This is a genomic window from Methylophaga sp. UBA3192 (genome assembly GCA_002363955.1).
Classification (GTDB): Bacteria; Pseudomonadota; Gammaproteobacteria; order Nitrosococcales; family Methylophagaceae; genus Methylophaga.
Genome location: DEXE01000008.1, coordinates 56,500 through 171,842, shown reverse-complemented (window position 1 = coordinate 171,842; position 115,343 = coordinate 56,500). Strand labels below are relative to the sequence as shown.

The 115,343-nt window shown below is 46.1% G+C and carries 110 protein-coding genes (2 of these 110 only partly in view); 28 read left to right on the top strand and 82 right to left on the bottom strand.

Translation table 11 applies throughout. The features are described from left to right. Together B2337_RS14045 and amt are read left to right on the top strand one after the other, a co-directional pair. Nucleotides 1-38, top strand: the final stretch of a protein-coding gene (locus tag B2337_RS14045; RefSeq protein WP_292360760.1) for a type II toxin-antitoxin system RelE/ParE family toxin. The gene continues 259 nt to the left of window position 1, outside the view; the window shows 38 of its 297 coding nt (coding positions 260-297); the start codon falls outside the window, past its left edge; it ends in the stop codon at nt 36-38. A gap of 247 nt (nt 39-285) precedes the next feature. Beyond that, nucleotides 286-3,711, top strand: a complete 3,426-nt coding sequence (amt, locus tag B2337_RS14040; protein WP_292413903.1) for an ammonium transporter — start codon at nt 286-288, stop codon at nt 3,709-3,711. A gap of 123 nt (nt 3,712-3,834) precedes the next feature. Here the strand turns inward: amt and B2337_RS14035 are convergent, their stop codons facing one another. From B2337_RS14035 to B2337_RS13995, 9 genes are all read right to left on the bottom strand, one after another. Further along, complete coding sequence (locus tag B2337_RS14035) at nt 3,835-4,185, bottom strand: hypothetical protein (RefSeq protein ID WP_292413902.1); 351 nt, start codon at nt 4,183-4,185, stop codon at nt 3,835-3,837. Between the two features lie 66 nt (nt 4,186-4,251). Further along, a complete protein-coding gene (locus B2337_RS14030; protein ID WP_292413901.1) occupies nt 4,252-4,851 on the bottom strand; it encodes a hypothetical protein in 600 nt (199 codons plus the stop codon). Nucleotides 4,852-4,913: 62 nt separating this feature from the next. Further along, nucleotides 4,914-5,552: a hypothetical protein gene (locus B2337_RS14025; RefSeq protein ID WP_292413900.1), complete on the bottom strand. Its 639-nt coding sequence runs from the start codon at nt 5,550-5,552 to the stop codon at nt 4,914-4,916. A 44-nt stretch (nt 5,553-5,596) separates the two neighbouring features. Further along, nucleotides 5,597-6,433, bottom strand: coding sequence for a hypothetical protein (locus tag B2337_RS14020; protein ID WP_292413899.1), 837 nt, complete (start codon nt 6,431-6,433; stop codon nt 5,597-5,599). 234 nt (nt 6,434-6,667) lie between these two features. After that, a complete protein-coding gene (locus B2337_RS14015) occupies nt 6,668-7,351 on the bottom strand; it encodes a hypothetical protein (RefSeq protein ID WP_292413898.1) in 684 nt (227 codons plus the stop codon). 44 nt (nt 7,352-7,395) lie between these two features. Next, nucleotides 7,396-8,028 carry a cold shock and DUF1294 domain-containing protein gene (locus B2337_RS14010; RefSeq protein ID WP_292413897.1) on the bottom strand — a complete coding sequence of 211 codons (633 nt, stop codon included), beginning with the start codon at nt 8,026-8,028 and terminating at the stop codon, nt 7,396-7,398. Between the two features lie 196 nt (nt 8,029-8,224). Next, entirely contained in the window at nt 8,225-8,572 is a 348-nt protein-coding gene (locus B2337_RS14005) for an ATPase (protein ID WP_292742764.1), read from the bottom strand. A 187-nt stretch (nt 8,573-8,759) separates the two neighbouring features. After that, nucleotides 8,760-9,212 carry a nucleoside deaminase gene (locus B2337_RS14000; RefSeq protein WP_292413895.1) on the bottom strand — a complete coding sequence of 151 codons (453 nt, stop codon included), beginning with the start codon at nt 9,210-9,212 and terminating at the stop codon, nt 8,760-8,762. Between the two features lie 92 nt (nt 9,213-9,304). Beyond that, on the bottom strand, nt 9,305-12,901 hold the full coding sequence (locus tag B2337_RS13995; RefSeq protein ID WP_292413894.1) for a DUF748 domain-containing protein: 3,597 nt from the start codon (nt 12,899-12,901) through the stop codon (nt 9,305-9,307). A 275-nt stretch (nt 12,902-13,176) separates the two neighbouring features. Between B2337_RS13995 and B2337_RS13990 the strand changes: the two genes are divergently transcribed. Then, nucleotides 13,177-13,632 (top strand): Sbal_3080 family lipoprotein, encoded by a 456-nt coding sequence (locus B2337_RS13990; RefSeq protein WP_292413893.1) that lies wholly within the window; start codon nt 13,177-13,179, stop codon nt 13,630-13,632. A 48-nt stretch (nt 13,633-13,680) separates the two neighbouring features. Then, a complete protein-coding gene (gene galE / locus B2337_RS13985) occupies nt 13,681-14,712 on the top strand; it encodes a UDP-glucose 4-epimerase GalE (RefSeq protein ID WP_292360779.1) in 1,032 nt (343 codons plus the stop codon). Nucleotides 14,713-14,724: 12 nt separating this feature from the next. Here the strand turns inward: galE and B2337_RS13980 are convergent, their stop codons facing one another. From B2337_RS13980 to B2337_RS13895, 18 genes are read right to left on the bottom strand one after another with little or no spacing between them, the layout of a single operon-like run. After that, the gene (locus B2337_RS13980; protein ID WP_292413892.1) at nt 14,725-15,456 is read right to left on the bottom strand and encodes a hypothetical protein; all 732 of its coding nucleotides are present in this window, start codon (nt 15,454-15,456) and stop codon (nt 14,725-14,727) included. Nucleotides 15,457-15,482: 26 nt separating this feature from the next. Next, the gene (locus B2337_RS13975; RefSeq protein ID WP_292360782.1) at nt 15,483-16,709 is read right to left on the bottom strand and encodes a beta-ketoacyl-ACP synthase; all 1,227 of its coding nucleotides are present in this window, start codon (nt 16,707-16,709) and stop codon (nt 15,483-15,485) included. Then, on the bottom strand, nt 16,709-17,434 hold the full coding sequence (locus B2337_RS13970) for a 3-ketoacyl-ACP reductase FabG2 (RefSeq protein WP_292360783.1): 726 nt from the start codon (nt 17,432-17,434) through the stop codon (nt 16,709-16,711). Before B2337_RS13970 ends, B2337_RS13975 begins: the two co-directional genes overlap by 1 nt. Then, nucleotides 17,431-17,883 (bottom strand): hypothetical protein, encoded by a 453-nt coding sequence (locus tag B2337_RS13965; RefSeq protein WP_292413891.1) that lies wholly within the window; start codon nt 17,881-17,883, stop codon nt 17,431-17,433. The genes B2337_RS13970 and B2337_RS13965 overlap by 4 nt, the downstream gene beginning before the upstream one ends. After that, entirely contained in the window at nt 17,880-19,058 is a 1,179-nt protein-coding gene (locus tag B2337_RS13960; protein WP_292360785.1) for a beta-ketoacyl-ACP synthase, read from the bottom strand. The genes B2337_RS13965 and B2337_RS13960 overlap by 4 nt, the downstream gene beginning before the upstream one ends. Next, on the bottom strand, nt 19,055-19,603 hold the full coding sequence (locus B2337_RS13955) for a DUF3261 domain-containing protein (protein WP_292413889.1): 549 nt from the start codon (nt 19,601-19,603) through the stop codon (nt 19,055-19,057). The genes B2337_RS13960 and B2337_RS13955 overlap by 4 nt, the downstream gene beginning before the upstream one ends. After that, a complete protein-coding gene (locus B2337_RS13950) occupies nt 19,588-20,829 on the bottom strand; it encodes an NAD(P)/FAD-dependent oxidoreductase (RefSeq protein WP_292413888.1) in 1,242 nt (413 codons plus the stop codon). The genes B2337_RS13955 and B2337_RS13950 overlap by 16 nt, the downstream gene beginning before the upstream one ends. Next, a complete protein-coding gene (locus B2337_RS13945; RefSeq protein ID WP_292413887.1) occupies nt 20,830-23,142 on the bottom strand; it encodes an MMPL family transporter in 2,313 nt (770 codons plus the stop codon). It abuts the gene before it with no gap. After that, nucleotides 23,139-23,699, bottom strand: a complete 561-nt coding sequence (locus tag B2337_RS13940; RefSeq protein ID WP_292413886.1) for an outer membrane lipoprotein carrier protein LolA — start codon at nt 23,697-23,699, stop codon at nt 23,139-23,141. The genes B2337_RS13945 and B2337_RS13940 overlap by 4 nt, the downstream gene beginning before the upstream one ends. Then, nucleotides 23,696-24,103 carry an acyl-CoA thioesterase gene (locus B2337_RS13935; RefSeq protein WP_292413885.1) on the bottom strand — a complete coding sequence of 136 codons (408 nt, stop codon included), beginning with the start codon at nt 24,101-24,103 and terminating at the stop codon, nt 23,696-23,698. Before B2337_RS13935 ends, B2337_RS13940 begins: the two co-directional genes overlap by 4 nt. Further along, nucleotides 24,100-25,038 (bottom strand): hypothetical protein, encoded by a 939-nt coding sequence (locus tag B2337_RS13930; RefSeq protein WP_292413884.1) that lies wholly within the window; start codon nt 25,036-25,038, stop codon nt 24,100-24,102. Before B2337_RS13930 ends, B2337_RS13935 begins: the two co-directional genes overlap by 4 nt. Next, nucleotides 25,031-25,795 (bottom strand): glycosyltransferase family 2 protein, encoded by a 765-nt coding sequence (locus B2337_RS13925; protein WP_292413883.1) that lies wholly within the window; start codon nt 25,793-25,795, stop codon nt 25,031-25,033. Before B2337_RS13925 ends, B2337_RS13930 begins: the two co-directional genes overlap by 8 nt. Next, a complete protein-coding gene (locus B2337_RS13920; protein WP_292413882.1) occupies nt 25,788-27,482 on the bottom strand; it encodes an AMP-binding protein in 1,695 nt (564 codons plus the stop codon). Before B2337_RS13920 ends, B2337_RS13925 begins: the two co-directional genes overlap by 8 nt. A gap of 1 nt (nt 27,483) precedes the next feature. Further along, nucleotides 27,484-28,017 carry a hypothetical protein gene (locus B2337_RS13915; protein ID WP_292413881.1) on the bottom strand — a complete coding sequence of 178 codons (534 nt, stop codon included), beginning with the start codon at nt 28,015-28,017 and terminating at the stop codon, nt 27,484-27,486. Between the two features lie 8 nt (nt 28,018-28,025). Then, complete coding sequence (locus B2337_RS13910) at nt 28,026-28,277, bottom strand: acyl carrier protein (RefSeq protein WP_292360805.1); 252 nt, start codon at nt 28,275-28,277, stop codon at nt 28,026-28,028. 9 nt (nt 28,278-28,286) lie between these two features. Further along, a complete protein-coding gene (locus B2337_RS13905; RefSeq protein ID WP_292360807.1) occupies nt 28,287-28,547 on the bottom strand; it encodes a phosphopantetheine-binding protein in 261 nt (86 codons plus the stop codon). Next, nucleotides 28,540-29,310 carry a lysophospholipid acyltransferase family protein gene (locus B2337_RS13900; RefSeq protein WP_292413880.1) on the bottom strand — a complete coding sequence of 257 codons (771 nt, stop codon included), beginning with the start codon at nt 29,308-29,310 and terminating at the stop codon, nt 28,540-28,542. The genes B2337_RS13905 and B2337_RS13900 overlap by 8 nt, the downstream gene beginning before the upstream one ends. Beyond that, nucleotides 29,307-30,038 carry a beta-ketoacyl synthase chain length factor gene (locus B2337_RS13895; RefSeq protein ID WP_292360811.1) on the bottom strand — a complete coding sequence of 244 codons (732 nt, stop codon included), beginning with the start codon at nt 30,036-30,038 and terminating at the stop codon, nt 29,307-29,309. The genes B2337_RS13900 and B2337_RS13895 overlap by 4 nt, the downstream gene beginning before the upstream one ends. Before the next feature lie 183 nt (nt 30,039-30,221). Between B2337_RS13895 and B2337_RS13890 the strand changes: the two genes are divergently transcribed. Together B2337_RS13890 and B2337_RS13885 are read left to right on the top strand one after the other, a co-directional pair. Then, nucleotides 30,222-30,662, top strand: a complete 441-nt coding sequence (locus B2337_RS13890; protein ID WP_292360813.1) for a hypothetical protein — start codon at nt 30,222-30,224, stop codon at nt 30,660-30,662. Next, on the top strand, nt 30,592-31,383 hold the full coding sequence (locus B2337_RS13885) for a 4'-phosphopantetheinyl transferase superfamily protein (protein ID WP_292360815.1): 792 nt from the start codon (nt 30,592-30,594) through the stop codon (nt 31,381-31,383). The genes B2337_RS13890 and B2337_RS13885 overlap by 71 nt, the downstream gene beginning before the upstream one ends. Here B2337_RS13885 and B2337_RS13880 read toward each other — a convergent pair. The 21 genes from B2337_RS13880 to B2337_RS13780 form a co-directional block, all read right to left on the bottom strand. Continuing rightward, complete coding sequence (locus tag B2337_RS13880; protein WP_292413879.1) at nt 31,380-33,749, bottom strand: EAL domain-containing protein; 2,370 nt, start codon at nt 33,747-33,749, stop codon at nt 31,380-31,382. The genes B2337_RS13885 and B2337_RS13880 overlap by 4 nt on opposite strands. A gap of 31 nt (nt 33,750-33,780) precedes the next feature. Further along, on the bottom strand, nt 33,781-34,986 hold the full coding sequence (locus B2337_RS13875; protein WP_292360819.1) for a tetratricopeptide repeat protein: 1,206 nt from the start codon (nt 34,984-34,986) through the stop codon (nt 33,781-33,783). 140 nt (nt 34,987-35,126) lie between these two features. Then, nucleotides 35,127-35,996: an MOSC domain-containing protein gene (locus B2337_RS13870; RefSeq protein ID WP_292413878.1), complete on the bottom strand. Its 870-nt coding sequence runs from the start codon at nt 35,994-35,996 to the stop codon at nt 35,127-35,129. 120 nt (nt 35,997-36,116) lie between these two features. Then, complete coding sequence (locus tag B2337_RS13865) at nt 36,117-37,073, bottom strand: response regulator transcription factor (RefSeq protein WP_292360822.1); 957 nt, start codon at nt 37,071-37,073, stop codon at nt 36,117-36,119. After that, nucleotides 37,066-40,452 (bottom strand): hybrid sensor histidine kinase/response regulator, encoded by a 3,387-nt coding sequence (locus B2337_RS13860; RefSeq protein ID WP_292360824.1) that lies wholly within the window; start codon nt 40,450-40,452, stop codon nt 37,066-37,068. The genes B2337_RS13865 and B2337_RS13860 overlap by 8 nt, the downstream gene beginning before the upstream one ends. 194 nt (nt 40,453-40,646) lie before the next feature. Further along, nucleotides 40,647-41,216: a HupE/UreJ family protein gene (locus B2337_RS13855; RefSeq protein WP_292413877.1), complete on the bottom strand. Its 570-nt coding sequence runs from the start codon at nt 41,214-41,216 to the stop codon at nt 40,647-40,649. Nucleotides 41,217-41,240: 24 nt separating this feature from the next. Further along, nucleotides 41,241-41,849: an urease accessory protein UreG gene (gene ureG / locus B2337_RS13850; RefSeq protein ID WP_292360827.1), complete on the bottom strand. Its 609-nt coding sequence runs from the start codon at nt 41,847-41,849 to the stop codon at nt 41,241-41,243. 16 nt (nt 41,850-41,865) lie between these two features. Continuing rightward, nucleotides 41,866-42,546, bottom strand: coding sequence for an urease accessory protein UreF (locus tag B2337_RS13845; RefSeq protein ID WP_292360829.1), 681 nt, complete (start codon nt 42,544-42,546; stop codon nt 41,866-41,868). A 1-nt stretch (nt 42,547) separates the two neighbouring features. Beyond that, on the bottom strand, nt 42,548-43,051 hold the full coding sequence (gene ureE / locus B2337_RS13840) for an urease accessory protein UreE (protein ID WP_292360831.1): 504 nt from the start codon (nt 43,049-43,051) through the stop codon (nt 42,548-42,550). Between the two features lie 22 nt (nt 43,052-43,073). Continuing rightward, the gene (gene ureC / locus B2337_RS13835; protein WP_292360832.1) at nt 43,074-44,792 is read right to left on the bottom strand and encodes an urease subunit alpha; all 1,719 of its coding nucleotides are present in this window, start codon (nt 44,790-44,792) and stop codon (nt 43,074-43,076) included. After that, on the bottom strand, nt 44,792-45,097 hold the full coding sequence (locus B2337_RS13830) for an urease subunit beta (protein ID WP_292360834.1): 306 nt from the start codon (nt 45,095-45,097) through the stop codon (nt 44,792-44,794). Before B2337_RS13830 ends, ureC begins: the two co-directional genes overlap by 1 nt. Before the next feature lie 11 nt (nt 45,098-45,108). Further along, entirely contained in the window at nt 45,109-45,411 is a 303-nt protein-coding gene (gene ureA / locus B2337_RS13825) for an urease subunit gamma (RefSeq protein ID WP_292360835.1), read from the bottom strand. Nucleotides 45,412-45,435: 24 nt separating this feature from the next. Beyond that, complete coding sequence (locus B2337_RS13820) at nt 45,436-46,326, bottom strand: urease accessory protein UreD (protein ID WP_292413875.1); 891 nt, start codon at nt 46,324-46,326, stop codon at nt 45,436-45,438. A gap of 121 nt (nt 46,327-46,447) precedes the next feature. Then, the gene (gene urtE, locus B2337_RS13815) at nt 46,448-47,137 is read right to left on the bottom strand and encodes an urea ABC transporter ATP-binding subunit UrtE (protein ID WP_292413874.1); all 690 of its coding nucleotides are present in this window, start codon (nt 47,135-47,137) and stop codon (nt 46,448-46,450) included. Nucleotides 47,138-47,158: 21 nt separating this feature from the next. Then, nucleotides 47,159-47,905 (bottom strand): urea ABC transporter ATP-binding protein UrtD, encoded by a 747-nt coding sequence (urtD, locus tag B2337_RS13810; RefSeq protein ID WP_292360842.1) that lies wholly within the window; start codon nt 47,903-47,905, stop codon nt 47,159-47,161. Further along, complete coding sequence (gene urtC, locus B2337_RS13805; RefSeq protein WP_292360843.1) at nt 47,905-49,071, bottom strand: urea ABC transporter permease subunit UrtC; 1,167 nt, start codon at nt 49,069-49,071, stop codon at nt 47,905-47,907. Before urtC ends, urtD begins: the two co-directional genes overlap by 1 nt. A gap of 16 nt (nt 49,072-49,087) precedes the next feature. Next, nucleotides 49,088-50,011, bottom strand: a complete 924-nt coding sequence (gene urtB, locus B2337_RS13800) for an urea ABC transporter permease subunit UrtB (protein ID WP_292413873.1) — start codon at nt 50,009-50,011, stop codon at nt 49,088-49,090. Between the two features lie 114 nt (nt 50,012-50,125). After that, entirely contained in the window at nt 50,126-51,376 is a 1,251-nt protein-coding gene (gene urtA / locus B2337_RS13795; RefSeq protein ID WP_292360846.1) for an urea ABC transporter substrate-binding protein, read from the bottom strand. A 64-nt stretch (nt 51,377-51,440) separates the two neighbouring features. Then, entirely contained in the window at nt 51,441-51,797 is a 357-nt protein-coding gene (locus tag B2337_RS13790) for an FmdB family zinc ribbon protein (RefSeq protein ID WP_292413872.1), read from the bottom strand. A 16-nt stretch (nt 51,798-51,813) separates the two neighbouring features. After that, on the bottom strand, nt 51,814-53,037 hold the full coding sequence (gene fmdA / locus B2337_RS13785; RefSeq protein WP_292413871.1) for a formamidase: 1,224 nt from the start codon (nt 53,035-53,037) through the stop codon (nt 51,814-51,816). Nucleotides 53,038-53,083: 46 nt separating this feature from the next. Continuing rightward, nucleotides 53,084-54,202, bottom strand: a complete 1,119-nt coding sequence (locus B2337_RS13780) for a porin (protein ID WP_292360851.1) — start codon at nt 54,200-54,202, stop codon at nt 53,084-53,086. Nucleotides 54,203-54,398: 196 nt separating this feature from the next. On the opposite strand from B2337_RS13780, the gene B2337_RS13775 reads away from it, so the two are divergent. From B2337_RS13775 to B2337_RS13760, 4 genes are all read left to right on the top strand, one after another. Next, nucleotides 54,399-54,896: a hypothetical protein gene (locus B2337_RS13775; protein WP_292413870.1), complete on the top strand. Its 498-nt coding sequence runs from the start codon at nt 54,399-54,401 to the stop codon at nt 54,894-54,896. Between the two features lie 115 nt (nt 54,897-55,011). Beyond that, the gene (locus B2337_RS13770) at nt 55,012-56,472 is read left to right on the top strand and encodes a circularly permuted type 2 ATP-grasp protein (protein ID WP_292413869.1); all 1,461 of its coding nucleotides are present in this window, start codon (nt 55,012-55,014) and stop codon (nt 56,470-56,472) included. Further along, entirely contained in the window at nt 56,472-57,413 is a 942-nt protein-coding gene (locus B2337_RS13765) for an alpha-E domain-containing protein (RefSeq protein ID WP_292413868.1), read from the top strand. Before B2337_RS13770 ends, B2337_RS13765 begins: the two co-directional genes overlap by 1 nt. After that, nucleotides 57,410-58,423, top strand: coding sequence for a zinc-binding metallopeptidase family protein (locus tag B2337_RS13760; protein WP_292413867.1), 1,014 nt, complete (start codon nt 57,410-57,412; stop codon nt 58,421-58,423). Before B2337_RS13765 ends, B2337_RS13760 begins: the two co-directional genes overlap by 4 nt. Before the next feature lie 62 nt (nt 58,424-58,485). On the opposite strand, the gene B2337_RS13755 is transcribed toward B2337_RS13760, so the two are convergent. Beyond that, nucleotides 58,486-59,211, bottom strand: a complete 726-nt coding sequence (locus tag B2337_RS13755; RefSeq protein ID WP_292360860.1) for a proteasome-type protease — start codon at nt 59,209-59,211, stop codon at nt 58,486-58,488. Nucleotides 59,212-59,542: 331 nt separating this feature from the next. Here B2337_RS13755 and B2337_RS13750 point away from each other — a divergent pair, with 331 nt between their 5' ends. Then, nucleotides 59,543-60,610, top strand: a complete 1,068-nt coding sequence (locus B2337_RS13750; protein ID WP_292413865.1) for a GGDEF domain-containing protein — start codon at nt 59,543-59,545, stop codon at nt 60,608-60,610. An 11-nt stretch (nt 60,611-60,621) separates the two neighbouring features. Here B2337_RS13750 and B2337_RS13745 read toward each other — a convergent pair whose 3' ends face one another. The 16 genes from B2337_RS13745 to B2337_RS13670 all read right to left on the bottom strand — a co-directional run bounded on the left by B2337_RS13745 (nt 60,622) and on the right by B2337_RS13670 (nt 78,221). Continuing rightward, nucleotides 60,622-62,319: a TadG family pilus assembly protein gene (locus B2337_RS13745; protein WP_292413864.1), complete on the bottom strand. Its 1,698-nt coding sequence runs from the start codon at nt 62,317-62,319 to the stop codon at nt 60,622-60,624. A 34-nt stretch (nt 62,320-62,353) separates the two neighbouring features. Continuing rightward, nucleotides 62,354-62,632 (bottom strand): DUF3613 domain-containing protein, encoded by a 279-nt coding sequence (locus tag B2337_RS13740; protein ID WP_292413863.1) that lies wholly within the window; start codon nt 62,630-62,632, stop codon nt 62,354-62,356. A 23-nt stretch (nt 62,633-62,655) separates the two neighbouring features. Beyond that, nucleotides 62,656-63,345: a tetratricopeptide repeat protein gene (locus B2337_RS13735; RefSeq protein ID WP_292413862.1), complete on the bottom strand. Its 690-nt coding sequence runs from the start codon at nt 63,343-63,345 to the stop codon at nt 62,656-62,658. Next, a complete protein-coding gene (locus tag B2337_RS13730; RefSeq protein WP_292413861.1) occupies nt 63,342-64,253 on the bottom strand; it encodes a type II secretion system F family protein in 912 nt (303 codons plus the stop codon). The genes B2337_RS13735 and B2337_RS13730 overlap by 4 nt, the downstream gene beginning before the upstream one ends. A 26-nt stretch (nt 64,254-64,279) precedes the next feature. Then, nucleotides 64,280-65,182, bottom strand: a complete 903-nt coding sequence (locus B2337_RS13725) for a type II secretion system F family protein (protein ID WP_292360870.1) — start codon at nt 65,180-65,182, stop codon at nt 64,280-64,282. Next, the gene (locus B2337_RS13720; RefSeq protein WP_292360872.1) at nt 65,182-66,477 is read right to left on the bottom strand and encodes a CpaF family protein; all 1,296 of its coding nucleotides are present in this window, start codon (nt 66,475-66,477) and stop codon (nt 65,182-65,184) included. Before B2337_RS13720 ends, B2337_RS13725 begins: the two co-directional genes overlap by 1 nt. Nucleotides 66,478-66,481: 4 nt before the next feature. Next, complete coding sequence (locus B2337_RS13715; protein WP_292413860.1) at nt 66,482-67,699, bottom strand: hypothetical protein; 1,218 nt, start codon at nt 67,697-67,699, stop codon at nt 66,482-66,484. A 1-nt stretch (nt 67,700) separates the two neighbouring features. Next, a complete protein-coding gene (locus B2337_RS13710; RefSeq protein ID WP_292360876.1) occupies nt 67,701-69,083 on the bottom strand; it encodes a type II and III secretion system protein family protein in 1,383 nt (460 codons plus the stop codon). Nucleotide 69,084: 1 nt separating this feature from the next. Then, nucleotides 69,085-70,065 (bottom strand): Flp pilus assembly protein CpaB, encoded by a 981-nt coding sequence (gene cpaB / locus B2337_RS13705; RefSeq protein WP_292360878.1) that lies wholly within the window; start codon nt 70,063-70,065, stop codon nt 69,085-69,087. Nucleotides 70,066-70,142: 77 nt separating this feature from the next. After that, nucleotides 70,143-70,676 (bottom strand): TadE/TadG family type IV pilus assembly protein, encoded by a 534-nt coding sequence (locus tag B2337_RS13700; RefSeq protein ID WP_292360880.1) that lies wholly within the window; start codon nt 70,674-70,676, stop codon nt 70,143-70,145. Continuing rightward, nucleotides 70,673-71,224 carry an A24 family peptidase gene (locus tag B2337_RS13695; protein WP_292413859.1) on the bottom strand — a complete coding sequence of 184 codons (552 nt, stop codon included), beginning with the start codon at nt 71,222-71,224 and terminating at the stop codon, nt 70,673-70,675. Before B2337_RS13695 ends, B2337_RS13700 begins: the two co-directional genes overlap by 4 nt. A gap of 27 nt (nt 71,225-71,251) precedes the next feature. Continuing rightward, on the bottom strand, nt 71,252-71,446 hold the full coding sequence (locus tag B2337_RS13690) for a Flp family type IVb pilin (protein WP_292413858.1): 195 nt from the start codon (nt 71,444-71,446) through the stop codon (nt 71,252-71,254). A gap of 261 nt (nt 71,447-71,707) precedes the next feature. Further along, on the bottom strand, nt 71,708-72,442 hold the full coding sequence (locus B2337_RS13685) for an endonuclease/exonuclease/phosphatase family protein (protein WP_292360886.1): 735 nt from the start codon (nt 72,440-72,442) through the stop codon (nt 71,708-71,710). Next, nucleotides 72,412-74,529, bottom strand: a complete 2,118-nt coding sequence (locus tag B2337_RS13680; RefSeq protein ID WP_292360887.1) for a VTT domain-containing protein — start codon at nt 74,527-74,529, stop codon at nt 72,412-72,414. The genes B2337_RS13685 and B2337_RS13680 overlap by 31 nt, the downstream gene beginning before the upstream one ends. Before the next feature lie 177 nt (nt 74,530-74,706). Further along, entirely contained in the window at nt 74,707-75,195 is a 489-nt protein-coding gene (locus B2337_RS13675; RefSeq protein ID WP_292413857.1) for a hypothetical protein, read from the bottom strand. A gap of 62 nt (nt 75,196-75,257) precedes the next feature. Then, the gene (locus tag B2337_RS13670) at nt 75,258-78,221 is read right to left on the bottom strand and encodes a bifunctional diguanylate cyclase/phosphodiesterase (protein WP_292413856.1); all 2,964 of its coding nucleotides are present in this window, start codon (nt 78,219-78,221) and stop codon (nt 75,258-75,260) included. Between the two features lie 312 nt (nt 78,222-78,533). Between B2337_RS13670 and B2337_RS13665 the strand changes: the two genes are divergently transcribed. From B2337_RS13665 to B2337_RS13655, 3 genes are all read left to right on the top strand, one after another. Next, nucleotides 78,534-79,301 carry an OmpA family protein gene (locus B2337_RS13665; RefSeq protein WP_292413855.1) on the top strand — a complete coding sequence of 256 codons (768 nt, stop codon included), beginning with the start codon at nt 78,534-78,536 and terminating at the stop codon, nt 79,299-79,301. A gap of 133 nt (nt 79,302-79,434) precedes the next feature. Continuing rightward, a complete protein-coding gene (locus B2337_RS13660; RefSeq protein ID WP_292360895.1) occupies nt 79,435-81,075 on the top strand; it encodes an acetolactate synthase large subunit in 1,641 nt (546 codons plus the stop codon). Between the two features lie 9 nt (nt 81,076-81,084). Beyond that, nucleotides 81,085-82,536 (top strand): aldehyde dehydrogenase family protein, encoded by a 1,452-nt coding sequence (locus B2337_RS13655; protein WP_292413854.1) that lies wholly within the window; start codon nt 81,085-81,087, stop codon nt 82,534-82,536. 74 nt (nt 82,537-82,610) lie between these two features. On the opposite strand, the gene B2337_RS13650 is transcribed toward B2337_RS13655, so the two are convergent. The 3 genes from B2337_RS13650 to cfa form a co-directional block, all read right to left on the bottom strand. After that, nucleotides 82,611-83,081, bottom strand: coding sequence for a Dps family protein (locus B2337_RS13650; RefSeq protein WP_292360899.1), 471 nt, complete (start codon nt 83,079-83,081; stop codon nt 82,611-82,613). 64 nt (nt 83,082-83,145) lie between these two features. Next, the gene (locus tag B2337_RS13645; protein WP_292360901.1) at nt 83,146-84,603 is read right to left on the bottom strand and encodes a catalase; all 1,458 of its coding nucleotides are present in this window, start codon (nt 84,601-84,603) and stop codon (nt 83,146-83,148) included. A gap of 137 nt (nt 84,604-84,740) precedes the next feature. Beyond that, nucleotides 84,741-85,928, bottom strand: coding sequence for a cyclopropane fatty acyl phospholipid synthase (gene cfa / locus B2337_RS13640; protein WP_292413853.1), 1,188 nt, complete (start codon nt 85,926-85,928; stop codon nt 84,741-84,743). A 274-nt stretch (nt 85,929-86,202) separates the two neighbouring features. On the opposite strand from cfa, the gene B2337_RS13635 reads away from it, so the two are divergent. From B2337_RS13635 to B2337_RS13620, 4 genes are all read left to right on the top strand, one after another. After that, nucleotides 86,203-87,783: a methyl-accepting chemotaxis protein gene (locus B2337_RS13635; protein ID WP_292360905.1), complete on the top strand. Its 1,581-nt coding sequence runs from the start codon at nt 86,203-86,205 to the stop codon at nt 87,781-87,783. Nucleotides 87,784-87,881: 98 nt separating this feature from the next. After that, nucleotides 87,882-88,202 (top strand): PepSY domain-containing protein, encoded by a 321-nt coding sequence (locus B2337_RS13630; protein WP_292360907.1) that lies wholly within the window; start codon nt 87,882-87,884, stop codon nt 88,200-88,202. A 2-nt stretch (nt 88,203-88,204) separates the two neighbouring features. Further along, complete coding sequence (locus B2337_RS13625; RefSeq protein ID WP_292360909.1) at nt 88,205-88,867, top strand: response regulator transcription factor; 663 nt, start codon at nt 88,205-88,207, stop codon at nt 88,865-88,867. After that, the gene (locus tag B2337_RS13620; protein WP_292360911.1) at nt 88,864-90,189 is read left to right on the top strand and encodes a sensor histidine kinase; all 1,326 of its coding nucleotides are present in this window, start codon (nt 88,864-88,866) and stop codon (nt 90,187-90,189) included. Before B2337_RS13625 ends, B2337_RS13620 begins: the two co-directional genes overlap by 4 nt. Before the next feature lie 35 nt (nt 90,190-90,224). On the opposite strand, the gene B2337_RS13615 is transcribed toward B2337_RS13620, so the two are convergent. From B2337_RS13615 to B2337_RS13600, 4 genes are all read right to left on the bottom strand, one after another. Then, nucleotides 90,225-90,533, bottom strand: a complete 309-nt coding sequence (locus tag B2337_RS13615) for a PepSY domain-containing protein (RefSeq protein ID WP_292360913.1) — start codon at nt 90,531-90,533, stop codon at nt 90,225-90,227. Nucleotides 90,534-90,682: 149 nt separating this feature from the next. Then, a complete protein-coding gene (locus tag B2337_RS13610) occupies nt 90,683-91,000 on the bottom strand; it encodes a PepSY domain-containing protein (protein ID WP_292360915.1) in 318 nt (105 codons plus the stop codon). Nucleotides 91,001-91,075: 75 nt separating this feature from the next. After that, nucleotides 91,076-91,801 carry an HPP family protein gene (locus tag B2337_RS13605; RefSeq protein WP_292360917.1) on the bottom strand — a complete coding sequence of 242 codons (726 nt, stop codon included), beginning with the start codon at nt 91,799-91,801 and terminating at the stop codon, nt 91,076-91,078. 285 nt (nt 91,802-92,086) lie between these two features. Next, entirely contained in the window at nt 92,087-92,323 is a 237-nt protein-coding gene (locus B2337_RS13600; protein WP_292360919.1) for a hypothetical protein, read from the bottom strand. A gap of 89 nt (nt 92,324-92,412) precedes the next feature. Between B2337_RS13600 and B2337_RS13595 the strand changes: the two genes are divergently transcribed. The 8 genes from B2337_RS13595 (at nt 92,413) to B2337_RS13560 (ending at nt 102,029) form a co-directional block, all read left to right on the top strand. Continuing rightward, nucleotides 92,413-92,853 carry an RrF2 family transcriptional regulator gene (locus B2337_RS13595; RefSeq protein ID WP_292413852.1) on the top strand — a complete coding sequence of 147 codons (441 nt, stop codon included), beginning with the start codon at nt 92,413-92,415 and terminating at the stop codon, nt 92,851-92,853. After that, nucleotides 92,850-93,410, top strand: coding sequence for a 5-formyltetrahydrofolate cyclo-ligase (locus B2337_RS13590; protein ID WP_292360923.1), 561 nt, complete (start codon nt 92,850-92,852; stop codon nt 93,408-93,410). The genes B2337_RS13595 and B2337_RS13590 overlap by 4 nt, the downstream gene beginning before the upstream one ends. A gap of 58 nt (nt 93,411-93,468) precedes the next feature. Further along, on the top strand, nt 93,469-96,432 hold the full coding sequence (locus tag B2337_RS13585; RefSeq protein WP_292413851.1) for a hybrid sensor histidine kinase/response regulator: 2,964 nt from the start codon (nt 93,469-93,471) through the stop codon (nt 96,430-96,432). Between the two features lie 18 nt (nt 96,433-96,450). Further along, the gene (locus B2337_RS13580; protein WP_292360927.1) at nt 96,451-98,646 is read left to right on the top strand and encodes an EAL domain-containing protein; all 2,196 of its coding nucleotides are present in this window, start codon (nt 96,451-96,453) and stop codon (nt 98,644-98,646) included. A gap of 124 nt (nt 98,647-98,770) precedes the next feature. Continuing rightward, complete coding sequence (locus B2337_RS13575; RefSeq protein ID WP_292360928.1) at nt 98,771-99,295, top strand: peroxiredoxin; 525 nt, start codon at nt 98,771-98,773, stop codon at nt 99,293-99,295. Nucleotides 99,296-99,386: 91 nt separating this feature from the next. After that, complete coding sequence (gene gorA, locus B2337_RS13570) at nt 99,387-100,742, top strand: glutathione-disulfide reductase (protein ID WP_292413850.1); 1,356 nt, start codon at nt 99,387-99,389, stop codon at nt 100,740-100,742. A 111-nt stretch (nt 100,743-100,853) separates the two neighbouring features. Further along, nucleotides 100,854-100,925 carry a pyrroloquinoline quinone precursor peptide PqqA gene (gene pqqA, locus B2337_RS13565; protein WP_081443609.1) on the top strand — a complete coding sequence of 24 codons (72 nt, stop codon included), beginning with the start codon at nt 100,854-100,856 and terminating at the stop codon, nt 100,923-100,925. Nucleotides 100,926-101,042: 117 nt separating this feature from the next. Next, nucleotides 101,043-102,029, top strand: coding sequence for an NAD(P)/FAD-dependent oxidoreductase (locus tag B2337_RS13560; RefSeq protein WP_292360932.1), 987 nt, complete (start codon nt 101,043-101,045; stop codon nt 102,027-102,029). Nucleotides 102,030-102,087: 58 nt separating this feature from the next. On the opposite strand, the gene B2337_RS13555 is transcribed toward B2337_RS13560, so the two are convergent. Then, nucleotides 102,088-102,951: an alpha/beta hydrolase gene (locus B2337_RS13555; protein WP_292360934.1), complete on the bottom strand. Its 864-nt coding sequence runs from the start codon at nt 102,949-102,951 to the stop codon at nt 102,088-102,090. A 69-nt stretch (nt 102,952-103,020) separates the two neighbouring features. After that, nucleotides 103,021-103,425: a hypothetical protein gene (locus B2337_RS13550; RefSeq protein WP_292360936.1), complete on the bottom strand. Its 405-nt coding sequence runs from the start codon at nt 103,423-103,425 to the stop codon at nt 103,021-103,023. 149 nt (nt 103,426-103,574) lie between these two features. On the opposite strand from B2337_RS13550, the gene B2337_RS13545 reads away from it, so the two are divergent. Continuing rightward, complete coding sequence (locus B2337_RS13545) at nt 103,575-104,714, top strand: WG repeat-containing protein (RefSeq protein ID WP_292413849.1); 1,140 nt, start codon at nt 103,575-103,577, stop codon at nt 104,712-104,714. Here B2337_RS13545 and B2337_RS13540 read toward each other — a convergent pair. After that, a complete protein-coding gene (locus B2337_RS13540; RefSeq protein ID WP_292360940.1) occupies nt 104,711-106,141 on the bottom strand; it encodes a sigma-54-dependent transcriptional regulator in 1,431 nt (476 codons plus the stop codon). The two genes, B2337_RS13545 and B2337_RS13540, sit on opposite strands and share 4 nt — an antisense overlap. Next, the gene (locus B2337_RS13535; RefSeq protein ID WP_292360942.1) at nt 106,138-107,595 is read right to left on the bottom strand and encodes a sensor histidine kinase; all 1,458 of its coding nucleotides are present in this window, start codon (nt 107,593-107,595) and stop codon (nt 106,138-106,140) included. Before B2337_RS13535 ends, B2337_RS13540 begins: the two co-directional genes overlap by 4 nt. A 204-nt stretch (nt 107,596-107,799) precedes the next feature. Between B2337_RS13535 and B2337_RS13530 the strand changes: the two genes are divergently transcribed. Further along, nucleotides 107,800-108,189 carry a DUF4168 domain-containing protein gene (locus B2337_RS13530; protein ID WP_292360944.1) on the top strand — a complete coding sequence of 130 codons (390 nt, stop codon included), beginning with the start codon at nt 107,800-107,802 and terminating at the stop codon, nt 108,187-108,189. 61 nt (nt 108,190-108,250) lie between these two features. Here B2337_RS13530 and B2337_RS13525 read toward each other — a convergent pair whose 3' ends face one another. The 6 genes from B2337_RS13525 to B2337_RS13500 form a co-directional block, all read right to left on the bottom strand. Then, on the bottom strand, nt 108,251-111,373 hold the full coding sequence (locus B2337_RS13525; protein ID WP_292413848.1) for an efflux RND transporter permease subunit: 3,123 nt from the start codon (nt 111,371-111,373) through the stop codon (nt 108,251-108,253). 17 nt (nt 111,374-111,390) lie between these two features. Further along, the gene (locus tag B2337_RS13520; protein ID WP_292360948.1) at nt 111,391-112,617 is read right to left on the bottom strand and encodes an efflux RND transporter periplasmic adaptor subunit; all 1,227 of its coding nucleotides are present in this window, start codon (nt 112,615-112,617) and stop codon (nt 111,391-111,393) included. A 4-nt stretch (nt 112,618-112,621) separates the two neighbouring features. After that, the gene (locus B2337_RS13515; RefSeq protein ID WP_292360950.1) at nt 112,622-113,917 is read right to left on the bottom strand and encodes a TolC family protein; all 1,296 of its coding nucleotides are present in this window, start codon (nt 113,915-113,917) and stop codon (nt 112,622-112,624) included. Between the two features lie 70 nt (nt 113,918-113,987). Further along, nucleotides 113,988-114,242, bottom strand: coding sequence for a hypothetical protein (locus B2337_RS13510; protein WP_292413847.1), 255 nt, complete (start codon nt 114,240-114,242; stop codon nt 113,988-113,990). A gap of 85 nt (nt 114,243-114,327) precedes the next feature. Then, a complete protein-coding gene (locus tag B2337_RS13505; RefSeq protein ID WP_292413846.1) occupies nt 114,328-114,588 on the bottom strand; it encodes a hypothetical protein in 261 nt (86 codons plus the stop codon). Nucleotides 114,589-114,634: 46 nt separating this feature from the next. Continuing rightward, on the bottom strand, nt 114,635-115,343 hold the 3' portion of the coding sequence (locus B2337_RS13500; protein ID WP_292413845.1) for a sodium:solute symporter family protein. It continues 677 nt past the right edge of the window; only the last 709 of its 1,386 coding nucleotides appear in the window; its start codon lies beyond the right edge, outside the window — the gene reads right to left on this strand; it ends in the stop codon at nt 114,635-114,637.

Below are 115,343 nucleotides of genomic sequence, written 5' to 3'. Positions count from 1 at the left end.
ACGAAAATTTCTATCGTGATATCAAGCGCCTCAAATGAAGTTTTGGCATAGAAATCAATCCGAAAACTAGAAACCGTATCAAGCTGATTAATCCATCCTACTTGGTAAAAATCAATCTTCTAAATCTCTCCTTTTTTCAAGGTAATTATCCCTAGCTGAACTGGCATAAATACTGCTCATTGAAAACCTAACGACACTCTACACGACGCAGGATGGCGCTTTATCAACAGCGAAAGCAAAGCGCTCGCACCGATAGAGTGCTGACTTCATTTTCGGAGACTGCCAATGTCAGATATGAGTGCACTAGATACACTATGGTTGTTAATTGCAGCGATGCTGGTGCTAATCATGCAGGGTGGCTTCCTGTGTCTGGAGTCGGGGCTTACCCGCAGTAAAAATGCGATTAACGTGGCACTTAAAAATGCGTTTGATTTGATCGTTGCTGCCATGCTCTTCTGGTTGTTTGGTTTTGGCATTATGTTTGGCGCCCATGAAGGCCTGACACTTGATACTCATTGGTTTCTTGCCGATTTTTCCAGAGATGAATTCTGGCACGCCAGTTTTTTCTTTTTCCAGTTAACCTTTTGTGCCACAGCAGCAACGATTGTCTCCGGTGCCATCGCTGAACGCAGTCGCTTTGTGGTTTACATCATCATCACGGCCTTGATCAGTTTGCTGCTCTATCCGGTATTCGGTCACTGGGTCTGGAGTAGCGCCGTCAATGAATCTCCTGGCTGGTTGGAAGCCATGGGGTTCACTGATTTTGCGGGTAGCACCGTGGTACATAGTGTCGGTGGCTGGGTAGCACTGGCAGCCGTGATTGTTATCGGCCCACGGACCGGGCGTTTCATTCGAGGCAAAGTCCAAAATATCCCGGGCAGCAACCTGCCGCTGGCGATACTTGGCATGCTGTTCTTTATGATCGGTTGGATAGGCTTTAACGGTGGCAGCACATTGGCTTTTACCACTGCCATTGCCGGCATTATCGTCAACACCATCATCGCAGCAGCTGCCGGGGGGATCACCGCCATCCTGCTATCAAAAACCCAACCGGATAATAGTCAAACCACCGCGCTCACCATTAATGGCACCCTGGCCGGATTAGTTGCCATTACCGCAGGCTGTCATGTGGTTTCAACACCGCAAGCGGCGCTGATTGGTGGCCTTGGCGCGCTGGTGATGTTTCTGGCAGAAAAACAGATGCACCGTATGCAGCTGGATGATGCCATTTCGGCAGTGCCAGTACACTTGGTCGCCGGTATCTGGGGTACTTTGGCCGTTGCTATTTTTGGTGATTTGCAACTGCTGGATACCGGTTTAAGCCGCTTTGACCAACTGCAAGTGCAATTGCTTGGCATAGTCGCCTGTGCCCTGTTTATTTTTCCACTGACAATCACCTTCCTCTTTCTGCTGAACCGTTACATACCTTTGCGCGTCAGTATCGAAGCCGAGCAGCAGGGACTGAATGTGTCAGAACATGGCGCGAAAACCGAACTCACTGATCTGCTTTCAGCCATGCAAACGCAAGAGCGTAGTGGTGATTTGAAGCAACGCGTACCAGTTGAACCATTTACCGAAGTCGGCCAGATTGCCTCTCAATACAACCGGGTTATCGCTAACCTGAACCGTATGGTGACACGCACCCGATTGATTGTGCGTGATATGCGTGACGGGGTGATTACCTTCTCCAGCCAGGGGATTGTGACCAGCGCCAATCCAGGCGTGGAAATCATGTTCGGCCTTCCTGCTCACCAGTTGGTGGGGCAGCCAACTGATGTTTTACTCCATGAACAAAACCAACAAACGTTTTCGGGCACAACCCCGGAACGTTTATTTGTTACCCTGGCCAGCAGCCAACAGTCGGGCCCTTATGAAATCATCGCCAGAAACAGTAAAAGCGAGCCTTTCACACTGGAGGTCACCACCACGGCCAGCCCAACCGAAGAAGGCGTGCAATATAGCGCCATGCTGAGGGATATCAGTGAAAGAAAAAAGATGGAAGATCGTCTGCATCGACATTCTGAACTGGCACAAGTGACGCTGGAAGCCATCACTGAAGCGGTTGTCACCTGTGATGCAGCTTATAAGATCGTCTACCTAAACCCAATGGCCAGTGAACTGCTGGGGCAGACATCCGAGCAAGCTTTCGGTAAACCGATTGATGAGATTATTCTGATTGAGGACAGCGAAGCGGATCCAATTAACATCACAACATTGTGTAAGCAGTATTCAGATAAATTATCTAACACCAGCCAAAAGCGTCTTTTTGCCCTGAAAAACAAAAAAGGTGAAGAATTTGAAGTCCAACTCAACTGTGCCCCCTTGTTGGATACCAATCGGCAAAACATAGGTTGGGTGGTGGCGTTACAAGACATTACTCAAAACAGCCGTTTAGAGAAGATGCTCACCTTCCAAGCGGTGCATGACACCCTAACTGGCCTAATCAATCGACGTGAGTTTGAAAAGCGTTTGGAATCGCTGATCTATGAAGCCCATCATGATAAAGCCGAACATCTGCTCTGCTATCTGGATTTAGACCAGTTCAAATTAGTGAATGATACTTGTGGACATAGAGCCGGAGATGTTCTGTTAAAGCAGCTCTCAAATCTATTAAAACCCGTACTTCGTCAGAGCGATACCTTGGCGCGGCTGGGTGGTGATGAATTCGGGGTATTACTCACTCATTGTCCAATTGAAAAAGGGCAGGACATTGCCGAAGCATTGCGAAAAACTGTTACCGCTTTTCGTTTTTCCTGGGAAGGTCAGGTGTTTTCAGTGGGCGTTAGTATCGGTTTGGTCAGTATTACCGAGGCTAGTGGCAGTCTGGATGAAGTATTAAGCCATGCTGATGCCGCATGCTACGCGGCTAAGGACCGCGGTCGTAACCGGGTGCATCTGTTCCAACCGGATGACATTGAGGCCCAGGAGCGCCAGGGTCAAATTCAATGGGCCAGTCGATTACAAGAAGCGCTGGATAAAGATCTTTTCCGGCTTTATTTTCAGACGATTGTTCCGCTGGAAAACAGCGATAACACCATGCCGCATTATGAGATTCTGGCTCGCATGATCGGTCCACAAGGTGAAATCATTCCGCCAGGAGCGTTTATTCCAGCGGCCGAACGTTTTGGGTTAATGCCCAAGATCGACCAATGGGTGATTCGCAATACGCTGGCTTGGATGGGTGATCAACTTCGCCAAAACCAGCAGCCCGTATTTTGCTCAATTAATCTATCTGGTGCCTCCATCGGTCGCGAAGACATCCTGCAATTAATTCAGGAACAACTGACGAAGCGCAAAGTACCGGCAAATAATATTTGCTTTGAAATCACCGAAACCGCTGCCATCGCTGATCCAGCTAATGCTGCTCGCTTCATAACTGAATTGAAAAGCTTAGGCTGCCAGTTCGCTCTGGATGACTTTGGTAGTGGTCTATCTTCATTCGGCTATCTCAAACAATTACCAGTTGATTACTTAAAAATTGACGGTATTTTCATTCAAGAGCTAGCCAATAACCGGATTGACCAAGCCATGGTGGCTTCGATTAACAACATTGGCCACATTATGGGTTTAAAGACCATTGCCGAGTTTGTTGAAGACGCTGCAACACTGAATATTCTGCGTCAGATTGGGGTGGATTATGTTCAGGGCTTTTATCTATCACGGCCAGAGCCTCTGGAATCACTCATGAGTGTTCGGGTGATGCCGCGTTGAAATAAGGCGATTTAAAATCCGCATCTTTCTGGTTCCCACGGTCATCCGTGGGAATTACGTGATCCATTCCCACGCAGAGCATGGGAACGAGAAATTGAGCCTAAATATAACAAGCTAACCGCTCTAATCATTTGTGATTTTCGAAAAGTACTCATCAAAAGACTGCTTTAAAAAATCATCAAAATCATTTTGATTGCCCAAGAATTTGGCAAATAGAATTTTGCTGCCCATGAGGTTAGACAACGCCGTTTTAGTAGCCAACTTATCCCCTGGAAGAGAAACATTCACGTAATTGGGATTAGTCTTTGAGTGAATATGAAAGTGATAAATATTCTTGGGGTGAGATTTACTGCCTTCATCAATAATATTTACGAGCTCTGGATAAGCTATACACATCAGCTTTTCTTTACCCTTTCTAATTCGAAATAGCTGTTGGTCACGAACTATGAATATGACTTCATGTGATGCGTTCATGTTTCTACAAAGTAAAGGTGTAACATAGCTGCGTCCTGCAACGCAGGCGCGAAGTTGGTTGAATTGTTATGTGTTTGGTGAATTGTGGAACCTTTCGTATAAATAACAGACTTCATCTACGATTGGCTGGATTTCATGACGGACACCTAAAGTTTCGAAAACACCAACATCAATGTAGAAAGCCCTAAATAAATGAGCAGGAACACCTCCACTCTCTATTTGGCCACCAACATACGCTGGTAATACATACCCGACAATTGGCTTACTCCAAAGATATTTATCTAAGTTTTCGTCAAAGTGTTCAAGTAGGTTTCTGAGCGTACGGCTCTTTAGAGCGCTATCTTCGCTAAGGCCATAATGTTTCTTCAATGTTTCCGCTCGGTATTCATGTAAACGATGCTTTCCCGGTTTAGAAGGCCAAAAATACCGAGATAAAGCGCCAGCATGAATGAGTAGATTCTGGATGTGGTCGAGAATTTCATCTTGCAGCTCCTCAGTCTTCTCGTAGTTTCCTTTATTTTCATTCGTCATTTCAATAAAGCTTGCCAAAAAATCAATTGAAACCATTGCTGCTTCAACGTTAAATCGAATGGCCTGCGAATAAAATGCAAGATGAGGAGGCTGAATGCCTCCATATTCTTTGATGTAACTTTCCAAATCATCCATTGTAATTAGACTTAACTTGGAGCAATGCCGCGCGCTGTAGGCGCGTTCCTTTTGAACCAGAGTTAAATAGCTGAGTCGGATAGTAGAAATGGATACTCATGCTCACATAACAACTTGAGAAAGTCATAAATCTCCTGATCTGCTCGATTCGATTTTGAATGCCTAGAAATGCAAAGGTAATAGTTTAAATTTTTGTGCTTTGCAAAAATAATCCATTCTCCGGTAAGTTTATTCTGCCTTGCTCTTTCCTTGTATCCGCTTACTACCATTTCGTGGGCAAGCCGGCCTTGCCAGCCAAATTTTGATGGATTTTTTTGTTCTTCCTCTGTCACGTAAGAGCAAAGAGAATTAAATTTGGGGCTATTTTCAAATTCTAACCCCCAGTGATTTACCAGATTTCTAACCAAGAATTGTGCATCAGAAAAATGTGCTTTGAACAATCCTTTAAGCGGCAAATGTTTGAATTGGTCAACTCGCTGTTTGTAACCACGACCGACACCTTCCAACTCTTGTATAACATCCGTAATTACAAAAGAGTTGTAAGTTCTATGTTTACTCATTGAGGTGAGTTGAATCAATAAGAATTGACTTAGCCGATTCATATCAACACCACAGAACCCTGCATGATTATTTCTAAAGTGAGTCACCTCATCTTCAGTTACATCAAATCCTTCAAACACATCAGAGGAAAAGTTATTCATACTATCTAACACGCATTCAACGGCTTGGACGCTACAATGCTTCGTTAGTCACTTTGAACTAAGCTACATGTGAGACAACAGTTACTGGTGTGCTCATAATGTGAATCCTTAGGAAAAATGACGTTGCCAAGACACCCCGCCGAGATACAATCACGCCTCTCAATTTCAGCAAAAGATTCGCAGAGCCAGCATTCAAGTTCTTCTGAATCTGGTTGATTAGGTTCAAGTAATGCATAATTTGCTTCAACTATCATTCCTGATTCAATCGAGCAATTCGTACAGTAAGGGCAATGGTATCTTCTTCCAGAATCCGGCATCCCTATTAATTTTCTAAACTTTTTTTGCGATAAGTACTTCTCAAAGAATTTAAAATAGTAGAGCAGTTGCATCTGCTCTTCCTCTTCGTTTGAAAGACCGTAAAGTGGCTCCGTTAACATAACTGACTTGAAATCTTTTACCCACTCAGTTCCCCATAACTTTGTTAAGAATATAGCGATCAAGTCGACAATATATGCTGGTCCCAAAATATCTCGATGTAAACCGTGGGTATATTTATTGCGCTTCTTTCGTAAATTATCCAGCTGTCCCTTTACTGTTGGCTCTATCTCTTTAGAAGTTATTTCCTGAAAAATAACGAGCAAATCATCAAACTGATGTATGTATAGATCCTCGAAGTCCTTATTTTCTGTCGACAAACCCCATTTAGAAGGCTCTCCCGCAATCAAAAGCAGTGAATCAATTTTACATATTTCATGCTTAAAATAATTTTCGATGGAGAGAAAGAGCATTATTAACGAATTTCCGAGTATTCCCTGCCGGGTTTCCCAATATTCATCAAGCTCATCGTTAGTTTCCCAGTCACCATGAACGGCAAGAGCCATTTCTGTCTTCAGTAAGAGATCTACTGATTGAACCAAATACTGGATACTTAAGTTCTTGAACTCTTCTGGTGATGGTTTGTTAGTTATCATTTTTCGATACGAAACCCATATGAATTTGGCAGGCTAAAGACGATAAAGTGTTCAGCCAGCTTGGTAAATTATGAAAACATATCAAGTTGGCTGGCCCTTGGCTTTTTGATTTTTTCCTTTTGTCGATCAACTGAATTTACGTTGTTAGGCTAATGGATAAAATTGCCATGAGTCATTTGATGGTGACATGAAATTCTGAATTCCTCGCTTACGCATTATTTTGTCGCAAACTAAATAGACTGGCAGGCGACGATTATGACCAATTGTAGATGCATCAATATGAACATATTTCCCCACGCCATGAGGTTCAATGTACAAAGGTGTTTCAGAAATAATTGCACTATCTGTTTCAGACTTCGCTTTGTCAAATGTAAGTAGCACGTCGTATCTAACCAAGACATCTCTCCTAACTTCTCCATAGTGGAAGTGATATCCATTACCATGGTTCTCAGGATCTACGGCAGTGCGCGAACCGGGTATTTTCATAAATAACAGAAAATTCTGGATTCGACTCAGCGGTATAATTTGATGGCGTTCGACTAAAGCTACAGCTTCCTGATAAATCGGAACAACTTCAATCTCCTGTTCGTAGAACAACCAATCAAGGTTTTCACCGACTTCAAAACCAGTTTCATGCTGCTCCAGATCATGCTCAGCAATAAACTGATTAAGTGCTATGAGTCTTGCACGTACATTTTGAAGCGAAGATCTAGTATTGATTTTTCGCTCCAAATAGAAACGAGAGGGGTAATATCCATTGCGGTGAAAGAGAATTAGTTCCGCTGTGTTAATGACTTCCACAGTGGCATCAGATATCAGATCCTCCATTTGTACCTCCAATGATCAATGATTCAACAAACTTGATTGGCTTATTAGCTATTAAATAATGGCAGAACCATATTATTAATGAAGTTTGCTCCTTTCTCTGTATGAAGCCAAAACAAACCAGCTATATTCAACAGAACCGTTACCCAATAAACGTTTATAAACGCTTTTTTGATTGATTTATGGCGTAATTTCTTTTGGGCGATATAGGCTCCTGGCCATCCACCGATTAGAGAAAGTAAGTGCAAGGTGCTTTCTTGGATTCTCCATTGGCCATTTTTAGCCGCGGATTTATCCATCGCGTAAGCGATAAACGCAATCAGGCTCATGAGTAGATACAGACCGAGAATGATTAAAGGCAACTTTCCACTGAAGACGGATATCATCAGCCCAATGAAAAAGAGAATGGTAAAGACGCCGCCGAAGCCTCTTTGGCTTTTTACTTTTTCTCGTTTTTTTGACTTAGAAATGTCACGAGCAAATTGGATGTTTTCAGCTTTATAACGATTGTTATTATCTCGAGCTAATTCATAGATAATAACTTCACCATTTACTGGTCGACGGGATGGTGGGTTAAAGGCTTTAATATGCACAAAAGCACGCTCTCCACCACCATTTGGCTCGACAAAACCAAAGCCTCGATCATCATTCCAGTTTGATATTTTCCCTTGTAGCTTCATGCTTTCCCTTGATTTTCTTAGCTGTCAACGTGCACTAGCAATAACCAGATTCATTTGCGAATATTGTTGACCCGCACACTCCATCGTCATTTTTGGTTATTACCAATGAGAGGCCGGGAATATCCCTTAGGTTTTCCATCATGAAGTAATTGACTTCACTAGAGGGCAGAGTGTTTATATCGCTAAGGTTTCGATCTCAAATATCTTCTAACCGATTAGCTGACTGTGACATCACCATAATTTCATGCTCTTCAAAAGATCTGAGCTCTTCCATCAACTCTTTTGCTGAGGTGATATCCACACGGTCATGCAGGTAACGATAAAGATCAATGATTTGCTGATGTTGATGAATGATTACTTGCATAATGTCGGTGGTCGATAGCTCAGCAAATGGTGCATCGCAATGATGATGTTGCACAATGGGGTTTTTATCAAAGTACTCATAGCACCAGGTATTTAACGCATGTTCATTGCCTGTGACTTCGAATTGGTGCACAGCATGTCCGAGCTTTTCTTCATGCTCTGACAAATAGTTAAGCAGCATTTGTGCTCTCGTATTTTCAGTTTTATCGGCACCACGTTTTAAACATTCTGTTAGGTGTTGATGGAACTCGCTTGTCCAGTGAAGGACATCTCTTAACGTTTCAACTTTCATAATAATTTCCAGTATTTTTGTTTGCTGCTGTTATTGGAGTAGTTTGAAGGGTTAAATGAGATCAAATATACAGTCCCTAATCTTCACCAATATCCTCATTCCAGACTTCTGGGTTTTGGGCAATAAAATCGCCAAGCATTTTGATGCATTCCTGTGAATTGAGATCGATGACCTCTACGCCATTTTCGCGTAACCAATCCAAGCCGCCGTCAAAATTGACGGATTCGCCCACCACCACTGTGCCGAAGTTGAATTGCCGTGCCAGGCCACTGCAATACCAACAGGGTGCAAGTGTTGTGACCATGATTTTGTCGCGATAGGATTTTTGTCTTCCGGCCTTACGAAAGGCATCGGTCTCGGCATGAACAGAAGGATCATTTTCCTGAATTCTGCGGTTATGACCGGCACCGAGAAGTTCGCCATTTTTATTAAACACCGCAGCACCGATAGGAATGCCACCCTCGGCTAAGCCCTGTCGCGCTTCGTTTATCGCCACTTCCAGCATTGCCTTGTAGTCTAGAGTTGTCATGTCTGAGATCCTTTTTCAGGGTGTATAGGAGCCAGATTCTATTCTCTGAGCTTCTATTTGTGATGTTCTCATGACTTATGCCAAAACACGCATTAGATGGTTCCCAGATCAAATTTCATTTTCAGCCAACCCTCATCTGCTTTTGTAGAAACACTATCTTGGGTTTGCAGTTGATCATTGTTTAATTCACCGTTTTGTTGGATGAATTCAAACACGGCATTCTGTCTTTGTGTGGCGAGTGTTTGCAATTGGGAGTCACTGACGGATTCAACTTTAATTAGTTGTTCTTTTAACTTGGCGTTATAGGCCAGTACATCCAGTTCGGCTTCTGTTTGTTCTTCAGCTTCGCTGGTGGTCAACTCCTGCTGGATGGTTTGCAAATCAGGACTTAATCCCGCTGCTGTGTAGAGTTGTTCCAGTATTTCCTGGCGTTGGGTTTCCCGCTGATCTTCTGAGTTTTTTTCACTCATAAGACTCTCAATACGTTGTTCAACCGCTGTTTTTTGCAGTGCTTGTTTATCCGCCGTTTCATCAAATGGCGCGGGTATTTGTAAGGCCAGTTGTGGTCGTTGCGATAAGGCCTCAACTAATTTGAGCAGTCTTTCCTGTTCAGGTGGTGCAATATCAATGCGTCCGGCGCGAAAGCGAATCGAATCAATGGGATCATCATCACTACCAATCAGGCTGCCGAGGAACCGGAAAGGCGCTGTGACAATATTTCTTATCGCGTTACCGATAGCTCCCCGGATCACCGGCCCGATGGCAAACTCAGGGTCGTTTATATCACCACTGACAGGGATATTGAGTTCGATCACACCATCACTGTTTTTCAGTAATGACACGGCCAGATCCAACGGAAGATCCATGGCATCAGGTGACTCGACGCGTCCGCCTAAACGAATATCACGAATCACGATGTTGTTGGATGCCGATAAGTCGCTTTCCACAATTTCATAAGTCAGATCGATATCGGCTTTACCTTCAGCAATCTCCCGTCCGGCGAACTTGACGGTATAGGGCGTCATTGAGGGTAAATCCAGATTACTGAACGCCAGCGTGATATTGGTCTGTCCGGTCACATTCAACGGATTCAGTGCACCATTGATTTCAACCAGACCAAATTCGTCCACCTGGCCTTCCAACTCAATATTGACAGGTTGCTTCGAGCTGGAAGAAAAACCACTGATTTCGCCATTGAGTTTCTGCATATTGGCATCAAAAACAATGGGCAAGTTCTGATCGGTAAACTGCGAACTGGCATTATTAATCTTCACCCGACCCAGTGAAATGTCATAGCCGTTTGCGTCATCTGATTTTGCCGTATTGGCTTCAGCATTTTCACTTGCCGCTTGCTCTTTTATCAGCAATGCCAGATTGGTGTCACCGTTTTCGTTGATTAATACCCGACTGTATAAGGCATCAACAATGACTTCTGAGATCGCCACACGTTGCTCTGCAAGTGAAAAGTCCACTTTATTAACGGATAAATTGTCGAGGCTGAGCAGCTTTTCATTGAGTTTCTGGTTATCCAGTTGCAGTTCTGCCAGTGTGAGATCGCCCTGTAAGGCAAAGGGTTCTTGTTGATCGCTAATCAAACTGGCGATTACGTCAATTTTGCCATCCAGAATGTCAATATGGGCGTATTCACTTAAATAGGCCTGGAGAGGCACCAGAGATAACTGATTTACATTCGCCTCGGCATTCAGCGAAACAGCAGGAAATAGCTGTAAATCGCCGCTAACCTCAATATCGCCGCCAGATTCCAGACCGATAATGCTGGTAAATGGCATCTGTTGATCTTCTGCCAGGCTGAAGTCCTGCATACTGGCAGACAACATCAAAGCCAGATTGGCAGGCGTAGCTGGCATTTGGTCTTCCACAGCCAGGGCGGTGTTATTGATTTCAATATTGGCAATATCCAGCTGCAAGGACGGCTGATTAGTCTGATCAGCTTCGTCTTGATCAGATTTCGGCAATGAATCGATTAATTGCAACCAGTTGAGTTCGCCTTCCTGGTTTCGGCTTGCAGCCAGCTTGAAATCATCCAGAGCGATGTTTTCCATGCTGAGCTGATTTTCCGGGTAGGCATAATTACCATTGGTGACGGCCAGCGTTCCGCCTTTGAGTAACGCATCAGATTCTCCGGGCTGATGAATACTGATATCGGCCAATGCGAGGTCAATGGCGCTGAGATTCACTTTTGGCGTTTCATCTGCCAAATCAACATCGTAAGTCACTTGCAGATCCAGGCGGCCGCCATTCAGTTCAACGGGGATCTCTGCCTTAACATAGCGATAGGGCATCTGTAAGCTGAAATTATTCAGGCTCGCCTGACCTGACAACTGTAATGGTGACAAGCTCAAACCACCATTTACCGCCAGTTTGGCGTCATTTTCCAACTCGATCAGTAGATCTATGTCGGCAGTTTGTCCGGCCTCTGTTGAAAAATTTTCTAGCTGAATGGCAATAGGACTGAGCACAGTCTCAAACGCTTCATCGGGCTTTTCATCACGATAACGGAATGTGCCATTACTGTAACTAAACTGTCCAATTTGCAGCGTGAACGGTGAACCCGTCTGTTCAGCAGCTGGCTGTTCGGTTTCTTCAGTCGCAGATTCGGAATCTTGTCCGGGCAGGTCAGCGATTAGCTGCAACCAGTCAAGTTCGCCCTCATTGTCTCGGGTCGCCGCCAGCTTGAAATCGACCACCGAAACTTCATCCAATATCAGTTGATTTTGCGGATAGCGATAACGTCCATTGCTGACCGTCAGCGTTCCCGCCTGCAATATCGCCTCTGCAGCTTCGGAAGGATGAATGCTGAAGTCTGCCAGATCGATATCAATCGCACTGATATCAACCTCTGCCGCTTCACCCGCCATATCAATATCATAGGCCAGTTGCAGATCCAGCCGACCTTCTTTGAATTCAAATGGCAGTTGCGCCTGCAGATAACGATAGGGTGTTTGCAGGCTGAAATTTTGCAGCTTAACCTGACCTGCCAGTTGTAACGGTGACAAGCTCAGATTTCCGTCTAATGTCAGCGTGGCGTTATTTTCCAGTTCAATCACCAGATCCTGGCTGGCGGTTTGTCCGGCCTCGGTAGAGAAATTTTCAAGATGAATATTGATTGGACTTAAGACCGTTTCAAAAGGCTCATTAGGAACCTCATCCCGGTAAAGAATTTTGCCATCAGTGTAGTTGAACGCCCCGATTTCCAGCGTGAATAATGAATCACCCTGCTCGCTGACTTCTTCTCGTTCGGCATCGTTTTCCGGCTCCGCCGTTGCCGCCCATTTATCGGCTAATCGGGTTAACGTATTGTCTGTATTGGTATACCGCCGGAAATTCAATTCGGTATTCGCCAGGCTGATATCCTCGATTCGCAGCGTGAGCCTGAATAATTGCAACGGTTGCAGATTGAGATAAAGCTTTTCCCATGCTGCCAGCGGCTCATCCTGCTCAGTGTTTAATTGCAGCTGACGGATTGTTGCTTCGAAGGTATAGGGATTAAATTGAATCTGTTCAACACTGGCATTCACACCAAGTCGTTGCTGCATGGTCTTCACCAGATGCTTTTCTGCCAGCCAGGGCAACAAAAAGAAACCGATAAGGGTATAGAGCACGACGATACTCACTATGGAGATCAGCAAAAGGCGATATTGGCGGAGAACGGCTTTGACAGATTTCATAGCGATGGCTTATCTCAATAGTGGAGATAAGCCAGTTTACATAAATAATGCCGGGTAGCGTAACCGGCAGGCTGAATCGAGCTGCGACTTTCCCACTCAAAATCAAAATATCACAGCAAACCTGGCCACAGAAACTGGAATAAATCCTTTCATCGATAAAATTTTCCTCCTATAATTCTGCGGCACTGCTTATTGCTGGACTTTTAATCGTCTCATCAATAACCGCATGGTTCAGTCGGGTAACTCTTCAGATAGCTCAATTTCAAGGAACGAAAATGTTTAAACACATTGGATGGCTTTTACTCACCTCAGTGACGTTGACAGGGTGTTCGATAAAACAAACGGTGGAACCTGCTGAAATCCCCCAGGCAGCTGAACTTTGCATTATCGAAAACACCGATACACGTGAAGGGTTTCTAAAGGAATTTAAGTCCACACTGTCTGCCCGTGGCATTCAGCACCGAGTCGTCTCCGAGAGAAACGTGCCTGAAAGCTGTGAATGGACTGCCACTTATGTAGCTAAATGGACTTGGGATCTGGCGCTTTATATGTCATATGCAGAAATAAAGATTTTCCATAATGGCAATTTGGATGGCGAAGCCATTTATGACTCCACCCGTGGTGGCGGCAATATGGGTAAATTTATTGATGCTGAGCCTAAAATTCAGGAACTGGTCAACGAATTGATGCAGTTCGAATCCACTTCAGCCTTCCGCCTGTATTTCGGTTAACGGCTTCGTTGTTCGTCAATCAAAGACAAACTCAGCAAGATGATTCAGATGCAACACGTTATGGATGACAAGATGATTTTGGTCACCGGTGGTGCAGGTTATATTGGCTCGCATACCTGTGTTGAGCTGGCCAACAGTGGCTATAAGCTGGTTGTTCTGGATAATCTGTCAAACTCATCCGCCAAAGTATTGCCCCGTATTGAAAGCATTATTCAGCAGAAAATAACCTTTGTGCAGGGCGATATTCGCCATCGTGAAACGCTGGAAGCGGTGTTTCGCCAATATAACATTGCCGCTGTCATTCACTTTGCCGGTCTGAAGACCTTAAATGAATCGGTTTCACAACCGATGTCGTATTACGATAACAACGTCAGTGGCACGATTACGCTGTGTAATGTGATGGCTGAGTTTGATTGTAAAACACTTATTTTCAGCTCATCAGCCACCGTTTATGCCGAAATATCCAACCAGCCGATCCGCGAGGATTTTCCGCTGGCGGCAAACAATCCTTATGGCCGCTCTAAATTAATTATTGAACAGATATTAACTGACCTGCATCGTGCTGATCCGGCCTGGTCTATTGCCCTGCTTCGCTATTTTAATCCGGTAGGAGCCCATTTCTCCGGTTTGATTGGCGAGCATTCCAATGCCACGTCGACCAACTTGATGCCATGCCTTTCGCAAGTAGCTACAGGCAAGCGGGATAAGCTATTTATTTATGGAAATGATTATAAGACAAGGGATGGCACCGGAGTGCGTGATTACATTCATGTGGCCGATTTAGCAAAAGCTCATGTCAAAGCACTGATAAAAGCGCTCGACAGCTCGGACGTTTTGACCTTGAATATTGGTACAGGCCGTGGCTATTCGGTATTGGAAGTAATTGCCGCTTTTGAGAAGGTTTCTGGTCAGAAAATTCCATTTGAAATGGTGGCTCGCCGGGCCAAGGATCTGGCGCGTTGTGTTGCGGATCCCTCACTGGCCATCAAGACGTTGAACTGGAAAGCCGAGTTGGATATCAACAGAATGTGCGCCGACAGTTGGCACTGGCAGACGCACAATCCTGATGGATATGCGTAAACAGGTTCAGTATTAACTCGCGTATTTTCTGATTTTCTTATGCGGTGTATCAGAGGCCACTTTCTGCAATAAAATTTCATAGCCTGTGGCTTGCTTTAATGCCTTACTCAGCCATGCTGCAGAATCCTGTGCCACTTTATCAAGATTGGGATCCATATACATGGCTTGCAGTTTGGCTGCTGCAACGTCCAATAATGCTTGTTCGGTTCGCTGCTCATGGAAAATCGCTCTGGCAGCCAGTCTTTGTGCTTCAGCATCATTCGTCTCTAATAACTTGATATAGCTGATCACTTCAGCCGGTAATCCAGCATCCGTTAACGATACCGTGGCAAGTTTATTCTGGATAGCCTGGAATTGCGCCAAGTCTGTTTTCGCTTTAGATGCATGACGTTTTAACTTGCCGTTTTCAGCCTTATTTGCCAGTAATTGCAATGTTGGCTGATATTTAGGGTTGCCGCTGTAGCCCAATGCTCTGACTTTATACGACAAAACGCTGAGTTCATCGCGTCCGAAATATTTCGTCTCCTGGGCGGCCAATAAATCTTTTTCCATTGGATCAAACAACAACGGATCAGAAAGCCCCGACCATTGCAGGCGTTCCAGCATCTGCTCTTTCTGTTCAACACTACCTGATTCGAGAATGTTGAGCTTATGTGCAATACGTTGCTCATCGGTTTCAAACGCTTGCAGCAATCCACTGAAAGCCAGCAAAGACGCGCCAATCACCCATTGTTTTAAATTCATTTTCTGTTTCCTTACGTTGTTAAAAGTTATTTCCATCGTTTAAAAATAAGTGAGGTATTGATTCCACCAAAAGCAAAGTTATTACTCATAATCACATCCGTCTCGATATGTCGTGGTTCGTGCATGATGTAATCCAGATCGCCACATGCCGGATCAACTTCATCCAGATTCGCCGTGGCATGAAACCAGTTTTCACGCATCATCTGAATCGCCACCCAGGACTCCAAAGCGCCACAGGCACCCAGCGTATGTCCAGTAAAACTTTTGAATGAGCTGATCGGCGTATTATTTCCAAAAACAGCGGCTGTCGCTGACGACTCAGCAATGTCACCGCGATCGGTTGCCGTGCCATGTGCACTGATATAACCAATTTCATCCGGGTTTACGTTTGCACAACTGAGCGCTAACCGCATGGCTTTTTCCATGGTCACGGCTGAAGGTTGTGTGACATGACTGCCATCTGAGTTGGTGCCAAATCCGACCAATTCAGCATATATAAAGGCATTGCGTGCTAAGGCATGCTCCAGATCTTCAAGAATCAAGGTGCAACCACCTTCACCGATCACCAGACCATCTCGCTGTTTATCAAACGGCCGGGGACTCAAATGGGGAGTGTCATTTTTAATACTGGTGGCGTACAACGTGTCAAACACAGCGGCTTCAGTAGCACATAAGGCTTCACATCCACCCGCCACCATAATGGTCTGATGACCATATTTAATGGCCTCATAGGCATAGCCTATGGCTTGGCTTCCAGAAGTACAGGCACTTGAGGTCGTCAAAACCCGGCCGCGTAATCCAAAATAAATACCAATATTAACCGGCGCGGTATGCGCCATCATTTTGATATAGGAGTTGGCATTGAGGCCATCGCTGGTATGGTTCAGCAACATGTTGCCAAAATCCGCAATCGCATCGGTATCACCAGCAGAAGAACCATAAGCCACGCCCACTTCCCCACTGCTGAGGATCTCATCATTCAACAAGCCAGCATCTTCAAAGGCCAATTCAGTGCTACGAACGGCCAACTGGGCGACACGGCCCATGCTGCGTAAATCTTTACGTTTGTAATGAGCAGGCATGACAAAGTTTTCAACTGGCGCACCTAATCGGGTATTTAGCTCGGTGTATTTATCCCATGCATCAATACGCTGAATACCGGTTTGCATATTTTGTAGCCGCGTTTTTATCGCAGACCAGTCATTGCCAATCGGGGAAAAACCGCTCATGCCCGTTACTACAACCCGCTTCATTAACACATACCGCCATTGACCGAAATCACCTGTCGGGTGATATACGCCGCTTCTTCGCTCATCAAAAAGCTCACTGTTCCAGCGACTTCAGCTACCGTGCCGACCCTCTGCATAGGGATCATTTTCATCGCTTCTTCCATATGAATATCTTCTGTCATTTCCGTATCAATCAATCCGGGCGCCACACAGTTCACGGTTATTTTGCGTTTGGCCAACTCAACGGCCAGTGCTTTACTTGCACCGATAATACCGGCTTTCGCCGCACTGTAATTGACCTGACCACGATTTCCGACCACTCCGGAAACTGATGATAAGGTGACGATTCTGCCAGGTTTTCTGCGGCGAATCATGGGCATGATAATCGGCTGCAACACATTATAAAAACCATCCAGATTGGTTCTGATCACCAGGTCCCATTCATCACCGGGTATCGCTGGAAAAGCGTTATCTCTGGCAATGCCGGCATTACACACCACACCATAATAAGCACCATGCTGTTCGACATCCTGTTCCAGGATTGACGCGGTTTGTTCGCGATCGGCAATATCAAATTGCAATACCCGAACCTGACGTCCCAGTGCAGTTATTTCGGCGGCGACGGCATCAGCTTGTGCTCTGTTGCTTCGACAATGCAGCACGATATCGTAACCTTGTCTGGCGAGACGCAGCGCTATCGCTTTACCGATCCCTCGGCTCGACCCGGTGACTAAAATGGTTTCACTCATCGAATAGCTTCCTCTAAAAACTGACTGGCATCGTCAGGTTGGTATACATTAAGATTCGCCGATGCAGCAATCTGATCTCCACGCAATTGGCCACGGAAAACATGCAGCCCATTTTCAGCCTGCATTTCACACTCCACCCGGATTGACAGGGTTAGGCCCATGGCAAACCAATCGGTGTTGCTCTGGTAACGTCGAGTACCCAGCAGAAAACCTAACTTGGGCGGTTGCGATTGTTGTCTTTGTTGTAAACCGGCATAAGCCGCAATGGCCTGGGCTAAATATTCCACACCAATCCAGGCGGGCACACCCTTTTCTTCGACAAACATGCTTTGCAAGTTAATATCCACTTCGGCTTCCAGCCATTGTTCACCGTAAGCCGTCACTCTCGTTAATAATGACATGCTGCCTGAATGTGGCACCAGATCGGCCACCTGATATGGTTCCATCATGGTGCGCGTTCCAGAATCAACGCAATATTATTACCGCCAAAGGCAAATGAATTGCTCAATACGTATTTATAAAATTTAGCGGGTTGATTTGCTGTGACTAAATTCAAATTAGGAATCGTCGGATCAGGCTCGCCATCCCAACGATGTATTGGGGCACTCCCTTGCTCATCTGCCAGCATCAGCCAACAAATAGCCGCCTCAATGGCACCAGCAGCCCCTAAGGTATGGCCGATGAAAGGTTTAGTGGAGCTGCATAACACGTTATTGCCGAATAGCTGATTGACCGCAATCGATTCCATCTGATCATTTAACGTCGTGGCAGTGCCATGCAAATTTATATAATCAATGTGTTTAGCCTCAAGCCCGGCATCTTCCATCGCCAGTCTCATGCAGCTTGCCGCCCCTTCGCCATTAGGTTCAGGCGCCGAAATATGGTGGGCATCGCTGCTTTCACCAATGCCTCGCAAAATCACACCTTGTCGCTGTCTGGAAAGCACAAACAACGCGGCCGCTTCACCAATATTGATGCCGTTACGGTTTTTACTGAATGGATTACATACTTCGGTGCTAACAGCTTCTAATGCAGAAAAGCCCTGAACAGTGAGTCGGCATAAGGTATCAACGCCACCCGCTATAACAACATCACAAACGCCTGCGGTGATCAGCCTTTTGCCGCTTGCAAGCGCCTTTGCTCCTGAAGAGCAGGCGGTAGAAATCGCGTAAACCGGTCCTTTGACACCCGTTAGCTCAGCAATAAACTGCGCCGGATTGCCCATCTCCTGGATATTGTAGTGATATTTGTCTGGCAAATTGCCGGACTCAACAGCGCTTCTGATTGCCGGTTCAGCATCGGCAATTCCGGAAGTGCTGGTGCCAATCACAATGCCAACGCGATCAGAACCAAAACGCGCAACAGCCTCTTCAACCTGTGATTTTATTTGCAGATAAGCCGCTAAGGCGAACTGGTTATTGCGACTTTGCCAGCGAGACGATGTTAATGGGTTAACCGGCAGGTCATCATGACAAATCCCCAGCGGCAATGGCGTCGCACCAAAAGAATCGTCGAGGGTGAGAAAGTTCGCATCCGACAACAGGTTTTGTTTCAGCGAGTCAGCACTGTTGCCAGCGGCGCATAACAAACCAACTGTATTAAGGAACACGTCGTTTTGCTTCACAACGCCCCCGCATCAAGCGATTGTATTATCACCAGGTAATGATCCTGAATATTTTTAATCAACACACTGTCTTCTTTATATTGAACATCCAGCTTTAAACGGTTGTTTTCTGATAACTGACGAGAGGTGTTATCCAGCGCCAAAAGCCAGCCATCAGGAGCGGAATAACGATTCATCAACGCCGCTTCGGGCCATAAGGCAAACTGCATCACCGCCATGATCTGTTCTGCCGGGATGGTGATATCCGTCATATTCTGTTGCAGAAATTCCGCGCCATCATAAGACATTTTCAGTACTGTCATACCGGTAGGCATCAATACCAGCACCTTAAACTTTTCCGCTTTGATATCCGTTACCAGCAGAAATTGCTGCTGTTTGCCACCGGCAACAAACGTCAATTTCTGCTGCAACAAAATTGGCTCCGGTCCGGTTGCAGGTGATAGCAAAAACAAGTCCTGATGCGTATTCCATCTGAAGGGATTCAGGCTGCAACCGCTAATAAAAGCAGCGCTTAACAGTAAAAAGACAATTATATATTTCGGCATAGCTCTGCTAACGCCGTCAAACGCTTGGAATCTTTTACAAACGGATTTTTGATATCCCAGGCATAGCCAGCCAGAATTGAACTAATCATACGTTTTACCGGATCATTTTTCTGTGTGGTAAAAATGACATCCTGTAAACGGCCGTCATACCAGCCTTCAACGAATTCCCGGAATGTGTTCACCCCGTGTTGTAAAGGCCTGACAAACTGTTGCTGCCAATCAGGTGTACCGCCCTGCAATTGCTGGCTCAATACATCAACCGCCAGACTGGCAGATTTAAACGCGATGGTCACGCCCGATGAAAACACCGGGTCTAAAAACTCACCGGCATTGCCCAGCAACGCATAGCCCGGCCCGTACATTTGCGTCACATCGCAGGCATAACCGGTCAATGACCCTATTCGTGTATCAAAAGTAGCCGATGCCAGTAAATCGCTCATCCAGCCGGACTCAGCAATCAACTGTTTTAACTTCTCTTCATCCGTTCCTGATAGCGCATCGATAAATGTTTTTGAGGCCACCACTCCAACCGAGGATCGGGCATTGCTGAATGGAATCAGCCAGTACCAGACATCACGATGCTGAGGATGCACAGTGATCAGAATTTTATTGCGATCGTAGTCCGGATCGCTGATGGCATCTTCTACATGGGTAAATAACGAGGTTCTGGGTTCAAAATTGGCCGCTTTCTCCAGATTAAGCAGTTTGGGTAATACGCGACCATACCCACTGCCATCAAGCACAAATTTAGCGTGAAACTGCTGAGTGAGTCCGGCTTCATCCACTACCTCAACTGCCGCCACACCAAGATTTTCGTCATAGTCAAACCGGGTGACTGACTGACCATAACGAATATCAACACCTTGTCTGGCCGCTTCGTCCGCCAGCACTTTATCAAAAATATCGCGCTGTACCTGAAAGGTAGTGCCCCAGCCTTCGGAAAATTTTTCGTTAAAATTAAAAAATTCATAACGCTCGCCGCAACTGAATGCAGCACCGTCTTTGAACTGAAAACCTGCAGCCTGAACGGCTTCGAGCATATCAGCCTGTTCGAGGAATGCCATGCTTTGTGGCAACAGACTTTCTCCTATTGAAAAACGGGGAAAATGTGATCGTTCCAGCACCAGAACGTTATAGCCCCGTTTATTCAGCAATGCCGAGGCGACTGCTCCCGAAGGTCCTGCGCCAATCACAATGACATCGAAAATCCCTTTTTGTGTAGCCACTTATTCAACTCCCTGAGAAGGCTGACGTAATAACGTCGTTAATATCCAAATCATCGCCAACCCCAAAAACACGGTCAGCCCAAAATGCTGCAACACAGGCGTTTGGCTGAGTGAAAGCAGACCAAACGCCAATAAACTGGTTATCACCGACAGAGTCACCGCCAGCCAGGTATTGGCGGCCTGCTGTGTTTCTGTCAGAAAAATCCCCATATCCAGCCCAATCCCAAGCACCAGGATCAACGCCATGATATGAAATAAATTAATTCCGGGAAGGCACAGCATCAGGATGCTGAGCGTGAATAATGATGCCAACATCGGCGGCATGATGATTCGCCAGGCGGCTAGTTTATATCGGGAAAACAAAATCACAAACAGCAACAGGTAAGCCAATGCAATCCAGATCATAATCTGCTGACGATAATCGGCCATCAAGCTGGAAATGGCCTCAACCTGATCGACCAGTACCAGCTCCGGGAAATGCTTTTTTAAACTTAACTGTTGTGCTAACTGCCTGGGCTGGCTCGCGGTAAGACTGACCATCGTGGCAAGGCCATTGTGATCTGTATGAATGATCTGCGAACTTAATATGCCACCTAATCCGTTGTTTGGAAGCTGTTCTGCTGTCAATCGATTGGCCAACCCATACTGCATCATCTCCATTGCTTGGGTCGCAGCGGCATCCGTCAGATTCAGCGTCGTAAATAGCTTTTTTAATTCAGCGTTATAAAGCGTTTCCACCAAATAGGCATTGCTTTCTTGTCTTTTCAAAGAAGGCAGGCGATCGGCCAATAAGCTGAACTGAACCAAATTGCCGTTATCAACCAGCTGACTCAGCCAGGGACGAATGGCTTCTTCCTGTTGCAGGCACTGCTCCAATTGATCGCAGGGAATCAATAAAAATTGTGTGCTGCTATTCAAGCCCAGACGCGTCTGAATTCGGGTTTCCTGCTCCAGCAAATGGGCAGGAGAGGTTTGCAGCAAACGGATGTCATCTTCCGTTTTCCCTGTCCAGATAATGGCGATTGCCATTATGGTGAGTATCGCGAGCCCATACTTGAACCCATTATTTTTAGCAAGCGCCGGGCAGGCTGCTTGCCACTGTTGCAATCGTTTGGCTGCACTCAACTCTTTGAGAGGGTCATTTTGGGTCAGCCTGGGCAACGCGATGACGACTGTCAGCCATGCCGCGATGAGTCCAACAGCAGAAAATACTGCCATTTGTCTTAGGCCCGGAAAAGGCGTCATGGCGATGGCAGCATAAGCCAGCACACTGGAAAACAGTCCTAAAAAAAGTCCTGGCATGATGCGCGGCAACACCAGCTGGTGGCGTTGTCTTTCACAGATAAAATGTAACGCGTAGTCAATTGCCACCCCAATCAGCCCGGCACCAAAAGCAAAAGTCACAATATGTACCCGTTCAAAAACCAGCATGACGACAGCTGTTGCTACCGCACAGCCCACTACAATCGGCAGTAATAAAACAGTGACCAGCCGCACACGGCGGAACACCCACAACATTAGGATAAGAATGCCTGCCAATGACCCCAGCCCGATAGTCGAGATTTCTTTTTCAGCCTGACGAGCACCGGCGTCAGCATGCACCAGCAACCCCGAAGGCAGCAGCTCTATATCCTGCTCACTAAAGCGAGTGGTCAATTCGTCGAAAACAGATAACACCGCCTGCTGAACGTTGATCGAAAAGGCATCACCCTTAAGCTGAATGATTAACAGGTTGGTAAAACCGTTATCTCCGGGGAGGCGTAAATAGCCTTGCTCATCCATTTCAATATTTATCAGAGGTGACTGGGCGCTACGCCAGGCTGATGATAAACCAAACGGATCGGCTTTCAGGTTTTGCCCGCCCATTTGCATCGGGCTGTAAATCATGCTCAAAGCACGTTTAGCAACAGCCTCCGTATTATTCTGCAACGCTAGTCGCATCTTTTCAGTTAGTAATACATAACGGTAGGCATCTGAAGCGTGCTGAGATTGTTCAATTTGCTGATCATCTATCTGCCACACAACAGAGTCGACTTCCGGGATCTGCTGATAGCGCTCTGCAATGGTTTGCGTGGCTTGTTGCAATTGCTGTTTGTCCTGCCCGGAAATCAGGATAATCAAGCGCTCTGCAAAACGTTGTCCCATTTGAGCCGAAGCTTCCCGAACCAGCGGCTGTTGCTGCGATTCCGGCAGCAAACTCATCATGCTGGTATCAATAGCGGGTTGTTTTATCCACGCCAGACACAGCAGCGTTATCACCAGCAAACCCCAGACGATAGCGGCAACTTTCGACGCCAGTAGACGATAAATCATTGTTGCAGATTCAGGAAATCAATCCGGGTGATATCCCCGTTTTTTTCATGTAAAACCACTTTACGCATCAATGTATCGCCTGATAATTCCACCTGATTGATGGCTTGTTTGAGGGTTGGCTTTCTGGGCGTTAGTTTGACCTGCCAGTCGCGATTATTCTGATAATCGCCATTAGCAAAGAAATATTCAGATAAGGCATACCAGTCGGCCGTTAACACGGCAAAGAAGATTTCCGTGAGAACTTTCGTCGCAGGATCGTGATCGGCTTTCAGTGAGATCAAATCATCACCACCCTGACTGCTGGTGATACTGTCTGGCTTCATGATCAATTCATTTTCAATTGGTGTTAAGGTCTGCCAGCGAATGAATTCATTGCGTTGATAGTTGAAAACCCCGCTGGACAGCAGTGTGATATCAAATTCTGCCAGATACTTTTCCTGTTTGAATTCGCCCTGCAACCGCTCTGGCGACTCGGTTAACTGCGTGAGCAATTCATAGGACAACTCGGCATGAACCGGTGATATGACAAACCACAGCAGTATTAACCAGCGTTTCATGGTTGCAACCCCAGCTTTTGAAATAAAATATCCGGCGAGACAAACAACATTTCTTCCGTTTGCATATCAACGGCCACCTGAACGGTATAGCCCTTTGTTAAACGTTGACCGGTCTGGGCATCTTCAATCAGATAATCAATTTTCAAGCGGTTTTCCCATTCGGTTAATCTGGCAATCACCCGGATCTTCTGCTGAAAGCGCAAAGGCTGCGCATAACGCACGCGTAAATCGATAACCGGCCAGCCAAAGCCTGATTCATGCATCTGCGGATAGTTATAGTCAATGGCATCCAATAAAGCGCAGCGGGCTATTTCAAAGTACTTCACATAGTGCCCGTGCCAGGCAATCCGCATCACATCAACATCATGAAAGGGCACTTCAATTAACACTTCAGCTTGTCTCATTCAGATTTCCTGTTGCTGTCTATTTCGGCTGACCAGAATGGATAAAAATTGAACCACTGTAGCGGAGCTTTAAGACAATAATGCTGTAAACACTTCGCATATTGCTGCACCACATTATCAAGCTTTAACTGCCGCTCACGACGCGACCAGCTTAATTTTTCGGCAAATTGCTCAAGATAAATATGATAACCATCCGGATGTTTCAGGCAGAACATCAAAAACACCGGACAGCCAAGCAAGCCTGCAAGAATAAATCCACCCTGAGGCATTGGTGCTGAAGCCCCCAGAAAATCCACTTCGGAAACCCGCTGCTCCCCGGTGACCGGCGTGCGATCGCCCGCTATCACCAGAAACTCCCCGGCCTCAACTCGTTCAGACATCAACATGGCAAAAGCCGGCGACATTTCGGTGACTTGATACATCTCAACCTGCGCTTGTTGATTCACCTTCTGCATCAGCGAATTAAATTTTTCAGCATGGCGGGTATAGACCAGCAAGGTTAATTTCAAATCCGGTTGTTGCCGTGCCAACGCATTACAGACTTCAGTATTGCCCAGATGCGAGACGATGATAATGCCGCCCTGTTTGTTCTCAATCGCCTGCTCAAATAAACCGTCAGTTTGAAATTGCACATCATTCAGGGTGATCTGCCCCATCCACACCAGAAACTTGTCGAGCAGCGTTTCCCCGAACATCAGAAAATGTTTGAAAGACGATAGTGGTTTTTGTGCCGGCAAATAGGATTGAATACGCGACAGATATTGCTGTGAAGCCTGTCTGGCAGGCTGATTTCGGAGATAGTAATAGGCTATCACCGGAAACAGAACAACCCGAAAGCCCCACCGCCCAAGCAATCGATAGACCAACAGCAGCAGCTTCATACCGAAGACAGTGCCTGACTCGCTGATCCGGGACCAATGATGACGCTTAGTCATGGCATTTTTGCCATAAAAGCCGCGGTAAACGCCACAACATGCCAAAAAACAAACGTGTATGCATGCCGGTGATGAGCACATTATCTTTCCACAGATTAAAATGCGACACACCATCAATCGGGTAATGCACTTTCGTGGGCAGGTTTTTTACCACACCTTTTTCCCAGACCCAGCGCACCATGATTTCCGGGTCAAACTCCATGCGATTTCCACATTTTTGTTCAGCCAATAACTTAACCAGTAGAGCAACAGGATAAACCCGATAGCCGCACATACTATCCTTGACCTGCAGCGACAGTGTATTAATCCAAATCCAGATATGGGTCAGATAACGACTGTAAAAACGCAGTTTGGGCACGGAGGCATCATATTCCGGATAACCTGTCACCAATGCCTGTGGGAACTGTTTAGCCGTGTTCATGAATAATTCAACATCCTCCAGATCATGCTGCCCATCTGCATCTACTTGCAAAGCATGAGTGAAACCTTGCTGATTCAGCCAGATCAGACCGGCCTTTACTGCAGCGCCTTTACCGCCATTCTGTGGCAGACGGATTAATGAAACCTCATCTGAATAATTTTGCTGCAGTTGAATTAATGCCTGTTCACAGGCAGCGTCACTGCCATCGTCCACCAGCAGGATGGGATACCCAAACACCAGGATAGCTTCGAGAATTTCACCAATCGCATGTTCATGGTTATAGACGGGTATCAATATGGCAGGTTTAAACGCCTGGGATGTTGTTGCATTATTCATAACATATTCTGCCGCTAGAGTGAGTGCCCGCTTCGGATTGATAACTGAAAAACAGTTTTTGCTTTTCCGTGTCATAACGCAGGCTGATGGAAACGCGTTGAGCCGGCAGTAGCAATAATTGAAACTTTAACGCTTCGAGTTGTTTAAATTTTCCCTGCACCGCAAAATATTTTCTGCCGTAGAACTCTGCCCAATGCACCTGAACTACCCCGGGTAAAATCGGCTGTTGTGTAAAGTGCCCGTCGAAGTAGATCAACTGTTCCGGCAAACAGCAATTTATGGTGATTTCGTCTTCCTGATGTTTCACGCTGAGGAGCTCAGGCCATTTCACCGCTGGTTTGGCAAACAGCTCAACTAAATGTTGCTTTGGCAATTTACCCTGCGAGTTGATCGGCATGGCTTGTACAAAACGCCACCGTCTGGGAATGACCACCGCTTCAAAATGGCTGCTTAACTGTTTTTTCAACGTAGTAATCAATGGTTTTCTGCCGACCTCATGCAGCAACGCATTTCCGGCATCGCTGAGCACAATCACAGCGGCCATTTCTATTCTATGACGCGCCAGGGTTAAAACTTGAGCTTGTTCAACCAGGGGTGAAGCTTGTAACAGCGCATTCATTTCATTGAGCGACACTCGCTTACCTTCCACCTTCACTATCTGATCTTTTCTGCCTTGCAGGCTAAAATGACCCTGCGGGGAAAACTCGACCTGATCGGCAAGGTTGACTTGTGTAGCATCATGGCAGAACAACACGTTTAAACTCCCGTCATTCGCTTTGCTCAATTCAACATGAGCCAACGGCTGCCACAAAGAGGATTCATCATCAGATTGCTGGCGACGCCATGCCAATGCGCCAGTCTCAGAACTGCCATAAATTTCAGTGACAGGCGCCTGCAGCAAACCTGCAACATTGAGACTATTGTCCAAACTAAGCGGCGCTGTTGACGAAAAGACCTCACTGCATTTCGGCTGAACCAAGTGCCAATCCTGAAGACGATTCATCCGTCCCAAATGCGAGGGGCTGGAAACTAAACTGAAACTGGAATGCTGCTCAACCAGCGCAATTAAATCTTCCGCATACTGGCTCAGCCGGGCTGTGAACGCCTGCTGATAACAGAATGGTCTGAACAGACGAAAGGTCAGTCCATATAAATGCTGATGGGAAACCGTGGTGGCTACGATGGCAGCGGGTGATTCCGGCATCAGTACATCCAACGCTGCAAGTTCATCTTCAAGTTGCTGCATCGTCTTACTGATGGCTTTGGGCAAGCCAGTAGTGCCTGAGGTATAGACTTCAATAGCCGGATGATCTGCAGCAATGATCTGCCAATTTATTTGCTGCTTAATCGCTGCACTTTCAGCCTGCGGAAGTACCGAATCAATATCAAACTCACCGATAAAACCATCAACCTCTGTGGTGAGTCGTACCACTGTGTCAGGTAAGTTATCCCCGGTCAGACAGGCTGTTCTGCCAAGCTGCCATAACGCACAGATAATGGCCAGACATTCAGCTGCATCGTGATGAAACACCGCCCAACGTTGTCCCCCCTGGTTCTCCAATACGGCCACCCAGCTGACAACACGCTGCTCAAATGCCATTGCATTGATTTGCTGGTTGCCGGATAGCGCTACCAGACTCTCTGCCGAACGCTGCCACCATGTTGATAAGGGTGTTAATACTGGCATGTTAAGCCGCTTTTACCCGTTGTCTGACCAGCCATTCGCCCAGCATCAGGCCACCGATCAGAAAATATGCCACCACACCGTTATACCAAAGCCATAAAGCATCATCTGCCAGTAGCACGGTTATCAATGCCAACGTGGCATTGAAGGCAAAGAACACGCACCATATCTGCGTGACCTTGCGGGTATAAAGAACGGCCTTCTCTGGCAACTCCGGTTCACGAATTCTCGCCAGTCTTTCGACAACACTCATCTCCGTGAGCAGGCTTGAGGCAAACAGAAATAACAGGCTCAAGTTGATAATGACGGGATAGAGTTTCAGGCCATTTTTTTCACCCAGCCACCACACGACAGCACCAATAACAATAACAGCCAGACACAAAAAATAGCGTTCCTGAGCGGATGAAGCTGTTATCCAACGCAATACCAGCAAGCCTGCCAGCATCGTGAGTAACCAACCATAGGCATCATGCTGTATCCCCCAATAAACAATAAAGGGATACAGAATAGATAAGAGTATTAAACTGGCTTTTACCATTGAGTTCATTAAGCCGAATGGAGCAACTTCTCAACCTGTTCAACGATGTCCTGCACAGTTCTGACGGCTTTAAAATCATCTGGCTGAATTTTTTTCCTGGTCATTTTTCGCAGTTCGATCACCAGATCAACCGCATCAATACTATCAATATCCAAATCCTCATATAGATTGGATTCAGGCGAGATATCGTTAGCATCAATCTCAAACAACTCTTCAAATACGGCCACTATCTTGTTGTAGATTTCTTCCTGACTCTTCATGGCGTTCACTTATTTAGTTCGGTGGGATTCAACCAGCTTGGCTAACGCATTAACACTGGCAAAATATTGGCGGGTTTCTTCGGAATCGGCTTTTAACTTGATGCCGTATTGCTTCTGTAAGGCCAGGCCAATTTCTAAGGCATCAATAGAGTCTAATCCCAAGCCATCTACAAACAGCGGAGCATCATCTTCAATGTCTTCCAGTTCAATATCTTCAAGATCAAGACTGTCGATAATCATTTGTTTTATTTCACGATTAAGATCACTCATGTAATCCAATTTCCTTATTAAAAAAACCGGTTAAATCGGCTGTCAGATTTCTGGCTGCCATGGCAGGTTTCACATTATCTATATAGGTTGCTATCGGCATAGGCGGCTCGATCCTGATAACAAAATGTGGCCGTTGTTGAGGGATGCGATACCACGGCTCACCTTTAGTCAATGTCAGGGGCTGACAATCAATGATGACCGGTGTCACATCCACTTTTGTACGAACGGCCACGTTGGCAGCACCGCGTTTCAGGCTGAGTCGTTGTCCGGGTTTAGAACGGGTACCTTCAGGGAAAATAATCAGTGCATCCCCTCTGTCAAAAGCCTGCTGGGCCGCTTCAATGACCACATCAACTGAATCATCATTGAGAATATAACCCGCAGCTTTAACGGGACCGTATGTAAACGGGTTGCGTAACAAGGCCTTTTTTACGACACAGTTGGCATTGGGCACCAGCGAAATCAGAAAAATCACATCAATTAAAGACGGATGATTGGCCAGTATCAATTTAGCGCCCTGGAGCTTATCGCGACCATGCACCTCATAACTGAGCACCCCAAGCAGCTTCATTAAGCCGATATAACATCGAAATACATGATGAATACATGCCTTACCGCGACGCTGCTTTTGCACCGATGTACCCGGCAATACCATCAGAATCGGCGCCAACAGCAATGAAATAAATACGCTGCCCAGCCCAAATAAAAAGAAACTTAATGCTGTGGCAAATAAACGCCAGCTGCGGTCAAGAAATGCTGTCATTGTCTGGCATCCACCGCCAAGTGCCAATTTGCCTGATTAACGTTCATCATCAGGCTGCCTTTTTCATCCATCAATACCTTGATGAATTGAAATATCTCCTGATAAGTACTGAGCTCAGAACACGCTTGTGTCGTTGGCTGTAAAGTTAAATTTGCCTTAGCATCATCAGAACGACTCACCACGAAGGCTAATGCCAGTGGAAATGGCACACTCAGCTCATAGGGCTGATACAGGGCGGGTAACGGAATATCATAAACAACACAGAAAACACGCTCATGTCTCTCAAGTTGTGCGGCAGCCTCAAACAAGGTTTGCAACAGCAGACCATTCATTGCTGAAATGGCCGTTATCGGTGATTTATCTTTGCGGGCAATGGAAATGATTCCGGCCACCGCGTTATGCACGGCTAAACTGAAACCTGTGGGTGAAATCGGCTGATCCCTGGCGATTTCTTCAAGTAACGACAACGTTAAACCGGTATCACCATGCCGTGACGCAAAAATACCCGGCATAGATTGGTTTTCTGCCAACACATTCAACGTGGAGGCTGCGGCATATTTACCCAGCGTGGTAAAACGCCGACGCAGCAAAGCCGGTATCTGTTTTAAAGCCGGAGAAGTTTCTGCAGGGCCATCATCTGATGAGCTATCAAACCATGCTTGCCATGACGCTTTAGTATCCAGTCCCGGAGCCAATGCTGACCAGGTTTCCAGATTAAGGCTTACCACTGCATACACTCATTAACTGTCATTTTCAGGGCTCCAAGATCCATCTCGGCTCTTTTAGTTTAAATCATCGAACGAGGGATTTTACTTTGCCAAGGTGTTTATGCAAGTCTAATCTGCCATTGAGCACCCAACCCGACTCGCCTATACTTGCCGCTTTCTTACTATCTACATGGAGGTAACATTGTGAAACACCTGTTAATTTTATTAACCGCATCTGTTCTTATTTTTTCTACTCAGGCTCACAGTCGGGATACACAACATATGCTGTCAATCGAAGCAGCAATGAACTCGGCAGATTTTAAAGAAAAACTCGATCCCAATATTCGTTTTTATTTTGGCAATCAGCCACACCCGGAAATAGAAAAATCGTTTGGCAAATTTGTCAGCAATAAAAAAACCAACGCGTTCGGTAAGTCTGATGAAGCGGCTTGTGAATGGGTATTGCTCAGCGCAATGCTTTCATTGCAGGACAGAGTGAAAGCCGAGGGTGGTAACGCAGTCATCAATATCAACAGCTATTACAAAAAAAATACGGTCAGCAGTGAAACCGAATATGAATGTCATGCAGGTGCCATTATGGCTGGTGTCGCTCTGCAAGGTGAAGTGGTCAGAATTGCCGAATAAGTCATCCGAATTCCCTCAACTTTGGTTCGCCAGAGTTGAGGAATCGTCAGTACAACAAGAACAGACATGCAAACGTTTGTTATCGATATCTGAATACAAACGCTTTAAATTAATCAAATCTACATTCAAACAACGACAATATTTATTGAGCCGATGGCTGATACGTTATGCGTTATCCAATGCGTATAACCAGCCCGTGGATTATTGGAATATTGAAGAAAAGGCCGGTAAATTTCCCGTCATTCATAACCTTCCCGTTACCACTTATTTAAGTCTTTCCCATAGTCATGACAGAGTGGTGGTCACCATCTCAAATTCCGCCATTGGCGTAGATATTGAAAAAATTGTCCCGCGGAACAACATGGCTGCAATGGCTGAATTATTTATGTCTCCAGATGAACTGGAATTATTTCACCAACATGCAAATCCAGCGTTATATTTCTATCAAACCTGGTGTATCAAAGAAGCCTATTTCAAATCAATGTCCTCTATAGAACAGCAAAATGTAACGCTGCGAAAAATTGATTCGACATTGATTTGTTCAGAGGAAAAAGGCGGCATGGTCGTCAAAACCCTATTGGCTGAGTATATGCTTGCAGTTTACGGTGAAAAAAATCAGCGCACGATCCAGTGCTATGCTCTTAATGAGCACGATGCAGCTTATGCCGCTTTTAATAATAACGATAAACTTACCTTTAACTATCTGGAAGTGGTTCTCTAAACCGTTTCATTATCGACCAACTCTGCTTGAGGCATACTGAAATACGCCCCTTGAGAAAAGTCGATACCCAACGCCTGAACCTGATTTTGTACGGCTTCACAGTGAACAAATTCCGCGACGGTTTTGATGCCAAGGCTACGGGCAAACTGCACTACACCTCGGGTCACAACGATAGCCGATTGATCTTCATTAAGGTTTTTTATCAGGCTGCCGTCGATTTTAATCAAATCCACATTTAAACGGAGCAGGTGCTCGAAGTTGGAGTAGCCGCTGCCAAAATCATCAATGGCAATTTTGCAGCCAAAGCTTTTCGCCTTATCAATAAACTGACGGACTTCGTTGTAGTTATCGATCCCATCGGACTCAAGGATTTCAAAAATCAATCGTTCACCAACGTGATAGGTTTTGAGCTTCTCGAAAATAAACTGTATGAGTTCCGTATCCAGTAAATCACGATAGGACAGATTGATGGAGAATTCGTAGTTGAGCTTGGCAAATTTCTGAAATGACTTTTCCACCATTACCCGGGTGAGCAGGCTATCCAGTCGTAATTTACTGGCCACTGGCAAAAACACACCCGGACTAATCACTTCGTTATCGGGGTCAATCATTCTGATCAGGCATTCATATTTGCTTATTTGGCCGTTTTGATTATCAATGATTGGTTGAAACCAGGGAACAATACGATCCTGTTGTAATGCCTGTTTTAGTTGTCTGGCCCAGAACAGGTTTTGCTCATACACCCGTTCAACATCTTGCTTACTGTTATAAATCGCATAGTGTCGTGACGTGTGGCGGGCAATTTTTAACGCCGCTGTGGCATGACTGATGACGATATCAGGTGAGTTATCATTGATTGCCCCAGCATCATGTTGACTTGCAGCACCTATGGTTGCGGTGATGCTGATATCCTGATCCTGCCATTGCAGGTGCTGTTCTTGCAGAAAGTCACTTAATTGTCTCAGGAATCCGGTGAGGAATTCCTTAGACCATGCAAAACCCAACAGAACAAATTCGTCACCGGATAACCGATAAAGTCTGGCGTTATCGGCATGATTGTAGTCACGACAAAATGCAGCAATACTCTCTGTCAGGCTTTGCAATACGGCATCACCACAATCATTACCGAAGATACTGTTTAACTCCCGGAATCGATCAATATTCACCAGTATTAAGGTGTTTTTACGCTGATGCTCCAAATCCAATAATAATCTTGCCCGGTTTGGCAAGCCTGTCAGCTGGTCTGTATAGGAAGCCTGCAATTCCTGCATCAGCAATGCAATGCGGTAAACCAGATAAGCCGACAAAAGCAAGATCACAATACTGGTTGCAATCAGGATGCGTTGATTAATAACTCGCATCGGTGCAATAACCGCATCAATTTCATTTTTTGGAACACCCACTGCAAACAACATCTGTGCCGGCGTGGTCGCGGCATAGAGTACATATTCGTTATCATCAACCGTAAACTGATGGGTTTGCAAAAGTGCTTTTTGCTGACTCGTTTGAAGCCGTGAAATAGCGTTGTTGAATTGCAGCTCAATAAACTCCTGACTCATTACCGAATCGATGATTTTCTGAGCATAGCGTTCATTATTCAATCTGCTCAAACTGGACAGTTTGCGTTTATTTTTATCGATTAATAAGGCAAAGGTATTCGGAGTGATACTGACCTGACTCACCAGATCAACAATCTGATCTGCTTCCCAGTCTGTTGTTGCATAACCAACAACTTGCTGTTGACTGTTCAAGACAGGTTTGATCAACGTTAACACGGCACTGTCTGTTATTTCGTTGTAATAGGCAGGCGTCCAATAGATTTCATCACGTTGGATGTCGACATCCTCTACAGCCGCCATGTCCGTCAGGTTGAACCAGTGTTGTTGCTCAAAACTTAAAAGCTGTGAGTTCGACTCCGTTAACACTTCTATGCTGGCTGTTTTATCACGAAATGCATAGCGTGAAATCGGCTTTCCACCCTGACTGACGTGTTCGGGTAAAAACCAGATACCCACAGCGGAAGTGTTCTTAAAGTCATTCAGCTTTGCCTGTAACATCACACTTAATTCTGCATTTAACACCTGTGAATTACGCTTGGAGGCAAATAACTCGGCAAACAAACTGCCAATACGTGCTAAATCGGTGGTGTCACGCTCTAAGGTGCTTTGGGTTTGTACAATTTGGTTCAGATTATTGAAAAAAGTCTCTTCAATCTGCTTCTGGCGAACCTCGCCAATCGTATCTTCCGAATAATTCAGATTCAGTGAAGATAAAATCCACATGCCGGCAATAAACAGGATGACCAGCATAAACAACATCCACAGGATGAGTTTTTTTGAAGAGTCCACTAATAGCGAGCGAAGCATCAGTTAGCGACCGTTTTATACAAACAGCCCATTAATTCTGACCTTCCAGAATACGATGAATTTGCTGACGGGCGAGATTAATGGCATTAGCACTCACCTGGGGGCGAAGGTTTTCAGCGAGTTTTTCTGCTTCAGTTGCCCCCTGTTGCTGGGCCACTTCATACCAGACTACGGCTTTGGCTTTATCTTCTGTAAGTCCGCTTTGCTGCAGCCGCCGTCCCATCAATAATGACGAGTCTGCATATCCAGCACGAGCAGCCTGTATCAGCCACGCTTCGCCTTTTTTAACATTAGACGGATTTGCCGTTTGCTGCACCAGCAGGCTTCCCAGCGAATGCTTTGCCGGAACATGTTTATTTAATGCTGCACGCTGATACCAACTGGTTGCCAGCTCAGTATTCTGCTGAGTGCCTTTACCGGCCTCATAAAATAAACCAAGCATATATTGAGCATCCGCATAATCATCCTGTCCGGCTTTCTCAAACCAACTGAAAGCAGCTTGATCGTTCTGCTTCACCCCCAATCCCAAGGCATAGAGTTCACCGAGCAGATAACGGGCCCGAGGAGAGTGTTGCTCTACTTTTTCCGCCCATTGCCGTGACTGCGTATACTCCGCCAGGGCTTTATGTATAAGTGCCATATTTAACTGTGAACGCACATCTCCCTTATTCGCTGGCGACAGGCATGCCTGTTTGGCCTCAGGGAAATTGCTGATGTTCGTCAGCAAATAACAATCATTTAATTGCTGTTTATTGACATTTGAAACAATGGCTTCGTCCAGCACGACTGTCTCATTTTCATTAGGTGGCGGGGGCTCAGCCTGAGTGGTTTTTTGCGTTAATTCATTGGCTTTGGCCAATCTTAATGCAAACGCTTCAACATCTTTCGGGCAGGAATAATTGTATCCGGCTTTATAAAGCGTCAATGATTCCTGGGTAAGTGGGCGCGTGGCATAATTTTCGGCAATTTTCTGGCAGCGATCTTTACGTTCTGCATTCACTTTGCGAAGCGCTTCTGCCCGGCTCTCATCTTCAATGTGAAGATTAAGATAATCTGTAAGTGGATCGATATAAGGTTGAGCGAACAGGGCTTCTATTTCTGCATCATAATTTGCCGTCGCTCTTTCAGTGGTTTTTGCTATCCACTCTTTGGACTGCGCAAAGATATCCTTTGGCTGATACCCGGTGCAGCCATAAAGCATACTGCTTAAAAGCAGGGATAATGCCAGTCGTTGCAATTTAAACCTTCAACATCAAATTAGAATGTATCTCACAAGATTAATCTAATTTTGGGTAAATTTCCTTTATTTGTCATCAGCCGTTTGGGATGACTCAACAGTCGTTTAATGAATAAAGCACTCGCGCCGGGGAATCAGCATCAGGGGGATTGCAAAAAAACCTCATCGCCAAGACGAATCACCGCACTTTGTTTGATTGCACCATAAATACCCAGATTTTGATCGGCTTTTTGTACGATGGTTCGTAAAATACTGGTATCAGATTCCAGTGACTGCTGCGATCGGGTCACCGCGCCACAACGTGGTGTGGTGCCATTACATTCAATGGTTGCCTGTCCGATTTGCATTGTATTATCTACCCAGGCCTGTTCAACCAGACCTTCCATGCCCGGCAGGGTTTCAATGACCAGATTGGGCCGAAAACGTTGAATATCCCAATCAGCGTCGGGGTTTAACTGTTGCAGATGTGCCAGTGTAGCCGTAGTAAGCAAATGAAACGGGGTCACCAGAAAAAAAGTGCCCGGGACCGACACAAAGTCGACTGCTGCAGGTGGCAACGAATCGAGATCGGGCAGGGGTTCCCCCTTTTCACGATCAAACGTCGCTTTTAATTCTTCCAGCCAGGTATGATCATCTTTTTTATGCCGCCGATAAAAGTCCAGTTCTGACAAGGGTCGCAGGGATTCCAGTGTCGAATCATGACCGGTTAAATCAGACAACAGGCTGTGAATTTGCGGATCATCACTCCCCACTACCCGACCATCAGGAAACTGAATATCTACCTGGTCATGAGCTCCGGTCATCTCTGAACGACGGCAACGCGCCACACAGCGTAATAATTGCGGTCTGAATTTACAGCTTTGAATTTCCTGCCGTGCAACGTCTCGCAGGGCCCATATCCGATCACCCTGCAATCCCATATCACCCAGATGACAATGACTCAGGCTTTCACCTGCCATACCTTTAACCGGATAACGCCAGATTTGTTGAACCGTTCCGACTTTAATCATGAGTGCTCCTGAAATACCCCAAGGCTTTTAAACGCCTGTTCAGTTTTGTTTCATGATCACGCCGTTGTAATACACGAAATTTATTAGCCAATTTTTTGACTGGATAAAGCTACGCTTGCCCTATTCCGATGCGCCGAAATTGTTACTGCCACTTAATGAGCGAAGTTTATTCACTGCCAGTGAAGCCGCAGCCGTACGGGTTTCAACGCCAAGTTTGGTAAACACATGTTCCATATGTTTATTCACGGTGCGCGGACTGGTGCCGAGAATTTCACCAATACTTTTATCGGTTTTGCCAAGGATGACCCAGTGCAGAACTTCTGACTCGCGGTTGGTCAGATTGAAGACGGCTTTTAATGCTTCTATCTGAGCCGTTTCGGATTCTTCACGTAACAGAATCAGCCACTGTTCGTCACTTTGCAGATCGGCGGCATTAAAAATCAGTCGTCCGGTGGGTTTATGTACGATATGAGGACGTAAACGTCGCTCGCCCCCCTGATGCAATTGCATTACCCATTCCTGTAATGCTTTGGGCGTATCCTGAATCAGTGTTTCGTCTTCACTGCTCATGTATTTCTCAATCAATTGACGCGCCAACGGTGTTTGCCAGATGATCTTGCCGGTGTTGGGTAACACAGCGATGGCGGCCTGACCAAAGGCATCCAGCGCCCCTTGGGTCTGATTGATTAATCGAGAATTCTTAAGGTGGGTATTGATCCGGGCAATTACTTCCACCGGACTCAGCGGCTTGGTCACATAATCAATTCCCCCGGCGGAGAATCCAGCGACCACATGCTCAGACTCGGTTAGCCCCGTCATAAAAATCACTGGAATATGCCGGGTGTTCAGATCCTTTTTGAGATTCCGGCAGACTTCAAAACCATCCATACCGGGCATCAGTGCATCAAGTAACACGATATCAGGTGTGGCTTCCAAGCTGATTTTCAGCGCCGATTCACCATTGTCAGCCACCAATACGGTATAACCAGACTCCACCAAAGCATCATGTAATAATGCCAGCGTATCGGGCGTGTCATCGACCACCAGCACAACGGCATTAAGCGGGTTTTCAGACATCAGCTAATTTCTCTTCTATAAAGGTTTTCAGGGTGCCTAATTGAAATCTGTCAGACATCTGGCGTATGTCCGTCACAAACTGTTTACACGCCAGACCTTGTTCCTCGATGTCATTGATCAGTTTACGCACACCGACCAGATATCCCATGTTAATCATCTCTAATAAGTCGTTTAACACTGCTTGCGAAGGCAATACATACGCCATCGTGGCGTCTTCAATCACCAGATCATCCTTGCTTTCTATCCATTGTAAATTGAGTCGTTCACCAATCCAGTTAATAAGCTCAAACAGATTGACCGGCTTTAGAATGAAATCTTTATCGGTAATACCTGAAGAATTTTCCAGGTTTTTATCAAACGCATTGGCCGAAATAATGCCGATTTTGACATCAGACTTATGCACATTACGGATAAGATGACAGGTTTCCCAGCCATCCATTTCCGGCATCGCCAGATCCATAAAAATGATTTCCGGCTGAAATTCCGGATAAATGCGTAAACATTCCGCGCCGGATGCGGCCTCTTTGACTTCGAAACCCAAGGGCTCAAGGATATTTAACAGCAACTCACGATCCACTGGTTCGTTATCCACCACCAGCAATTTACGTCGTGGTCCCTTATAACCCACTGGCATGCGCGTGTTGAGTAACGGCAAATCCTCTTCAACCCGAACGGATGGTAAAAACAGTCTGACAAAAAAGGTCGTGCCTTTGCCCACCTGACTTTCAACGTGCAAAACACCGCCCATCAGCTCAGTAAGCAACTTGCTGATGGTCAGTCCCAGGCCAGTGCCACCAATTCCCTGCGCTGCGCTGCCGCGTATAAACGGCTCAAAAATATGATCCAGTTCCGACTGCCTGATACCGGGTCCGGTATCTTCCACCTCTATCGATAAAAATTCGCGGGCATGATTAAACCGCAAATGAATTGAACCTTCACTGGTATATTTCACTGCATTACCGATGATATTGATCAATATCTGACTTAAACGCTTGTGATCAGCTCGCACGACACGCGGCAAATCCGAGCTGATTTCATACTCAAATTTCAGCCCTTTATTAATTGCCTGCAGCTCAAACATGCTGATAATTTGCTGGATATATTCAGGAAAACGCAGGGATTTGACATCAAATTGCAGCTTTCCACCTTCAATACGTGCAATATCCAGGGTGCCTTCAATCAGCGATAGCAAATGCTCTCCACTACGCAGAATGACTTTAATGGCATTTTTATTTTCTGCCGTCACATCGGTATTGTTATCCATCAATTGTGCATAGCCCAAAATGCTGTTTAACGGCGTACGCAATTCGTGGCTGATTCCGGTGATATAACGACTTTTGGCCTGATTGGCCTGTTCGGCTACCAGACGGGCTCGCTGCAATTCAGCATCAGTCTGTTCATGCAACATGATTTCGCGTTGCAGCAAACTGGTTTGATGGTTGGACTCCTGCTGTGCCACATTACGGCTTTGCGATGTAAGAATCAGCCACCAGACAATAATACCGCTGACCAGAACCAATGCCGCAAAGGCTTTCAGAAACCCAATCTGGATCTCCGGCAAAATCTGCGAGGCATTCTCGGTCAGAGTCAAAGAGATATGCAGGTAAATCAGCCCAAAGATCGAGGCCAGCAAGAGCACCGTCATGCCCATCAACAGGATGTAATGGCCTACACCATTCTGGATATATCCCCATAAAGACTTCGGCAACAGCTTTGTCATGGCAGCCTGCCATTGTGAATCCAGTTTGGCATGCGGCTTACAGGCATCGTTGCAGCGCGCATCCAGACAACAGCACAATGAACAAATCGCGCCCTGATAAGCAGGGCAATAAGCTATGTCGTCAATCTCATATTCACGCTCACAGATACTGCAGGTTTCTTTAGTCTTGCCGGGATGAAATTTATAAGGCTGACGCGCCAGATAATATTTGCCTTTGGTCCACCAGGCGAACAGGGGGGAACAGATTAATGCGGTAAACATCGCGATAAAGGATGAAAAGGACTGTGCTTCCAGTCCAAACACACCGACAAATGCCAAAACCGATAACAGGGAAGCCATGGCCATAGCCCCCACTCCGACCGGATTGATGTCATATAAATAGGCCCGGCGGAATTCAACCCCTTTAGGGCTTAAGCCCAGAGGTTTATTGATCACCAGATCGGCGACCACAGCCGTGATCCAGGAAATCGCGATATTCGAATACAAGCCCAATATCTGCTCCAGCGCCTGAAACACATCAAGCAGCATCAGCATGGTGGCAATCAATACATTAAATAATAACCATACCACCCGACCGGGATGGCTGTGGGTTAAACGGGCAAAGAAATTGGACCAGGCCAGTGAGCCGGCATAGGCATTGGTGATATTGATCTTGATTTGAGACAGCACCACAAAAAATACGGTGACCGCCAGCAACACATCGGCATTGGAAAAGACATAGCTGAAGGCCACATGATACATGTAGGTAGGGTTAACGGCTTCTTCAACGGATTTGGCTCCCATTAACACCAGATAGGCCAGCAACACGCCGGCAAACATTTTGATCATACCGACGAAGATCCAGCCCGGTCCCGCCAGTATCACGCCTAAATGCCACCGAAGCCGGTTGTTTTTGGTTTTTTCCGGCATAAATCGCAGAAAATCGACCTGCTCACCCACCTGAGGAATCAATGCCATGCCGATGGCGATGGCCGTGCCAAACATGTAAATGTTAAATCCACCATCAAAACCCGACCCACCGGCAAATGTCGTCAAACCTTTGAATGCATCCGGATCTTTGGCAAAGATAAAAATAAAGGGCAGCACCATCAAAAACAGCCATATCGGCTGAGTGATCATCTGAATCCGGCTGATTAATGTCACCCCATGAGTGACCAGTGGAATCACTACCACCGCCGATATCAGATACCAGATATAGATTGGCAAGTCGAAATACATGCTCAGGGCGTACGCCATGATCACGGCTTCCAGCGCAAACAGAATAAAGGTAAAGGTGGCGTAAACAAACGAGGAGATAGTCGAACCGATATAGCCAAACCCGGCACCACGGGTCAGCAAGTCCATATCCAGACCATATTTCGCAGCATAATAGCTGATAGGCAAACTGGTCAGAAAAATAATCAGACTAATCGTCAGAATAGCCCAAAAAGCATTCACAAAGCCGAAGTTGACGGCTAAAGCACCGCCAATCACCTCTAAAACCAGAAAGGAAATGGCCCCCAATGCCGTATTGGAGACACGGAAAATTGACCACTTCCTGAACGAGTGTGGTGTGAAACGCAGCGCATAGTCTTCCAGTGTTTCATTAGCCACCCAGGTATTGTAATCACGGCGGATTTTAACAATACGCTGTGGTGCGTTATGTTCTGATGACTCCATCAAAGCATTTTCCCGATAAATTTAGCCCAAGGCTTGATGGATCCCCACGCTCAATTATTGAGAGATACAGAGCTTACCCAATCGCATCATAACGTATGACGACCGATTTTTTATCTACGTAGTATTACGTATTGATTTTTCCATACCTAAGTCTGGCGAGGATTTGCAGCAACCCCACCGGAGTTTCTGGCTTTTTACATCACCAGCAAATAGAGTCCACTGAACGTCAACAGCGCTGCAAAGCCACGTTGCAACACTATACCAAGTTGATCTTTAAAGCTTGCCAGATAGACCCCCATACTCAGCAGCATCATGGTCGCCAACACCATACCGGTTACCGCCATCAGGCCATTCCCTGCAGCAACCAATTCCTGACCATGAACAAAGCCATGTAGTAACGCAAACACTGTGGTCAACCCTAGTTGCCACATGCTGCTGATGGAAGTGTTTAATAAAATCACCAGCCCCATTGCCAGAACACTGACCGCAATGGCCACTTCAACAAATGCCAGACCCGGAATCATGGCACCTAATGCCACCCCGCCCAAGATAAACAACACAAACAGCATTGGCACCTGCCAACGTGTTGCTGATATGGATTGTCCGGCCCAATAGCCTACTGCCAGCATCACCAGTAAATGATCAATTCCGGTAAACGGATGGCTGAATCCGCTGGCAAAATTGGCCATATCATGTCCCGGATGGGCAAACGCAATAGCTGGAAAAGCCAAAAAACCCAACAGCGTTAACATCATTTTTTTCATTTCTTTTCCCTCTTGATTTAATGGTTAATTCAGCATTAATCCCTGTTTTTCAATAAACGCCACAATCTCATCCAGACCATCTTCCTGTTTCAGGTTGCTGAAAACAAAGGGCCGTTCGCCACGCATACGTTTTGAATCACGATCCATCACTTCCAGCGAAGCACCCACCAAAGGTGCTAAATCGGTTTTATTGATCACCAGCAGATCCGACTTGGTAATGCCCGGGCCGCCTTTACGGGGTATCTTTTCACCGGCAGACACATCAATCACATAGATAGTCAGATCCGACAATTCCGGACTGAACGTCGCAGCCAGGTTATCGCCACCGCTTTCGACAAACACGATGTCCAACGGATCGAAACGTTTACTGAGTTGAGCCACGGCTTCCAGATTCATCGATGCATCTTCACGGATGGCTGTATGCGGACAACCGCCAGTCTCAACACCAATAATACGGTCCGCAGACAAAGCTTCATTGCGGGTTAAGAACTCGGCATCTTCCTTGGTGTAAATATCATTGGTGACCACGGCGATATTGTATTTATCACGTAATCGTTTGCATAAGGCCAACGTTAAGGCGGTTTTACCGGAACCAACCGGACCACCGATGCCAACTCGTAAAGGTTCTTTCATTTTGTCTTTCTCTTCTTCATGAACGAAATAAACGGGAATACTGGGTCTCATGTTTACAGCCAGCAATGCTCAGTGCCGGACAGAAATTCTGAATATCGTCATCAGGCAATTGTATGGCTTGATCGACTAAAGCAGGCAAAGTCATCGCTAACTCTGACAGAATACGTTGCCCGGCCACCTGCCCTAAAGGCACGGTTTTCATCACTGCACTGACCTGATTTTCCAGAAATGACCAGGCATAGGCGTGCAACATTTCCTCAAGCGAAATTTCCCAGCACAACGCCGTGACGGCATAGATCGTCGGAAAGGCGGGTTGCTGCAAGCTGCCCGTTAATAAGACGATTTGTGGTGGCCATGTGGCTAAATCCCGTTGCAGTCTTAACAACGAGTAGGCCATTTGACGGGTTTCGGCGAGCGCTTCGCTGCTATCGCGTCCTGCCTGATAATATTCATCCCAATACTGAATTTGCAAGCCATCCATTTGCTGCCAGGCTTTGAACAGCCTCAGTAAAACCGGCAGTTCGAAGTTGGCGTAATAGATTGACAGCACATCACCAATCCACTGTTTCGACGATTCAATATCCGTCACATCACCGCTTTCAATCGCCCACTCCAGGCCCTGCGAATAACTGTAGGCACCAACCGGTAGCATCGGGCTGGCAAGTTGTAACAGACGGGATAAAGATGCAGAACTCATCTCAGTGACTGTGACCGTGCTCATGGCTATGAGTATGTGAGTGATCATCGTCATGATGATGGTGATGACCGCCACCGCCAGCATAGGCTCCGGATTCCGGTTCAAATGGCGCTTGCAGTTCTTCAACCTGAACGTCTAACCCCAGCAACATTGCTTTCAGCACTGAATCTGTTTCCAGCTTCAGCCAGCCGTCTCCAATTTCAAGAGGAACATGACGATTACCCAAATGATAAGCGGCTCGGGTTAAAGACTTTGAGGTGGTAGTAGTCACTTTCATCACAGACTGATCAGCAGCAATGACTTCAATGATTTCACCACTATCAGCTTGCAGAAAATCCCCACCCCGCAGGATAGTGCCACGTTGCATATATAACGCCGCTTCTTTACCGGATTGTAAGGTCACGCGAATACGGCTTTTCTGCCGCAAATCAAAACTGAGACTGACCACATCATCTATCACCGTATCGGTGTGAATATGATCCAGCTTGGTCGAAATCGATAACATTTTTGTCCTTGAATATAAGCTGTCAAAACAGAAAATAACGTTGTGCCATCGGCAATTCAGTTGCCGGTTCACAGATTAATAATTCACCATCGGCCAGTACCTGATAGGTTTCCGGATCGACCTCGATTTTTGGTGTGGCATCGTTGAATACCATATCTTTTTTGCTGATATTCCGGCAGTTTTTCACTGCAACCAGTGGCTTTTGTAAATCCAGTGCTTTGACAGCCGGATTCGATAAGGCGGCTTCAGAAACAAAGGTTAATGAGCTTTTTAAGGCTTTACCAAAACTGCCAAACATAGGCCGGTAATGTACGGGCTGTGGTGTCGGGATAGACGCATTAGGATCGCCCATCGCCGCTGCGGCAATCATGCCGCCTTTTAATATCAGGGTCGGTTTCACGCCAAAAAACGCCGGACGCCATAACACTAAATCAGCAAATTTACCGGCTTCAATGGAACCGACTTTATGCGAAATGCCATGGGTTATCGCCGGATTAATGGTGTATTTGGCAATGTAACGTTTAATCCGGAAGTTATCGCAGTCACCCTCTGCGCGTTCGGCATCCTCTTTGAGTGTGCCACGTTGGACTTTCATTTTATGGGCCGTTTGCCAGGTACGAATCACCACCTCGCCAACCCGCCCCATCGCCTGAGAATCCGATGACATCATCGCAAACGCACCGGTGTCATGCAGAATATCTTCTGCAGCAATGGTTTCACGGCGAATACGTGATTCGGCAAATGCCACATCTTCAGCAATGGATGGATCCAGGTGATGACACACCATCAGCATATCCAGATGTTCATCCAGGGTATTGATGGTAAATGGTCGAGTGGGATTGGTTGATGAAGGCAATACATTGGCAGAACCAATGGCTTTGATAATATCCGGTGCATGGCCGCCACCGGCACCTTCAGTGTGGAAAGTATGAATGGTGCGACCTTTGAAGGCTGCCAGGGTGGTTTCGACGAAGCCCGATTCATTAAGGGTATCAGTATGAATTGCCACCTGAATATCCATCTCGTCCGCTACGGACAAACAGTTATCAATGGCCGCAGGTGTGGTGCCCCAGTCTTCATGTAATTTCAGACCGATAACACCGGCTTCAACCTGTTCTCTGGCGGGTTGTGGCTGAGACACATTGCCTTTACCGAAAAAGCCCAGATTCATTGGAAAGGCTTCAGCCGCTTCCAGCATCCGGTGAATATGCCAGGGTCCGGGTGTACAGGTGGTGGCATAGGTTCCGGTTGCCGGTCCGGTGCCGCCACCCAGCATGGTGGTAATGCCGGACATTAAGGCTTCTTCAATCTGTTGCGGGCAGATCCAGTGAATATGACTGTCAATGCCGCCAGCCGTGAGGATCATGCCTTCACCGGCAATAATTTCGGTACCGGCACCAATCGGGATGGTGACATTGGGTTGAATATCCGGATTACCGGCTTTGCCAATGGCCCAGATATGGCCGTCTTTAATCGCCACATCGGCTTTGATAATGCCCGTCACTGCATCAATAATCAGTGCATTGGTAATCACGGTATCGGCGACTTCACTGGCGACCAGCTGGGATTGCCCCATGCCATCACGTATGACCTTGCCACCGCCAAACTTGACCTCTTCACCATAGGTAGTGAGGTCCTGCTCGACTTCAAGCCATAACTCGGTATCGGCCAGTCGGACCTTATCGCCCACCGTGGGGCCAAACATTTCGGCATAGGCTTGCCGATCAATTTTAAGACTCATCACAAGGCTCCCATAACGCGGCCGGCAAAGCCGTAAACATGACGTAAACCGGATAACGCCACCAATTCAATGGTGCGGGTCTGGCCCGGCTCAAACCGGACAGCGGTACCCGGCGCAATATTCAAACGGAATCCATAAGCCAGTTGCCGATCAAATTGCAACGCATCATTGACTTCAAAAAAATGATAGTGAGAACCAATCTGTACCGGTCGGTCGCCACTGTTAGACACATCGATTGTGACCCGATCACGATCTACATTCATCTGCAAATCGCCCGCTTTTACTCGCATTTCACCTGGAATCATTGTCAGTGTCCTCAGATAATCGGGTTATGCACGGTCACCAGTTTGGTGCCATCAGGGAATGTCGCTTCGACTTGTATTTCCGGCAGCATTTCCGCAATGCCCTCCATCACGTCATCCCGTGTCAGCAATGTCGCGCCAAAATCCATCAGTTCAGCAACCGTTCGGCCATCTCGTGCCCCCTCCATAATCGCAGCAGAAATATAGGCAACCGCTTCGGGATAATTCAGTTTTACACCACGGTTTTTTCGTCTTTCAGCTAACAGTGCCGCGGTAAAAATCAGTAATTTATCTTTTTCTCTAGGGGTCAGTTCCATTGCTTTATTACCTTATTCATCTCTCTAGGTCGACCAGATACGGGGACGAACAGCATCACGTTTGCCATACCAGGGACGCAAGCAGTGCCATAATTTTTCAAAATAAACTTTAGCTTCCTGGGCGCACGGCCCGATATAACGTGCGGTAAAAATGTCTGGCAACGCCGACACACCATATTTTGCCGACGAATCAAGGGTAATCTGCTGACATTGCTGCAGGATCTCAGCAGGCGTGTTACTCGCAGCCACCACAAAACTGCCAAATACCACCTGAGATCGTAATCCGGCAATCGATGTTAATAAGTCGCTATCGGGTTTCAGTAATGCGGTTTCATTCCAGATCAGTTTGTTATCACGTTTAATGGTTAATTGTTGGCGGAAACGTCCACTATTCCAGCGTTCGCCACTGGCTTGTCTACCCAGACAAACCACTTCCCATCCGGCAAACACAGCATTATCACTCAGTTGAATCCGGGTTGTTAACGCCACATCGGCGCCGTCGAACACGATATTTTCCTGCGGCAACCATTCCAGCTGACTATCTTCGCTCAACGTCATGTCAATATGTTGACTGGCTCGGCGACCGGCTGATTTATACCATTTTGTTGCACCCGGAGTGGTTAAAAGAGCAGATGATTCGGATTGCATTTCGACTGTTAACTGCAGATTATCGCCACCCGCCACACCGCCGGGAGGATGAATAATGACACCATGTGCCGGATTGTTACCTTCGGGATAGAGAATTTTTTGAATCACCAACGGCCCATGATGCTGACGACGGGCCAGGATGGTTTTAGCAGAGCGGCTATCAAATATCAGTTTCAGGCTGGCATCCCAGCCAGTCATCAACTGATTAATTGCAGGTTTTTCAATTTGTCGGGTTAACGGTAAAGCTGCTTCTGAGCGCACATTCATGCCAACACTCTCCTTCATGTTGGACATTGATAAGCATATTTGTCTGCCTGGATCTGTTGATCTTTCATAGTCGCCTTTGTTGTAAAACCTGAAATATCAACAGACCCTAATAACATTTGTCTTAAACCGTCAAATATTTCTTTATCGTGTCAGAATCAACGTCGGCACGCATATCTTCATGAATGAATTTACCTTTTTCAATCACGATAATACGGTCAGCGATTTCCATGGTGAAACTCAATACCTGCTCGGAGACAATAATGGTAATTTCACGCATTTTACGAATTTCATTTAACACCTTGGCAATATCTTTGATGATTGAAGGTTGAATGCCTTCCGTCGGTTCATCCAATAGCAACACTTTAGGATTGGTCACCAAGGCCCTGGCAATCGCCAATTGCTGTTGCTGACCACCTGACAGGTTACCGCCCTTACGATGACGCATATCGTGCAGGACCGGAAATAACGCAAAGATCTCATCAGGAATATGTTTCATTTTCGATACCTGTAAACCGGTTTCGATATTTTCCTGAACGGTCAGTGTCGGAAATATCATGCGTCCCTGTGGAACATAAGCGATGCCGTTTGCTACCCGGCTGTGACTCTCCATACTACCGACCTCTACTCCTCCAATACTGACCTTGTCAGACTGGCTGGGCAGAATCCCCATCAGCGATTTAAACAGTGTCGTCTTACCCATGCCATTACGCCCCATAATGGCCAGCGTTTCATTTTGTTCGGCTTTAAAGCTGATGTCATGAATAACCTGGCTTTGACCGTAACTCACCTGCAAATTTTCTACTTCAAACATGGTTAATCTCCCAGCTTATAATCAATGCCCAAGATAGACTTCAATGACCTTTTCATCCGCCTGAACCTTGTCCATCGGACCTTCAGCCAGGATTTTCCCCTGATGCAAAACCGTGACCTTACGGGCGATTTTCTTGACGAACTCCATATCATGCTCAATCACAATCACCGCCCGATTTTCACAGATTCGATTCAGCAATTCTGCCGTTTCGTCCCGCTCCTTGGCACTCATGCCGGCGACCGGCTCATCCAGCATCAATAATTCCGGGTCTTGCATCAGGAGCATGCCAATTTCCAGCCACTGTTTCTGACCATGACTGAGAATGGCCGCTTCGGTATCCAGAAATTTATCCAGCTGAATTTCTTTGGCTACTTCGTTCACACGATTAATGACTTGCTCGGTGGTTTTGAAAAACAGACTGCCGAATACGCCACGGCCTTCGGGATAGGACACTTCCAAATTCTGATACACCGTCAGGTTTTCATAGATTGAAGGCGTCTGGAACTTACGCCCGATACCGGCACGAACAATTTGATGTTCGGCCTGTTTGGTCATTTCGGCATTTTTGAACTGAATTGAGCCGGAACTGGCTTTGGTTTTACCGCAAATCAAATCCAGCAGGGTGGTCTTACCGGCCCCGTTGGGACCGATAATCACCCGCAGTTCATTTTTATCGATATACATGGTCAGTGCATCCACGGCCTTGAAGCCATCAAACGATACCGTCAAATCTTCAATTGCCAGCAAAAAATCAGTTGTGGTAGTCATTATTTGGCTCCCTCAGTCGTCGGTTCGGATTCAATTTTGGCCGGTTCGGTTTTGCTCTCCGCTTTTTTCGAGCCAGCTAATAAAGGCCGAAGGAAAGGGACTTTGGGCGCGTATTTATTCCAGATGCCGGCCAGTCCATTCGGGAAGAACATGACCACGGCAATAAACAATCCGCCCATCAGGAATAACCACAATTCAGGGAACGTTTCAGAAAAAGCCGTTTTGCCATAATTGACCAGCAGGGTGCCGTAGACCACACCAATCAATGACATGCGCCCACCGACAGCAGCAAAGATAACCATTTCAATAGACGGCACAATGCCGACAAACGACGGTGACATAAAGCCCACCTGCAAAGTAAACATGGCTCCGCCGATAGCCGCAATCACTGCCGAGATACAGAAGATAAAAATTTTGAAATTGGACACGTCATACCCTGAGAAACGCACCCGATCTTCCTTATCTTTCATTGCCAGCAGCAATTGGCCGAACTTGCTGGTCAGGATGAATTTACCCAGCATAATGACACCCAGCAGCAAAATCGCATTGAGGAAATACAACAGATATTTTGCTTCATCCGTGCGGATATCCCAGCCGTTGAGCGTTCTTAGATCCGTAATACCATTGATACCACCTGTATACCCCTGCTGACCAACGATTAATACCGTCAGAATCACGGCAATAACCTGAGTGATAATCGCAAAGTACACCCCGCCTACCCGACGTTTGAACATGGAGTATCCGATGATAAACGCGAATACCGCCGGCACCACCAGAATGGCGATCAAGGTAAAGGTAAAGCTTTCAAAGGGTACCCAGAACCATGGCAGTTCATATAGCTGGTTCCAGTCCATAAAGTCGGGAATCCCCGGCGTCGTCTGGATGCTGGTGCTTTCCGGATCAGAGGCCTCCAGCTTGAGAAACATGGCCATCGCATACCCACCCAGACCAAAGAAAATCCCCTGCCCCAAACTTAAAATACCGCCATATCCCCAAAGTAAAACCAGACTGACCGCAGCAAACGCATAGGTCAGATATTTACCTACCAGATTCAGCCGGAACAGATCCAGTGCCAGAGGCAATATCACCAGAATCAGTAAGGCCAGTATTCCAATGGCCAGAGCTCCGCTTTTTCCACCCAAAAATCGTTCATATACAAAATTCATGATTATCTCCTGCTCGTTACTTACGAACTTTGATTGAGAACAAACCTTCAGGACGCATCATCAGGATGATGACCAGGGCCAGTAAGGTGAATACTTTCGCCATGGAACCACTGATAAAGAACTCCAGAATAGATTGCGCCTGTGCGATGGTAAATGCGGATGCAATGGTGCCAAACAGACTGGCTGCACCACCAAAAACCACAACCATGAACGTATCAACAATGTAGAGAGAGCCGGATGTCGGCCCGGTGGAAGCAATTGTGGTAAACGCCGCACCGGCAATACCGGCAATACCGCAACCCAGTGCAAACGTCAGCCGGTCAACCTGTTTGGTATTGATCCCGACGGCACCACTCATGACACGATTCTGTGTGGTGGCCCGCACATTCAAACCCCAAGTTGAGCGGAACATCAAGATATACACACCGATGGTGACAACAGCCGTTAATGCCAAAACAAACATACCGTTGATTGGAATAAAGATGGTGTCAGTTGGCATCCATGAACCCATCAACCAATCGGGCAAAGTCGGGCTGACTTCACGCGCACCAAAAATCGAGCGAAATGACTGTTGCATGATCAAGCTTAATCCCCAAGTGGCCAGTAACGTATCCAGAGGACGTTTATAAAGATGCCTTATCAGTACAAATTCTGTGAGGTAGCCAAATAATCCCGCTACCAGAAAAGAAGCCACGATGGCCAGTAAAAAGTAATAATTCATGAACTCAGGAAAATACGTTTGAGTCATTACAGAAAGCAGGTAAGTTGTATAGGCTCCCATCGCCATAAATTCGCCATGGGCCATATTAATAACACCCATTTGTCCAAAAATAATTGCCAATCCCAGTGCCATCAGCAGTAGCACACTGAACAGACTGATCCCGGCAAAGCCCTGCATGGCTAGAATTGAAGTCAATTCCTGAACTGAATACTCACCCATAACGGATACTCCGAAACATTTTCCATTGAATCAAAGGTTGTTGAACCTTTCGCCTTTCTTTCAACTGGCAGGCTGGTCAGGGACCAGCCTGCTGTTGTGAACGTTTATGTCGATCTATTGGTAACCTTCTGGGAATGGATTTGGCTCAATCAGCTCAGACTCATAAACCACTGTTGCCTGACCGTCTTTATTCCATTTTCCGATACGGGTTTTACTCCACAAGTGATGATTTGGATGCAGTTTCACGTACCCTTCAGGTGCTGTATCCAACTCGATTTCACCGGTTCTGGACGCTTCTACGATTTTGTCCACATCAAAGCTTCCTGCTTTTTCAACGGCTGCCTTCCATAACCATGGACCAAGGTAAGCCGCCTGCGTCACGTCACCGATGACACTGTCTTCACCGTGCATTTCCTTGAATGCTTTAACAAACTCAGCATTGTTAGGGTTATCCAGACTTTGGAAGTACTTCATCACTGAGTAAAAACCTTCCAGGTTTTCACCACCGATACCCAGCACTTCATCTTCTGTCACCGACAGCGTCAGCAGCGTCTGCTTATCAGACGTAATGCCGGCAGCATTCAATTGTTTGAACCAGGCCACGTTACTGCCACCCACTACGGCAGCGAAGATAACGTCAGGCTTTCTCAGACGGATTTTGTTGATAACCGAACCAAACTGGGTATCACCAAGAGGCTTGTATTCTTCACCGACCACTTTACCGCCCAGTACTTTTTCAATATGAATACGGGCAATTTTCATTGAAGTACGTGGCCAGATGTAATCCGAGCCAATCAGATAGAATGTTTTGGCACCTTTCTCTTCAGCAACCCAGTCCAGACCGGCAAGGATCTGTTGAGTGGCTTCCTGACCGGTGTAGATCACGTTTTTGGATTGTTCCAGACCTTCATAGAAAGTCGGGTAATACAACAAACCGTTCTCTTTTTCGAAAACCGGTAAAGCGGCTTTACGTGACGCCGATGTCCAGCAACCGAAAACCGCTGCAACCTTGTCGTTTACCAGTAACTTTCTGGATTTTTCGGCAAAGGTTGGCCAATCACTGGCACCATCTTCCTGAATGATCTTGATTTGACGGCCGAGGATACCGCCGCTCTCGTTGATCTGTTTGATAGCCAGCTTTTCCGCTTCCTGAGCACCGGTTTCACTGATCGCCATAGTGCCGGTCAGTGAATGTAAAATACCCACCGTCACGGTGTCATCGGTTACTGAAAGCCCCGTGGTGTTGACTTCAGCAGTCGGATAATCCGCCGCTATCGCCGTACTGGTAATAAACCCAGCCGCCACCATTGCACTAATCAGTGCACCGGTTTTGCCTAAAAATTTTCGTCGACTAAAGTAGCTCATCGTATATCTCCTGTTAACAAATTAGAGTGAACAGCATTGTTCCGAACGGTTTTGTTTTGGGGGCTCAGTGTCCGAGCATCCAGGGTCTTGCGGTTTTCTTGGTCTGCATCTGCAAGCCGTTGGGATTGCTTTTGGCCTGAGCTGCAGCTTTGGTTTTTTGTGCAGTATCGGTTTTACAAGTGTGTGTACCTGAGCAGCCACAGCTGGAACGTCGCAACTGTTTCGGCTCATGTGCCGACTTTTCATTACGCTCTTTAGCCACTCGCGTGTTTCGGTCCATCAACGCAAGATAGGGAGCAGAAATAATCCGCACCGCCATCTCGCCACATTCAACACATTCCATTGAATCACCGGCTTCACTCATTTTGCGCAGTGCACTGAAATCGCCACACTGCTCACATCGGTAGTCATATATCGGCATAACGTGATGTCCCGTTTTATGATGTCGAACTTAAGTCAAAGCCCTGGGTGACAAATTGCGTTGGGCCATCTGCCGTCGGGTTGATATTGAAATCGAAGATTTCTGTCGGAATCCACAACGTGGCACAGGCATTCGGAATATCCACTACGCCGCTAATATGACCCTGAACCGGGGCGGTACCTAGAATCGATAAAGCCTGCTCACCTGTGTAGCCGAATTTCTTCAGATATTCGATGGCATTGAGACAGGCCTGACGATAGGCAACATGCACATCCAGATAATGTTGTTTGCCCTGCTCATCCACCGAAATCCCTTCAAACATCAGGAAGTCACTGTAAGTCGGTGTTAACGGGCTGTTTTTGAACAGGGGATTTTTAATACCGTATTTCTTCACACCGTCTTTAATCAGGCTGACTTTGATATCCAGATAACCGGCCATTTCGATAGCACCACAGAAAGTGATTTCGCCATCACCCTGAGAAAAGTGAAGGTCACCCATTGATAGGCCACCATCTTTCACATAGACCGGGAAGTAGATTTTCGAACCTTTGGTCAGATCCTTGATATCGCAGTTACCACCATGTTCACGAGGCGGTACGGTACGGGCACCTTCTTTTGCGGCTTTAGACGCTTCGTCTCCTTTCAAACGACCCATGACTGCTGCCTGCTCGTTAGGTGGCAGTGCTAAAGGTGGAACGCGATCCGGTTCCGTTGCGATCAGTTCAGCTTCACGTTTGTTCCATTCCGCCAGCATCTCTTTCGATGGTAAACAACCAATCAAACCGGGATGCATGATGCCGGCGAACTTTACGTTCGGCACATGACGTGAGGTGGTGTAAATGCCGTGGAAATCCCAAATGGATTTACGCGCTTCAGGGAAGTGATCGGTTAAAAAACCACCGCCATTCTCTTTAGAAAATAAGGCGTTGAAACCCCATTGCGAATCTTCAAAGGTGCCGACATCCAGGATATCGACCACTAACAGGTCACCCGGCTCGGCACCTTCCACGCCAATCGGGCCACTGAGGTAGTGGACCTGTAACAAGTCCACATCACGAATGTCATTGGCGCTGTCGTTATTTCCGATCTGGCCACCGGTCCAGTCCATACATTCCACACGGAATTCATCGCCCGGTTTGACCATGGCAATCATCGGAATATCAGGATGCCAGCGATTATGGATTTGACCGTCCTGTTCCCAGGGCTTTTTATCTAAATCAAGTTTTACTAATGTTTTCATCGGTATCTCCTACGTTGAAGAAACGTTTTGATAGGTAATATTTGGATTAAAATTGCAACTGCGTTGAGATGACGAATTGACCTTGATCATCGCTGCCCTCGACTTCCAGATCGCGGTAAACCGCTGTTATGGAGGCGTTATAACCATCAATGAAATAGTTCAAGCCGAAGTCTGTGCGCTTGGTTTCACCGGCATCAGAATCAAAGTTCTGGTAACGAACGAATGGCATAAATTGACCCCAGCCGACTTTTTCCTTGAAGATAAAACCAGTACTGACGTAATAGGCTTCACCCTGTTCTGAAAGGAAAACATCATCCGTGTCATAATCGAAGTAGGCGGCCTCCAGCGATACAGCGCCTGCAGCCAGTTTCTTCTCTACGAGTAAATCAACTGTCCACTGAGAGTAGTCACCGACTTCTGTGGTAGAAGCAGAACCATCACCTTTATGGCGGCCTGCCAAACCAATGGTGAATATATCTTTGGTGCCCAGGTAGTTACCTGTGCCGTAATAACCCGGTTCTTTATCCCAGAAGCTGTATTGCAAACGACCGGCATACATTAATTCGTCGTCCTGATCGGGATTATCAGTTACGTCACCCACCCCACTGAATTCAAAAATCTTGTCGGCTTCAAAAACACCAAAGGAATAGGCCAGACGTTGATCAAATGCAGTCGCAACTAATGCCACACCGTCATCACGGCCGATGGTGCCGCCATTCCAGCCATAGCGAGCTGTAATGTTTGCCCAATAACCATCACCTGATGTGTAGTAAGGTCCAGCCATATTGGCGCGGCTACTGGGCGACAGGAAACGACCGGCCCAAATCGCCATATCGGGAGTAAATTGAAAAATACCGGCAGCATCGATAATCTGGAAAGAATCGTTACCACCTGATTTTTCCGAGTTGAACATACCTTTGATGTATTTGTTTAATGAGCCTGAGACGTATAGACGAGCGCTGTCCAGTTCAAAATCATTGGAGCGACTGCCATCATTTGCTGCATCTTCAATACTGCTATAGCTTCCCCGCAGACCAAATCCGACACTGATGTACTGATCTTCACCAAAGGTAATCGTGCCAGCAGCATGTGTGGTGGCTATCGGAGCCAATGTAGTGGTTGTGGCCAAGGCGACCAGGTATGCGACTTTGTTCATTTTTTTCATTTTTCTTCTCCCGAAAATCTCACCAGAATAAAAAGCGTCGTTGAATTCGCCTCGGTGCTCATCAACCTTTAAGTTCGGGAGCCATACTAGTCAGCCGGGTCGGGTGCTTAAATACGTCAAATTGCGTACAGGGGTTGCGAAGGGTTTCAGTTACTCTGATCACAGGTCTTCAAACAACTGATCGTCAGGAGGAAAAATGAAACACCCATCTATTCCAACCATTGGAGCGCTATGGTTAATCAGCAGCGTGTCATTACTGTCAGGGTGCGGAGGTGAATTCAGCTATAAGCGCGGGGCGACTGCGCAAGATTTTCAGAGTGAAAAACAACGTTGCGAAAAGGGGACAAGCTCAGAAAAAGAGATTGATCAATGTTTGCAACAACAAGGCTGGTTAGTGGTTGGCCCTGATAAGCCATTTATCCCTCTCAGTCGTGGCGAAAGTAAAACCATCGCTGTAGCAGATGATGCGATGGCTGAAGTTGACGACCAACCTGTTGATCCCATGGAAAAATTACAGGTTAATTCGTGGTGGCGCATGGGGGCTGGTCCGGAAAAACTAATGGCAGATAGTGAAGCTTGTGTGGCTGAATTAGGTGAAGCACATTCACCCGAAGCCAATATGAGTCTGGTGACCCGAGGCTTATTAGGCTGTATGCAGAAAAAAGGCTGGGCTGCTTTATTGCAACAACAATGAGCGGTTAATAACTACTAAAAGCTGTTGTGTGAGCTGCAATATTGAGTCTGTTGGGATTTAGGGCATAAGTATTGCAGTCCCACTTTCACGACTATCCGACGAAAGGGAAATGAGCATGATGCAGCTGTGGCGTGATTATGATCCCGGGGAGTTCTACGATGAGCTGATGTACGATCAACATCAGCCAAGACACTTCAGTTACAAGCTGCTGGATTATCTGAAATCCATGCGTAAAGAGGCATTCGAGCAGCGTATTGTCGACTCTGAACTCGAAATTCTGGAGCGTGGAATCACCTTCACGGTGTACAGCGATGCCGGCAATATTGATCGTGCCTGGCCTTTCGATATTATTCCCCGCATCATTCCCAAGCGGGAATGGGACTGCACCGAAAAGGGGCTGGTGCAACGGATCCGTGCTTTAAATATGTTCATTAATGACATCTACAATGATGGCAACTTCATTCGTGAGGGTCTGATTCCTGAAGAGGTGGTACTGCAATCCAAAGGTTACCGTCCGCAATGTAAGGGCATGCAACCGGCTCATGGTGTCTGGGCACATGTCTGTGGTTCGGATTTAGTGCGGGATGACAGCGGCACAATGTATGTGCTGGAAGATAACTTACGGGTACCTTCCGGTGTGGCCTATATGCTGGAAAACCGCAAAACCACCAAGCGTGTGTTACCCGAGTTATTCAAATTACTGCATATCAGTCCGGTCAATGATTATCCCTCTCATCTTTCTGCCATGCTGGCTTCACTGGCACCGGACATTGCCAAACCCAATATGGTGTTGCTGACTCCCGGCATCTACAACTCCGCTTATTTTGAACATGCCGCGCTAGCCCAACAGGCAGGATTGACCTTACTTGAAGGCGCTGATTTGACCGTCGCAAATGATGGTTATGTGTATATGAAAACTATTCATGGTCTGGAGAAAGTCGATGTCATTTATCGACGTATTGATGATGATTTTATTGATCCGCTGGTATTTCGCGAAGATTCCACCCTGGGTATACCCGGAATCATGCAAGCCTGGCGTGATGGTAAAGTCGCCATTGCCAATGCGCCGGGTTGTGGTGTGGCTGACGATAAAGTGATCTATGCCTACGTGCCTGCGATGATCCGCTATTACCTGAATGAAGAACCGTTATTACCCAATGTACCGACCTGGATGTGTCGAGATCCCGACCAATTGCAGCACGTTCTCGACCATTTACCGGAACTTGTCGTCAAACCTGCAAATGAGTCCGGTGGTTATGGCATGCTGGTGGGGCCGCATTCCAGTGAAGAGAAAATAGAAGAATTCCGTCATTTACTGATTGCAGATCCCAACAACTACATTGCCCAACCGACGCTTAAACTCTCGGTCTCACCCACCAGTTGCGGCGATCATATCGCACCGCGTCATGTAGATCTTCGGCCGTTTATATTGTCCGGTAAACATCATTACGTGACACCCGGCGGTTTAACCCGGGTTGCTCTTGTCAAAGGCTCATTGGTGGTCAACTCTTCTCAGGGTGGTGGCAGTAAGGATACCTGGATAGTGGATGATTCCTATTTTGGAGGGCTGAGCTGATGCTGTCGCGTGTTGCAGAACGGGTTTATTGGCTGGCTCGTTATCTTGAGCGGGTCGAAAACACCGCCCGACTCATCAATGTGCATACCGGCTTGTTGATGGATTTACCCCGGGATGTCGAAATTGACTGGTTTACGCTGGTCACCATTTTTGATGCTGATATGTTCTATCACGCTAACTTTGATCAGATTAATGAAAACAATGTGATGCAATTTTTGCTGGCAGAACCCAATAATCCAATCTCTTTGCTCAATTCATTATCAGCTGTTAGAGAAAATGCCCGGACCTCTCTGGATATCCTGCCGGAAGAAACCTGGGAACAGGTGAACGAACTGTATTTACTGGTTAAAAATGAAATGGCCGCCATCAGTAACCGGCGGCGACGGCAGCAATTGCTGTTAACGGTGATGGAGCGCTGTCAGACAGTCTGGGGCATATTGGTCAATCATATGAGCCGTAATCATGCCTATCATTTTATGCAAACCGCCAAACATCTGGAACGTGCGGATATGACCAGCCGCATACTGGAAATGACCTCACTGTTGATGGCTGAGAATCGCAGTGAATCATTGCGGGCAGCCGAAGGTATTCTGTGGACACATTTATTACGCGCATTAAGTGCCCAGCAGATGTACACTCAGACACATAGCTCATCCATGAATGCTGAGGGCGTGTTAACCTTCTTAATCCGTGACGAAGCTTTTCCACGTTCGTTATTCTTCTCGCTCAAAGCAATTGGACGCTATGTCTGGCCTTTACCGCAGTCCACTACCACATTGGAACACCATCAAAAACTTATGTCCGATATGTTTACTGAAAAACTGAATGAACTGCCTGCCGAGCTGATCCATACCCGTATGGATGATTTACAGGCCAAACTTGCCGAGCTGAGCAGCCAAATCAGTCAACAATGGTTTCATCCGGATAGATCGGTTGCATGAAACGGTTTTATTGCCATTGCGGGCAAGAAATCTTTTTTGATAATACCTACTGCAATAGCTGTAACAGTATTTTAGGTTTTGATCCAGAGCAGCAAGAGCTAATCAGTATCGAACCTTACAAAGGCCAGTTCCGGTCGGTGCTGAATCCGGAAAAACGTTATAAACGCTGTGAACATCATCAGCATCAGATGCAGTGCAACTGGTTGTTATCTACCGATGATAACTTTACCCAATGTTTGTCCTGTCGGCTGACACGCGTGATCCCCAATCAAATTTATCCTTACAATGTAAAACGCTGGTCGGTTTTGGAAGCCGCTAAACGCAGAATGCTTTATGGTTTGTTAAGACTTGGCTTACCCATTGATCAATGGCCGGTTAACGATTATCGGCAACTGCAGTTTCATTTTCTCGAAGATCAGATTAGCAATCCGATTGATGGTCATGAACAAGTGTTTAGTGGCCATGCGGCTGGGGTGATTACCCTAAATGCCTCTGAAGCTGACACTAGTTATCGCGAAGCCACGCGTGAAGCCATGAATGAGCCTTATCGCACGCTACTAGGCCATTTTCGTCATGAAATCGGCCATTTTTACTGGGATAAGCTGATTAAGGATCAGCCTATTTATAACGATTTCAAAGCGCTGTTTGGTGATGATAGCGTGGATTATGCGCAGGCATTGTCAGCCTATTACGAGGCAGGTCCTCCCGACGATTTTCAGCAGGAATATATTTCAGCCTATGCCAGTGCACATGCACTGGAGGATTGGGCAGAGACCTGGGCGCATTATCTGTTAATGCATGAAACATTGGAAACAGCAGTGGAATTTGAAGTCATTCGACCACCTGAGTCTGATCGTGAATTCCATGTGTGGCTTTCAGAGTGGATGCAGTTAGTGCTGGTGTTAAACGCGTTGAACAGAAGTATCGGAAATGCCGATGCCTATCCATTTGTTGTGTCGACAAAGGTGCAGAAAAAATTACAGTTTATTCACGACTTGGTGCATCGCTAACAGAGACAACTGTTTTACCGACGTTAGTGGTTTGGTACAGAGGAATACAGCGTGATGACACCTTACTGCTCGCTGAAACGGGGCATCTCAGTAAAAGCTTGACGAAGCTTATCCCCCCAGGCTTTTCTTAATTCGATCAGATAAGGGTGTTCCACCCCAAAGCGATAGTGATTTTTCAGGTTGTAACTGTCTTTTTTATACATCAGCACTTCAATTGGCGGCCCTACACTGACATTACTCTGCATGGTCGAGTCCATTGAAATCAGTGAACAGGTAGCGGCATCCAGCAAAGACGTATCTGGCCGGATAAAACGATCCAGTACCGGTTTGCCATATTTGCTTTCTCCAATCTGCAGGTAAGGCGTTTCCCTGGAACTGGTGATGTGATTTCCCTGTGGGTAAATCATAAAGGCCTGTGGCGGCCCCCCCTGAATCTGCCCGGCAAGTAATAACGTCGCTTCCGGAGCAAAACCGGATGCTTCATTTTCAGAGTAACGGCGGATCCGGCTACTGAGTATTTCACCAATATAATCAGCTGTATCTGATAAGTAACTTAACGTATTTAAATTGCGTGCCTGACTTTCCCGAATATCACGATGGATCTGTTCAATCACAAATTGGGTGGTCGCCAGATTGCCTGCGCTCATCAATACTAGGCAGCGATCTGCATGGGTCTCAAAACGGGTCATTTTGCTGTAAGTACTCACTTGATCGATGCCGGCATTGGTGCGGGAATCGGATGTCAGCACTAATCCGGCATCTAAGGTAATGGCAACACAGTAGGTCATACACGCCTCTAAATAATCGTTACAAAGATAGTCGACATTGAACCGCAGAGCAATGCCCAACCGGGTTTATTTAATGCCACTGCACATTGTCAAAATGATCTGCTCAATAATATTGCCATGGCTTACGAGTACTGAGAGAATGAAATGGCTAATGCAGCCAGCAGCACTCTCACTTTCAGCCTACCGGATTGTGATTAAGTAAAATCTAACTCTGTAGAAAGATGGTTCATTGATATCACCCCGTCAGAGTTACCCAACCCAGGAATAATGCTTGATAGATCCTCATCAATTATCCACACATTTATTTCGTGAATTGCATAGACACCCACGAATGTCTTTTTTGCAACATTGCGGTTTTATTGCGTTGTTTGCACTTTATCTGGCGCCACAATTGCCTTTACTAATCTTTTTGATTTGGGTGCTGATCGCTATAACGGGTGGTTTATGGCAATGGCGGATAAGTAATAACTTTGGCAAGGATATCTCCAACACTCTCAAATCCCACAATCTGGCCTCATTTAAAGTTGCCTCCTTTGCTGCAGGGCTTGGATTGGGTCTGACCGCTTTTCTGCTGCCCGAGCTTTCTTTTTCCACCAGATTGTTTGTCATTCTGATGTTAAGTGCCATTGCGGCCAGTGAGCTGCTTAAACTCAGTGCCTATCCTATTGTCTATGGCAGTTATCTGGCTGGCCTGTTTTTACCTTTACTCCTGATGTTGATCACAGTGAATGATTCACCAGGTTGGGAGTTGATTCCACCGGTATTGATTATTATCGGCATACTTTATTACTCCGCAATACAGCGCCGCCGCGATTTAATGGATGATTTGATTGCCCGTTTCGGACTGGAACATGATGCTGGTGAAGACAAACTCACTAATCTCGCCAACCGTCGACGTTTTGATATTACGTTGGAACAGGTATGGGTGCAGGCTCGCCGTTCAGGCCTCCCCCTGTCACTGCTTATGATCGATATCGATTATTTTAAAAAGTTTAATGACCGCTATGGGCACCAGGCCGGAGATAAATGCCTGACAGCCGTTGCCAGGGTTTTAGCGAACTCGGCAAAACGTGCCACCGATTTGGTCGCCCGTTACGGAGGCGAAGAATTTGTTATTTTGCTCAATCAAACCACACGAAATGATGCCTATCAGTTGGCTGAAGAAATCCGTCAACGGGTCGAGGATTTACGTATTGAAAACCTGGATGCAGACCTGGGAATCGTCAGCCTGAGCCTGGGTGGGGTTACCGTTTATGCCAGCGATGATCAGGAGGCAAGCAACCCGCTGAAACTGGCTGATATTGCTCTGTATCGTTCAAAAGAACAGGGCCGCAATCAGGTTACCTGGTATCAGGCTGAGGTTTTTTCCAAAGCAAATTCTGACGAAACGTCAATCTGACCAGCACCATTTCAGACTTTCAAATCCGGCCGTTCCACCTCAACGGTGAACAGGTTGACATGCATAGCGCCAATTTCCAGGCCTAATACCGATAACAATGGATCAACCGTTTCCTGACCAATTTCACTGAGCAGTGGGGTTAACACCTGATTCAGCAAAGCCTGTTCGATCAATTGATCCAGTAATGGCAAAGAAATCGCCCCCAATAATGTCACATCTGTTTCGATACCTTGGGAAATATTCGAAATCGCCAATCCCGGGGCTGTTGAAGCATGTTGTGTTTGCGGCAAATCATCCGGATCGGACAGATTGACTTCATAGATTAAGTCGGTCGAGGTCGGATTTTGCAGCGCTATATCCAGACCAACGCCAACATTGGCAACCGGCACACGACCAAGTAACAATAAGGTGGCTGATATATCAATATTAGCTGTTTCAGCATCCGGATCACTGGCTTGCGTTAAATTGAGCATTGCCGTGCCGGGTTGAACACCAATGGTTGCTATCGCCCGATTATTATTAAGTTGTCCACATTGCAACGTTTGCAACCAGGCACTGCCCTGCGCCATATCGACTTGTAATGCCAAATCAATTTCTGCTTTTGTCCCGACTAATCCTGCCACATTCAAATCTACCGTGCTTTGAACAAGCGTTGTTAAATCAAACTGAGCGGTTTCCATATAGGTTCGCCATTGCCCCTCAGCATTCCTTCCCGGTGGGCCAATCACCATTTTGGGCGGCTCCGTTATATTAAGTTGGCTAGTCACATTGAGTAAATTTCCAGGCAGACTCACGCTGAGCGGCAGGTTGATGGCTTGAGAACCATTGGCGACAAATGCCGTTGTCATTAATAGATCGAATAGATTCACACTGGCTTCAGCAGCTGCCTCCGGAGCATCGCTGGTGACCGCAACAATATCGGAAAACCGGGCTGTAAGCTCGCTCACATTTGCCATGACCAGACTTTGCATCGCCGCTGATAAGCCCACATCGGCCGCATCAGAAGCATTAACGGCATCAGCATACAGGTTCAACCAGTCATTCAGACTCAGGTTGCTGCTCAACAACTCTTCGGTGCTGGCGATTGTGGTTGAGACGCCAGCCAATTCAGCCAGCGTAATATTGGCTGCAGCGATACCCTGATATGACAATACGTTTAAATTAACAGGCGACCCTAAAATACCACTGAGTAACGAATTTAAAACAGCTTGCTCAGAAAGCCCAATTAAAGAACTGCCCGCCACAAAACCGGCAACTCCCTGCCTTTCAGCAACAGCGCTGGCGGACAAGTTCACGCTGCGTCCCAGAATACCGCCGGCAAAAAAACTGGCAGGAACAGATTTTGCCGCTATGACCTGAACCGCCGTTGCGGAGTCTGCAGTGGTTGTCGTGAACTGCCTCAATCCTGCGGTAACGGTATCGACACGGCCTAACGAAACATCCAGCGTTTTATCGACCGTAATAACATGATTATTTCGTGCCGCGCTGGCTTGTGCCAACGCCTGTACCTGAGCCAGATCGCCTTCTCCACAATGTCCTGCCAAAGCAGAAGCATCCAGAGCGGCCATATCCGCTACCGTCTGCATTCGCCGTTGCTCCATCAGCAAGCGACCGGTATCCACTGCCAAGGCAGCAAATAAAGTCGCGAGCAATAAGGTCATAATGCCCAACAGGCCTATTGCTCCTCGCTGCTTAATATTAAGTTTCATAGTCACAGACAATGATTATCAGCCCACCACACACTTAACGCGAATTGCTAAACGGATTCGATTCAATTTCACTGAAATATTCCGGAATCGGATGACTGAAGCTATTCAGATAACGTTCATAGATTTTTGCTGCCACAGGCCCCGGAAGCGTCTGATTATGTGATGAAGCGGCCTGACCGTTTTGCTGCAAGTTCAGCCATTTCCGGGTTTGTTCGCCTTGTTTGGCTGGCGGTTTGGCAGGTTCTGCCATCACCCCGCACGTAAACAGAGTAAAACAGAGTAAACCGATGGGTATCAATGGTATTTTTTGCATCTGAGCTTCCTTTTTTTATACAGCTATCTGCTGCGTGTCTGGGCACGAATGGACATCGCCTGCTCATTCAAGTCAGCCACTGTTTGCGGATCCATATTGATACGTCTGGCAAACGCTTCCGCTTTTGACTGCTCCCCCGTTGCCAGCAGTAAAATCATCATATTGGTTTCCGCCAGACGCGCATCCTGATCCAGTTCCAATGCGGTGATAAACTCACGCTGGGCTTTTTCAAAATGCCCCTGCAGTAATAATGCATAGCCTAAATCGTTTCTGATTCTGGCATTGACCGGCAACTGCTCTGCTGCCACCGTTAAATGTTCAACGGCTTTATTTAACAGGTTCTTACGCCCGGCAATAAGACCCAGTCCATGATGTGCCTCTCCCACCATGCAGGTTTGCAATAACGACAGATAATATTCGGCGGCCTCCTGATTGCGATCTGACTGACGAAGAATCTCCGCGCGTAAATAGGTAGCATAAGGCGAAGTTGACTGAAGGTTATCCAGATGTGCCAGTGCCGCATGCAAACGGCCAGAATTCATAAGCTGCTCGATCAAATCCAGATTCATCGAGGTATCTGCATCCACTGCTTTTCCACAACTGGCGTGTGCGGCTGACATCGTCTGCGATTGCGTTTGAGTACCTCCGCCCAACTGACTGCAGCCAGTCAGGCTCACTATCAGGCCGAGGCATACTGTTGATGTTAATTTCATAATGCTCCTGATAAGCCTTTGGCGAGCGCCATAAATCCAGGTCCGGCCAGAAAAATCAGCAGGGCGGGAAATAAAAACACCATCATCACGACAGACATTTTTCCGGAAAGTACATTGACGTATTCCCGTAATGCCGAGAGTTGGCGTTCTTCAATAAGCTGGGCAAATTTCACCAGCGTTTCACGAATATTGCCACCATGCCGGCTGACCTGCTTCAATATCGCCACCAAATCATCAAGTTCATTCACTCCCAGCGGTGCAGCCATTTCTGCCAGAGCTTCTGCAGGCTCGAGTCCGGCATCAATCTGACGTAAGACTTTGTTTAACTCTTTGGCCAGTTCGGGTGTAAGTAGCCGGCCTTCCTGCTGTAATACTCTGATGGCATGCTCCGTCGACAGGCCGGCATCAAATAGCATCCGTAACAGATGAATGGCCGTGGGCATTTCCCGGGATAACCTGTTACGACGATCTTTTGCGCTTCGGCGCAGAATATATTTGGGTAACAAATAGCCTATCGTAGCGGCAATAAAGACCTTGGCCCATGCCTGACCATCCAGCCCGCCGGATTGAAGGTAAAGAATAATCACACTGGCAAATGCCAGTGCAACAGGCAATAGCCAGGTAGCTAAATAAAAAAATGACCGCCCACTTGGTGTATACCAGCCAGCCTGTCTGAGTAACTGAGCCGTTTCAAAGTGTTCCAGTTTCGGCAACCAGTGGGCCAGTTTACTGTGGCCCATTCGCCGGACGACACCTCTCATCCAGTGATGATCAATGTCACCATCAGCAGAATTTTTTTCCAGCAGTTCAAAAAAACGTCGTTGTGACGCCTGATCAGCTCTACTGGCCTGATGCTGGGCCCAAAAGACCAGGACCACTGCCATTATTATCAGAAAAATTATTGTCATGATAATCCAGCCGGGCATCATTACCTCTATATGCTCTTAATCATTCGCCATAAGGCAAATGCGCCAATCAGCTGGAAAAACACCGCGGTGAACAGCATAAATCTTCCTGAGCTGTCTTCCCACATAGTCGTCATATACCCTGGATTCATCATCATGATATAGCCGGCTATTACCAGTGGTAACAGACCCAGAACCCAGGCTGTCACACGTGTTTCACCAGTCATGGTTTTTAACTCTCGTCTGGCCGCTTCCCGCTGATGAATCATCTTAACGATATTTTTTATCAACTCACGAACACTGCTGCCATAGCTGCGGTTAACACGGATTGCCAGTGACACCAGATACAATTCATGTAATCGATATAGGTCCGCTGTTTCCTGAATTGCCAGCCCCAGATCCTTGCCTAACTGATTTTCTCTCAGAACACGCTCAAATACGGCTTTTAAAGGTTGAGGGGATTCCAGAGTGGCCAGTTCCAGAGCGCCCTCCATACTACGTCCGGTGCCCAATGCTCTTAACACCTGATCCAGAAACAGGGGCAGTTGAAACAAAATATCTTTAATGCGTGTTGATGCTCGTCGCTGCAACCAGAGATAAAGAAATACAACGACCAACAGCGGAATAAATATTGCTGTGAGCAGCCCTTTGCTCATCGCAACCAGAGCCGTCAGCAAAAGAATACCCATAACAATAAGCACAATATGACGCTCTTTGGGTTCAACACCGGCTCGCCATAACAATGTTTTAACCCGAGTGGATTTTTTTTTGGGCTGGCGGCTGAATCGCCCGTCAATGGTGATTCCGACCACTTGCGTAAAATTACGATTGGTCTTTTCCGTCAGTTCTTTTGAATGACTTTGAACTAAGGCGAAAACGGCGAGAAAAATCATCAGGCCGGTAAACGCATATATCACTAATACCAAAGTCATTAGAAATCGGGTGACACTGAAGTGAGACGATGGTTTTTACTGTGTTGGTTACCACTGGTGAATTTCTCATTCACTGGCCGCACATTGTTGATTTCATGCCGGTTTAACGGGTGGTTATAGCTGAACAGTTCATTCAGCAAATACTGCCCGTCACGATGCCCGGTAATCTCAGCAATCGAGGTAATGCGCCGGGTTCCATCGGCAAATCTGGAAATATGCACCATTAAATCAACCGCACTGGATATCATTTCCCGGATTACATCATGTGCGCCTTTGAAGTTAGCCAATGAGGCCAGCATTTCCAGCCGAACCAATGCATCCCGCGGATTATTGGCATGTACCGTGCTCATTGAACCATCGTGACCGGTATTCATGGCTTGCAGAACATCCAGCACTTCTTCACCACGCACCTCTCCCAAAATGATGCGATCCGGTCGCATACGTAATGCATTACGAACCAGATCACGTGCCCTGACTTCGCCATCCCCTTCAATGGTAGGTGGCCGGGTTTCCAATCGAACGACATGGTTATGTCCCAATTGCAACTCAGCCGCATCCTCAATGGTGACAATACGCTGAGCTGGATCAATAAAGCGACTCAAGGTATTTAACAGTGTGGTTTTACCGGTACCGGTTCCACCACTAACCATAATATTGCAACGGCTTTTGACTGCCAGTATCAATAAATCCAGCATTTCCTGATTCAGCGTGCCGTAGACCAGCATATCGGTTTCACGCAACATTTCCCGACGAAATTTGCGGATGGAAACACATGGACCATCCAATGCCAATGGCGGAATAATCGCATTAATCCGGCTGCCATCCGGAAGGCGGGCATCGACCATTGGACTTGATTCATCCAGGCGCCGTCCCATTGGGGCAATGATGCGGCGGATAACTCGCAGAACATGTTCATCATCAATAAACCGTAATGAGGACTTTTGTACTTTTCCCTGTTTTTCAAAAAAGATATGGTAAGCACCATTGACCATGATATCGCTGATGCTGTCATCTTCCAGCAAACTGTGTAATGGGCCAAACCCCACCAGTTCATTGACCATTTCCTCAGTCAGATCATCCAGGTCCTGGCTACTGACGGCCATCTGGCTTTTATTTGCATACTGTGTGACATGCCCATAAACATAGTCGTTTAATTGTTCTTCCGACCACTCCACAATCGGAATTTTATCCTCTTCTACCTGGGCGATAAGGTAGCGATGCAATGCATATTTGATATCCTGATACGTCTGGGTATTTTTAAGACTGAAATCGTACTGGGGATATTGAAAAGCCATAGCGTTATCCTAATTTTGTCTTCATCCAGGCATTAAACTGTGGCCACAACCCGGACTGATTGCTTTCCTTACTTTCCTGTTCAGCCATCGTCAGCTTCTTGGCCATTTTTCTGACTGCCTGGGTGTATGGATCTCTTGGTGCACATTCAAATAAACTTTCTCCGGAATTCATCATTTTCAAGCGAGCCATCCCGGAAGATGGCAGTGTTGTCAGTAAATTAATGTTCAACCCCCTGGCCAGATTTTCTGCATCGGGTGGTAAATTCGGTAAATATCGATCGACGACCAGCTTCACCGAATCCATATCTATCTGGCCCTGGGAAATTTTACGAATCAGCTGCATGTTCTGTTTACAGCTGGGCACACTCTGCTCCAGCAAGGCCAGAGTGGTGTTCGAGTTACTCACCAGCAGATGTAAGAAATCTGAATAGGGCACGCCCCCCAGATTGATAATGATATGGGTAAAATACTGCTGTAATACACCAAGTAAGACATACACATCAGCGGAAGTGACATCTCCAATACCCGTGTGGTCTTCGGGTAAAGCCAACAGCTTCAAACCGCTCTCATGCTTGGCAAACGCACTGTCAATAAGGGTTGAGTCCAGGCGCCGTAAACTGCGTATTGCATCGAGAAAGCTGTAGGGGGCATTAATGCCAAGATAGGTCAGCGTATCGGATGCCGGTGTCCCCATATCCAGTAATAAAACCTTCTCGTTTTGTCCTTCAGTCTGAATGGCTAAAGCCAGGTGCAATGCCAGCATGGGGGTATCCGAGCCAGGACGGGCACTGACTAATGACGTCACTTTGCCTCGCCTGTCAGTTGCATGCTGGGCAATCGGCGCACGATGTTGCAGGCGATTCAACAGACGCATAACTTCATTATGCCGGGTGCCGGTAGTGATGAATTCCCGTGCACCTGCTCGCATCGCACTCAACACCAATTCATTATCCAGATGATCCGCCACCGCAATGACCAGCAACATGGTTTTAAATGTCACCAGATCTTCGATAAAGGCAATATTCTGACGAAGATTGGTTTCGGATAAACCGACAAAAACGACTTGCGATCCCGTCAGATCCAGTAATTGCCGGACACGGTCGATAGAGGAAACATCGGTTTTGATAACCTCCCCTTCGTCAATCAGCACTTCCTGTAACCAGTTCAACTGACTGTCATTATCCGGAACGACGATAAAAGAATTTTTCTGTAATTTAGCCATATTATTTCGAAAAACCTGAAGAAACGGGTGGTCGATTCACAAAATCTCCCTTTTCAAAAAACAGAAAATCGGCAAAATCTGGATTGTAATTACGGTATTTCTCACCAGGCAACTCTGGCAATGCAGCATTACGTGCCAATGGTTTTACCAGATGCGGTGTGACGATCATCAGCAACTCTCTGTCACTTCGATCCAATTGATTGGATCGAAAGAACGCACCGATAATAGGGATATCGCCAAGCCATGGCATTTTATCGACATTGGCAAGGGTGTTCTGACTGATAAGGCCACTGATCACAAAACTCTCTCCATCACCCAGCGCCACCGTCGTATCCGTCCTTCTCACCCGCAATGCCGGTACTGTCACCCCACCTGTCTGGATACCGGCATTAAAGTCCAGCTCACTGACTTCCGGAGAAACCTTTAAGGCAATTCTTTGCTGATCCAGAACAGTAGGGGTCAGTGATAACCTCACCCCAAACTCTTTATATTCAATGGTCACACTGTTATCCAGCCCTGAACCCCGAACCGGGACTGGAAACTCTCCACCTGCAAGAAAGTTGGCGCTTTGACCACTCATGGCGACTAATGAGGGTTCGGCCAATGTGTAAGCAAATCCATTACCCTCTAAAACAGAAATCGCCGCAAGCAAACCATTAGAAGCACGACCGTAGATCAGATTAAAGGTATCGTTACTCAAGGCGAAATTATCACCCAGTAATGACAGACCACCCGCGGTGTTACGGGATAAAGTGGAGGGGCTGCCCGGCGCGGAAATGGATCGTGGAGTTCGGTTGCCTTTACCAAAAAAGAAGCCGGCAGACTGTAATCGATTTTTACTTAACTCAACGATTTTGATATCGATCTGCACCTGCGATCCTTGATCAAAAACCGTGCTATCAATGCCCGTTTCAGTGTCGAACCCCAGAACCGATCGTGCTACCGCATGATTATCAAGCGAATTTATCTCACCCTGTAACTGCAGCTGTTCACCAACTTCATCCAGCTGCAAATCTGGTTCCTCCAGCTTATCCAGACCATGCTGCTTCAACTGTTTTGCAGGCGTCACGGTTAGTTGAATCATCTGTTTTGGTGAATTGTTTTTTGACCAGATGGTTAAACTGGTCACGCCAGGCTGTTGAGGTGTTATCAGTATTTCATATTCCGTAATCACCGAGACATCCGCTATGGTGGGATCGCCTACAGCAACCCGCCCGACGGGCTGAGTCGACTGAAAACTCTGCTGCAACCCCTGTTCCAGTGTGAGCTTACTATCTGCAATAGCTGTATTCATCAGCATGAATAGCAAAACGCCGAAGGATATCGGACATTGTTGTCTGGCAGATGTCCACAAGGTTCTGATACCAGGCTGGCTTTTACTCATATCATTTCTCCTGCCCGACATTTACCACTGTTTCCTGAAGTCCCCGGTGCACAGTCACTTGCGCTGCTGCCTTTGGCGTTGACGATTTCACGGGGGGTGGTGTAACTATTTCAGGTGGAGTAACCGTTTTAATTGCCGGACCTTTCAGGGACTCCAGAGAAATAAAATAATTGGTTTTTGCAGATAATTGGGAAGGTCTGTTTTCAGTATTTGCTTCGTCAGCCACTAATGCCAGCCGAATTCTGCCGGTGGATTCGGCTAATAACAATGTTGATGCGAAAGCCTGATCAACGGCTAACACTGCCGTTTTACTTTGTTTCCCACTGGATTTTCCATCATTTTCTGTTTTACGGCTTTCCGATAGCTGATCGCTTAGTGCGCCGTCTTCCGAAACAGAAAGATAGGCCCGGGACTTTTGCCGGATTTGCTGTTGATCCAACTCATCCAACTGGTTGCCATAGGCAATTACTCGCAGAGCAGGCAACAATAGTTGAGCAGAGCTTTTTTTATCCGTTTCCTGTCCGGCAGGCAGAAACAGTAAAACATCCACCTTGTCACCCGGTTCGATGTAGCCACCAACGCCCGTGACCTCATCTACTTTCACCGCCACCGCCCTCTCACCCGGATGAAGATTAGCCGTGACGGCACTTAATGACTGGAAATGTTCCGGCAACAGCATTTCGCCAGCAGCAATTGTCATCCGGCTGCTTAGACCGATAAGTGGTGGTGGCTCGCTAAAACTGTCTTTTACTTGCTTGTCTACCATTGTCACCTTGATATCCTCCGCAACGATTTTATGATCGGGAGCAATATCTCTTGCCGCGATAACAATGGGGTAGCTTATCGGAGCTGCTTCAGAGGACTCGGCCATACGGCTTTCCGGGGGCTGGGTATCCTGACTTGCTTGATATCCTATATACCCTAAAACCGTTGCACCGATAGCCAATAAAATTGCCAAAATACGTAAGGCAGAACTACTCATCTCTGACTCCAGTTATTTATTTAATCCGTATCACCGTCCATAACGGATTGCTTTATTTTTTTCTTTCTTTTTTATTCTCACAAACTGACTGAAGCGCTTCCCTGCAAGTTGGCTGGCAATCTGGGTACATCTCCCATCCCTGGGAGTTTTAAGGTTGGAATTAACGGCGCATCACGATAGCCTGCATACACTACCGTCACAGCCAACACACCGGTTGCTTCATTAAATTCAACAACAACATTATTGTTCTGATTGCCCAGAACCGTGGTTTTGGCTGTGGGTGGTAACCAATCCAACGTATCGGCAATCACCTCTCGTACCCTTGGTTTTACTCCCTGCTCAATATATTGCGTTATGTCATCAAACTCATCTGCATTGGGATCAACAGCCAGGGCAGAACGAGCGCCAGAAGCAGCGGCATGGTTAAACGCCTGCACCATTAACAGGGGTAAGGAATAGCTGACAATGGCATAAAACAGGGAGAAAAAAAGGACAAACATTAATGCAGCTTCGATGGCTGCTGCACCACGTTGCTTATAAAAAGAATTTTTGGGTGCCAATAGACTTGTAAAGCCATCTGGATAGAGAGGTGATATAACAGAACGAGTCATGAAAAGCCCCCTAAACTTTTAAGAGGGATAAAGTCAACATAAGCTGGAATACAAAGCGTGATTAAAACGCTGACGGCAAGAATGGCACCGAAAGGGAGAACCTTTCCAGTTGGCCGAGCCAATACCGGTAACTGAATTTTTGTGGATGCAAGTTGCAGATTGAGATAAGGCAAAACCCGCTGTGCCGACAGCCATGCAACAACAATCATGCCTGACAGCAAACCGGCAATAGCATAGCTTACTAAAAGAAAATTCAACCCGGTCAACAGACCTATTGACGCCAGGAATTTTACATCGCCTGCCCCAAGCCAACGGAAGGCATAGGCCGGTAATGTCAGGAAAAGGGCAGCACTCCAGGCCAAAAGGCATGAAATGGCTGTGGCTCCCAGCAAACCATGCCCGGCTATCAACAAAATAGCCAAAGCAGGAATATGCACGCCAAGAGTCAGAAAATTGGGCAGTCGACGTTGTGTTAAATCATAAAACGCACACGCCAGACACCAAATTGTTAACAAACCGGCTGTAAAAAGAGGCTGGGAAAACAGCACTTTGATTCCGTGAAAAACTAAGTACTTTTAATCGGTACTGTCTTCTAAAGCGCCCTGGATGTCGGTGAACACACCAACAATTGCATCCCGAACAGGTGCAACAAACGCAATCAATGCCACTGCAACCATAGCCGCTACCAGCGCATACTCAATACCACTGGCACCCTCTTCGTCTTTGAGAAAATCCTGAACTGCTTTTTTTACCATTTTCATATTCATCATTTGAGCTCCCTTAAAATGAAAAAACACCTACCAAATATGTTTATTCTGCTAACGTCCGTTGGGCAATTGTTGCTACATCACCAGGTATTTTGCAATAAAAATTACTGTGAAAATGTTATATGGGACACGGGAAAACATGCTGTTATGCGTATAAGGTGAAGTCTCTCACACTGTTTGTAAAGTTTGTTCAGGCAAAAATAAATAAAAATTAATAACCCAGGATCAACATCCTGATTATCTGTTGTCTGATCAGGCAACAAATCAAAAACGCATTTTGACTACCAGTGGCAAATGGTCTGAAGCCTGTCGAGCTAACGCCGTTTTGTGAACAGATAGTTTAATTTGACAGCGTTGGGGAGAAATCCAGATACGATCCAGTGCGAAAACAGGCCAGCCTGCCGGGAAGGTTGGCAAATGCGGTTGAGCACTGAAATGTTGATGCAACCAGCGCAACGGTCTTCCCCACAACAACCACTCATTGACGTCGCCTAATAAACAACTGATATCCGCTTCCTGCTGTGATTTTATCTCCAGCAATTGTTTGACCTGCCAGCGACGCTCCGCCGGTTTCAACCCTAAATGGGTAGCGATAACCTGTAATTCATAGCCGGCGACATCAAAGGTTGCCTCAATGGCACCTCGTGGCTCACAACCCGAAAAACTTAAATCAATATGCTTAAAGGATCGTAATGGCAGTCTTGTCAGCAAGGCATTGCCATAGTGGCGGGTTTCCCGAAACAGGGTCGGACCGGCAAGCGCTTCATGACCAGTCTGATAAGCCAGATACTCCAGCAGGTCCAGCTCATCAATCGAATGGTGTTCAACTTCCTGCAAAGCGATAATATCAGCATCCAACTCTTGTAAAACGGCTGCTATGCGTGCCGGATCAAATTGACCATCAGATCCTATGCAGGCATGGATATTGTAAGTAGCAATCGTGAGGGTGTTGGAGGGTGTTACTTGCGTCACGAGTCTGTTGAAATTCTGTTCAGCCATCTTTTAACACCGTACATCAGGCTGCCAATCCCTAAAACCACCATTATAAAAATAATAATTTCTATAGGTTCAGGCTGTTGAACAACTCGTAACAGTGAATTCGCAAAAACGGTTATGGCTAAAATCCCCGGCAACATGCCCAGCAGGGTTCCCCAGATAAAGTCTTTTAATTTGATATGCGAAGCACCTGCTACCAGGTTAATCACCGTAAAAGGTGCTACCGGAATAATCCTCACGGTAATAATCGCCATCACACCATGATTGGCTAACCGTTTTGACAGCCGGTTTAATTTTGATCCGGCCATTTTAGAAACACTTCTACGCCCCAGCCACTCACCAGCGAAATATCCCAGAATGGCACTCAGCATTGAACCCAGAATGGCGTATATACTCCCCGGCCATGCGCCAAAACTTATCGCAACAGCCACAACCAGTATGGTCAGGGGAATCGCAAACAATCCGGCTATAGCAAAACCCGTAATAACAATGACGGGGGTAAAAGGATTGTCGTTTAACCTGCTAATCAACTGTTTCAGGTTTTCCGGCGTTAACCATTCATTTAAAGGTGTCCATTTCCATAATGCGGTCAATGCAACTACAGCCAATAAAATCAATGCAGCGATGATAATCTGCTTTTTAGGTGATTTCGGTTCATCAATTGGCACCAGTTTCCGACTCATTTCAACCGAATCGACCGGTCGTTCAGGATCGATATAGTCAGCCGTAGGAGTTAAACCATCAATATTTTCATCTATCTCACAATCTAGCTGGCGGAGTGTTCGTGGAAATTGATTACGTGCATCCAACACTTGAATCAGTGAGTTATGTTCAGCAAGTAAACTTTCCAATTCAGTTTCATCGAGCTGCAGATGTTCACTCAGCAGCCGCTGACGGAATGCTCGTATCGCCTGAATGTGATCAGCATTTTCAGCTTCGATAGCCAAATCACATTCACTATCCAATCCCATAGACCGGTTGCTTAAATTCGCCGAGCCAATCCGTAAAAAGCAGTCATCAACGATCATCATTTTGCTATGCAGACTTATGTACATTTCACCCAACGCTTCATGATGCGGGTAGCAAATTCGTAAACGATCATGTTTATCGGCATCGCAAAGTTTGCGGCTGACTCTTGAACGCAACACATCCATCGTATGCTGCTCCAGCCATCCTCCTGTCATTTTGGGACAAACTATCACCACTTCAGGCCCATCACTTTCAGCTAAACGCTGGGCCAACACCTCTGCGACCTTCCAGGAGGTAAAGTATTGATTTTCGATATAGATAAGCTTTTCAGCGGCAGCGATAGCATCAAGATATAAGGTTTCAACTTCAGTGATTTCCGGCTGCCCCTCAAATTCCGGTTGAGTACGTGAAATGGCAATATTGACCTGTTGAAAATCCGGCCTGATATAGTGAGGCCAGATATCCTCAACATAATGAGGTGGCTGGGTTAACTGTTGCCCCGTTGCTTTCAACCAACGTTCCCGGGCCAATTCAGCAAGACTTTTAGCAGCTTCACCATCAACTAACATCTGCATATCATGAAAAGGTGGATAGGCCACATTATCTGGATCTATACGGCGCTTATCCTCAGGCGCATGATCACTGCTGTCCCAACGGTGCTTACCGGGATCTATGCCGCCACAAAAGGCGATTTTGTCATCGATTACGACGATTTTTTGATGCTGAGATCCACCGAAAGGACATTCCCCATCCAGCTGATAATGCAAACGATCCTGTTTTTTCCAGCCGGGCCGGAATAATGGCAGCCATTCTCTTTCCAAGGTATACAGCATCGCCCAATCCCAGTTCAGGATATAGAAATTTAATTCTGGCTTTTGCTCTAAAACGGCATTAATCAAATCGCCTAACTCGGCGGGAGCATCGGTTTGTTTTTCACCGCGAACCAGCCTCAGTCGACTATCAATATCCCAGGCAAGAATATAAACGGCATATTGAGCCTGCATAATTGCTGTATGCAGGGCACCAAAATAATTTTCGCCATCAACCAGTAGCGCTGCTCTATTGGCATTACGGGAACGCCAGCAGTTTTCACCAACGCGAATAATTTTCTTATCATCCATAAATTGGGGCGCACTCCCAGCCGAAGATTAAGTTCGAACAAAGACTATCACAGCAACATTCCAGAGAAATTGACCCAGGTTAATCTCAATAATTCATATTTATGAAGGCGGATGAGCCTGATTAAAAGTTTTTGAAATAACTGACAAGTGGAATAATTAATTTAAATTTTGAGATGGCTATTGGGGAATAATTCGATAGTAGCCGTTTTTACCACGCATCAATAAAGCGGGGGTATTCGCAGGTAACATTTCATCAGTACTTTTTACCGCCTGGACCACGGCAAACTTGGCACCACTGGGTTTATCCAGAATATACTCCACGCCCAGCTGGGATTTTATCTTCTCATCAATAAACTGACCCGCCAATGCACCACCGACCAGTGCAATGATGGTAATCGCCACGCCGGCAGGGTTATCCGCCTGGGTAATACCGTATGCAGTTGAACCGGCCACAGTTGCTCCGACCGCCGCTCCCCAGCCGGGTCGGTTTTCTCCGAGCCCTTCAATTTTGACCATACGGGATGAGACAATCCAGACATCTTCAACGGCCATGACTTCCCCCACTTCATCACGAAAATAATTGCTCTGGGATCGTGAAGCACAGCCATAAACAAATGTCACCAGAATCAAAATAGCGAAAAGGCCGCTGACAGGATAACGAAACATGGAAAGCTCCAGATTCAAAGTAATGTTATGAGGTTATTTTTGGGTGGCTGATCAGCATCTCATCAGGGAAAAGGGTCAGTTTTTGATACCTGTTTTTGCCAGACTGGCTCCAATTGAAACTCCTGGCACCATACTAAAATATCTTCGGCCGGCATGGGGCGGGCTATCTGATAGCCTTGTGCCAACTCACAGCCCATAGACAGCAACATCAGTCCATGTTCAATGGTTTCCACCCCTTCCGCGATAACCTGGCGATTAAAGGCTTTAGCCAGACTGATCACACCATCGACAATATTGTAATCACTGGGATCCTCTAACATATCACGAACAAAACTCTGGTCAATTTTGACCGAGTTTGCTGCCAGATGCCGCAGATGGGTCAACGAAGAATAACCGGTACCAAAATCATCCAATGCTATCTGTACCCCCACCTGATGCCGGCATTCATCGATAATACGGCTCAGCGTATGCACATCTCCCAATGTACTGCTTTCCAGAATTTCCAGTTGCAAAGACGAGGGCTTGATATCCGGATAACGACTTAAGATCTGCTGTAAGGATTGAATAAAATTTATCGCATGCAGATGGTTGGCTGCAATATTGACACTCACCACAAGATTTAATCCCGCCTGCTGCCATTGCTGCAACTGACTCAGCGCCGACTCAACGACCCACAGACCCAAATCAAATTCCAGATCACTGCCTTCCACGACAGACAGAAACTCGTTAGGGTAAAGCAAACCACTTTCAGGATGCTGCCAGCGAATCAATGCTTCAACCGCGATGATTTCGCCGGTTTTCATATTTATTTCCGGTTGATAATGTAATACAAACTCATTATTTAACAGGGCTTCACGTAAACGATGAACAACATGATGCTTCTGCATAACCTGTTGATTTAATTCAGGGTTAAACAGTCTGAATGTATTGCGTCCGGTGATTTTAGCCTGATACATTGCCTGATCTGCATGACGCAACAGTGTGTCTAAATCAACATTATCCATAGGATATAAAGCAATGCCGCTGGAGGCACTGATAACGATGCGTTGATTATCTATCCAATACGGCTCAGCCAACGTCTGATGTAATCTGGTCAGTAATTGCTCACATTGCTCGTAGGAACTGATATCTCTGAACAAAATAGCAAACTCGTCCCCACCAAAGCGGGAAATGGTGTCTTCTTCCCTGACACTTGCCCGCAATCGGTCTGCCACGTCAATCAGTAATAAATCACCAATGTTATGGCCGTGAGTATCATTCACCGGCTTGAAATCATCCAAATCCAGAAAACAAACCCCAACCCATGTGCCTAAGCGCTGACTATGGGCCACAGCCTGACTGTACCTGTCAGCAAACAATACCCGATTGGGTAAATGCGTGAGCACATCATAATGTGCCATTAATTCCAGCTTTTCCTGCTGGGTTTTAGATTGGGTAATATCCGAAAACAAACCTACATAAAATTGTTTATCCCCCTGAGGATTGGTCATCGCTGTAATGGTCAGAAGCAGCGCATACAAATGTCCTTCTTTATGGCGATTCCAGACTTCTCCCTGCCAGTACCCCTGATTTTCCAGGCTGTGCCACATTTGCTGAAAAAAATCATCGTTATGTTTACCTGATTTCAACATTGCCGGGGTGCCTTGCAACGCCTCTTGCATGGTATAACCGGTTATTTCGGTAAAGGCCGGATTCACTTCTAAAATCCGACTTTTTGTATCGGTGACCACAATTCCTTCATGTGCCTGCCTGAAAATCTGCTCTGAAAAATGAATTTTCTGCTCAGCCTGTTTACGTGTGGTTATATCGTAGAAAACAAGCAGTAATTCATTATTTACCGCATCATGTAATGGTGAAACTGAAAGCAATGCAACACGCTCACTGCCATCCAGGCAGTAAATGCTCACTTCCAATGAGGAATCGGGTAACAACTTATGCTCTGGATTGGCAGACCACCATTCATTTACCGTTTTTAAATAGTCCTTACTGACATTCGTTTTCTCCCACCACAAAGCCAGCGTGGGTAAATCATCCAGCGTATAGCCATAAAGCTCAGTAAACGCCGGGTTGATAAAACTGACTTTCCGCTCTTTTCCCACCAAAATGTAGGGGATGGGTGAAGATTCAATTACCTGTCTGAATTTTAGATTTGCCATTGATGCTGAAAACATAAATCGCACAAAGGCTGTCAATAACGCGAAAATAGCTATGGCAATACAAAATAGCAGGATTCGGGATTGCTTCACGTCACCCAGGCCACCTTTCCAACCTCCCTTTGGCTGTCCGACCAAGACCCAGTGCCCCTCTGGCAAGGCAAGTGGCATCGTTAACCTTGCATTATCAAATAAAGCTTCTTCACCGAAAAACACCTCACCTTGCTCACCCAACCCATCTTTACCCCGAATGGCCATCTCAATCGGTAAATCTGCCGCATTTAATCCAGACGCTTCAAAAAAAGCATCAACGTCAATAACGGCCGAAATAATGCCCCAAAAATATTCTTGCTGTTGATCATCAAGCAGATACACGGGTATCCGGGTGATCAATCCTGTGCCGCCTTGTTTAAGTTCAAGCGGACCCGCAAGCACTAAATTCCGGCTCACCCTGGCGCGTTCGGCTGCCGCAGCTTGGGTAGGTTCCTGACGGTAATCCAGTCCTATAGCCTGTTCATTTCCTGCCACTGGATACATGTAGCGAATCACCATATCCGGAGCGGCAGCGATATTGCGTAACTGAGTATGTTCGCCAATCAGATGGCTCATGGCGACTTCGAACTGTTCCTGAGTCAACTCCGGATTAACGGCAAATAAACCCGGCAGCCCCCGGATAATTTGAATGTGGTTTTGTAAGTTTGTCACCAGATTATTGTGATATTGACTTAGCTTCTGCTGGGTCTTTGCCTGTAAAGCATTGCTGTATCTATCCTGAATAACATAGTCAATATAAATCGCTGCTGAAAAGATGAGCAGAGCGATGATGGCGATCATGCTATTAAAAACCAGTTTAGTCGCTATTAAATGTCGCATTTAAAATCCATGGATGACCAGTGCACAGCAACAGATTGAAGTTGGTTGGTCGGATCGAAATTATTACAGTATTTACAGGCTATAAGAACAAATTGTTTAACACTGTGTTACCTGTCACATCCATCAGCATCTTCTTCAGGCTAGCATTAAACAGCTTTAGTTCCTCAAATCTTGATTTATCAGAGAGTTACGGTAACAATGAAACCCCGTATAAACACTGGCTCATTTCCGCCTATTCATTCAGAAATTGTTAATGAACTGGGAGACGGAGCATTGATAAACCAAAATTTGAATCCGGGTTCTTCAATTCGAATGTTAAAACGTAAAGCGCTTCCAGCTTATATTGCGATCTTTGCAGACTTGATGACTTTGCTGTTGTGTTTCTTTGTGTTGTTATTATCGATGTCAGAGCTTGATGTTATTCGTCTAAAAATGATAACGCAATCAATGCATAACGCTTTTGGTGTTGAGCCTCCAGAGATTCCTGAACCTGTCCCCATGGGTACGTCGATAATCAAGCAGACTTTTTCACCCAATCCTTCTGATGTCACTGTCATTGAGGAAGTCAGGCAAACGGCTGATCCCAATAACCCCATTATCGACACCAACGATCTGAATTTATATTTACACGCTAAACAACAGCGTCAACTCATGCAGATTAAGCAAGCGCTTCGTGAGCAGCTTGATGAAGGTATTCTACAGGTTGAAACGCGTGAAGACCGAGTGGTCATTACGATTGATGAACAAGCCTCTTTTCCATCCGGTCTGGCCACCATAAAGCCCGCTTTTATGCCCGTATTAAAGGCTATTGCCGAGGCATTATCCCATATTGACGATCCTTTAGTCGTTTCCGGCCATACTGATAATCGTCCATTGAGTACACAACAGTACCGATCCAACTGGGAATTATCTGGCTCCAGAGCAACTTCCGTCGTACATGAATTATTGCGTTATCCCGAATATCAAGCTGACCGATTCCGTGTTGAAGGTTATGCTGACACACGTCCAATTACAGAAAATGACACTGATTCCGGTCGAGCACGCAACCGAAGGGTGGAAATAGCTGTCCTCACTCAATAAGGGCTGTGATGCCCCGATTATTTATGGTACAAACTAGGCTTGTCTGTCTTTCATCTCCAACTCTGTTGCAAGCTGAAAGATAACAAGCTCTTGCAAAGGCGCGATGATTTTTACGCCAACTCAGAGGACCTCCATGAAAACATCTGATCTGATGGTTAAAGCATTAGAAAACGAAGGGGTAGAATACATTTTCGGTATCCCCGGTGAAGAAAACCTCGATTTCCTTGATTCACTGCAACATTCTTCAATAAAACTGATCATTACCCGACATGAACAGGGTGCAGGATTCATGGCTGCCAACTATGGCAGGTTGACGGGTAAGCCCGGTGTTTGTTTATCGACCCTGGGACCAGGGGCGACAAATCTGATTACCCCCGCCGCCTATGCTCAGTTAGGTGGTATGCCTATGCTGATCATCACCGGACAAAAACCGATTAAGGCCAGTAAACAGGCATTATTTCAGATTGTTGATATCGTCAATATGATGCGACCCATTACCAAGTTCACCAAACAGGTGGTGCATGGCAACACAATTGGTGCTGTGGTTCGTGAAGCCTGCCGTATTGCAGTACAGGAAAGACCTGGTGCGGTGCATATAGAACTACCAGAAGATATCGCTGCAGAAGAAGTGCAGGACCGTATTTATGCACTGGAAAATATTCGTCGCCCTGATGCCGATAACACCGCGATTAAAGATGCATTGGAGATGATCCGTAAAGCCAATATGCCATTGTTACTGATTGGTGCCGGGGCAAATCGCAAACGGGCAAGCAAAGCCCTGACTCGTTTTGTCGAAAAAACCGGTATTCCGTTTTTTAATACACAACTGGGTAAAGGTGTTATTGACGAACGTCATGACAGTTATCTTGGTACAGCAGCATTATCTGAATCAGATTATCTGCACTGTGCAATAGATCGGGCTGATTTGATTATCAATGTCGGTCATGATGAAGTGGAAAAACCGCCTTTTTTCATGAAAGACGGTGGTGCACTGGTGATTCACATTAATTTTCTCCCTGCAGAAGTCGATCCGGTCTATTTTCCACAACTGGATGTGGTGGGTGACATCGCGACTTCCATCAACCGTATATCAGATGCTTTGTCACCGCAGTCTAACTGGGATTTTTCTTATTTCTATCGCGTCAAACAAGAAGTCCAGCAACGTCTTGGTTTGTATAGCGATGATGATCGCTTTCCGATATTGCCACAAAGCGCTGTGACTACAATTCGTGCGGCGCTTGGCGAGAAAGATATTCTGGCGCTGGATAACGGGCTTTATAAAATCTGGTTTGCCCGTAATTATCAATGTTATGAGAACAATACACTTTTACTTGATAACGCATTGGCCACCATGGGCGCCGGATTACCCACAGCAATGCTAGCCAAATTACTGCATCCGGAACGTAAAGTCGTTGCGGTCTGTGGTGATGGCGGCTTTATGATGAATTCACAGGAAATGGAAACTGCGGTTCGTCTTAAGCTGGATCTGGTTGTGATAATTCTGAACGATAATGCCTATGGCATGATCAAGTGGAAACAACAGGGCATGGGGTTTAAAGACTTTGGTTTAAATTTTAATAATCCTGACTTTGTTAAATATGCTGACAGTTATGGCGCCATTGGTCATCGGCCCTCCAGCTATATTGAATTCGATAAGATGCTGCGTGAAGCAATTAACACTCCCGGCGTGCACCTGATCGATGTGGCCATCGATTATTCGCTCAATCACTCAATTCTCAATGAAGGTTTGAAACAAAAAATCTGTATTTTATAAGGAAGCTTTATGTCTACCGCACCTCATTTCGCCCTGAGCTTACCCGGAGTAAAAACCAGGCAATGGGCACAGATTGATGTGACCAACCCCTATAATGATCAGCTTATTGCCACGGCTGATGTCGCAGACAGCGATGCCGTCGAAACGGCTCTGCAAACAGCACATAATTTATTCACTGACAGAACCAAATGGCTTTCAGTCCCTGAGCGTCTGGCTATTCTGGAAAAATCCCTCGGATTAATGCAGCAGCAGGCAGATGCGCTGGCCAGAGGTGCTGCTGAAGAAGGCGGCAAACCCTTGATCGACTCCAAAGTTGAAATGGTGCGCTGTATCGACAGTATTCGACATTGCATGGATACACTGCGCCATCAGACGTCTCATCCTGTTCCCATGGGCATAAATGCGGCTTCACAGCATCGTTTAACCATGTTGCATAAAGAACCGATAGGTGTAGTCGTTGCCATCAGCGCCTTTAACCATCCGTTAAACCTGATTGCCCATCAGGTGGGGCCCGCAATTGCCGCAGGATGCCCGGTTATCGTCAAGCCAGCTGAAAACACACCACTATCCTGTTTCCGTCTGGTGGATATATTCCATCAGGCAGGTTTGCCTGCAGAATGGTGTCAGGCTTTATTAACAGAGAATCATCAGGTGGCAGAACAATTAGCCACTGATAACCGGGTTGCCTTCTTGAGTTTTATCGGCAGTGCCAAAGTGGGCTGGTATTTACGTTCAAAACTGGCGGCTGGAACACGTTGTGCCTTGGAGCATGGGGGCGTTGCGCCGGTGATTGTCGATGAAAAAGCTGACCTTGATGCGGCTATTCCTGGCCTGGCCAAAGGCAGTTTCTATCATGCTGGTCAGGTATGTGTCTCAGTACAACGTATTTTTGCTCATCACTCTATTGCCCGTGATTTAGCCGAAAAATTAGCGGCCGCAGGCAATAAGATGCAGATTGGTGATCCGTTATCCGATCAAACGGAAATTGGTCCACTCATTCGTAAAAATGAGGTGTCCCGGGTGCACGAGTGGGTACAGGAAGCGGTTAACCAAGGCGCAGAATTATTATCGGGAGGTGAAGCGCTGGATAATAACTGTTATGCCACAACCGTACTGTTTGATCCACCAGCAGATGTCAAAGTATCGAAAAATGAAATTTTCGGGCCTGTGGTCTGTATCTATCCTTATCAGGAAGTTGATCAGGCTATCGCCGATGCCAATAGTCTGGATTTTGCCTTCCAGGCTGCGGTCTACAGCCAGAATATTGATAATGCAATGTATGTCGCAGAGCGGCTGGATGCGTCTGCGGTGATGATTAATGAACACACGGCATTCCGTGTTGACTGGATGCCATTTTCAGGCTTGAAACATTCGGGCCATGGCACAGGTGGCATTGCTTATAGCATGGAGGATATGCAGATAGACAAGATGATTGTGCTGACATCAAAAAGCATTCCGTAAATTTTATAGCAAAAATGTCAGACAAAAAAAGACCGCCATAAGGCGGTCTTAAAAGAGGGAGAGAGAAGTACTTATTATTGAGACATCGCTCGTAACATCCAGGCCGTCTTTTCATGAATTCGCATACGGTCTGAAACCAGAGCCAATGAAGATTCATCATCTGCTGCTTCTGCCAGTTTCAAGACTTCACGGCAGGTTTTGACCACTAATTCGTGGTTATGCGTCAGAATTTCTGTCATTTCCTTCGCATCAGGCACGCCGTCTTTTTCTTTGATAGAACTCAATTCAGCAAATGCTTTATAAGTACCAGGAGCTGAGACCCCCAGTGTTCTGATTCGTTCCGCAATATCATCAACGGCGGTTGCCAGTTCAATGTAATGCTCTTCAAACATCAAATGCAGTTCACGAAAGCGTGGCCCTGTTACGTTCCAATGGAAGTTGTGGGTCTGCAGGTACAAAGTGTAGGTGTCGGCAAGCAGCTTCTTCAGGCCTTCCGCTACCTTTTCTCTGTCTTTTTTATTAATTCCAATATCAATAGAACTCATACATTTACCTCCTGATAAAATTCGACGTCGGCCGTAAAACACGGCGACCATAATCCATCTGTGTTTAGTTCAAATCATTCAGCGAAATACCGATGGCATCAGCAACACCCTTACCATAAGCGGGATCAGCTTTCAGACAATTGCGAATATGACGTTTTTTTACTTCCATATCTGCCCCATCAATTGCCCGAGCCGTATTCTCAAACAATACTTGCTGCTTTTCAGGTGTCATCAAACGGAACAGATTACCGGGCTGTGAATAGTAGTCATCATCATCTTCTCTAAAGTTCCAGTGATCTGCCGCACCGTTAATGGCTAAAGGCGGCTCACTGAAATCCGGTTGCTCCTGCCAGTCACCATAGCTGTTAGGCTCGTAACCTTTGGTTGCACCATAGTTTCCATCCACACGCATTGCGCCATCACGATGAAAACTGTTTACCGGACAACGTGCAGCATTCACCGGAATCTGATGATGATTCACCCCTAATCTGTATCTATGGGCATCACCATAGGAAAACAACCGTCCATGAAGCATTTTATCGGGTGAAAAGCTGATTCCCGGCACCACATTTGCTGGGCTAAATGCTGATTGCTCAACATCTGCATGATAGTTTTCCGGGTTACGATTAAGCTCCATCACACCAACATCAATCAATGGATAGTCTTTATGTGGCCAGACCTTGGTTAAATCAAAAGGATGGATATGGTAAGTATCCGCATCTTTCTCCGGCATAACCTGGACTTTCAGTTCCCAGCGTGGATAGTCTGTACGCTCAATCGCTTCAAACAGATCCTTCTGATGACTTTCACGATCGTCACCGACTACTTTTGCGGCTTCTTCGTCGGTCAGGTTCTCAATTCCTTGCAAACATTTAAAATGAAATTTCACCCAGAAACGTTCGTTATTGGCATTAATAAAACTATAGGTATGACTGCCAAAGCCGTGCATATGTCGATAGCTTTTCGGTAAGCCGCGATCACTCATCACAATCGTGACCTGATGTAATGCTTCTGGAAGCAAAGTCCAGAAATCCCAATTATTCTGGGCACTACGCATGTTGGTCCTGGGATCACGTTTAACAGCATGATTCAGATCCGGAAACTTCAATGGATCTCGTAGAAAGAATACCGGAGTATTATTGCCGACCATATCCCAGTTACCTTCTTCGGTATAGAACTTGACGGCAAAACCACGGATATCACGTTCGGCATCCGCCGCTCCTCTCTCGCCGGCAACGGTTGAAAAACGGGCAAATAGCTCGGTTTTCTTTCCAACTGCGGAGAAAATCTTAGCGCGGGTATAGTGTGAAATATCGTTAGTAACAGTGAATGTACCAAAAGCTCCAGAACCTTTGGCATGCATTCGTCGTTCTGGAATAACTTCACGATCAAAGTGAGCCATTTTTTCCAGAAACCAGACATCCTGCATAAGCAACGGACCACGAGGACCTGCCGTCATACTGTTCTGATTATCTACAACCGGTGCACCACCGATTGTGGTGAGTTTTTGTTTGTCTGCCATGCTCGGCCTCCTTAATAGGCGATAAAAACTCATCTCCGTGAGCTTTAAAATCACTATAGGCTAAACCGGAGCATTGGTAAAACAAATAATTTCTATTAAATTAATCGCTTGTTCCGATTCATATATTTTTAAACTTTTCAGCGTAAAGAGCGATATTCCCCATCCCGGCCATGTTTACTTAGCACCAGCTGCCACAATTGCCCTTGCTTGGATCGGAAAAAACCGGCACAACTATGCAAATAATACTTCCACATACGATAAAAACGTTCGTCATAATGGGTTGATAATTCAGGCCAGGCTTTATCGAAATTTTCCCACCAGGCCATAAGCGTTTTATCGTAATCCGTGCCGAAATTGTGCCAGTCTTCTATGACAAAACGTCCATTGATAACTGAGGCCAGTTCTTCGGCGGAAGGTAATTTGCCATTACGGAAGATATATTTGTCAATCCACGGATCAACTTTCAACGAGGTGGCATGAATGCCGATGGTATGTAATAAAAACAAACCCTCAGGCTTTAACAGCTTCATAGCACTGTCAAAATAAACCGGATAGTTTTTTGGCCCAACATGTTCAAACATGCCAATGGATACTATTTTGTCAAACTGGCCTTCAAGATCACGGTAATCCATTAACTCGATTGTTACCGGTAATCCAGCACAACGCTCTTGAGCCAGTATTTGCTGCTCTTTGGAGATGGTAATACCATAGACTTCCACGCCATAATTCTGGGCAGCGTACTGAGCAAAGCTCCCCCAGCCACAACCAATTTCCAGTACCCGTTCGCCGGGTTGAAGCATCAGTTTTCTACAGATTAAATCCAACTTGCCAATTTGCGCCTGGGCCAGTGTGTCGGCGTTCGCCCAATAGCCACAAGAGTAACTCATTGTCGGATCCAGCATTGCCTGGAAAATGTCATTACCGGTATCGTAGTGTTTTTTACCTACTTCATAAGCCCGTTTACTGGTTTGGCGATTGAACAGGTTTTGTCGGATGATTTCGAAATACAGGCGGAATTTCGCGACACTCCCCAAATGCTTTTCGATATCAACCTTTAATAATCGATGAAACAACTCATCCAGTTCATGACATTCCCACATGTTATCCATGTAGCTTTCACCAAAGCCTAATGAGCCATGAGTCAAAATCCGGCGATAGACTCTGGAATCAAACACCTGAATATCCCATGGCTGATCGCCATTAAAACTGACGCCCGCCAGATGAGCGGCATCCCGAAGTATAGTGGGTGGAGAAACCGTTTTCGTTTGACTTTGCCGTTCTTCACTCAAATGAACATGGGCTGCTTTTGATGTTGAATCAGTCATAGATGGTATTTCTCCTCTATTCTTTCAGATTTACAGTCTTACCATAGCTGAAAAATCTGATGATTTGTATAAGGGAATTCCTGTTTTTTTGATCCTTCAGGCTTCTGCCAATTAAGCGTATTGTTCATATAAATTATGCAAATTAATCATTTATCGAGTGTTGGCTTAAAGTCTGTGATGAATATGCCGATATGTATCTCAAATTATTCTCAGCCAGATCGGTAGGATTTTTACAAATACCATCGATAAAAATAAGAAATCAAGGGGCAGCATCATGAAAAAAAATCTTCCAATAACTCATAAAGAAGTGCCTTTCCCCGAAGGCGAAGAGATCATTTCAACCACCAGCCTGAAAGGCATTATTACCAGCTTTAATGACACCTTCCAGAAAATCAGCGGCTTTGATGCTGAAGAATTAATGAATAAAAACCACAATGTCATCCGCCACCCCGAAATGCCTCCGGTAGCGTTCGAAGACTTATGGAAGACAATGAAATCCAATCATCATTGGATGGGTATCATTAAAAATCGGGTTAAAAATGGTGACCATTACTGGGTGGACGGTTATGTCAGCCCAATGATTGATAACGGTGAAGTTACCGGATATGAATCTGTTCGCAGCAAGCCCAGCCGGGAGCGGGTTGAAAGAGCTGAACGAGTTTATCAACGAATTAATAATGGCCAATCTGCAATTGATGGAAGCTGGCTATTTCGCCTGAATCTCAAATACCGTTTTTTAGTCGCCCAGTTAGTGGCATTATTTATATCGCTGATGATTGCCAGCTCACTGTTAGAAATCCCCCCCTACAAATCCGCTATTATCGCCGTGATAGCTGTTTTGGTTTTTCTGGGGCTCGCCACCTGGGCATTTTCACCATTAAAGAAAGCGGCTGAAAATGCTCGGAAGGAAATCAATAACCCGCTAATGGCATTAATTTATACCGGCCGCTGTGACGAAGTTGGTCAGATACTGCTGGCGACAGAGTTTTTGAAAGGACGACTGGGGACGACTCTGGGTCGGATACGCGACTCTGCTGCCAGCATCGAAACAGAAGCGGATAACAGTGCACATTCTGTTGCCGAAATTCAATCCGCTATTCGTGAACAAGCCATGCGAATGGAAGAGGTTGCGACCGCAATGACTGAAATGACTGCCAGCATTCAGGAGGTCGCCAATAATGCGGCCTATGCGGCCACCAAAGCTCGGGAAACCGATGAACTTTCCAAAAACGGGGTTTCCAGTGCATCCAAAGCCGTCAATTCGCTAAGTGATCTCAGTACAGCCATTGGCAATATTTCAAATGTTGTTGTTCAGCTGGATAAAGATACCCGCAACATTGGCCAGATCATTGATGTCATTACCAGTATCGCCGATCAAACAAACTTGCTGGCGCTGAATGCTGCGATTGAAGCTGCCCGTGCCGGAGAACATGGTCGTGGATTTGCCGTTGTTGCTGAGGAAGTTCGCTCCTTGGCCAGTAAAACGCAATTATCAACTCAGCAGATTCAAAACTTGATTGGTGAGCTGAATAACGCCGTCAAAGAAGCTGTAAAAGTCATGGAACAAAGCCAGCAAACCAGTGAAACCAGTGAACTTCATGTCAAAGCGTCTATTCAGGCATTGGAAACCATCGCCCATGAAGTCAGCAGTATGAATGAGCTGAACACGCAAATTGCTACTGCTGTTGAGCAGCAAAGCAGTGTCAGTGAAGATATAAACCGAAATATCGTACAGGTGAATGAAAGCGCGGCTCAGGTAACACATGGTGCTGAGATAGCGGATAACGCCGCCAATGGTCTTTCGACTCAATCACATCACATGAGCGATATGATTAAACGTTTTCAACAAGGATAAGCTTTGTCCATCTTAAGTCAGTTCAGCTTAAATTAAGCCTGGACAGTTAATATCCTGTGTAATTGTAAGTGATATTGATTTTTAGATTAGGAATGACGATGAAAAAGCCATTGAATGCAATATTACAAGGCCTCGGCTTATTGATGATGACGGCCTTCATCTCTGGCCCCGTCGTGGCAGATGATGTCAGCCATTCTGAAGCACGAATGTTACGTGAATCAGGAAAAATCCTGCCGTTGGAAACCATTATTGAAAAAGCCAAGGCTTACCGTAAAGGTGAAGTTATTGATACCGAACTTGAACGGGATGACGGTATGCTGGTCTACGAAATTGAAATTCTTGATGAGCAGGGACGTGTATGGGAACTTGAATTTGACGCAACCAATGGTGACTTACTCGAACTTGAGCTGGACGACTAAACATGCGATTGCTTCTGGTTGAAGATGACGTGCAAATGGGTCCAGCCCTGCAAAATGCGCTTTCCAATGCAGGTTATGCTGTCGACCTTTCGGTAGACGGGATAGATGCAGAGGCACTTGGTGATATCGAGCCCTATGATTTAATTGTTCTGGATCTCGGTTTACCCAAACGCTCAGGTATGGAAGTACTGCAAAACTGGCGGAGCCGGAATAACCATGTACCTGTAGTTATTCTGACAGCCAGGGGCAGCTGGGAAGAAAAAGTCCATGGCTTTAAAGCAGGCGCAGACGATTACGTCGCCAAACCATTTCAGACAGAAGAGTTGCTAGCGCGAATCAGTGCGGTACTGAAACGCAGTTCAGGCACCAGTGGTGGCCCATTACAGGTCGCTGGATTACTGCTTGATGAAGACGCACAGTCTGTGACATTGAGTAATGGCAGTCTTTTTACCCTGACTGGAACCGAGTTTCGTTTATTACGCTACTTTATGCTGCATCCCGGTCAGGTTATCTCGAAAAGTCGTTTGACCGAACACGTATATGAATATGATAGCGATAAAGACAGTAATGTCATCGAAGTGTATGTTAATCGGCTGCGTCATAAAGTGGGTACTGACTTAATTCAGACCCGCCGTGGGCAGGGTTATATTTTCGGCTCTGCATGATTTCCCTTAAACGCCGACTGTCTCTGGGTCTGACGTTAACCTTAAGTCTATTGATTTTTCTGCAATGGGCCCTGATCACACTGGTGATTGAACGTGTTACCGAAACCCAGTTACTGGAGCGCCTGGAAAGTGAGAGTGAAGGGTTATTGGCCAGTATCGAAATCAGTCCGGACGGGACTTTCGAACTTAATTCCCTTCGACTTAGCAGCTTGTATCAACGGCCATTTTCCGGCCACTATTATGTTGTCTGTACAGAACAATCCTGCAAGCAATCGCGGTCTTTATGGGATGAGTCATTAGATATCGAACGACTTCCAAGTGGCCAAAAATCCCAGTCATCTATCGATGGGCCCAATGATGAACGCCTGTTTACCTTACAACGTGGTTATTACAAGCAAGGTCACAGCCTCACCATCACGGTTGCTCAAAATATCAGTGCGTTGGATGAAGATATCTTTCAGTTTCAGATGCTTTATTCTCTGGTCTCTGCGATTGGTCTGGCTTTATTGCTCTTCATTCAATGGTTAATTGTCGGCAAAGCTTTACAACCTCTGCAGCAAATACAGCAGCAACTCTCCCGATTGCGCCAGGGTGAAACGGCAAAAATTGATGCGCAGGGCCCAGCAGAAATTCAGCCCATGATTGAAGAGCTGAACCGCCTGCTCAACACAATGACTCGAAAAACGCAGCGTTCACGTGTTGCTCTGGGCAATCTGGCTCATGCTCTCAAAACCCGGTTATCGTTACTCAACCAGACGGCCGAACGTGAAACTTTAAAAGACTTACCGGAAATACAAAATTCATTAAATCAGGTGAGCAAGGATATGGGACAGATTATCGAAAGGGAATTGAAACGCGCCCGATTATTAGGTTCACCTATGCCGGGTCAAAAAGTTGAACTTGAACAGGAAGTCACTGAATTAAGCCGCACATTACAATTACTTTATCGCGATAAATCCCCAATCATTGATTGGGAAATTGAACCCGGACTGCTGTTTATCGGTGATCGGGAAGACCTTCTCGAGATGCTGGGTAATTTGCTGGATAATGCGTGTAAATGGTGCCGCAAAAGAGTCAATATCCAAGTTTATCAAAACCATTATTGCTGTTTTGTCGTCGAGGATGATGGTGCTGGCTGTGACGATGGCGAATTGTCACAACTCGCCCAACGCGGATACAGAGCTGACGAATCCGTTGCCGGAAGCGGGCTTGGATTAGCAATTGTCGCTGATATCGTAGAAAGTTACAGTGGTGAAATGCTGTTCAGTCGCTCGTCAATGGGCGGATTGAAAGTGGAAGTCAGGTTACCGTTAATCGTATAGAAAACCCGCCATAAGGCGGGTTTCCCAATGCTTATTCAGAATAAATCCCAATCTCTGCTGACTTTTCTCACTTCACCAGTCTCAGCATTAATATAAACATCCCACTCCTTACCATCTTTACCAAGTACTTCGATTTCATAATCCCAGCCACCAAAAAATGAACGGTTTTCCAGATCAATATCATCAATGATGCCCGGCCTGGCCTCCAAAGCGATTGATTTTGCTTCATCAACACTGATAAGACCCAGTTGTTCACTTTTCGCTTTTATTTCATGAATATCATCTGCAAAAGCTGGAAAGCTTAATACAGTACCAACTACAGAAAATATTAATAATTTTTTCATATCACGCCTCTTATTATCTATGATAGGCAACGATATAAAAGTAAAATTAAATCAAACTGAATATTAAAATTATTTTTTAGCATTTATACATAAAAAAACGGCCCGTCAAAGACGGGCCGCTGCTTTTTACGCCAGGATAGAATTACCTATCAATCACGTTCTACTTTACGAAGTTCACCAGTTTTAGCATGAATATCGATATCCCATTCAGTGCCATCTTCCTGTACAACTTCAACTTCGTACTCCCAGCCATTTCCGTTATCAATACCATCCAATTCAATATCGGTAACCACGCCAGGTTTTTCCTGTAAAGCAATGTTTTTGGCTTCTTCCATGCTGATCAAACCGAACTGTTCAGCTTTCATCTGCATCGTAGCGACATCATCATCTGCCATGACTGCTGCTGTTGAGAAAGTTAATGCTGAAGCCAGAAGTGTTGCTAGTGTCATTTTGTTAAATGTTTTCATTTTGGTACTCCTTTCCGATTAAGGTGTGCCCACTTTACAAATCAAAACTTAAATCAAACTGAATAGAGTTATCTTTTATTTTTTTTGATTTAAATTTCGTCGCTCTGCGTGTTCAGCAGCAAACTCATATAAATCCACCAAGTCTGTTTCCGAAACATCTATGATGGCCTCAATTTGAGAAAGTGCCCAATTAAAATCCTCTTCTTTTAATAGCAATGCCTTATCCGTTTTACGAACAAATTGATCATGATGTTTATGATGGTTATCTCGTTGTGGATATTGGCGTCCAGGCAGCAGATTATTGATCAGCAACGATAAAATCAGCAGACTTCCTGCATTAATAATCACTATGGCATAGACAAAATGCCAGAAAATTATATTTTGTTCCGGGAAAGCGATTACAGCGATCATCGCTGTTGCCGCAGCAGGCGGATGCAGTGCATGAAACAGATGCATGAAAAATACTGATAAGCCAACTGCAGTTGCTGTTGCCAAAATGGGATCCGTCATCCAGTAATGACAATTCACACCGACAATAGCGGCAATTAAATGTCCAGCCATTAACGGCCAGGGCTGGGCCATTGGGCTGTGTGGAACGACAAACAATAAAAATGTTGAAGCTCCCATGGAAGCGAGAACCAACACTTGCATTTCAGTGGTCAACTGCAACTGGTTAATAGCCATCATCAGCACCCAAATAGCCATAAAGGCACCCAGGCTGGCACTTAATTTCTCTCTTAATTTTGGATGGTTTGACAATAATCGTTGCTGCTCTTTTTGCAGACTCTTAGATAGCTTCATTGCTGATTCAGATTTACGTTTTTGGTTAATAAAAACCGCTTATCTGCCTCGTTGCATAATAAGCGGATGCAAAAGAAATTTACTCGCAGAGAAAGACGCAAACTATCATCCTCGTTATCTGGCTAACGCCGGCCAGAGAATTCCCGAGTAAAAGCATTATCCCCAGGGCTTGTTTATTTTTCATCGCCTCTATAAATTAAGAATACTCACCATAAATCCTGTAAAGATCTGTACGCACCTCAATGACTCCAACGGCAATATCACACAACGGTGATAACCGTTATTTCAATGCTGGGTAACAATCAGATTGAATCTCCCAATAAACACAACATCACGGTGTGCAAATGAAAGTTGCCGTATAGTTTGCAGGGGACCGGTTTGCTGATGAGAAGGAATAAAACGTTTACTTCCCGGTTGATTACGGAACGTATTTTTATATAAACAGTCTTTTAATAGCTCAACATGACGCTCTATAAATCCATAAAACACCGTTTGACGGATAATATTGAGAATTTCAGGCATTATTGCCAAACACTGTTATACAAACAGGCATTTTACATGCCTATTTAAAAACGCATAGTATTGGTCCATCTTTTAGGAGTCAATTAATAATGCAACTGACCACGCATACTGACTATGCGCTTAGATTGCTGGTATATCTGGCAATACACCATGGTAAGCAGGCTGCGACCATTCAGGATGCAGCGACACGCTTTGGCATTTCATCCAATCATCTTGCTAAAGTGGCACAAACGCTTGTGCAACATGGTTATATTGTCAGCCATCGAGGTCGTGGAGGTGGCTTAAAACTGGCTTTACCGGTAAGTGATATCGGCATAGGAAAACTGGTCCGTAAAACCGAAAATCTGCAATTACTTCCTTGTTTCGGTGATGAAATCGCCTGTCCTATCCAGCCTGCATGCATACTGCGAAATGCTCTGCATAAAGCTCAGGCTGCTTTTTTAAAGGTGTTGGATGATTACACCCTGGCTGACGTAATCTTCAATAAAGATCGCTTACAGGAATTGCTTGAAATACCGGAATCCGCATGAATACCTGGCAGCAATGGCGCATAGAACAAAGGTTACGCTTGACGGAGCAACGGCTTGAGTTTGCCAATGAGCTGCGTGTTTTACATCAGGTTGCCTTATTTAAAAAGTTACAAAGCGTTATTGATACTCTCCCTAAAGGCGTCATTGGCTTTTACTGGCCGGTGCGTGGCGAAATTGATTGTCGTGATTTTATATACGGACTTATCAAACAGGGTTGGCAAGCGGCTTTACCAAAAATTATTGACCCGCAACAAGCCTTGCAATTCCGCCAATGGGGTCCGGAATCTATCATGCAGGCTGAGGTATGGGATATCCCTGTGCCACAAAACACGCAGGTTATTCAACCGGACGTGCTACTTATTCCACTAGTGGGGTTTGATGCAAATTTACATCGTTTAGGCAACGGTGGAGGATTTTATGATCGTACGCTGGACGTTTCGGCAAAACCGTTAAGCATTGGTATCGGCTTTGAATGGATGTTACTTGAAACCATACAGCCGCAGCCACATGATATCCCCATGGATATTATTGTTACAGAAGAAAACATCTATTCTTAACATCTCCTTTTGTGACATTATCAATGCCAGTGCCGGATGACTGGAGTCATCTATAGATATGAATCAGACCATAAGCCGTTTATCAAGCAGCCCGTTATTTGATGGGCTGATTTTTTTATTGTTGTTTCTGGTGTTACTGGCTGACCGCTACACTGTTCCGGGGTTTGCCCACGGTATTTTGTATGCCCCCATTCTAATGCTGGCGAGTGTTGGTGCCAGCATTCGTCGTCTGACAATTACTTTCATCAGCAGTTTATTATTTGTTTGGTCCGGGATAGTAATAATACCCGCTAGTCTTGAAGCTATTTTACAGACCCAGTTTATCGCTAACCGGGTGCTGGCCACCCTGGCCTTGATGACCATTTATTTGATCAGCAGTTTTACTATTCGCTCACAGCAACAGCAATCCAGACACCAGCATCAGCTCAAGCTGGCTGCCGACATTGCAAAGCTGGGTTATTGGCAACTAGGGAAGTCCGGACAGTTACATTTAAGTCCCGAAGCCGCTCAAATACTTAATCAGCATAATCGCAGCACAATTTCTCAGTCGCAATTCGTCTCCTTATTTGTCGACAAACAGCAAAATACCTTACATCAGGCTCTGAATGACATGTTAAATCAACAGAGTTCTATGGATGGCGAATTCTCTTTGATCGGACAGAGTGGGCCACATCGGATAAGAATATTTTCTTGTCACAACGAGCAGTTACCAAAACAAATTCAAGGTGTCATTCAGGATGTGCATGACAGTAAATTGGTTGAAGCGAGTCTGCATGAAGAACAGCTTCGTTCGCATTATATGGCTGAAAACACATTGCAGTTTATGTGGACGGTTACTGCAGAAGGTATTCTCGACTCTGTTTCCCCCTTCACACTTGAATATTTCGGTAAGTCCGAAACGTATGTTTTAAATAACTGGCTTGAATTGGTTCATCCGGACGATAAACTAAGAGTGCATGAACGATGGCTTCACTCAATGAAAACCGGAGATGCTTATTCTGATGAGTTTCGTCTGCGTCGTTTTGATGATGAATATATGTGGTTTCTGGCGCAAGCCAATGCCATCAGAGATGAGCAGAATCAAATCGCCAAATGGTATGGCTGGAGCACTAATATCCATCAAATCAAAATTCTCCAACAACAAAGTGAAGCATTATCACAACAACTGCAAAACACACTGGATAGCATCACCGATGCTTTTTTCACATTAAGTACTGATCTGCGTTTTAGTTATCTCAATAACCAGGCAACAGCTTTATTTAACATGACACGCTCCCGGTTATTGGATCATAAAGGCATCGAAAATACCGATATTGATCCTACCGGCTCACTGGTTAAAAAATTGTCATCCGCATTGCTGCAACAACAGGTCATGTCGTTTGAACATTTTTATGATGCAAAAAAACTATGGCTGGATGTCAGGATCTATCCTTCCACCAGCGGTTTAACCGTCTATCTGCGGGATATATCCCGGCATCGCCGGGAATCTGAAGAGCTTAAGTTATTACGCAGTGCTGTTTCACAGCTTAATGATGTGGTGATTATTACTGAAGCACCCAGGAACCCCGGTGAAAAACCCAATATCGTTTTTGTAAACAGTGCGTTTGAACGCATAACGGGCTACAACCGTCAGGAAGTAATCGGTAAAACCCTGAAAGTATTACATGGCCCAAAAACTGAAAAAAATGAACTGAGAAAAATTGAAGCAGCCTATAAAACCTGGCAGCCCATTCGAGCTCAGCTGACGCAATACCATAAAAGCGGGCGGGAGATCGTGCTGGAACTGAATAGCGTGCCAATTGGTTTAACGGCTGGCTGGTATACCCATTGGGTTTCTGTAGAACGTGATATTACCGAAGAAAGACAACTGCAAAAACAACTGCAACTGGCTCAGCGCATGGAGGCGATCGGTCAGCTGACAGGCGGAATTGCTCACGATTTTAATAACCTGTTGACGGTTATCACTGGAAATAGCGACTTGTTAATTGATGAACTGAACGATAAACCATCTTTGCAACCGCTTGTCAGACTGATCAGCAGCGCGGCTGAGCGTGGTGCAGGGTTAACCCGTAATCTTCTGGCCTTTGCACGACGTCAACCATTGTCCCCTGAAGCCGTTAATATCAATATGCTGATACGCAATATGGAAGCGTTGCTGCGAAGTTCATTAGGCCAGAAATACCAGCTGGAGCTGAGCCTCAGCAGTGATCTCTGGCCAGTAATGATTGATCCGGTTCAACTTGAAAGCAGCTTATTAAACCTGACGCTTAATGCGCGTGATGCGATGGCTGATGGGGGCACACTGACGATCAGTACTGAACGGTTTGTATTACTGAAGCAGCAAAAAACATCAGCGAATGATCTGAACGCCGGAGAATACGTAAAAATAGATGTTCTGGATACGGGGGATGGCATATCACAGGATCTGCTGGATAAAGTATTTGAACCATTTTTTACCACGAAACCGGCCGGTAAAGGCAGCGGCTTGGGATTAAGCATGGTTTTTGGTTTTATCAAACAATCTGGCGGGAACATTCAGGTACAGTCCGAAGTGGGTCAGGGCACGAGATTCCAGCTTTTTATTCCGCATACTGACATGCTATCTCCCGCACCGGTTCTCCATGATATTGAAACGCCTGTCCAGGTGGAGAACGGCCAACAGACAATACTGGTTGTCGAGGACAATGATTTGGTCAGGCAATATGCACTCTCTCAGCTTCGGGATGCCGGCTATCAGGTTCTGGCTGCTGCAGATGGCAATCAGGCATTAAACTGGCTTGCGTCAGTACAGCAAATTGATTTACTGTTCACAGACGTGCTTATGCCAGGCGGACTTACTGGTTACGAACTCGCTCAAAAAGCCAAACAACTCCGCAATAATCTGCCCGTTTTATTTACCTCGGGATACACTGAAAAAGTATTAACTGAAGAACAAAGACAAAATGGCAGCATTGCTATTTTGAACAAACCTTATCATCGAGCTGCGCTATTAAACCGAGTCGCGCAGATGCTGGTTAAATAAAACCTGAGAGAAAGATACATGTCCGAGCATAAACTGCTGATACTGGATGATGATGAGCTGACTGGAGAAACCATCCGCAATGTCGCCGAATATGCAGGTATGTCGGTTCAGGTAACGACCACGGCCAAGGATTTTTTTGTTTCACTGCAAGCGTGGCAACCCTCTCACATTGCGCTTGATTTAATCATGCCTGATATGGATGGTGTAGAAGTCCTGGGCGCATTAGGTGAACAGCAGATCACTGCCAAAATCATTATTACCAGCGGTGTCGGGCATCAGGTTTTACAAGCTGCTGCTCGCTCTGCTGCAGCGCATGGATTAAATATAGTCGGAATTTTACCCAAACCGTTTAACCCCAAAGCGTTCCGTGAACTGATCGATTTGCCTCCACCAAACCTCATGGATTTACTCGATGGGCAACAATTGCAAGCCAGATCCAACGAACCGGCCATTACATCCGATGATGTATCTCAGGCCATTAAAAACCGGGAAATCACGCTGGCTTACCAACCTAAAGTCAGTTGTACCAGCGGCGCTTTAATGGGATTTGAGGTATTGGCTCGCTGGCATCATGCAGAATACGGTTTTATTGCTCCCGACGTATTTATTGCGATTGCCGAACAGAAAAACCTGATTGATGACTTAACTCTTTTGGTTTTCGAGCAAGCTCTCCCCTGGTTTAATCAGTTTTGCCTGCAACAGCGACAGAACCCAGTGACTGCCCAAACCAGTCAATTACTTTGTTCCATCAATATTTCTGCCTTATCGTTACCCAATATCAATTTGTTCAACCAGATTGAGGAATTGTGTCATTTACATAATGTGAAACTTCACAGCATCATGCTTGAGCTCACCGAAACCGGTGCCATGGATGATCCGGTCGCTTCACTGGATATCCTGACCAGATTGCGGATGAAGGGCTTTCAACTTTCCATCGATGATTTTGGTACGGGATTTTCATCCATGTTGCAGCTGGTGCGCATGCCATTTTCCGAAGTAAAAGTGGATAAATCCTTTGTGATGACGGCACAGCAGTCACGTGAATCAAGGCTGGTCATTCAGGCCATCATTGAATTAGCACATAGCCTGGATATGAAAGTGATTGCTGAAGGCATCGAAGACTACGCCACGTTACAGTATCTGCAACAGCAGGGATGTGATAAAGCGCAGGGTTATTTCATAGGCAGACCGCTTCCGGCGGATCAGATTGATCAATGGCTACAGCAACGCAAACTGGCTTTGGAGCAACAACGCTTAAAAGCGCTTGAGTCTATTAACATTATGGATACCCCGGCCGAACAACGTTTTGATCGGATAACACGCCTGGCAAAACGCATGTTTGATGTGCCGGTTGCACTGATTACCTTTCTGGATGATGAGAGACAGTGGTTCAAATCAAAAATAGGTTTGGACGTCAGTGAAACACCCCGAGAGTATGCCTTTTGTAATTACACCATCGAACAAGAAAATAGTTTTATTGTGAACGATGCGACGATTGACCCACGATTTTCTGATAATCCACTGGTCACAGATCCCCCGAATATCCAATTCTATGCGGGTTATCCTTTCAAAGCCCCCAGTGGCGAAAGGCTTGGCGCTATTTGTTTGATCGACCAGAAACCGCGTTATATGAGTGAACGGGATTCCCGCCTGTTACGGGAACTGGCCAAAATGATTGAAGATGAGATCGCCACCAACCAGTTACTTTGTGAGGATCATTTAACCGGGTTACTTAATCGGAAAGGCTTCGAGTTTCGGGCAAGCCATATTTTGCAAATGTGTCGTTCTCAGAATTATGAAGCCTCATTGATATATTTTGATCTGGATAATTTCAAACAGATCAATGATCTCCATGGTCATCAGGCTGGTGATAATGCACTGCTGCAGTTTTCGCAATTGTTAAGCAGTACTTTTCGCGATTCCGATTTAATTGGCCGAATTGGTGGTGATGAGTTTGTCGTCTTAATGGTCAATCAGAATGACACCGATCAATCGGTGATTCTGCAGCGGCTTTCCAGCACTGTGGCGACTTACAATGAATCGATACCTAGCGATATTGATTTACTCTATAGTTTCGGTATTACCACGACAAAATCGTTAAGTGACTATGATCTGCAGCAGCTATACACGCTTGCTGACGAAGCGCTCTACAGTAACAAACGTAACGGACAACAGTTGAATATGGCCATTAATATTAATAGCCAGCCATCTTAATAATCGTTTTTTACGATTAAAACAATCTAAACAAGTTGTTTTATTAATCAATTTCATTTCGTTACACTGCTCGCAACTGAATTATTGTTCAGGTCACATTAACCCTTCAAAGGAGATTAACAATATGACTCAACGTGTCCCTAATGTTGTATTTAAAACCCGTGTCCGTGATGAAAGCATTGGCGGTGATAATCCGTTCCGCTGGCAGGATGTCACTACTGATGACATTTTTAAAGGGAAAAGCGTCATCGTTTTTGCACTGCCCGGCGCTTTCACACCCACCTGTTCAAGCACTCACTTGCCAGGCTACGAAGAACACTACGATGAACTGAAAGCCAAAGGCATTGATGAAGTTTACTGCCTGTCGGTCAACGATGCGTTCACCATGTTCCAATGGGGAAAACGTCAGGAAGTAAACAAGGTCAAATTGCTTCCGGATGGTAACGGTGAATTTACCCGCGGCATGAACATGTTGGTGAAAAAGGAAAATCTGGGCTTTGGTGAGCGTTCATGGCGTTATTCCATGCATGTGGTAGACGGTGAAATCAAACAACTTTTTGCTGAGCCAGGTCAGATGGATAATTGTCCTGATGATCCGTTTGAAGTCAGCGGTGTGGATACCATGCTGGAATATTTGAACAAACAGTAATTGAATACGTCAGCCATGCTTCACCGGACCTGCAGCCATTCAGGTCCGGTGTTTTTTTGCGACATTCAGTGACGAACAGGAGTTTTTCAAGATGCAATATGATTACGATTTATTTGTTATTGGTGCCGGCTCCGGTGGTGTCAGAGCCAGCCGAATGGCGGCATCTTATGGTGCAAAAGTCGCTGTGTGCGAAGATCGTTATCTGGGTGGCACCTGTGTCAATGTAGGCTGCGTGCCTAAAAAACTCTATGTATATGCCTCTGAATACTCAGCTCACTTTACTGATGCCAAAGGCTTTGGCTGGCAGAACGGTAAACCGGCTTTTGACTGGTCAACTCTACGGGATAACAAAACTCAGGAAATCAGTCGTTTAAATGGTGTCTATGAAGGCATTCTGGATCGAGCCGGCGTCGAAATCATTGATGGCAGAGGTAAAATCCTGGAGGCTCACACGGTTGAAGTCGATGGTAAAAAATTTACCACTGAACGCATTTTAATTGCGACCGGTGGCTGGCCGTATGTTCCGGAGATTCCGGGTAAAGAACATGCGGTGGATTCAAACGGCATCTTTGATTTAGCTGAGTTTCCAAACCGGTTGGCTGTAGTAGGTGGTGGTTATATTGCCGTGGAATTTGCCGGTATTTTTCATGGCCTTGGCTCACAGGTCACACAGATCGTCCGTGGTGGCGGGTTATTAAATGGATTTGACAAGGAAATCGCAGAGTTTGCGGCCGAGCAAATACAGCAAAATGGTGTGCATATCCGTTTTAACACCGAAGTCACAGCCATTGAAAAACAATCGGATGGCAGCCTGTATTTAACTATGAGTGATGGTCAGCATCTCACGGTTGATGCGGTATTGTTTGCCACGGGCAGGAAGCCTCATCTTGAAGGTTTGGGGCTGGAAAATGTTAAGGTTAATATTGCTAAAAGTGGTCATATTGAAGTGAATGAGACTTTCCAGACCTCTGAACCGAGTATTTATGCTCTGGGCGATGTAACGGGTGGCATGGAATTAACACCGGTGGCGTTGGCAGAAGGTATGGCATTAGCAGGTTATCTGTTTGATGAACAGCCATGCAAAATGGATTACAGCAATATTGCCACGACCGTATTTTGCCAGCCGAATATTGGCACCGTTGGTATGACCGAAGAGCAGGCACGCAAGGAATATTCAAATGTGTTGAAATTCCGCTCAAACTTTCGCGCGATGAAAAATACATTAGGCGGTTCGCAGGAACGTACTTTAATGAAGATATTAGTGAATGGTGATAACGATAAGGTTTTGGGCGCGCATATGGTTGGCGAGTCAGCCGGAGAGATCATGCAGGGCATTGCGATTGCAATTAAATGTGGTGCCACCAAGGCTGACTTTGACGCCACCATCGGCATACACCCGACGGCTGCTGAAGAGTTTGTCACCATGCGTACGCCGGTCAGCGATTAATCAGGAAAATCCTGAGTGCTATCGGGTGTTTCACTGATGTTTTAGTTGTCTGATAGCGATAATCTACACCTAAGTCAGCAAACGCTGATACTAAATAAGAGGAGAAATATTATGTGGACTAAACCAGAATATTCAGACATGCGTTTCGGTTTCGAAGTAACAATGTACATCTGCAACCGTTAATACGCAGTAGCTAAAACAAAAAGCCTCAATCTTCGGATTGGGGCTTTTTTTTGCCTGCAGGAAACCCCGCCTCATCACATTGGTCAGATTGCCAAATTCATTTCACAGCGGATCACCATGAGCAAAATCGCCATCATTGGCAGCGGATTAGCCGGCCTGACTCTGGCCCACCAGCTGCAGCCATTTGCCGAGATCCAACTATTCGATAAAGCTGGACATGCTGGTGGCAGATTAGCCTCCCGTTCAGTTGACCAATTTAGTTTTGATTCCGGGGCTCAATTTTTCACTGTTAAAACCGGGCGTTTTGCTGACTTTATTCAGCCGTTAATCAAACAGCGGGTGATACAACGCTGGGATGCCAATTTTGTGGAGTTCTCCGGTAGCAAACAGATTTCCCGACGCACATGGAATGCAGATTATCCACACTATGTGGGTAGCTCCGATATGCAGGCGATCGGACAGACTCTTGCAGCAAGCTTAAATATTCAGTTTAACTGCAAGGTTACTCGTCTTGAACAATACAATGAGAAATGGCAGCTATTCAGTGACGATCAACTTGTTGCAGAGAATTTAGACTGGGTGATCTGCTGCCTTCCGGCTAAACAAACCGCAGATATGCTACCAGACAATTTTCAGAATCTTAATGTCATTCAGCAAACACAGATGCAGGCGTGTTACGCGCTGATGCTGGGATTTGATGACGCGCCAGAACTCAATTGGCAAGCCGCCCTGGTCAGTGATGCCATCATCAGCTGGATGTCGGTGAATAGCAGCAAGCCATCGCGTCCTGAAGGATTCTCCATGGTGATTCAGGCAAATAATGCTTGGGCCGAAAAACATCTGCAACAGGCAAATGAAATTATTCAGCAATTGATGCTCGCAGAGGTTCAGCGTGTCAGTGGTATCAATACTGCCGAAGCCAGCCATGTGGACTTGAAGCGCTGGGTCTACGCTAACCTTCCCCCCCAAACCGGTCAACCGGCCTACCTTGACACCCAATTAAAACTGGCGGCTTGCGGTGACTGGTGTATTCAGGGTCGTGTTGAAGCAGCTTTCAGCAGTGCAGATGCTTTGGCAGAAAAGCTTATTCCACGATTAATTTAGTTTCTGTTGCTCTTTCATAGCCGCCCTCCGTTGTGAAGGTGGAAAATTAACAACGCTGTCACCGATGCTTCTCAACAAAGTTGACGATAGGCCTAAGTAGCGCCCCATCGCCACGCAACGGTTTTGCCAGTTTGGCAACCATCGCGACATGACCGTAATTGTTAAACTCGACCAATTCGACTGAATTGCCATGTTTTTTCAGCTTCTCAGCCAGCCGATAACTGTTACGTGGCAGCACCGTACGATCATTTTTGCCCACCAGCAGTAATGTCGGTGGATGATCTTCGCGGATGAAATTGACCGGCTGACTTTGCCATTGACTGGCATCATCACCAAAGATCTGCTTTAACGTATTACTTTTTAACGGTAAAAAATCATAGGGGCCGGCCAGACCAAACATGCCACGTAGTTGCCGGGGCTGAAGACCAACTTGCTGTAAATATTCTGGATTAACGGATAACATCGCCGCAATATGTGCCCCTGCCGAATGCCCGCCGATAAACAGCTGGTCGGGATCTCCTCCAAACTCAGCAATATGCTTTATAGTCCAGGCGACAGCCTTGGCAGCATCCTCAATAAATACCGGAAACAGCACTTCAGGGAAGACCCGATAATCTGGAATAACCACGATAATGCCCTGCGATGTGAGCGCTTCTGCCACAAATTTATAGTCTGCTTTTTCCCCGGCCTCCCAGCCACCTCCATAAAAGAAAACGACCGTAGCGGGGTTTTGAGTATCCATCAAGCCGACTGGCTGATAAATATCCAGTTTGAGCCGTTCATGATCGCCATAAATGATATCAGCCTGATGTTGATAACCTGACTCTGGCACCATTGCATTTAACATCGTCACCGGTGCACAGGCGCTGAATGAGAGTGCTGACAGACTACCTAATAAGGTTTTAGTAAATTGGCGAAGCACACACTATTCCTGAAGTTAACCGCCTATCCAGACTGAATCAGCCCGTCAGAGGTTCCTTTAATCGGATCGCTACGCATGGAAACGAAGTTTATTGCAGACCTTTTCTGCATCGCTCAGATTCCGTTTGGCTTTTTGAACACGCTTGTCTTCAATCATCGCGATCATGCCAATCACACCGACGATACTGGCAATCGCTCCGGCAATGCCTCCGGACAACCAGGCTATAAACATTGCCAGACTGATTAGGCCAAACACCTGAACCACCATAAATTGTGAAGCCAGTTTTTCTTTTTGACAGGTGACTAATTTTTGCTCCCAAAGCTGAATCAGTTCGCCCAGCTCATCCTCGGTCAACACATTAAAATTAACATAGTATTCAAGACCAATAATCTCATCGTTATCATTGCGTGAACTCAGATCAATGGTTTCAGCCATTATTTTCAGCGCACTATAGGTATCTTCGTCCTTTTCCATAGTTTCTCCATCAACATTGTTAATTCACTATTACCCAAGCTCCTGTGCGGCTTCCAGAGCGATTTTTCCCAAAATAAGTTTTCACGATATTTTCACCATCGCGGGAACAGACTTATGATTGAATTAACACGTCAAAGGTGATTGTGGTTATGTACCAAAATCGTTATATAACATTGGGATATATACTGTCAGCGCTGACATTGATGTTTACCGGCGTCACTGCCAGTTATGCCTTTCAGCCTACCATGGCTTATGTTGAAAATCTGAAGATTGATCTGATATTTGATGATGCCGGCAGTTTTAAAAATGGCCGTGCGGCGGTAATGATTGCCAATCAGGGACGAGCACAATTTGCCATGATCAATTCTGATGGTGACATTCTTTTCACTGCCGATGAAATCAATGATTTAGACAGTGGCGTGACTGCCTACCGGAAAGATAGCTTGTGGGGCGTCGTTGATCGTGATGGACGTATCATTCTGCAGCCAACTTATCCCAGAATTCAATCCTTCAAACAGGGATATGCCGCCTTTATCAAAGACGGTAAATGGGGATTTCTTAATGATGCCGGAGAGGAAATGATTCCAGCTCATTATGACAAAGTCGGCGTATTTTCCGAGGGATTGGCCGCCTTTCAGCAAGATGGGAAATGGGGTTACCTGAATAACCAGGGGCAAGAGGTCATTGCGGCACAATTTGATGAAATTCATATCTTCAGCGAACAACGTGCCGCTGTCAGAATTGATGAAAAATGGGGTTATATTGATAATGAAGGCAAGCTGCTGATTGATATGCAGTTTTCTCAGGTCAGAGTATTTCGTGAAGGGTTTGCTGCGGTGTTGGACAACGGGAAATGGGGCTACATCGATAAAAACGGAGACTGGCTGATAAACGCACAGTTTGAAGAAGCCAAAGCGTTTGGCGAAGGTTTTGCGGTCATCAAACAGAATGGACTTTACGGTTTTATTAATCGTAGCGGTGAAATTGTTATTAAACCCTATTTTGATGATGCCTGGAATTTCAGTGAAGGACTTTCCAGAGTGGAAAAAAACGCCAAGGTGGGTTATATCAATACTGCTGGCAAGATGGAAATTGCACCGGAATATGTCTGGGCCTATTCATTTTCAAATGGATTGGCCGTTATCACCCATAACTACCGACAATATGGCTTTATCAACCGGCAGGGTGACGTCGTGATCGAACCACAGTTTGAGCACGCCCATCCGTTTAATGAGGGTTTGGCCGCGATAAAAATCCGCGACAAATGGGGTTATATTTCCAAGGATTAAGCTGACTCTTCCGTTTCGTCACTTTCCTCATCCAGCCAACGATATAAAGTACGGCGGCCAATACCCAGTAACGCCGCAGCGCGGCGTTTATTACCATCGGCTTCTTGTAATACCATGCGGACATACCGTTTTTGCAGCTGTTCCAGAGTAGGTAAAACGGCGCCCGACAATAATGTTTCGTTTCGCGGATCATCCACCGGGTTTGTCACTGACGGCGCAGTTGCAGATTGATTTTCCAGTAGTCTTGCCGGTAAATGTTGTGGCTGCACCCAGTCTTCCGTACAGAAAGCAAACGCTCTTTCCACTACATTCTGCAATTCTCTGACATTCCCCGGAAAAGCATACTGACGAATGATCTCCAAAGCTTTGTCACTGAAACCTTTAATGTTTCGACCTTGTGTTACCTCTAATTGCTGTAAAAACTGTTGGGCCAGAATTTCCCTGTCTTCTTCACGATCCCGCAGAGGTGGAACCGACAAAGCAAAGGTTTCCAGACGATAAAACAGATCCTCGCGGAAACTGCCTTCAACCACTTTTTGTTTTAAATCACGATGGGTTGCGGCGATGATTCGAACATCCACTTTCTCCTCAGTATCCTGCCCCACCGGGCGAATTGAGCCATCCTGCAAAGCCCGCAACAGTTTTGCCTGTAATGCCATTGGCATTTCACCAATTTCGTCCAGTAACAAACTCCCGCCATTGGCTTCCTGCAACAGGCCTTTACGGGATTTCTTGGCGCCGGTAAATGAGCCCGCTGAATGGCCAAAAAATTCGCTTTCTAACAATTCCTGCGGAATACCCGCACAGTTAACCGCTAAAAAAGGCCCGTCGGCACGATCACTTTCAGCATGCAGAGCTTTGGCAACCAGCTCTTTGCCCGTTCCACTTTCGCCGTTAATCAGCACCGGACCTTGCGCACGGCCAATCACTTTAATCTGTTCAAACAGATTACGCATCGCTTCGCTGCGACCAAACATCTGATGAAAACTGGGTTGACGGTTAAGTTTGCGAAACTGAAATAATTCATCATGCAATTTACGTGTCGCCACCACACGTTCAACCGCCAGCAGAAAATGCTCTAAATCCAAAGGCTTGGTAAGAAAATCATCCGCCCCCGCCTGCAACGCCTGAACTGCCTGGCGTACACTGCCAAATGCGGTAATCACAATCAGTCCTGGTCGCTGTTCTTCCGGCCAATGCCTGACCACCTGTTCAACCACGTTCATGCCATCGCCATCAGGTAGCCGCAGATCGGTGACAATCAATGCAGGCTGGTTGATATTAAGCCAGTCAATAGCGGATTGAACCTGGTGATGAACTGCCAGACTCCAACCTTCCGCTTCCAGTTCATCACTAATCAGTCTTGCCAATGCCTGGTCATCTTCAATTAACAGGATTGGTAAGTTTTTGTTCTGCTTCATCTTCATGCTGTTGGTCCAGAATCGTTAGATGGGTTTAAGGGTAAAATCAGCGTGAATCGCGCGCCGCCCAGCGGACTGTTGCTTAATTTCACTTCTCCCTGATGCTCACGCATTATTCTCTGCACAATTGCCAGGCCCAGACCGCTGCCTTCCCCCGGAGCTTTAGTTGTGACAAAAGGCTCAAATACCTGATTCTGCTGATCATCGGTTATGCCTGACCCGGCATCATCAATATGAATATGAAGTTGTCCATCCTTTTGCCAGGAGAGTTCAACCGGCCCCTCAGGACAAGCCTGACAGGCATTACGTAATAAATTGATTAAGGCTTGTTCCAGACTTAACGAATCGCCATTAATTTTAGCCTGCGGTCCTTTGATAAGACTGATTCGATAACCCTGGTCAGCTAACAGGGATTCAGATCTTTCGATCAATGAAGTCACATCCAAATCGCGCATTTGTGCACGAGATGAACGACCAAAGCTGAGTAATTGCTGAATAATCGAGGTCATTCTGGCCGCTTGCTGGCGTATTTCATTTAATTCAGCAATGTCTTTTTCATTCTCCATACGTCTTAATAAACGATTGGCCCGTCCATCGACTACGGTTAACGGCGCACCGAGTTCATGTGCGACGCCTGCAGATAATTGTCCCAGCGCAGCCATCGTTTCAGTCTGTCGCAGTCTTTCAGCCATTTTTTCCCGGGCAGATCGCTGTTGAGCCTCACTGTTTTCTGCCTGTTCAATCGCATCCAGCATTCCATTGAGTCCCTTAGCCAGTTGGCTGATTTCAATAGGTCCTCGTTCTGCTGCCCGATGATGACGATCACCTCGACTGACCCGTCGCATACTCTCAACCAATCGTTGCAGTGGCGTTTCGATCGCCCGCTGATGCGAATAGCTGATGACCCCTAAAATAATTAAAGAAACCAAACCAAAGCCACCCCAGGCCCAATATTTTAATTCGGTCAATTCGCGATCAATATCACTGCGTCGCCGGGTCACTTGCAGCAATCCATTTGGCTGACCGGTGGCATCAAATAACGGCATAAAAAAGGAATACACATGGCGACCACGAATCCGTTCATACTGTGCAAACTCACCCTGCACAATCTGTTCAAGTGCATCGGTAGCCTGTTCCTGAGTGGGATTCACCACACCAAAGCTGCTTAAGCGTTTTCCTTCAGCATCAAATAGGTACGCACCATACACTTCGGTTATTCCAAATACCGAAGCCATACTGTTTTGAAGCTGATCCAGATCCTGCCGCTCCAAAGCTTGCGACACCGGCAGATGAATTGTTCTGGCGACTTGTTGCAAATCCCGTTGCATCCGTTCTTCAATAAACTGGCCCACCATGGATAAACCTATCACCAGAATAACGGCCAATACGATGAGTACTGGTAAAGCAACCTGCATAATCAACACTAAACGCAGGTTGTTGAAAATTGAGGGAAATCGCATTGTTAATGCCTCTCAATGGATGGCTTTATGACACATGAGCCAAAATGACACATGTTATGGCACCGGTCAAGAGAACTCTCTGTTCATCAGGCACTATGAAAAAAAATAAATATATTTAAAATCATACACTTAATTTTTAAGTTCGTTCTGGCATAGAACTCGCAGTGGTCACAGTGTGTTTCACAACCAATAAAGGAAAACACCATGAAAAAAACAGCTACGTTAGTTTCAATCTTAATGGCATTAGGTCTAAGTAGTTCTGCGATGGCAGAACAGGGGTACGGCTCACCGGAGCAGGCTACACCTCAAGCGCCTATGCCTGAAACTGCTCCAGCTGCTGATTTCAGTGATGCAGATCTGCAAAAATTTGCTGATGTACAGGATGATCTTGAAGGAATCCGCAGCGAATATTCTGGTCGTCTGGAAAGCACAGAAGATCCAGATCAAGCAGCTCAGTTACAACAAGAAGCGAGCCAGAAAATGGTTCAGACCGTTCAGGAAACGGGCTTAGATGTTGAAACTTACAGCAATATTGCATTGGCTATTCAAAGCGATCCTGAATTGCGTGATAAAGTGCAATCCATGCTGAACTAAGGTTGTTTTAGCGTCATCTATTGTGAAAAAGCCGGGGTTACCCGGCTTTTTCATTTCTGCTCTACCTGGTTTTGAACCGATAGGCCAGGAGGTACAAAGCAGGCAACACTAATAGCGTTAATAACGTTGATGAGACAATGCCGCCAACCACCACCGTGGCTAATGGTCGTTGTACTTCTGCACCGGTCCCCGTATTCAAAGCCATCGGCAGAAAACCTAAACCTGCCACCAAGGCCGTCATCATTACCGGTCGTAATCGCTGCATCGCTCCCTGAAAAACCGATTCCATAAGCGCTAAGCCCTGTTCACGCAACTGTCGTATAAACGTCAACATCACCACACCGTTTAATACCGCGATGCCTGATAAAGCAATAAATCCCACCGCCGCAGATATGGATAACGGCATATCCCGCAGCATTAATGCAATCAAGCCGCCGGTTAAGGCCATTGGCACACCGGTAAAGATCAATAACGCATCTCGCAGTGAATTAAAGACACTGAACAATAACAGCAGAATCAGTAATAGCGTCACAGGTACCACAACCATCAGACGCTTACTGGCTGACTGCAATTGTTCAAATGTGCCGCCGTATTCCAGCCAATACCCGGCGGGCAAATCAAGTTGTTGTGCGTTCTGCTGAACATCAGCGATAAATGATCCCAAATCTCTGTCGACCACATTGGCACTGACAATCACATGTCTTTTACCGCTTTCACGATTTATCTGATTGGGACCACTGATTTCATGAATATCAGCAATTTCACCCAGTGGAACATACGACAGTTCCGGATCATCGCTATCCGGCAAAGCAATGGGTAATTTTGCCAGCAACTGTGGATTTTTACGTATCTCATCGTCCAGACGAACAACAATGCGGAAGCGTTTATCACCTTCATAAATCAGCCCGGCAGATGTACCACCAATCGCAGTCTGAATATTTTGTTGCAAACTGGCTATATCCAACCCTAATAACGCAAGATGATCACGCTGCGGCTCAATCGACAACATCGGCAAACCGGTAAGTTGTTCCATTCTGACATCTGTGGCACCAGCAACTTCTGACAACAGTTGCTCAGCTCGTTCCCCCAGTTGGTAAAGCGTATCCAGATTATCGCCATATATCCTCAGGGCAACGTCTGCACGCACGCCAGCAATCAATTCATTGAAACGCATTTCAATCGGTTGGGTAAATTCATAAAGATTTCCCGGCACCGCTTCAACACTGTCGCGTAATTTTGACAGGAATTCCGCTTTGCTCAATTGAGGATCAGGCCATTGCTCGATGGGTTGCATAATCACAAATGTATCGGCAACACTCGGTGGCATCGGATCGGTAGCAATATCCGGCGTACCAATTTTTGAATAAACATGCTTAACCTGTGGAAACTCCGCAATTACTGACTCCAGCTGGTTTTGCATCGCCACCGATTGTTCAAGCCCCGTGCCGGTAACCCGTAAGGCATGCAGCGCAATATCCCCTTCATCAAGTTGTGGCAGAAACTCGCTGCCTAAACGCGAACCATAATAAACCGTGATACTGACCATCAGCGTCGCCAATACCACGATTAAAATGGGCAGACGCAAAGACAGACTTAACACCGGACGGTAAATCCAGCGAGCCATTCGCATGAGGAGGTTTTCACGCTCGGCAACTTTGCCTGTAATCAAAATGGCCACCGCGGCAGGGACAAAGGTCACGGCAAACACCAAAGCACCGATTAATGCCGCCACCACTGTAAACGCCATGGGGTGGAACATTTTCCCCTCAACACCACTCAGTGCAAAAATCGGCAGATACACCAGCATGATAATGAACATGCCAAATACCGCCGGATTAAAGACTTCACGCGTGCTTTCAATTACCTCTGCCAAACGTTCCTGCACACTTAACATCCGGCCCAGACGCTGTTGCGCAAGACCCAGTCGTCGCAAAGCGTTTTCCACGACAATGACGGCACCATCAACAATCAGACCAAAATCAATCGCTCCCAGGCTCATCAAATTTCCCGATACCCGATTGCTTACCATGCCGGTAACGGCAAATAACATGCTTAACGGTATAACCAAGGCGGTTATCAGTGCTGCCCGAATATTGCCCAACATTAAAAACAACACCACGACAACCAGTAAAGCGCCCTCAAACAAGTTTTTCTGCACCGTTTTAAGGGTTCTTTCCACAAGTGTGGTTCGGTCGTAAACCGCTTCAGCCAGGATACCTTCGGGCAAACTCTGGTTCACCTGTTCCAATCGCTCGGCAACCGCTTTCGCGACCACTCGACTGTTTTCGCCGATCAACATAAAAGCCGTGCCTAACACTGTTTCCTTACCATCCCGGGTGGCTGCGCCAGTACGCAACTGTTTTCCATAAAATACCTTGGCCACATCCGCCACCCGAATCGGTGTGTCATCACGTTTGGTAATAACCACATTACGAATATCTTCAAGTGAGGATAATTGTCCGGGAGAACGTACCAGCCATTGCTCGCCATTGCGTTCGATATAACCAGCACCCGTGTTCTGGTTGTTGCGGATTAATGCCTCACCCAGCTCGGACAGGCTGACCTTGTAGGCCAGTAATTTAGCAGGATCGGGGGCCACCTGATATTCACGCTCATAGCCACCAATGCTATTAATTTCGGTGACTCCCGGTACTTTCACCAATTGGGGCCGGATAATCCAGTCCTGTATGGTACGTAAGTCTTCTGCCGAATAAGGTTTGCCATCTGCCTTCAACGCATCCGCTCTGGCAGTGACACTGTAGGTAAACACTTCTCCAAGACCGGTTGCTATAGGCCCCATCTGGGGTTCTATTTTCGCGGGTAACTCAGAGCGAACACCTTGAAGACGTTCATTTATCAACTGCCTGGCGAGATATATATCAGTATCTTCTTCAAACACCACCGTGACCTGAGATAAACCATATCGCGATAACGAACGGGTATAGTCCAGATTGGGTAACCCAGCCATCGCATTTTCAACACTATAGGTAATCCGTTGTTCAACCTCTAATGGTGAATACCCCTCTGCCTCGGTATTAATCTGCACCTGGATATTGGTAATATCCGGTACGGCATCAATATTAAGCTGAAAAACATTGTAAGCGCCCACTCCAGCTATAAGCACTGTTAATAAAAGCACCAGCCATCGGCGCTCGACAGAAAATCGTACAATAAAATTAATCATCTTCTGCTCCAAAGGTCTTAGTGATCATGGGTGGCGCCGGACTTGAGCACCTCCGCCTTGAGCAGAAAACTATTTGTTGTCACGTATTCACTGCCGGGTTTCAGGCCTGAAAGCACCTCGATATAGTCCTTATCCGGCTTGCCCAGTTGAAGCATTCTGACTTCAAAGGTATTTCCATAACGGACAAACACCACCGGCATATCACGATAAAGTTGAATGGCATTGCGTTTTACCGCTAATTCAGCAGGATATTGCTCCACGGTCACTTCAGCATTGATATGCATGCCGGGCCGCCAATGTCCTTCAGCATTAGTAATTTCAGCACGGGCGCGAGCAATATGTCCGCCTGTCATTTTGGGCGAGATATAGCTGATCTTTCCCTCAGCCGATTCATGTTGGTGTAAGTCCTTGACGACAACCGGCATACCGACACGTAACTGTTCGATATCCGCTGGAAACATCGACAACTCTATCCAGACCCGTGATAAATCACTGATTTCCAGCAAACTGCCCATATCACTGTGATCGCCTACATTGGCCATACGCTCGGTTATCTCACCGTTTGCAGGACTACGGATAGAATAACTTTGTAAAGTGGTTTGATTACGAACGGTCACTAACACCTGGTCTTTTTTGACCTTGTCGCCAGTGTTGACCAGCACTGATTCAATAATGCCGGGATAGGGAGCATGCACCCGATACTGGCGATCCTCCGCAACACTGACTACACCATAAAGAGCGTTGGTTATTGATAAGGTATGAGGCCCAGCCAGCTCTGTTTCTATTCCTGATAGTGTTATCATGCGATCCGTTATCGTGCTGCGACCTTCAAAACTGTCAAAATGCCAGTGATGTGAATTGCCCTGGTATTCTGCTTCCACAACCACTTCAAACGAATGGGGCTCTTCAATAACCGTATCCCCCAGCAGATAGTCTGCTTCGGCGATAAAGTCGATAAGATTCTGTTCATCATCCAGACGAGTTAACGTCACGGTTAAATTGATCTGCCCGGGATCGACCGGCTTTCCCTGTTGATAGGCATAAACCCGCATTTCTGGCGGCACGCCTTGTTCATAAATGGTTATTTCCAAGGCAAAATCGTCGTTTTCCAATAACCGTCCGCCATGTGGCCCTTCGATAGGTTCTTCATGATCATGTTGTTCGTTGTGATCATGCTCAGTTGCCGCTAGAACCACCGAACTCATCAGTGCCAGCAGGCTAAAACATAATGTGATTAATTTCATGAAGCTATTCCTGATAACTGGCAGTAAAGATTGAACGACTCAAGGGCATCCCGGTTAACCGCTCCAACTCAAGTAGCTGGAGATGCACTGCAGTTTGTGCCTCGATCAGGTCGCGCTCTACGCTGAATGATTCGATCTGTGCATCAATCCATTGCAACACGTTGTATTGGCCTGTTTGATAACCGGTTTCAGTCTGTTTCAACAATTCTTGGGTCAACGGAACAAGTTTTTCTTGCAACCTATCGATTTGTTGATGGTTATTCAGCATGGCCTGATAGATTTCCAGTAAAGCCATTCGCAATTCAGTCTGAGTCAGCTGTTGCTGCAGAATTCCAGCTTCATAGTCTGCATGGGCTGCAGCGATATTGCCCTGATTGCGATCGTATAACTGCAACGGCATCGAAAAACTGAACACCAGAGCGTTGTCATTTTGTCCTTCCAAACGCCGAATACCGGCACCAAAGCTGAAATCAGCTGTGGATTTTGCCTCACTCAGCCGTAATTGCGCTTCACGTAAGCGAATTAAAGAATGAGTTTGTAAAAAAGCGGGGGAACTTAGAATGGCCTGTTCCAGTGTTTCCTGTTCCGGCAATGATGGCAATTGCTGCAATTGCCCTTCCAACTGAGCAAAATCAACCTCATCTCCCCAGCTAGCGGCTAATTGCTGGTAGGCCAGTTTACGTTCTCCATTGAGCTGCTGCTGTCTGGACTCTGACCGTTCAAGCAAAAGCTGCATCCGTAATACATCAGCCTGTCCAACAGCACCGGCAGACGCGCGTTGTTGTATCACCGCCAGGGCCTGCTGCTCAATTTGAATACGCCGTTGATTCCAGGTTAATAACGCATCGACTCGTAATGCCTGCAGATACCTGGCGGCCACATCAGACAAAGTATCCAGACGTTGCCGCTCAAAATCCTGTTGCAACTGACTGGACCGGGCGTCGACCAGATCAACGCGCTTCAAACGTTTATCGCCCATTTCAATCAGCTGACTTAACGATAGCGTTAGTTCTGCACCGGAAAGACCACGGCTCTGCCCCGTACCCAATACATTTTCCAAATCAGCCTGCAGTTGTGGATTAGGCGGCAAGCCGGCCTGCCGTTTCTGCGCTTCCAGTGCCCGCTGTTGATAGGGAAATTGTTGCAGTTGTGGGCTTTGCAGTAAGGTGCGTTCGATCGCCGTTGTCAGATTAAGACTCGGCTGGTTTTCTGCTCGTGCGGGCATGGCCCATAAAGTCAAAGCTAACAGTAACGGGCAGATCAATAGCCTGTTAGCGAACAAATTCGATTGATAATTCATGATGAACTCCATAACACCACCCGCTGAGAAGCCGGCAGTAAAACATTAAGTTGTTTAAAACGTTATGGAATTAAGCGTTGGGGGGGGGTAACAGGGGCGAATAATACAAGGTAACCAGCTGACTGCTACTGGTTCGGCTGACAGCGTCCGCTGTCAGAGTATGAAGAATCATAGTGAAACTGACTAAATCAGCAATCAGATGCAGGTGCAACTGATGATCATGATCGACATTATCGTGATGCTGTCCATGATCTGCATGACTATGAACGATGCTCAAATGCGCTGAATAATGATCATCCGGCTGATGAGCGACAGACGCAGTCACACCACTGACCATCAATAAATTGATGATAACAAATACCGCAGTCGTAAAGTCATCGATAAATCTTAGCTTAAAAACATGATAAAAGTCAGCCTTTTAACAGTACGGCATTCTCAGGTACATTCTGCTTGAGCCTGTCACAGTCACCCTGAGCAGGTTGCTGCTCAGGAGTACGGTTTTTATACCAGATGCGACAAAATCCCGGTGAAGGAATATATTCGGCAGGTACCGCACTGGATGAGCCGGAATACCGGTCAGTATTGACCACGCTATAGGCAGCACAGCTAGTCAATGCAACGAATATCGGCAAAGGCAGCAGTCGATAAAATCGCGGTGTCAATATTCTCATCGGTTTATCCTCACATATTGATTATCGAGAGATAATCAAACACCCATTAATTATGAGCGATCTTAGCGCTATTTGCAGCAGCTTTATCAACACTGGTAAAGGCAATCAGATTAGCAAAAAAACCAATCACTAATGCATCAATTTGCCACGGTTGCTGCAACATGACATTCCAGATTATGGCTGAACCGATACCTGCTACTGCACCGGCAATAAACCGTTTACGACTCACATAACAGCCAAGAATCGCCATCATCAGAGGTACCAAAACCGTCGGAGCCCAGAAGTTATAGGCGTATATCAAAATATCAATCACGCTATCAATCGACAGGGCAAAAACCATCGACGCAATACCCACCAGCAATGTGACCACACGAGCGAGCATTAATTCTGCTTTGGCTGTTAATGGGGTTTTACGCAAAGGCGTGACAATATCGTTACTGAAAGCAATCGAAGCTGAGTTTAAAAATGAATCTGCAGAAGACATGATAATCGAGACAATCGCAGCGGCCACAATACCCTGCATAATGGGCGGAACGGCCTGCTGAATGACATAAGGCATCGCTAAATTAGCATCTAAGGTCGGCTGCATGGCTAATGCCACCAGACCGATTAAACCGGTAACAGCAAAAAATGGAATTGAAAACAAGCCGCTCAATAAAGAACCACGGATAACATTTTTACTGCTTTTGCCAATTAATAAACGCTGCAGGTAAGGCGGCACTAATGTTTCACCCAGCATAAACGTCATAAATAAT

What these genes read in the sequence shown, in the direction of transcription:
- gorA (WP_292413850.1), top strand. Translation starts at nt 99,387, where the DNA reads ATGCAATATGATTACGATTTATTTGTTATTGGTGCCGGCTCCGGTGGT.
- B2337_RS14025 (WP_292413900.1), bottom strand. Translation starts at nt 5,552, where the DNA reads ATGAATAACTTTTCCTCTGATGTGTTTGAAGGATTTGATGTAACTGAA.
- B2337_RS13655 (WP_292413854.1), top strand. Translation starts at nt 81,085, where the DNA reads ATGTCTACCGCACCTCATTTCGCCCTGAGCTTACCCGGAGTAAAAACC.
- B2337_RS13970 (WP_292360783.1), bottom strand. Translation starts at nt 17,434, where the DNA reads ATGAGTGAAACCATTTTAGTCACCGGGTCGAGCCGAGGGATCGGTAAA.
- B2337_RS13620 (WP_292360911.1), top strand. Translation starts at nt 88,864, where the DNA reads ATGATTTCCCTTAAACGCCGACTGTCTCTGGGTCTGACGTTAACCTTA.
- B2337_RS13725 (WP_292360870.1), bottom strand. Translation starts at nt 65,182, where the DNA reads ATGACTTTGGTATTAGTGATATATGCGTTTACCGGCCTGATGATTTTT.
- ureG (WP_292360827.1), bottom strand. Translation starts at nt 41,849, where the DNA reads ATGAAAGAACCTTTACGAGTTGGCATCGGTGGTCCGGTTGGTTCCGGT.
- urtE (WP_292413874.1), bottom strand. Translation starts at nt 47,137, where the DNA reads ATGTTTGAAGTAGAAAATTTGCAGGTGAGTTACGGTCAAAGCCAGGTT.
- B2337_RS13600 (WP_292360919.1), bottom strand. Translation starts at nt 92,323, where the DNA reads ATGCCTGAAATTCTCAATATTATCCGTCAAACGGTGTTTTATGGATTT.
- B2337_RS13880 (WP_292413879.1), bottom strand. Translation starts at nt 33,749, where the DNA reads ATGCTTCGCTCGCTATTAGTGGACTCTTCAAAAAAACTCATCCTGTGG.
- B2337_RS13820 (WP_292413875.1), bottom strand. Translation starts at nt 46,326, where the DNA reads ATGAATGTGCGCTCAGAAGCAGCTTTACCGTTAACCCGACAAATTGAA.
- galE (WP_292360779.1), top strand. Translation starts at nt 13,681, where the DNA reads ATGCAACACGTTATGGATGACAAGATGATTTTGGTCACCGGTGGTGCA.
- ureA (WP_292360835.1), bottom strand. Translation starts at nt 45,411, where the DNA reads ATGGAACTGACCCCTAGAGAAAAAGATAAATTACTGATTTTTACCGCG.
- B2337_RS13715 (WP_292413860.1), bottom strand. Translation starts at nt 67,699, where the DNA reads ATGGCTAAATTACAGAAAAATTCTTTTATCGTCGTTCCGGATAATGAC.
- B2337_RS13765 (WP_292413868.1), top strand. Translation starts at nt 56,472, where the DNA reads ATGCTGTCGCGTGTTGCAGAACGGGTTTATTGGCTGGCTCGTTATCTT.
- B2337_RS13530 (WP_292360944.1), top strand. Translation starts at nt 107,800, where the DNA reads ATGAAAAAAACAGCTACGTTAGTTTCAATCTTAATGGCATTAGGTCTA.
- B2337_RS13605 (WP_292360917.1), bottom strand. Translation starts at nt 91,801, where the DNA reads ATGAAGCTATCTAAGAGTCTGCAAAAAGAGCAGCAACGATTATTGTCA.
- B2337_RS13920 (WP_292413882.1), bottom strand. Translation starts at nt 27,482, where the DNA reads ATGCCAGTATTAACACCCTTATCAACATGGTGGCAGCGTTCGGCAGAG.
- B2337_RS14035 (WP_292413902.1), bottom strand. Translation starts at nt 4,185, where the DNA reads ATGAACGCATCACATGAAGTCATATTCATAGTTCGTGACCAACAGCTA.
- B2337_RS13545 (WP_292413849.1), top strand. Translation starts at nt 103,575, where the DNA reads ATGTACCAAAATCGTTATATAACATTGGGATATATACTGTCAGCGCTG.
- B2337_RS13535 (WP_292360942.1), bottom strand. Translation starts at nt 107,595, where the DNA reads ATGCGATTTCCCTCAATTTTCAACAACCTGCGTTTAGTGTTGATTATG.
- B2337_RS13710 (WP_292360876.1), bottom strand. Translation starts at nt 69,083, where the DNA reads ATGAGTAAAAGCCAGCCTGGTATCAGAACCTTGTGGACATCTGCCAGA.
- B2337_RS13755 (WP_292360860.1), bottom strand. Translation starts at nt 59,211, where the DNA reads ATGACCTACTGTGTTGCCATTACCTTAGATGCCGGATTAGTGCTGACA.
- B2337_RS13560 (WP_292360932.1), top strand. Translation starts at nt 101,043, where the DNA reads ATGAGCAAAATCGCCATCATTGGCAGCGGATTAGCCGGCCTGACTCTG.
- B2337_RS14015 (WP_292413898.1), bottom strand. Translation starts at nt 7,351, where the DNA reads ATGGAGGATCTGATATCTGATGCCACTGTGGAAGTCATTAACACAGCG.
- B2337_RS13980 (WP_292413892.1), bottom strand. Translation starts at nt 15,456, where the DNA reads ATGAATTTAAAACAATGGGTGATTGGCGCGTCTTTGCTGGCTTTCAGT.
- urtC (WP_292360843.1), bottom strand. Translation starts at nt 49,071, where the DNA reads ATGAATTTTGTATATGAACGATTTTTGGGTGGAAAAAGCGGAGCTCTG.
- B2337_RS13750 (WP_292413865.1), top strand. Translation starts at nt 59,543, where the DNA reads ATGTCTTTTTTGCAACATTGCGGTTTTATTGCGTTGTTTGCACTTTAT.
- amt (WP_292413903.1), top strand. Translation starts at nt 286, where the DNA reads ATGTCAGATATGAGTGCACTAGATACACTATGGTTGTTAATTGCAGCG.
- B2337_RS13900 (WP_292413880.1), bottom strand. Translation starts at nt 29,310, where the DNA reads ATGACAGCATTTCTTGACCGCAGCTGGCGTTTATTTGCCACAGCATTA.
- B2337_RS13910 (WP_292360805.1), bottom strand. Translation starts at nt 28,277, where the DNA reads ATGAAGAGTCAGGAAGAAATCTACAACAAGATAGTGGCCGTATTTGAA.
- B2337_RS13770 (WP_292413869.1), top strand. Translation starts at nt 55,012, where the DNA reads ATGATGCAGCTGTGGCGTGATTATGATCCCGGGGAGTTCTACGATGAG.
- B2337_RS13790 (WP_292413872.1), bottom strand. Translation starts at nt 51,797, where the DNA reads ATGCCGATATATGACTACCGATGTGAGCAGTGTGGCGATTTCAGTGCA.
- B2337_RS13760 (WP_292413867.1), top strand. Translation starts at nt 57,410, where the DNA reads ATGAAACGGTTTTATTGCCATTGCGGGCAAGAAATCTTTTTTGATAAT.
- urtB (WP_292413873.1), bottom strand. Translation starts at nt 50,011, where the DNA reads ATGGGTGAGTATTCAGTTCAGGAATTGACTTCAATTCTAGCCATGCAG.
- B2337_RS13580 (WP_292360927.1), top strand. Translation starts at nt 96,451, where the DNA reads ATGTCCGAGCATAAACTGCTGATACTGGATGATGATGAGCTGACTGGA.
- B2337_RS13520 (WP_292360948.1), bottom strand. Translation starts at nt 112,617, where the DNA reads ATGAAATTAATCACATTATGTTTTAGCCTGCTGGCACTGATGAGTTCG.
- urtD (WP_292360842.1), bottom strand. Translation starts at nt 47,905, where the DNA reads ATGACTACCACAACTGATTTTTTGCTGGCAATTGAAGATTTGACGGTA.
- urtA (WP_292360846.1), bottom strand. Translation starts at nt 51,376, where the DNA reads ATGAGCTACTTTAGTCGACGAAAATTTTTAGGCAAAACCGGTGCACTG.
- B2337_RS13745 (WP_292413864.1), bottom strand. Translation starts at nt 62,319, where the DNA reads ATGAAACTTAATATTAAGCAGCGAGGAGCAATAGGCCTGTTGGGCATT.
- B2337_RS13975 (WP_292360782.1), bottom strand. Translation starts at nt 16,709, where the DNA reads ATGAAGCGGGTTGTAGTAACGGGCATGAGCGGTTTTTCCCCGATTGGC.
- B2337_RS13730 (WP_292413861.1), bottom strand. Translation starts at nt 64,253, where the DNA reads ATGACAATAATTTTTCTGATAATAATGGCAGTGGTCCTGGTCTTTTGG.
- B2337_RS14000 (WP_292413895.1), bottom strand. Translation starts at nt 9,212, where the DNA reads ATGACAACTCTAGACTACAAGGCAATGCTGGAAGTGGCGATAAACGAA.
- B2337_RS13965 (WP_292413891.1), bottom strand. Translation starts at nt 17,883, where the DNA reads ATGATGGAACCATATCAGGTGGCCGATCTGGTGCCACATTCAGGCAGC.
- B2337_RS14005 (WP_292742764.1), bottom strand. Translation starts at nt 8,572, where the DNA reads ATGCTGCTTAACTATTTGTCAGAGCATGAAGAAAAGCTCGGACATGCT.
- B2337_RS13690 (WP_292413858.1), bottom strand. Translation starts at nt 71,446, where the DNA reads ATGATGAATATGAAAATGGTAAAAAAAGCAGTTCAGGATTTTCTCAAA.
- B2337_RS13955 (WP_292413889.1), bottom strand. Translation starts at nt 19,603, where the DNA reads ATGCCGAAATATATAATTGTCTTTTTACTGTTAAGCGCTGCTTTTATT.
- B2337_RS13860 (WP_292360824.1), bottom strand. Translation starts at nt 40,452, where the DNA reads ATGGAGTCATCAGAACATAACGCACCACAGCGTATTGTTAAAATCCGC.
- B2337_RS13665 (WP_292413855.1), top strand. Translation starts at nt 78,534, where the DNA reads ATGTTAAAACGTAAAGCGCTTCCAGCTTATATTGCGATCTTTGCAGAC.
- B2337_RS13685 (WP_292360886.1), bottom strand. Translation starts at nt 72,442, where the DNA reads ATGGCTGAACAGAATTTCAACAGACTCGTGACGCAAGTAACACCCTCC.
- B2337_RS13645 (WP_292360901.1), bottom strand. Translation starts at nt 84,603, where the DNA reads ATGGCAGACAAACAAAAACTCACCACAATCGGTGGTGCACCGGTTGTA.
- B2337_RS13940 (WP_292413886.1), bottom strand. Translation starts at nt 23,699, where the DNA reads ATGAAACGCTGGTTAATACTGCTGTGGTTTGTCATATCACCGGTTCAT.
- B2337_RS13905 (WP_292360807.1), bottom strand. Translation starts at nt 28,547, where the DNA reads ATGAGTGATCTTAATCGTGAAATAAAACAAATGATTATCGACAGTCTT.
- B2337_RS13935 (WP_292413885.1), bottom strand. Translation starts at nt 24,103, where the DNA reads ATGAGACAAGCTGAAGTGTTAATTGAAGTGCCCTTTCATGATGTTGAT.
- B2337_RS14020 (WP_292413899.1), bottom strand. Translation starts at nt 6,433, where the DNA reads ATGGCTCTTGCCGTTCATGGTGACTGGGAAACTAACGATGAGCTTGAT.
- B2337_RS13610 (WP_292360915.1), bottom strand. Translation starts at nt 91,000, where the DNA reads ATGAAAACATTTAACAAAATGACACTAGCAACACTTCTGGCTTCAGCA.
- B2337_RS13870 (WP_292413878.1), bottom strand. Translation starts at nt 35,996, where the DNA reads ATGATTAAAGTCGGAACGGTTCAACAAATCTGGCGTTATCCGGTTAAA.
- cfa (WP_292413853.1), bottom strand. Translation starts at nt 85,928, where the DNA reads ATGACTGATTCAACATCAAAAGCAGCCCATGTTCATTTGAGTGAAGAA.
- B2337_RS13585 (WP_292413851.1), top strand. Translation starts at nt 93,469, where the DNA reads ATGAATCAGACCATAAGCCGTTTATCAAGCAGCCCGTTATTTGATGGG.
- B2337_RS13865 (WP_292360822.1), bottom strand. Translation starts at nt 37,073, where the DNA reads ATGTCTGAAAACCCGCTTAATGCCGTTGTGCTGGTGGTCGATGACACG.
- B2337_RS13670 (WP_292413856.1), bottom strand. Translation starts at nt 78,221, where the DNA reads ATGCGACATTTAATAGCGACTAAACTGGTTTTTAATAGCATGATCGCC.
- B2337_RS13550 (WP_292360936.1), bottom strand. Translation starts at nt 103,425, where the DNA reads ATGGAAAAGGACGAAGATACCTATAGTGCGCTGAAAATAATGGCTGAA.
- B2337_RS13650 (WP_292360899.1), bottom strand. Translation starts at nt 83,081, where the DNA reads ATGAGTTCTATTGATATTGGAATTAATAAAAAAGACAGAGAAAAGGTA.
- B2337_RS14010 (WP_292413897.1), bottom strand. Translation starts at nt 8,028, where the DNA reads ATGAAGCTACAAGGGAAAATATCAAACTGGAATGATGATCGAGGCTTT.
- B2337_RS13915 (WP_292413881.1), bottom strand. Translation starts at nt 28,017, where the DNA reads ATGGTAAAAGCCAGTTTAATACTCTTATCTATTCTGTATCCCTTTATT.
- B2337_RS13995 (WP_292413894.1), bottom strand. Translation starts at nt 12,901, where the DNA reads ATGAAATCTGTCAAAGCCGTTCTCCGCCAATATCGCCTTTTGCTGATC.
- fmdA (WP_292413871.1), bottom strand. Translation starts at nt 53,037, where the DNA reads ATGAAAACATTAGTAAAACTTGATTTAGATAAAAAGCCCTGGGAACAG.
- B2337_RS13855 (WP_292413877.1), bottom strand. Translation starts at nt 41,216, where the DNA reads ATGAAAAAAATGATGTTAACGCTGTTGGGTTTTTTGGCTTTTCCAGCT.
- B2337_RS13945 (WP_292413887.1), bottom strand. Translation starts at nt 23,142, where the DNA reads ATGATTTATCGTCTACTGGCGTCGAAAGTTGCCGCTATCGTCTGGGGT.
- ureE (WP_292360831.1), bottom strand. Translation starts at nt 43,051, where the DNA reads ATGTTATCGATTTCGACCAAGCTGGATCATATTCACACCGATACGGTG.
- B2337_RS13925 (WP_292413883.1), bottom strand. Translation starts at nt 25,795, where the DNA reads ATGAATAATGCAACAACATCCCAGGCGTTTAAACCTGCCATATTGATA.
- B2337_RS13590 (WP_292360923.1), top strand. Translation starts at nt 92,850, where the DNA reads ATGAATACCTGGCAGCAATGGCGCATAGAACAAAGGTTACGCTTGACG.
- B2337_RS13575 (WP_292360928.1), top strand. Translation starts at nt 98,771, where the DNA reads ATGACTCAACGTGTCCCTAATGTTGTATTTAAAACCCGTGTCCGTGAT.
- B2337_RS13595 (WP_292413852.1), top strand. Translation starts at nt 92,413, where the DNA reads ATGCAACTGACCACGCATACTGACTATGCGCTTAGATTGCTGGTATAT.
- B2337_RS13635 (WP_292360905.1), top strand. Translation starts at nt 86,203, where the DNA reads ATGAAAAAAAATCTTCCAATAACTCATAAAGAAGTGCCTTTCCCCGAA.
- B2337_RS13990 (WP_292413893.1), top strand. Translation starts at nt 13,177, where the DNA reads ATGTTTAAACACATTGGATGGCTTTTACTCACCTCAGTGACGTTGACA.
- B2337_RS13700 (WP_292360880.1), bottom strand. Translation starts at nt 70,676, where the DNA reads ATGACTCGTTCTGTTATATCACCTCTCTATCCAGATGGCTTTACAAGT.
- B2337_RS13720 (WP_292360872.1), bottom strand. Translation starts at nt 66,477, where the DNA reads ATGGCTTTTCAATATCCCCAGTACGATTTCAGTCTTAAAAATACCCAG.
- B2337_RS13780 (WP_292360851.1), bottom strand. Translation starts at nt 54,202, where the DNA reads ATGAAAAAAATGAACAAAGTCGCATACCTGGTCGCCTTGGCCACAACC.
- B2337_RS13740 (WP_292413863.1), bottom strand. Translation starts at nt 62,632, where the DNA reads ATGCAAAAAATACCATTGATACCCATCGGTTTACTCTGTTTTACTCTG.
- B2337_RS13680 (WP_292360887.1), bottom strand. Translation starts at nt 74,529, where the DNA reads ATGGATGATAAGAAAATTATTCGCGTTGGTGAAAACTGCTGGCGTTCC.
- B2337_RS13505 (WP_292413846.1), bottom strand. Translation starts at nt 114,588, where the DNA reads ATGAGAATATTGACACCGCGATTTTATCGACTGCTGCCTTTGCCGATA.
- ureC (WP_292360832.1), bottom strand. Translation starts at nt 44,792, where the DNA reads ATGAGTCTTAAAATTGATCGGCAAGCCTATGCCGAAATGTTTGGCCCC.
- B2337_RS13675 (WP_292413857.1), bottom strand. Translation starts at nt 75,195, where the DNA reads ATGTTTCGTTATCCTGTCAGCGGCCTTTTCGCTATTTTGATTCTGGTG.
- B2337_RS13735 (WP_292413862.1), bottom strand. Translation starts at nt 63,345, where the DNA reads ATGAAATTAACATCAACAGTATGCCTCGGCCTGATAGTGAGCCTGACT.
- cpaB (WP_292360878.1), bottom strand. Translation starts at nt 70,065, where the DNA reads ATGAGTAGTTCTGCCTTACGTATTTTGGCAATTTTATTGGCTATCGGT.
- B2337_RS13885 (WP_292360815.1), top strand. Translation starts at nt 30,592, where the DNA reads ATGAATGTCATGCAGGTGCCATTATGGCTGGTGTCGCTCTGCAAGGTG.
- B2337_RS13845 (WP_292360829.1), bottom strand. Translation starts at nt 42,546, where the DNA reads ATGAGTTCTGCATCTTTATCCCGTCTGTTACAACTTGCCAGCCCGATG.
- B2337_RS14030 (WP_292413901.1), bottom strand. Translation starts at nt 4,851, where the DNA reads ATGGATGATTTGGAAAGTTACATCAAAGAATATGGAGGCATTCAGCCT.
- B2337_RS13630 (WP_292360907.1), top strand. Translation starts at nt 87,882, where the DNA reads ATGAAAAAGCCATTGAATGCAATATTACAAGGCCTCGGCTTATTGATG.
- B2337_RS13615 (WP_292360913.1), bottom strand. Translation starts at nt 90,533, where the DNA reads ATGAAAAAATTATTAATATTTTCTGTAGTTGGTACTGTATTAAGCTTT.
- B2337_RS13515 (WP_292360950.1), bottom strand. Translation starts at nt 113,917, where the DNA reads ATGAATTATCAATCGAATTTGTTCGCTAACAGGCTATTGATCTGCCCG.
- B2337_RS13775 (WP_292413870.1), top strand. Translation starts at nt 54,399, where the DNA reads ATGAAACACCCATCTATTCCAACCATTGGAGCGCTATGGTTAATCAGC.
- B2337_RS13525 (WP_292413848.1), bottom strand. Translation starts at nt 111,373, where the DNA reads ATGATTAATTTTATTGTACGATTTTCTGTCGAGCGCCGATGGCTGGTG.
- B2337_RS13625 (WP_292360909.1), top strand. Translation starts at nt 88,205, where the DNA reads ATGCGATTGCTTCTGGTTGAAGATGACGTGCAAATGGGTCCAGCCCTG.
- B2337_RS13540 (WP_292360940.1), bottom strand. Translation starts at nt 106,141, where the DNA reads ATGAAGATGAAGCAGAACAAAAACTTACCAATCCTGTTAATTGAAGAT.
- B2337_RS13660 (WP_292360895.1), top strand. Translation starts at nt 79,435, where the DNA reads ATGAAAACATCTGATCTGATGGTTAAAGCATTAGAAAACGAAGGGGTA.
- B2337_RS13930 (WP_292413884.1), bottom strand. Translation starts at nt 25,038, where the DNA reads ATGACTAAGCGTCATCATTGGTCCCGGATCAGCGAGTCAGGCACTGTC.
- B2337_RS13830 (WP_292360834.1), bottom strand. Translation starts at nt 45,097, where the DNA reads ATGATTCCAGGTGAAATGCGAGTAAAAGCGGGCGATTTGCAGATGAAT.